Raw genomic sequence first — 115,343 nt, forward strand, 5'->3', positions numbered from 1 at the left:
ATTCCTATCACAAAAAGGGAGGTGAGGAGGATCGAAATTCGTTCAATGGTAGAATCGGTTGTACGTGAAGTTTTACAATCTATTAAAGTGCAGAGGGAAAAAGAAAATAACGGAAAAGTTTTATTTGTCTTTTGTGATAGCTCAGCACATGAACCATTTACAGATCAGTTTATTAAATTGAAAAATGCAAATATAGCTTTTGATACTTTATTTTTAGATGGTGAAACATCATCTTGGATAGGCATGCAACAGGTTGAATCGAGCGGGGCTAGGAAAGTGATTGCCGCTGATGAATATGCTCCATCGGCAATGGAGCTCCCAAAAGGGTATGATGGGATCATTATTCCTGAAATTGATTTGGATAATGCGGCAAGGGTTGCTACTGGATTAAAAGGATCAATTAAGTCAGAAATCATTTTCTCAGCGAGCCTGTTGCAAAAATTCATATTAGTTGGCGAAGATGTACCAGGGATTAAACGATCGGATCGTAGTTGTTTGAAAGCACTCTCTTTACCAGCTCCATATCGTAAACAGTTTGATGAGTATATAAAGCAAATGACTGAGCTTGGCATAACGCTTTCACCGCAAAAGGATTTAGCTGATGTAATCATTAATAAACTTTGTAAAGAGCTGGAAGAGAATGGCCAAAATAAACAAGAGCCATTGGAAGAAAATCATTCTAAAGGCGATCATTTGCCCTACACCAAAAAGTTACTTACGACTGACTGGTTTGAATCAAAGTCCTATAGCCCGAATGATACCATTTACCTTCAGAAGGGGACCATCATTTCTCCTTTGGCAAAGGATTTGATTAAAGCTAATAAACTAAATGTCCTGTTTGTTAAAAAGGGTGTATAAGATGCTTTTAGGAAAAGTTATAGGAAGTGTTTGGACAACTCAAAAAGAAAAAGGAATGGAACATGTTAAATTATTGATTGTTCAGCCGTTAAATTCGTTGAAAGTATCAGTGGGGAATATTGTTATTGTCATGGATCGAATTGGAGCAGGTGTCGGTGAAACGGTTATAATCACACAAGGCTTACCTGCACAAAAGTTGACGAATGAAAAAAATTCTCCAATTGATGCAGCGATCATTGGCATAGTTGATTCTTTTGAAATTAAGTAGTCAAGTCATGTTTCAATCCAGTTACTTCTATTATTTAATTCAGGAAATAGAATAAAGCTTCCTTTGTCAAACGATGAAGGGGGCTTTTTGTTCACTAAAAGATCGTCTGTTTGGAGGGAATTTTATGGAGTTAGACTTTGAAAATCCAATCCCATTACACGCTCAATTAAAAACCATTTTGGAAGATCAGATTTTAGAAGGTTATTATAAGGATAAAATCCCAAGTGAAAGGGAACTCATGGACATGTATTCTGTCAGCAGGAGCACTGTACGGGAAGCTGTTTCCATCCTGGTTCGTGGAGGGATATTGGAAAAAAGGCATGGCAAGGGAACGTTCGTATCCCAAAAACCTGTACAGGAATGGCTTAAGATGATAAGTTTCACTGAAACTACTAAAAGCATGAGAATTAAATTACTTGATCATGGCCGTGTATTGACCCCTGAAAATATTGCAGATGCAAATGGTTTTGAAGATGAATCTTACCATATTAAAAGGCTGAGGTTACAGGAGGATGTCCCCATAGCGATTGAAATGCATTATTATTCTTTGGAATTAGGAAAAAAATTGACGAAATTCAATTTAAGTACAACAGTATTGTATGATGCGCTCGAAGGGAATCTAAACATTGACTTCAATGAAGCGGAACAAATTATTACATGCGGCTTTCCATCTAAAGAAGATGCTGAACATTTAGGTTTGAACGAAAGGATGTGCGTGTTGATTACAGAACGAATGATTTTTGATTCCAAGGGTAATTTGGTCGAATACTATAAAGGTTTATTCCGATCGGATATGCATTCATTTGCTATGAAGCTGAATCGAAAAAATAACTAATTTTATATCTACTAATCCCCATTTTGCCCCCTGGATATCAAGTTTTCATTCGTGAGCTAATTAATGCTGTTATCATCGTAGTTGATAAAATTTCTAGTCTTTTAGATATACCATGCACTAAATATGAGTGGATCTAGGAGGAGATGTTTCATGAAATTTAAGGCTTATCTTCTTTATTTTCAACAATACTTCAAGTATCCTTAATGAATAGCAACTACTGTAAATGAGGGATAAGCCGTGAAGCAAATATATAGTGATGTCATACAATTTCGGGGTACACATTATGAGTTTGGATACATGCAAGGGGAGGAATTAAAAGATTCACTAACGGTAAAAAATCGTGAAGATCAGTGGAAGATCAGGCAGCCGCGGTTTACGGTTGAGGAAGAAGAGGTCAAGAAAGCAATTACACAATTCGCCCCTGGAGTTTGGGAGGAATTACTGGGGTTGCAAGAAGCGTTGAAATGGCCAATGGACCGCGTGCTGCAAGAGTTCGGTGGATATCGATTGGATTATGTCCGGTCGGGCTGTTCCATCATGACTGGCGATGATTATCTCATTCGAAATTATGATTACCACCCAAAGACATATGAAGGACGCTATGTCTTATTCCAGCCAACCGATCAAGGGTATTCAAGCATCGGCCCGAGTCAGCGAGGAACTGGCCGGATGGATGGAATGAATGAAAAAGGTTTGGTGATAGGCTATAATTTCATGAATCGCAAGAACCCTGGTGATGGTTTCATTTGCTGCATGATTGGCAGATTGATTGTTGAATCTTGTGCGAACGTACAGGAAGCGGTCGCGATGTTGAAGGAAATCCCGCATCGTCATTCCTTCACTTACGTCGTCTATGATAAAAGCGGAAGTACCTATATCGTTGAAACCTCTCCGAGAAATGTAGAGGTGCGCACGTCAAATGCCTGTACCAATCACTTTGAAATCATGAAAAATGAGAACCGTAACCATCTCATCGATTCGAAACGCCGATTGGAGATCATCCAAGATCATGAAGGGAGACTTTCATCTGCCTACGATGCTTATCGATTGTTTAATGATACCAATCATGGTGTATTCTCGGATTTATATAGCAGCTGGGCAGGAACGATTCATACATCCGCTTATTTACCTAAGGAGATGAAAGCTTGGATTGCTTTGGGAGGGAACCAGGAGCCGACTTCAATAGATTTTGCAAAATGGCTCGAAGGGGAAGATATTGAGTTAGAACGAATCAGAGGTGTGGTTGATACGGATATTCCCTTCGTGCATATGGATGAGGGAGCAAATTGGTTTCGCTGAAGTAAATTTAAGCCTTACTTTGTTAATGGCCCAATCCTTGGATTGGGCTTCTTTTGTTGTTCTATTTTTAGGAAAACCTGGTACTATTTATTAGGGGGTATCACAGTAATATAATATGATAGAGTAACAGATTTTGGATTATAAAAAAGAAGTTGAGGTCTGTTTATTTGCCGTACTTGTACAATGAATAAGGGGATGTGCGAATGTTTTCTACAGCTATTGGATGGTTTCGGTTCATTACAATAATCGAGGGAATCTCATATGTTTTATTGCTTGGCATTGGTATGCCCATTAAGTACATATTGGATATTGGGGAAGCAACACTCATTTTAGGCAGCATCCATGGTTTCTTATTTGTCGTGTTTGGGCTTTTATTACTTTATGTGAGCATCATATCAAAATGGTCCTTTTTAAAAATGGCGATGATTTTCATCGTTTCATTCATCCCATTTGGGAATTTTGTAATCGACCGCAGGCTATTGAAGCAAAGTTAAATGATAAAGAATCATGCCCTAATACTTTTACTTTTGAAAAATCCATAAAAAAACGCCTTTCCATTTAAATGAAAGGCGTTTTTTTATGGATTTAAGCTTGCTATAAGGTTGGCACAAAGATGCTGTAAGAATGAGCATGTAAAGTATAAGTATCAACAATACTGAAGAGGTGAAACAAATGGAACCATTATTAAAAGTGGAAAATATAAAAAAAACATATGGTAAATCAAGTGCTGCCTACACAGCGTTGGAAAATATATCTTTTGACATTCATGAAGGTGAGTTTGTAGGAATCATGGGACCTTCAGGAGCGGGGAAATCGACGTTGCTCAATATGTTGGCAACCATTGATTCGCCGACTGAAGGGGAAATTTTCATGAATGATACGAGCATTCACGATATGAAAGGGGCAGACTTAACGGATTTCAGACGTGATAATCTTGGCTTCATCTTCCAGGATTACAATTTGCTCGACTCATTGACTGTGAAGGAAAATATATTATTACCACTGGCGATTGCGAAAGTTCCAGCGAAAGAAATTACTAACTTGGTGAATCGTATTGCTAAAGTATTTGGGATTGAAGATTTATTAGCTAAATACCCTTACCAAATCTCCGGTGGGCAAAAGCAAAGAACAGCTGCAGCCAGAGCGCTTGTGACAGAGCCTGCATTGATCCTTGCTGATGAGCCAACAGGTGCACTTGATTCAAAATCAGCAACAGGTCTGCTGGAAAGCTTAAGTGAGCTAAATGAAAAAAATAATTCGACCATCATGTTGGTGACACATGATGCATATGCCGCAAGCTTCTGCAGGCGGATCATTTTCATCAAGGATGGTACGCTTTCAACAGAAATTTATCGTCGTGGCCAATCACGTAAAGCTTTCTTCCAAGAAATTATGGATGTCCTTGCAACAATTGGAGGTGAGGTAGATGACGTTATTTAGTCTGGCGAGGAAAAATATTGCTCGGAACCTATCCCAATATTTTTTATATATCGCATCCATGGTATTTAGCATTATCATCTACTTCACATTTGTAACATTAAAATATAGCGATACAGTTGCAGAACAAACGGCTTCATCACAGAAATTAGATTCATTGATGAGTGGTGCGGCAGTCATCCTGATTTTCTTCGTTGCCATCTTTATTGCCTATTCCAATTCATTCTTTATGAAAAAACGTAAAAAAGAAGTGGCATTATATGCATTGCTTGGCGTACGTAATCGTCAGATTGGTTTTATGCTCTTCTTTGAAAATCTATTGCTAGGTTTGGTTTCATTGGTTGTCGGGATTTTACTTGGATTTCTTTGTTCAAAAGGATTCATGACGATTTTGATCTATTTAATGGGCTATGATGTCATGGCACCATTTACATTTTCGGGATCTGCAGCTTTGAACACCTCTATCGTATTTCTTATGATTTTTTTGGTGACATCATTCCAGGGCTATCGTTTGATCTATCAATTTAAACTAATTGATCTTTTCCATGCATCGAAAAAGGGGGAAGCTGCACCGAAGCCATCGATGATTGTAGCCTTTCTGGGGATTTTCCTGATTATCATCGGTTATTGGTTGGCGATGCAAGATCTTTTTACTTCTAAAGTATGGGAAAAGGTCGGCTTTTTAATGACGGCACTCATTATTTTGACAACGGTCATCGCCGGTACGTTTTTATTGTTTCATAGCGTGACAGGCTTTGTGTTGGCCGTGATTAAGAAAAATGAAAGATGGCTATGGAAAGGCCTGCACCTGATGACGATCTCGCAATTGCTATATCGCATTCGGGGAAATGCACGTACATTGACCGTAATTGCTGTGTTAAGTGCTACAACGGTAACGGCTGGCGGTGCGGTTTATGGTCTTTATTACAACGCGAATGACCAAGTTATGACCGTTGATCCGAATACCTTCATGTATCAGCAAACGGATGCAAAAAGCGATCATCAAGTCAGCACTGTATTGCCAAATACAAAGTATGATGAAAATGTCGAGGCACTATCTGTCACATTTAATACGAAAGAATTGAATAAGGGTTCGGCATTCGATAGCTCGGATAAACGGATTTACACGATAATCGATGAAAGAACATATAACAAATTAGCAGAAGTGCAAGGCAAGGTGGCACTGTATGTGAATAATGACAAAGCAGTCATTTTAGATATTGGATATGACAAAAGATTCTCACCTGAATACAAGGACAAGACCATCAGGACAGAAAACAACACGGCAATCACATTTCAAAGCTTTAAAACACAAACAGTACTAAATGCCGGAACAGCAGGCATTGCAGTGGTCGTATCGAATGAGCAATTTAAATCATTGCAAAAAGAAGGGGAAGCGCTAAAATATCGTGTCATCGGTGTTGATCAGGCTTCCACGGATTTATCTGAAAAAATTGCAAAACATGTGCCTGAAGAAGCGCTATTTTCCAGTGCCCCTCAAGATTTCCAAACAAGCATCGAAAGTGTAGGATCATTACTCTTTATCGGAAGTTTTCTTGGCCTGGTTTTTTTAGCGGCAACAGGCAGCATCATTTACTTTAAAGTTCTAACGGAAGCAGAGGAAGATAAATCACAATACAATATGCTTCATAAGATGGGCGTTAACGCAAAAGAAATGCGGAAATCCATTGCATCACAAGTGCTTGTAATCTTTTTCGTTCCACTGGCAGTGGGGTTATTACACAGTGCAGTTGCTTTAAAAGCCTTCTCGGGCTTATTGATGATGAATCTAGCAAAACCTGTGTTGATCTGGATGGCCGCTTATACAGTTATTTACGGTCTGTATTATATCTTAACGGTAGCTTCCTATAATCGTATTATCATACAAAATAATAAAACAGAAGGATGATCAAGATGAAGAAATTTCTTATGGTAGTCGGCATTTTGTTTATACTGGGAGCGGCAGGAGTCATCGCGCTTACTAAAATCGACTTTAACCGCATGAATGCCGATAATTATTATTTGCAAATTACAGAGGACGGGGTACAACATGAAACCAAACTGGACGATGGTTCAGTGATGACTTATTACTCTTATAAACTTGACGCCAAAAATGCAGATGGTGAAACGATACCGCTTAAATTCACGGCACAAAAAAACCTTCGAAAAGATGCTTACTTAAAGATGTACGTGAAAAATGGTGATGAAGTTTCGTCATATGATGAAGTGAAATTCGAGGATATTCCAAAAAAGGCACAAACAAAATAAATAGGAAAGAAGGGCTGTCTGTAAGTTATGGACAGCCTTTTCTCTGCAAGAAAAAAACTTATAAAAGTATCGTGATCGTGGTTCCCTTATTTTCAATGCTAGTCAAATCTAGTTTACCTTTATGAGCCAGAATGATGTCCCTTGCAATGGCCATTCCTAAACCGGTCCCATGTGTACTGGCAGTATTCGTACCTCGATAATAGCGTTCAAAAACCTGTTCTAAATCTTTGGCGGGAATACCGCGGCCATTATCGGCAATGGTAATTTGGGTATGCAATTCTGATTGTGGACCAAGATCATCAATTTGTATTTTCACAACGACATTTTCCTCGTTATGCACGAGTGCGTTATAGATAAGGTTAAATATCGCCCGTTTCAGTAATTTCTTATCCACCTTATGTGTTGCTTTGTCCACATTTGCCACAAACTCAACCTGTTGATCACCAAATTGTGAATCATTTAAAAGCTCGATCGTCATTTCTCTTATAAACCCGACGATATCAATATCTTCAAATTGCAAAGGAAGTCGTTGGTTGCGCAAACGCATCGTTAAATTCAGGTCATCCAACAAATCTTTCATATAAACGGACTGTCTATTGATAACGGATGTAAACTCATACAATTCCTGTGGTGTTAATTCAGTGGCGTTATCTTTCATCAATTCTGTATAACCATGGATGGAAGCAAGTGGTGTCTTCATGTCGTGGGAAATATTGCTAATCCATTCCTCACGCATTTGGTCGAGTTGATCACGTTCTTTTTCATACTGATCCAACTTCACCGATAGTTCATTCATATTGCGAAATACATCTTCATAAACGCCTTTTGGTATGCTCATTTTTTTAAAGCGCCGCTCCCGAAGCTGCTGAATTCCTTCTATTAATATGTTCAGCGGACTCGTTAATTTCTTTCCAAATAAGAATCCAATGACTAATGCAATGAGGATATCCACGATTAAAAATATTACTAGTAAGATGTTAAAGTTCTTAAAAACTTTTTCATAATCATAGGTTATTACATAGCGGCCAATTTTCTGTTCCTTAACTCCTACAAAATAGCTGAAATTATGGGCTTCGCCGACAAAAACAGTCGTTTCTGCATCAATTTCCTTATACTTATACATTTGGACGATTTCAACAGGAGAATATACGGTTTGCAATTTTTGAGGTGTATAAAAGGCTGCAACTTGCTCACCCTCATCATTCAAAAATTGTATCCAAGCGTTATTGTTCCGCAGTTTTTCCAGCCCTTCTTCATTTACGATCGGTTTGTTATCGATTAGTTCCACATATTGTGAAAATGTTCTGCTGAAATTTTCAGCAGAAACTTCTTCTGCCTCGAAATTATGCATGGCTCGATAAAAGAGTAGGGATAAAAGTAAAATTGTATTTACGATCCCTACGATTACAACAATTGTCACAACGGATCCTAAAAAGCGCCGTGTCAATTTCCACTTCATCTTGTTTCACCCTTGGTTTGCAGTTTATAACCAAGCCCTTTAACGGTTAGTAAAAAAGAGGGATTTGAAGGGTCTGCTTCGATTTTTTCGCGTAAACGGCGAATATGTACCATTACTGTATTATCAGAGCCAAAGAAATCATCGCCCCACACATGTTCAAATAAAGTTTCCTTGCTCAAGATCTGATTCGGGTGATGCATAAAGCAGCTCATCAGTCCGATTTCTTTAGCTGTGAGCTCAAGCGTTTTGCCATCCTTTTTCACTTCATTTTCATTTGCGCTAAGCTCAAAAGGACCAACTTGATATTTTTTCGGAGCCGCCTTTTCCTCTGAAAAGCCCGCACGCCTCAGCTGCGCCTTTACCCGATATGCCACTTCTTTCGGACTGAATGGTTTGGTAATATAATCATCCCCGCCAATCGCCAACCCTAGAAGCTTATCAATTTCCTCATCCTTTGCCGACAAAAATAAAATGGGCACATTCGACACTTCACGAATCTGCTTGCATAAATCATAGCCTTCACCATCAGGCAGCATAATATCAAGCAAGACCAGTGATGGATCGAACTCCTGAAACCTTGCCCACCCATCCGCAATCGTCCCCGCCGTAACAATATTCGGGATACCTTCTTTATGTAAAACTGTCTCCATGAGACGTGCCAAATCTTCTTCATCGTCAATAATTAAAATCCACTGATCATTCGACATTCTGCTACCTCCCAAACATCAATCATACCCTCCAGTATAGAGCACCCCTTAAGAAAAAATAAGGGGAGGAAAGATATTTAACGAACTCATTCCATTATTTTCACGAAACAGAGTCGAAAAAATGAAAATACCATTACATGAAAAGTTACTGTAGAGATCAGGATTCTGAGCCTGGTTCTTATTTTGTTAAGGGAGTTTCCGAAAGAAGATCATGCTTCATACTGATTTGGTAAAGGTTGTATGATAAACTGTTTAAAGTATTGTTAGGAAGATTATGCTAAGTGATATAGGATTCAGAAATTCGTTCCAAAGTACGTAGCGATTGTGGAAGAATAAAAGGAGAAAAAAATAATGGAAACAAAAAAGGTGTTACCCGTTCTTTTTTTAGTGATGTTTTTAGTCATGGTCGGATTTGGGATCATCATTCCCGTCATTCCGTTCCTTGCCGAAAAGGTTGGTGGCAGTCCTACAGAGCTTGGTCTTTTAATGGCTGTTTATTCATTAATGCAATTATTTTTTGCCCCGATGTGGGGACGCATATCTGACCGGATTGGACGTAAGCCTGTCATGATTATCGGGATTGCTGGACTGGCCATTTCGTTTTTCATCATGGCTTCGGCGGATTCCTTATGGGTATTATTTGTAGCCAGGATCATTGGGGGGATTTTGTCATCGGCAAACATGCCAACCGCAATGGCGTATGTGGCTGATATCACGACGCCGGAAGATCGGGGAAAAGGGATGGGAATCATCGGGGCCGCTACAGGGCTTGGATTCATCTTCGGACCTGCGATTGGCGGGGTATTCTCCAAATCAAGTTTGAACTTACCGTTTTACATTGCTGGAATATCCTCTTTGATTACTTTATTCTTAGTGATCGCGATACTAAAGGAATCACATACAGTAGAGAAGAGGGCCCAGCAGTCAAAAAATAAAGAGTCCATGTGGAAAGCCTTCAAAGGGCCTCTTAAGACCATGTTCTTTCTGCAAATGATCGTCACCCTTTCAATGGCAGGACTCGAAACGACTTTTGCCTATTTTGCAGCCAAAAAGGCTGATATAAATCTTGTACAATTAGGCTATATCTTTATGATCATGGGGTTTGGCAGTGCGATCGTTCAAGGTGGATTAGTGGGTAGGATGACAAAGAAATATGGGGAAGGCGCGGTTATCCGAATGGGAATCATCGTGTCGGCAGTTGGCTTCATTCTCATCCTGTTCTCTTCCGGTTTTTGGACATCGGCGATCTTCCTGACTATCTTCGGATTGGGTAATGGGTTCATCCGGCCGGCCATTTCGGCACTGCTGACCAAAAGTTCCATGACGGGCCATGGCAGTGTCACTGGCCTGCTATCTTCATTCGACTCGTTCGGCAGGATTGCGGGTCCCCCGATAGGCGGTTGGTTATTTTCGATTTCGATTGATTTACCATTTATATCGGGCGCAATCCTTTCCGTTTTTGCTTTGATTCTTTTTCAGTTATACCATGCACGGACACAGAGTGAACAGGTCCAAGCATCTCATTAATTTAATGATATGCAAATACCCCCCATTTCTAAAAATGGGGGGTGGCCGCGAGCGATGCTTGAATAGCACCGTGTTTTATTGGATCATATTGAGGAATTTACGTGTACGCGCTTCTTTAGGATTTGTGAAAATTTGCTCGGGTGTTCCCCGCTCCATTATTTTTCCTTCATCCATGAAAATGACTTCGTCGGCGACTTCACGGGCGAAACGCATTTCATGGGTCACCACGATCATTGTCATGCCTTCATCTTTCGCCAGGTTTTTCATGACCTGTAACACGTCCCCGACTAGTTCGGGATCTAAAGCGGACGTGGGTTCATCGAATAGCATGACCTTAGGCTCCATGGCAAGGGCCCTTGCAATTCCGACTCGCTGCTGCTGTCCGCCGGACAATTGAAATGGATAAAAATCGATTTTTTCACCTAAGCCCACTTTTGTAAGCAGGGCGGCAGCCGTTTCTTTCGCTTGATGTTTGGCTATGTTTTTTACAATGATGGGGCCTTCCATTACATTTTCCAATGCCGTTTTGTGGGGGAAGAGGTTATAGCTTTGGAAAACCATCCCTGTCAAACTGCGAAAAGATGTAATCGATTTTTTTCTAACGGGCTTCTTGAAGTCCATTACTGTTTCATCGATTTCAATCGTCCCGTCCGTTGGCACCTCAAGGAGATTCAAACACCGAAGAAAGGTTGTTTTACCTGAACCCGAAGGACCGATCAATACAATGACTTTACCTTGCTCCACTTCCAAATCGATGCCCTTTAATACTTCAAGGTCACCAAATGATTTATGAAGATTCTTAATGTTGATCATTTTAAAATCTCCTTTAACTACTGCGGTTCTTATTTTGCTACATAACGATTAAGTCTGTCCTCTAAACTTCCTTGAATGAAAGATAGAATGGTACACAAAATCCAATATAAAGCAGCTGCTTCCATGTAAAGTAGTAGAAATTCATAGTTTTTTGCAGCGATTTCTTGAGCTTTACGGAATAATTCCATTACAAGAATGAGTGATGCAAGCGATGTATCTTTTAAAAGGCTAATGAACGTATTGGATAATGGGGGAACGGATACCCGAGCTGCTTGCGGCAAGACAATCCGCTTTAAAGCTTGGGTATATGACATCCCGATTGAATAACCTGCTTCCCATTGCCCTTTTGGTATGGATAAAATGGCTGCTCGTATAATTTCCGAAGCGTATGCTCCAACACTTAGTGAGAAACCGATAATAGCCGATATGAAAGGATCGATGGTTACACCTAAATTTGGAAGTCCATAGAAAATGATAAATAATTGCACAAGTAATGGTGTCCCGCGGATGATTGACACATATACTCGCGCAATTATTTGAAGAATCCTAATGGAAGATAATCTAGCCAATGCTGTGAGTACAGCGAGAATAAGGCCGAGAACGAATGAGATCAATGTTAGTGGAATCGTATATTGAATAGCTCCCTCTATCATCGGATAGAGGGAGGTTTGAGCGATGGAAACAAGCTGGTCCATACGCTCGGGGTCGGTGAAAATATTACTTAGGAGAAACATCTTCACCAAACCATTTATCCGAGATTTTCGCGTACGTGCCGTCGTCTTTCATTGCTTTAAGGGCTTTGTTTACTTCTTCCACTAATTTGCCGCTGTCTTTCCTGAACATTAAACCACTTGCGACTCCGCTTTCTTCCTCATCAGCGACTTTGATAGGTGCATCCGGGTGTTGCTTTTTATAATCAAGGTACGATAATTTGTCATTGATCGTGGCATCCACACGTTTAGAAGCAATAAGCTGTACGGATTGAGAAAATCCTTCAATGCCTGTAACTTCAGCACCATGTGATTTGGCTAGATCATTGTAATTACTCGTTAAAGATTGTGCAGAGGTCTTGCCTTTCAAGTCATCGAAGGATTTAATATCCGAATTATCTTTGTGTACAAGCAATACGGCTCCTGATTGAATATATGGGTCAGAGAAATCATATTTCTTTTGACGGTCTTCATCGATGCCCACTTGGTTTGCGATCATATCAAATCGTTTAGCATCCAAGCCTGCAAACATGCCGTCCCATTGTGTTTCCTTGAATTCTGCTTTCACTCCAAGGCGTTTAGCAACTTCTTTAGCAATTTCAACATCAAACCCCGTTAGTTTATCTGAATCATCGTGGAATGTGAAAGGGGGGTATGTACCTTCAGTTCCAACAGTTAATACGCCATCTTTTTTGACTTTATCATATAGACTTTCTTGTGAAGAAGATTTATTGCCGGTATCGTTTGCCTCATTTTTGGTATTGGTACCACAAGCGGTAAGTACAACCGTGAAAGCTAACAATAGCGATAAAAGTGCAACCATTTTTTTCATTTGGGTAAACCTCCTAGTAATCTGATAGGGATTGATACTCTGTGATACTATACAAGAAAAGGAAAAAAGTCAATGAAAATAACTTACATCATTAGTGTTAATGAAACTTGGTGAATTATACGGATTTTCACGCATTGAAGTGAAATAATACTAAAAGAAAGATGTATCGTTATCCGAGGAAGGATTTTAAAGAAAGGGAAGGGTCATTAAGAATCCAAGGGGACAAAAAGGCCCTCCTCCACGTCGATTATTAGCTAAGTGGAGAGGGGGCTTCTTTAGAGCGTCCAGAACTATTGCAGGATACTTTTCAACTTAGTGTTTATCATGATTCCTATCCTCCACGCTGACGAAAATAGGGTTCGAATAGAACCAAAGGTCTTTATAGTTACGTTTGTTTATTTCTGAAAAACGCGTTTCGTTATCCTCGATTTCAGTTTTTGTATCGATCAGCGGTTCACCGTCCATCGTTTCTCCAGAGACATTTTCCCCTAGGTTCGTGCCTCGCAAACGGAAATATTGATCCTTATTTGCTTTGACTTTGTAAGTGATGGTATGAAAACCATCGCGATCGGTTTTCCAGTCTTTACTTGTAAAGCGTTTAACCACTTTTGTCGTATCATTGGTGGCTTTATTATAAGCAGGTGTTCCAGGAACCGCTTTCCCTGTTACTTCCCCCGAAATTAGGTCCACGTGGTCCACTTTGACGGAGTCCCCGTTGTTGTTCTTTTTAGGGCTCTTAAATCGGATGGTGATCTTGACCATCTGTCCTTCCTTCACCTTAAGGTCCCCGCCCATCTCAACCTTGTTGTTTCCGTTTTTAGCTTGGAAATCAAGGGCATCGATCAAGTCACCAAAAACGGAGAAGGATTTCCCTGATCGCATGCCGTCAAGGACGGATTTTACTGATGAGCCATTTACCCATGTATAATTCTTGGAATATTCTCCTGGCCAGTAACCGCTGGAGTATAGGCGATTTTCACTGATTTCGAAATGGGAGTCCGAATTGGAAAAATTCCAAAACTTACGGCCTTCCCCAAGAAGCGCATCCCATGCACCTCCTACCTTAGCAAGCATGTAATCGGATCCGCCATAGGTCCGGTTTTCCGGTGTTGCCAGGTTTAAACCGCCTCGATCTGGCTCCATCTGGTTACCTGGCATACCTTCAAATCCGAACATGACATCCGGGGCGATATTGTTGAAGTCACGAAAATCAGATATGTTGTAAACCCTCTTTCTTGATGGGTGGTTCAATATGGCATAACTTGTATGCTTATAATTTTTCTCAAGCCATGCCAATGCTGTTCGAGCATCCTCGGGTGTCTTATTGGCTCTTTGATCCTGTGCTTTCCAGACGGCTACATCCTTAGAATCAAACAACTTTTCATCCTGGTTGGTGAACAGATATTCGAACTGATTGCCAGCTTTCAGGCTTTTAGGTGAGCCCAGTTGATCTCCCAAAATGCCTATGCCGACATGCTCGTATGTAGGCATGTCCCATTCGAAGCCTGAAAAGATGACTTTATTTTTAAATTTGCCCTCTTTTTGCAGTTGTTCCATTTTCGGGGCTTGATATTGAATGATTCCCTGAGACAGCGGTATCGGCCCGCCTGGAATCAAATGTCCCTCATCATCCCTTGAAGACATCCTCAAGTGGTCGGAAATTCCCATCCAATCCAAGCCATACTTATTAAATGCGTTATTTAGCAAGCTCTCAAGGCTCTGTGATTCCGCGGCATCATCGGACTGAGTGGTATGGGCATGATATTCCCCTTTCATCCATCTGCCTCCCGGATTTGTCTGATTGTCTTCTGCATCTTTTGCAGCAACCGCGACCGGAAGACCCTGGAAAAGGATGGCTATGCTTAGAACCGAAACTGTGAAAGCCCTGAACTTATTAATCATTTTACCGACACCCTCCATATATTGAAATAATATTGAACAAGCTAATTTTATTGTAAAAGTATTAAGAATCCGTTTGGGGTGAGTATGGTTTTTGTAAAAGGAAAGACCGATTCTGGTACTAGTGGTTTAGAAATTGAAAGGAGGGGGAAGGGCTTGTAACAAAAAAGGTTGTAGAGAAAAAATTTTTTCTCTACAACCTTTAACGACTATTTTGCCGTAAATATTATTTAGCTTCGAGTAGATTGATATGATCTACAGTTTGATCTTCACCAACAATGAATTGAAGTTCATAATTTCCTGTCTTGTAAATGTAGTTGATTTCATTCTTACTGGAAATATGGCGTATTTCGTCAGCACTGCCGAGTTGTTTTACTAAAACTTTAGGTGTGATGCTTCCTAGATTATGGTCCCGTTCTACATTTGTCCCAAAATATCGGATTTGTGAAATGGTCTTTTCATCGTTATAGGCAAATGCAAATCCTGGATGCCCCATTTCTGCATGATAATAGTCAAAAGTATCATCTGTGTTACTTGGCTCAGGGGGGGAACCGAATGTCTCATATACATCTTTTTGGGTCTTTTCATTAATTTTTAAACCCATGGCAGTATAAGGCATTTCTCCTGAAAAGGCTTTATTGTAGATCTCATGTAAGGTGGTAAGAGCGTGTTCCTGAGCTAAGGCAGAAGCGGAATCCATTGTGGATGCAGCCTCAACCGGTTCTGTTGAAAACGATGTACCTGCCCCTAAAAGAGAACCGGTTAGAATAACCGCGCTAACCATTCTGGCAGCTGGTTTTTTGATAACATCATTTCTTATCCCTCCTATATCATTACTTTTCCACAATTTCCTAGCATGAAACATTTTTGGGTGAGCAATTGGAATGTTTGATAATGGTGGGGCATCAGGTACATTTCACAATCTTTCATTCTGTAAAATGTTTGGACCTTATAGGTCAATAAGGGATGTTTCATGCAGTCGAAAAATAAAGGCTCTTTTCGTAAAGATTGTTGTTTTTAAAACGAAACGATTTAAGGTTGATTGGAGCGCAAGTGCGAGACTCCTGCGGGAGCAGCGGGACAGGTGAGACCCCACAGGCGTTTACGCCGAGGAGGCTCACCGCCCGCCCCGCGGAAAGCAAGCATCTGGAGGGGAAGTCAACCACACCGCTTTACTTGGTAAATAGCAACAAAGTATGCGAAAACAGCCAAAATAAAAAAGGTGCTTCACCATGATGAAACACCTTTTGAAAATGATGTGATTAATCCCAAACGTTAATTCTAGGAACTCCAGCAGTTCTTAAGTAGTCCAATAATTGACCAGTATGTACAGACTCGTGATAAGCGATTCTTAACAACATGTCACCTAAATCCCTGATATATCCGATATTAGAGCGATCAATTTTAATATTGGATAAGTCGTCCTCGCTGAAGGATCTGATCGTTTCCAAAAAATCACGCCTGTAAGGTTCGGCAAAGTTCAATTCCGCTTCAACAGAGGTAAGTGGCTGTTTTTCAAATGGTGATTCATAAACTTGTAGGCTACCTTGATTTTTAATGGATAAATGATAGTAATGCTCACTATCAAGGACATGTCTAACCATTTCCAAACAGCTCATCGCCTTGTCGTCCGGTTTCCAATGGAGTGTGCTTTTAGGTATTGATGTCCAAAGCTTAATGTTTCTTCTTCTAACCTCTTCCAGATTTAAGATGATTAGTTCTATCGATTTCATAATTATCTCCCCTTTTTAGCAGGTATATTTTAACTATACACGAATGGACGCTGAGGATATGGGGTTATTTTGAAAATATAGAAAATTTAATAATCTGTTCAGCTTTTTGTATTCCTTCTATTATGTAAAGTATCGCCTCTGTTTAAATCAGGACCTGTTTATTTTTCTGGTTGCTTTTTATATGGGAGTCCTAATATAGAAGCAGCCTGGAGAGGAATTAAATTAAAAATCAGGGTTTTAAGAGACTACAGGGAAATGCCTATGAATCCGTGTGAATTTACAGGCGATTTCATTCCCTAGTTGTTCCATTGCGTGGGGATACATGATTCATATATCCGTATAACCCCAGTATCCCTTATCGGGATTAGTATGAGACAGAGAAGTCCAGCTAATGAAGGGGAAAACAGATGAATGATTCGTATTAGTTGTGCACTGTATTACAAGATAAAGAAGGGATTTTAATCAATCTTTCTTTGCTAATAGGTGGCAGGAGGACCTTTTTAAATTAAGGATTGAATTAGAATGTCATCATGATAAATTAAAACCGGTTTAAATCCAAGGGCTTTAAACTTTTGTAATGCTTCTGGGTTGTTTTTGTTCACAAAACCAGACACTACAAGGATCCCTTTTTTTCTCACATAAGTTACTAATTCGGGTAAAAGGGATTGCAAAATTCCTTTTCCTCTATATTTCTTGTCAAGTACTACATAATTAATATGAGCCACTTTATATAAGTAAAGGTTATAACAAAGAAACCCCACTACTTTACCCTTATCATTACAAACTACGAGTACCTTATGTGACTTTTGCAATATTTCATTCACTTTATTAGGCGAAACCCGAAAATTACTTACCGTAATATCCGTTAATTTCTTGATATCCTTTTTAGGTTTCCATTCTCGAAAATACATCATGATTTCTCCTTTTGCTCTATTAGATATAACCGTTATTCACCAGAAATACATAGCTTGTACATGTGGAAAAATAACAAAAACTCTGAAATCAGTCATAATGTTTTATTAAGATGAAATTCCTTTAGAATAATTCCAAAGGAATTCCATCTTAATCTCAAAAAAGCAATCTCTTAATCCCTTTTAAATTTCTTGATAGAAGTGGGTTGCTTGATTGAAGTAGGTTCCTTGATGGATGTACCTCTATTATTGTTTAATAAATTATTTAAGATTCTCCTCAAGGCTGACCTACGGCTGTTATTTTCACTTCCAGAATTGCCATTACTGGAACCGCCAGTTCTTCTTAGCTTTTTGTTTGACACTGAAATCATCCCCTTTGTTATATAAATTTCCACATTACTAATTTATGTGTAATATTCCTTTTTGCTTGGACAAGTTCACCAATTGTTGCACGCGTATGTTATCTATTCGTAATACCAATTAATGTAATAGGATGGTATAATTGTGAAGTAATTCACAAAAAAGTGGGTGTGGTTATGATTCGACCTATTCACTCTTAAAAGAAAGCGGGTTGGTTATATGCTGAAGAAAGTGGTTTTAGCTGGCGGGACTGGTTTTGTCGGTCAATACTTTGAAAAGCATTTCAGGAATTTGGGATATGAGGTAAGGATCATCTCCAGGCAAACCCCGCATACTGGCTGGGAAGATAAAGAAGGAATAAGGGAAACGATCGATCATTCGGATATGTTAATCAACCTAGCAGGAAAAACGGTCAATTGCCGCTACAATGCCAAGAATAAGAAAGAAATATTGGATTCACGAACTGATACGACTGAAGTGCTAGGTAAGGCGATTGAACAATGTGAAAATCCTCCTTCAATATGGATAAACTCAAGTACGGCAACGATATACAGGCATGCTGAAGTTAAACCAATGACGGAGGAAGATGGTGTAATCGGTTCAGGCTTTTCCGTAGATGTTGCGAAAGCGTGGGAGCGCTCATTTTTCGATTTCCGATTACCCAAGACGAGACAAATTGCTTTACGGATCGCCATTGTATTGGGCGATGGGGGAGTGATGACCCCATATAGGAATTTGGTTAAATTCGGATTGGGAGGCCATCAAGGATCAGGAAATCAGAAATTCAGTTGGATACATATAGAAGATTTATTTAACATTGTCCTTTTTCTGAGAAAGAATCAGGAGTTGAGCGGGGTGTTCAATTGTTCATCGCCTCATCCAGTTACAAATCGTGAACTGATGGCTCATTTGAGAAAGCTCATGAATATTAGGATAGGACTTCCCTGTCCAACACCCATGCTTGAAATGGGAGCTTTCTTTATGGGGACCGAAACGGAATTGATATTAAAAAGCCGGTGGGTCATTCCAGAGAGGTTGGAAAAGGCGGGGTATGCATTTAAATTCCATCATCTTGATGAGGCTCTGGAACAGATACTGATGAATTCTTAAAATACTCGAGATTGATTGCTATAATGATAGATAGAAAATCATTAAGAGAGGGGAATCGTAAAATGAATATGACTCCATCTGAAAAAGTCGGAAGATTCACAACAGGAATATTTTCAGAGTTGGCGACTCGCAAGCAGGATGCAATGGAACGAGGGGTGGATGTTATCGATTTGAGTGTAGGAAGTCCGGATTTACCACCGCCTGATTTTGTAGTGGATACGCTTGTGAAATATGCGCAGGACCCCAATTCTTACGGGTATACGTTAAAAGGTACGCCTGAATTCAATGAGGCAGTCCGTTATTTTTATCGGATGCGTTATGGAGTGGAGCTGGATGCAGAAAGGGAAGTCCTCCAGCTGATGGGTTCGCAGGATGGCCTTGCACACTTGGCAACGGCGATGATAAACCCCGGAGATTATGTGCTGGTGCCGGATCCGGGATATCCAATTTATGAAGCAAGTGTAGAGCTTGCCGGCGGAATCATTCATCCGATGCCGCTTACTGCCGAAAATGGATTCCTGCCGCAGCTCAACGGTATTCCGGATGAAATAGTGAAAAAGACCAAAATGATGATTATCAGTTATCCGGGAAATCCTGTCACCGCCCTTGCTGATGAAACTTTCTTTTCGGAAGTCATATCGTTCGCGAAAAAGAACGAGATCATGGTGGTTCACGATTTTGCTTATTCAGAGTTGATTTTTGATGATCATCCGCAAATTAGTTTTATGTCCATTCCTGGTGCCAAGGAAGTGGGGATTGAATTTAACTCACTTTCCAAAACTTTTAATATGGCCGGCTGCCGCATTGGGTATGCGGTGGGCAATCGAGAGGCGCTGAACATCCTTGGAACGTTGAAATCACACATCGATTATGGGGTTTTTTATCCAATCCAAAAAGCTGCCGAGATGGCGCTAACTTCCAATCTTTCGCTGCTATCAGAACAGGTTAAGGAATACCAGGCCCGACGTGATGCCTTGATATCAGGTCTTGCGGAAGGTGGTTGGCATGTGCCGAAAACCTCAGCTACCATGTTTATTTGGGCCCAAATTCCTGCAGGCTGGAAATCACGGGATTTTTCCTATGCATTGATTGAAAAAGCAGGGGTAACGGTCGTACCAGGCGATGCTTTTGGGAAGCAGGGTGAAGGGTATGTCCGGATGGCCTTGGTCCAGCCGGCCGAGAGATTGAAAGAAGCTGCTGAACGAATCAAATTGTTTTTGGAGAAAAAAATTGGAGTGTAAAAAATCTAGCATTTAGTATATTCAGGTTTTAAGAACGCTTGATTGCCGCCGCTATCCATTCCGGGGAAATTGATAGAAATGGTTTGCGGACGGTGACTATCATTTTACCTATAGAGGCAGTAGCTTATTTTTAAAAGGAAGGAATCAACTGGCACGGTGAGGAGTATATAGAGCTTGAGGAAGTTGTTACTTACTTGTTAAAGTGAGGCGCTCTCTAGTGTTTTTAAAACACTACTATGAAGTTTAAGAGAAGGTCCATCCTCGGATGGGCTTTTTTATGTTTATGGGAAACTAGCGTGATAGATTATGAATGGAATTTCCGAACGTAAGATGGACAAGCCGCATAATATATAGCAAGTCCGCAACTCTTTTAAATGAAGCGGGCTTAATATGATAGAGAGGGGGAAAAGCAATGATCAACTGGAAAGTGCGTCTTAAGAATCCTACGTTTATATTCACGGTACTCCTTCCTGGGCTTTTAATATTGGCGCAGATGGTTGCCGCGTTCATAAACAATTTCATTACACCCATAGGCTTTACCATCACTGATGATGCATTGAACGGGGCTTTAGGCATCATTAACTTCATAGCGCTTACATTCTTTGGGGTCGGCGGTGTGGTCGATCATACCACTAAAGGTCTAAGTGACAGTGAAAATGCCCGACAATACGAGGAGCCTAAATAATGGACACTATTCTTTCATCTATTGAAGAGTAGAGTATACCAGATAACACCGTACCAGCTACACAACGGCGTTATCTGGTTATTTGTTTTTTGGGCAGAGATGAAAATTACGGAAAATGATTTTGGTCTAAAAACTGAAATGAAACATACATTTAAAATTGTGGTTCATTTTCAGTTTGGGGAGGAAAAAGAATGAGTTATAGTTTACCAGTTTCAAAATGGCTTGCGGCCATAGTTTTAATCGGGGCATTATTGATGGCATTCATTTTCAGTCCGGCTAATGCTTCAGCCTCTATCAATTATGGTGAGGAAGTTGCCGCTTTGGCAAAGAAGCAGGTTGGAAGCAAGTATAAATATGGGGGGACGACACCAAAAGGGTTTGATGCCAGCGGTCTTACCCAGTATGTATATAAAAATGCCGCGACGGAAATGAAGATTCCAAGAACGAGCGCGGAACAGTATAAAACCGGAAAGGCCGTGAACCAAAAAGATTTAAAAGCGGGCGATTTGGTCTTCTATGCGACAGGTAAGAAAGGGCAGGTCTCTTTTGTGGGAATCTATTATGGAAATGGTACATTTGTCGGGACCACCACCAAAGGGGTCAAGGTGGTCAAAATGAGTGATAAGTATTGGAAAGAAAAATATATTGGGGCAAAACGGGTCATTAAATAACAATCTGATGTTCAAGATGAAAAAAGTCCAGCAAAAAAAGAGCATCGAAAAACCGATGCTCTTTTTGCTGGTCATATCCGGGGGTTTTCATTCAATGATGATATCGGTTAAAACAACATTGCCATTGCGAACTTTTACGACGGCCACTGAAGGATTGGCCAATGCATCTTTCTCCATTTCCTTTGCCTTTTCTTCAGATGCGAAATAATTGTCCAGACCGTATCTGATCTGAATGGTTGCCGCATTTTGCAGTTCATATGGGATTTCCAATTCGCCTTTTAGGTAAACGCCTTTGGTGGGTTTTTCTTTCGTTACGTAATCAACCACGTAAAGTCCATCAGTGTTTTGTTTTAAACGTACATATACCTTTTTATAATCGCCCATATTTCTTTCATTGAACCCGGTTTTAATCGAGTCATCGACTTGTGATGGCTTAACGGATTCAATTTCGTATTTCAAAGCTATATAGCTGCCCCTAAACAAGTCAGTCGGATCGACCGGTGCTGTTTTGATCTTGATTACGTCTCCTGTCATTGTTGTCCAGACCGGAGGAAACGCCAAGACTAACAGAATCAAGACTGGAATGGAAAATACGATGAGTGGCCGGAATGATGGATTACTCATTGAGTTCCCCTCCTTTTTTTCGTTGATTTTCAAAGAAGAAGCCAAAACCGATAAGCATGATTCCACCAATGATGAATGTAAGCGATTTTGGCAGGAAGTCAAAGGAGTAGATGTAATATCTGAAAATCAGTGCACATATTATCACGATGCTGGTCAAACTGCCTTTTAGAATGAGATAAAGCAGAAAAACGAAGTAAGCTAAAGGAAACCAGATAGAAAACTCAAAGGTAAGGAAGAGTGCGGTAATCCCGTGTAAGATATGCCCTTGTATGTGTGTGATGTTTTGTAATTTGGCTCTTACCGGAATATAGGCAAGCACGATTCCCAATACAAACAGAATGGATAGGACAATCGTATTCGAATTTTCAAAACCCAGCTTCGGCACGAATTCCATAAGAAATAAGGCAATTGTATTGATGGCTAAAGCGTTAATGAAAAAGGTCAGATATTTAGGGTAATCGAATTTCTTTAACAGGATGTATAAAGCCGGTAGAAATATAAGAATGGCAAGCGGATAAGACGTTTCATCAACGAATATACTTCCGTTAATATAAATGAAAAGCAGGAAAGATGTAAAAAGGAGAACAAAGACATCCTTCAAATAGTATCCAATGAATACCGTACCGATCGCCCATAATAAAAAGGAACTGTTGAAATTGATGCTGATGTTAAACATCTGCTCGACTAGAAAAATCCCTGCACCAAAGATCAGGATACCTGCATAATGCAGACTTCGTGACGTTTTGGGCAAGCGTGCCTGCACCTTAACGCCAGCAAAGTTCACTCCGATGAGGCATGCAATGATAAGCAGGAATTTAACCGCTTTACTTAAATAGATCCAGTTGCTGGCTACGAAGGTCAATACGCCTAAACCTAAAAGAAGTGCCCCAATGGATAATAGAATAGTGATGAAGTTCAAATTGCCTTTTACATTATAGGAACCTAACATCCTCACTTTCTCTTGCTGGGAGATGACTCCTTCCTTTTCAAGGTAATTAAATTCATGTTCAAGAAAATCGAATTGCTTTTTTGTTATTTCTTTGTTGGCCAAAGTAACTCCTCCTTCCACATTTTACTATTATACATCGTATTCTCTTGCAGCTTTGAATATAATGCTAATTTTCTTCTACCCTTATTGGGATGCATGTAAGACCAAATAAAAGTTATAGTACCTTGCAATGAACAGTACCATGTGGTAAATTATTTACATAAGATGTATTGTTCGTTGTTCAGTACTGTTTATTGAACTATACTGAAAAACTTTTGGAAGGAGTGATGGTGCTATGAATGTACAATTTAAGAAAGGTGTCCTGGAACTGTGTGTCCTGGTCTTACTGGATAAGCAGGATCGCTATGGATATGAACTTGTACAGAAGATATCGGATCAAATTGAAATATCGGAAGGATCGGTATATCCACTTTTACGTCGCTTGACGAAGGAGGAGTATTTTACGACATATTTACAAGAATCAACAGAAGGGCCTCCTCGCAAGTATTATAAATTAACCGAAAAAGGCCGGAGATACCTTCAAGAGCTGCTGACGGAATGGCATGAATTTTCCAATGGGGTCAATCAATTAATCAAGGAAGGTGTGAACCAATGAATAAAGAACAATTTTTAAAACAATTGAATGCTTCATTAACCAGACTTTCCTTAGAGGAACGGGAAGATATCCTTCAAGATTACGAAGAGTATTTCGTAATTGGAATGGAAGAAGGAAAGTCAGAGCAGGAAATCTCAAAATCCCTTGGGAATCCTAAACAGATTTCCAAGGACCTGATGGCATCCTATCATCTTGGCCAGGTCGAACAAACGACTTCTGCAGGTAATGTTATGCGGGCGGTTTGGGCAGTCATTGGTTTGGGATTCTTTAATTTAGTGATCGTTTTGGGACCATTTATAGCATTGATCGGAGTTGTCATTGCAGGATGGGCTTCGGCGATCGCGTTCATTCTTGCTCCGTTTGGCGTCCTTTTTAACCTTGCGATAGGCAATTTTCAATTATTCGATCTTTTCTTCGCATTGGGACTATGCGGGATTGGCATTTTCATTGCCATGGGAATGTTTGTCGCTACGAATGCCTTAACTAAAGGATTCGTTCGCTATTTAAAATTTAACGCTTCCCTTGTGAAAGGCGGTTTGAAAAATGATTAATGTAAAAAAATTATCGATCATTGCACTTGTATTGTTACTGGTCGGAGTAATAGGAAGTCTGTTTACTTTTTCCCAAGTGACGAATAAGGAAACGACTACAGAGGAAAAAACGATTTCGGAGATCGTGACGGACATTCAGATCGACACGGACAATGCAAATGTTGAAATCGTTCCAACGAAGGATAAGGAGACCAGGATAGAATTGGTTTCAAAAGGGATGGATGTTTCCAAGTTGGATTTCACTGCCGATGTGGAAGGAAAGAAGCTTTCGGTACAATTAAAGGATCGACGTACCTTTAGCTTTGGTTTTCATATTCAATCCATACATCTAAAGGTGTATGTGCCTGATGAATCTTATAAATCCTTTGTCATCGAATCCGATAATGGAAAATTGCAATTATCAGGATTGAAAAGTGAAAATCTGAATGTGAAATCTCAAAATGGCCGGGTGGAATTAAAGGATATAATTACCGAAAAAGTTGAAGTGAAATCTGCTAATGGAAAAGTAGACCTTAATAATGTGGAGGGAAAACTGGTTGGGTCATCGAATAACGGTAAAATTACTTTGGTCACGAAAGACTTGGATAGGGAGATCGACTTCGAAAGTAATAATGGTAAAATCATGATCAAAACGGAGAATGAACCGACAAATACAACTTTCGATGTTCATGTTGACAATGGAAGAGTGGATATCCTTGGTAAGTATGAGGGCGATACTGTCATTGGCAAAGGTGAGAACTTAGTGAAATTGGAAACGAATAATGGGAAAATCGAGATAACGAAATAGTCGTGAAGCATGAAAAAGCCGATCCAACTGGAATCGGCTTTTTTCATTTATGCGGCCATTTCATCTTCATGAACAGCAGGTGTTTTATAATAAGGCTCTTTTCGTAAAGATTGTTGTTTTTAAAACGAAACGATTTAAGGTTGATTGGAGCGGATGTGCGAGACTCCTGCGGGAGCAGCGGGACAGGTGAGACCCCACAGGCGTTTACGCCGAGGAGGCTCACCGCCCGCCCCGTGGAAAGCGAGCATCTGGAGGGGAAATCAACCACACCGCTTTACTTGGTAAATAGCAACAAAGTATGCGAAAACAGTCTATAATAATGTCAATTTAGAAATGAACCATAAACAGAAGCCAATATTTGTTGGAACAAAGTACAGACCGTCCGATAATAGAGAAGATGCAGTGGTTCTTCCGTTTTTTATGTTATCACAGATTTGGTGATTCTCTGGAAGCGGATCCCTTTCTAAGAAAAAACATTTATAGTTTTTCCTTTTAGATGTTTAGAATTATAATTATGGAAAGGATAATTATGTTAAAAGTAAAGAGTGTAAGTCCGCCATCAAATCTAAGGAAAAGATTTTAATGAAAATGACTTCAAAAGTATGGGGGCTGTAGTATGAAATTCAATAAGTTGTCATTGGATATATTTAAATATATGATCTTCACTCGCAAGAAAAGGGAAAAGGACTATCTGAAGAAAGGATTCGAAGAGCAAAAAAAGGTTTTTAATATAGTGGAAAGTTCTAGGGATATTATCTACTGCTACGAATCAATCCCAAGTTCCAAATTCAGATATCTAAGTCCATCCATCAATACGCTTTTAGGTCAAGGAGTCTTGGAAGAAGCATACAATGACCCTTTCTCGCCTTTTGAAAGGATACATCCTGATGACTTTGATATCCTAAATGAAAAGATATACGTTGGGATTGATTATACTAAGCCTGTCATTCAACGCTGGAGAGATATCGAGGGGAATTATTGGTGGTTCGAGGAATATGCTACACCTATATATGAAGAAGAGAAATTGGTAGCCGTTCAAGGAATCATCCGGAATATTGATGAAAGAGTGAGATTCATACAGGATATTGAGTATCAAATGTCCCATGACCCATTAACGAATATCCATAATAGACAGTTTTTCGATAAAATATCTGCCAAATCCAATCTTGATTTTGACACTCCGGTTGCCATGATATTGTGTGATCTAGATGATCTGAAATTTATGAATGATACGTATGGTCATAAGAAAGGGGATGAATTGATTAAAGAAGCGGCCAATCTATTGAAACGGATTTTCTTGGACATCGCTGTTGTAGCAAGAGTGGGAGGCGATGAGTTTGCCATTCTGCTGATTGATAGAAGCAAGCGAGAAGTAGAATCTCTTTGTGAATTATTAAAGGAAGAAATCCTTCTGCAAAACTCCCTAAAAAAAGGCCCTCACATCAGTATGTCATTCGGGCATGCTTACCGTTCGCATTCCAAAGGGAATATGGATAGCCTATTCATGGAAGCGGATCAAAAAATGTTTCAAGATAAACGGCGAAGAAAAGAACAGAAACTCGTTCGGGCTGGTAGATGAAAGATATGGGATACAATAAGCTAGGGCAATACCACCATTCCTCAATAGCAGAATGGATGATACCTGGACGGTTTAATAGAATCAATGTTATGGATGCATTACTGCCTGGCGAACCTAAATCGTTAGTTTACATAAGGAAGGTAAGTGGACGGAAACGGACATATAGGCATTTCGTTATGAAGGGGGAGCCCAGTGTCATACTGGGCTTTTATTTATATATATATTTAGGTATACGAAATAAAACATTCGCTTATTTAAACCAATTTTAGTAAACTGGCAATGACTATTTTATTTAGAAGGTGAAGGGATATGAGGGAAACCTTAGTGGATGAACGGGTAAGCGGCACCGATAAAATCTGGACACGTGATTTCATCCTGATCTGTTTGGCAAATATGTGCATCTTCATGGGGTTTCAAATGACGATGCCGACCCTCCCGCTGTTTGTTGAGCAGCTTGGCGGTGACGACCGCCTGGTGGGGGCTGTCCTTGGAATCTTCACTTTTTCGGCCTTGCTTGTTCGGCCATTTGCCGGCAGATTATTGGAGACGAAGGGAAGACGCATCGTTTTTTCTGCCGGATTAGCCATTTTTGCATTGTCCGTGGGTTCCTTCGGGTTTATGGGGAGCATCGGCCTGTTATTCATGATGCGGATTGTACAGGGCGTCGGATGGGGATTTTCTTCAACGGCATCAGGAACGATTGCTTCCGATATAATTCCTGCGAAACGGCGTGGCGAGGGGATGGGGTATTATGGATTATCGGGGAACTTAGCACTTGCATTCGGGCCATCATTGGGTCTTTTTCTAGCTACCGTCATTCCGTTTCAAGAGCTGTTTTTGATTTGCTCTTTATTAGGAGTGTTTGCCATCATTGCAGCATCACTTATTCGGTATCAAAAAGTGGAAAGTGATCCTTCGGCGGCTGTCAGAGCCAAAAGGTTTGATATATATGAAAAAAGTGCCCTACAGCCATCTTTGCTCATTTTCTTCATCTCCGTTACCTTCGGTGGAATTGCAACCTTCCTTCCGCTATACACAGCGGAAAAAGGTGTAGATGGCATTCAGTGGTACTTTTTAGTATATGCAATGGCCCTCATGGTCACGAGGTTATTCGCGGGTCGATTATATGACCGAAGGGGACATCGAGCCATATTCGTGCCTTCAACATTACTCATCATGGCCGGGATGCTGCTGCTTGCGTGGATGCCGAGTGAAGCGGTCCTTTACATGGCAGCAGTGCTTTATGGATTTGGATTCGGTTCTGTCCAGCCGGCGCTGCAGGCATGGTCGATTGAAAAGACGCCACCAAATCGGAAGGCGATGGCGAATGCAACATACTTTTCATTTTTCGACCTTGGAGTGGGCATAGGTGCCATCGTGTTCGGGCAAATAGGCTTCCTCTTCGGCTATAGGAGCATCTATATCACGGCAGCGGCCTCGATTTTCATTTCAATAATCGTTTATTTATGCATCATCAGGAGCGAGGATAAAATAAAATCAATGGAAAGACGTTGAATGGCTTCAATAGAAGTCATTCTTTTTTTGAGTCAGGAGGAACACCACTGTTTTTATAACACCCTTATTTTTCAATAAATGTAAAAACTTTGTTATTATCGAAAAGAGAATATACATAAGATGATAAAGGTCTATTTGAAGGAAGGGGAATCTTGGGATGAATGATTCTTCAAACGAAGAAATGACATTAGAAAGAAGGAAGCTCATTTTCCAAGAAGAGCTGGATGTTTTATGGGAAAGGCGACTTATCCCTAAATCAGATTATATCCGGATTAGCAGGGCATATAATCGGCATTTGCAATTAGCCCTCCATAAACAAAAGCGCTTAGAGCATGGAAAGGAGAAATCCATCCAAGGACATGAAACGATTGTCGGTGAAAGTGCCGAGATGAAGGCTCAAGATAGCCTGATTGAAGAATCTTCATTGAAATTACGTGAATTTAGTGGAGTGAACGAAACGATAACGAAAGATGAGAAGACCTTGTATGAAACTAATGAATCAGCTTTCGAGGAAAGTCTTGAACCTGTCAAGGAGATCACTGATAGGAAACCTGTTATTCAAAAGCAGGCCATCAAGCGGGAGAAATCGGTAAAACCGGCAAAGCCGAAGAAAACACCTGAGCAAATCAGGGAACGGAATATCTCCGTCATCCTGCTCACCGGGGTCATATTGCTTCTGTTCGGCGGGTTGATTTTAGCAACTTCCTCATGGGGGGATCTGAATGCGGTCCTGAAAGTTTTCTTCATTGGGATGGTTTCCGTCATTTTTGCAGGAATGGCCTTCATCGCTTCGAAGCTGAAAATTGAACAGACGGCTTTTGCATTCCTGACACTAGCGGGTTTATTCATTCCGATTACGATTTTATCAGCTTCATATTATCGGATTTTTGGAGAGTACCTTTCACTTAATGGTGGGGGGAGGGGGCTACTGGGGTTTCTTGGGGGATTACTCTGCTTAGCGATTTATTGTAAGATTGCTGACTATTTTAAGTCGAAAATATTCATTTTCATTTCGATATTCACGTTTGGCATTACCTGCTATTTCGGATTGGCCTTTGTGACTCCTACTATCGAGTGGATGTTTTTAGCGATTGGCATTCTTAATTTAATTCTGTTATGGAATATTGAGCAATTGAAAAATCAAAAAGCATTAACGTTATTCAAACCATTCATTTTTCAATTCATCCAGTTTAAGATCATCGTGGAAGCCTTTGTGATCCTGACGTTATTTTCAAGTAACTTGGTGTACTCGCTAACGTTGATGGTCTTTTCTATTTTGTTATTAATTTTTTCGGTCAAGTTCCAAAAAAAATATTATGAAATGGCTTTTAGCGCCGTTTTTACGTATGGATATATCCATTTTGTTTTTAACTCATTTTTAAGTGAATACATGGTCATTGCTTTTGCGCTTGTACCAATCATTTTCACTATGCTATCGAAATATCTGGCTAAATCCAAAATGATTAAGCTTTCCAAGAACTTCATGTTCACCGGTTTGATTGAGAGCGGGATCGTTGTCTTATATAGTAACGCGATGGTGTACCAGGAGAACTATGCGCAAATATTCATCGCGCTCATGATAGTATCCGCTCAGCTTGTACATGTTTCCCTTCAATCGAGAAATTCAAGCTTCACTTACCCGGCTGTTGTTGTATTCGACTTAGCGTTCCTGTATCTTTTCTTTGCCTTGCCAGTCTCTTTTTCTACCATTTTAAATCTTGTTTTCGTTCTTCAGGTCATTCAATATGTTGGAGTATATTTATATAACCGACACCCAAGGTACAGCCTTTTTAAAAAGAGTATCTTACTTATCTCCCCAATGATCATGTTAGTGATAATGACCAGTAAATTGAGCGAAATGGATTGGCTTGCAGTTAGTGCCTCCCTCGCCATGGTCTCTGGGCTTTTCTTCATCACATATATAAAAGACGAATCAAAGCATATGAAGGAAAACGCCATATACGGATTTCCAATCACATTAGTACTGGCTTTGGTTGCTTTCTATCCATATTTGTTGGAGAGTTTAGAGTGGGTCCGGTCAAATATAACGCTCAGCGTCTATTTAATGGGGGTTTCACTGATTTCCATCGGTGCAGCTTACACATTTAGAAGGGGTTATCATAAATTCTATCCTGTTTTTGCTTATAGCTCACAAATTCTTTCCTTCCTTTCCTTGGTATCGATTCCATTCGATTCACTGAAGCCTTTGGAGGAAAGCGGAGTCATTGCCATAGCTACGGCAATAAACGGTTGGTCCGTCCATATACATCGGAAGCACATATTCTGGGTGCCTGTCGTGATTACAAGTGCCAGCCTATATGCTTCACTCTACGATGTTTTTGATTTGAGTTCAATGGTATTGAAGATTGCGTTTGTGCTGCTAGGTCCTATTATCTTTTTCCTTTTAGGAGAATGGCTTGGGAAATATTCGGGAAAAGGGAAATTGTACTTCCGATATACTAGTCACCTTGCCAACTTACTGGCGATTCCCATTGGATATTTGCTCATTGTTAATACGGAAAGTTCACCATCCCTATTTGCTGCACAACTGTTGATTTATATGTTGAGTGCTTTAAGAGCACATGTGAAATGGGAAAAATACGTCTTTACTTACCTAGGGTTTTCGACCCTTTTCATGCAGGTCCATTTATTTTTTGCAAACGTGGGACAAATGGCATTCATTAAATCAATATCCATGATGATTACAGCAGGACTTATAACCATTCTGTGGTCGGTTTCCAATCAGAATTGGAAAGGCATCATGGAGTATTATTTTATTCCATTCATTCATTTAGGAATAAGCATATCCATATTGGAAACGGCAATCCGTGATTTTCCGCTTAACAGGGAATTGGTATGGGCAGGAGTGATGACTGTACAGTTCTTGTTTGCCTGGTATCTGCTCATGAAAAGGAATTGGCGGAACTATATTGTTGTTCCTCTAAGCCTGGCGTTCATTTTTTATAATATGTATGTAAATACATTACCTTTGATTATGGCGATAATCGTATTGCTTGTATGCATGACTTTGATGGTGATGGCTAGCAGACGCCATTTCAAAGGATTGGTCAACCAAGAGGAAACGAAGAGAGTCATTGATTATTATCGGATTTTTGGCTTGTTATATCTTTGCACTCTGAATCTGGAAGTGTTTATGAGCGATACAGGTTCTGCAGTTTTGGGGATTTTTGTCTCCCTGCTGTTGCCTGGCTACTTCATCCTTATGGGAAGATTCACGATCCATACGAAAGAAAAAGGCATTTATTCGGGAATAGCGGCCATCACCGGACTTTTTCCGTTCCTCAATATCATGGACTTTGCCCATGCACTCCCAATCATCACGAGTTTGGCAGTTCTATTTGGCTGTATGGCAGGAATGCTGTTGTTAAGCAGGCTGTATTCCAGCTGGTTACTCAAGAAAAACGGATCAGGCATCATCAGCTTTGACCCTTTCAGGATCTATGGTTTATTCTTTTTGATCGATATGAATGTGGAGGCTTTTAATGATACTAAACATCAGTTACTCCGAGTCTTTGTATCGCTTCTGTTAACCGCCTATTTCATTTTCCTGAGAAACTTGACAGCGGAAAAGCCAGAAAGGAAAATCTATTCCAATATTGCTGCACTAGTCAGTCTGTATCCCTTCCTTAACATCGTCGGCTATGCCGACAGCCTATCGGTTGAAATGGGATTGATGTTCCTTTTCGGATGTATGTCAGGGATGCTGCTTTTAAGCCGGCGTTATTTCGATGGTTTGATCAAAAGGGAAGAAACAGGCATTTCCATCGATTCATACAGGATATATGGCCTGCTGTTTTTACTTGACATGAATAGGGGAATTCCAGTAACTGAAACATCAAGCCAGTTACTCCAGGTTGTCGTATCGCTCTTGATCACGGTTTACTTCATCTTGATTGGAAGTTTCACAAAGGATGTAAAAGAAAAGGGGATCTACGTTTGGCTGACGGGAATTTTCAGTTTGTATCCGTATTGGACCATCATCATGTACGCGGACACATTACAGCCTTTCGTTGGAGCGGCAGTCCTTTTTTGGTGTACGGCCTTGATGGTACTGCTAAGCAGGAAATTCTTTAAAGGCTTTCTTGATAAAGGCGAGGCAGGACTTCAATTGGATTTTTACAGAGTCTATGGTCTGCTCTTTCTTCTTGCCATGAACATGGATGTTTTGACGGGGGGACCAGCACATTTCATTTTGGAATTCCTCGCGGCACTTCTGATTCCGGCCTATTTCATTTTGATGAGAAACACGACTATAGGAATGCTGGAAAGAAAAACCCAGATGGCTGCAGCGATATTTTTCAGTCTATATCCGTATTGGGTCATTGTCGATCGGCTCACGATACCTCCTGTACTTGAGGCGGAGGTGAATATTCTGCCGCTGTTCATTGTCAGCACCACTCTGCTGAGGAAAATCTTTGTTAAAGGCAAAGTCACACAATATATCGAGAGTGGTATTGTTTTCCTCTTGTTTTCAGCCTTGATCATTGATGCAATGGCAGGCAACACCTTATATGATGCGCTCATTATCGGCACGGTGTCGTTGTCAGCAATGCTCTTTGGATTCATGATGAAATACAAATCCTATTTCATCGCTGGAACCGGGACCATTTTATTCAATGTCTATATGAATACCAATTCGATGTGGGGCGAGATGCCATGGTGGCTGTATTTAATCATCGGCGGAGGGCTGCTTATCGGAATTGCATCTTTCTTTGAATGGAAAAAACAAAAAGACAACCGGACATCGAAGGAGGTTCTTGAGAAAAATAAACAAAGGATAAAGAATTGGTTCAATCGGTGGAATTAATGAAAAAGGAAAATTGGGCAAAATAAAAACGCTTGGGCATACCAAGCGTTTTTTGTGGAGCTCAAGACGAGCAAGAGCTGCATGAAGAACAGCTTGAATTGGAATCAGAACTGCTGTCATGGGAACCGTTATGCCCCCCATGATCGGCATGGCCGGATCCCGAGGGAACTGTGTTCGATTCATTCCCGAAAATATCTTTAAATTCACTGTCAAAATCATCGGTGCTTGCATAAGTGAAATAGGCAGGAGCCGCGTAGTCCGTCTGGTCGTACGTTTTCCGCCAATTCAAATCTGTCATGGGGCGATTTTCTTTAAATTGGGAAGTGAAAGATTCAAAGGTCTGTTCCGCTTGTATACTTGTCGGTTTCCGCATATATTTCTCTTTTAACTGCTCCAGCTCCAACGTTTCAAAATCGCGGAGAAGCGTTTGCCCTTTATCATGTTTGAAAAATTTGCCCCATTTTTGAATGGAATGGGAGTCCACCGTAAATAGCTGTACATAGTAAAAATCAAAAAGAGTGCGTTCTTCGGGTTTGAAAACAGGTTCTGAATGAGGATGGTGCTGAATGGTCCTACCGATGAAAGCCTGGCAAAACTCATCATATTCTTGTCTATATTTCAGCATGATATGCCACAACTCATCGATGACTGAATTAAACATTTCAACTTTTCCAAACACTGCAGCCATAATCAAGTAGCGTTTCAATTCCCGCCATGCCTGATTGACCTTTATCTGTGAGTCCCGTGGATGCTTCAGGCGGAATTCAGCATTGACCTTTTCCATATAATTAAAATCCAGTGCTTTATTAAGCTTTTCTATCAATGCTTCTGAAACGATTTCCGTTACATGCAGATTTAAATTTTCAGCATGGTATTTACGGAATTCATTTTGATAGCGTTCTAATTTAGCCGGTTCACTTAGCCCTTTAACGAAATTGATCAGGAAAACAGCAAAAATTGCCGCAAGAATGACATAAAAGAAGGTCATTTTTGTTCACTCCTCTTAATCTATGGATATATTACTTTAATTTTATCTTACATGTTATTGGAAGGGATTGTAAGTTTTTTTGTACGTAATGTTCCATTTACGGAAATCGATTAAGCTGTTGAGGTTGCATGCAAAAACTCTGAAACGGTTTCGTCATTTGCTTGTCATGTAAGGGAATTTCAATCAAAAATCAAGCACTTCTAATAATGCCTCATATCTAGTATAGTTAGAGAGGAAAAGGGGTGAAGGCATGTACTTGACAGTAAAAGAGACTGCGGAATATCTATCGATGCCGGAATCATATATAGAAAGTTTGATCGTTCAAAATAAAATCCGTACCGTTCATGATGGTGAACAGCATTTGATTTTTAAAGATCAGTTTAAAATGCATCTCGAACAGATGGAGAAGTATAAGAAGGAATTGGCGGATTATTATAACGAACCCATCCCCGAAGATATCGATGTGAAGGATGAAGATTAGCATTTGCCAATTTGGCAGATGTTTTTTCATGCAGAAATGGCTTAGGATAAAAGATCGAATTTTCCAGAAAAATATTAATGACGTCTCCTTCATGGGTTTTACTGATCATTCAAATAATTTTGTTGTCAATGGAAGGTAATTGTAGTAGAATTCCTCAATTCCGTGTAAAATAAAAGGTAAAGGAATTATTACGGCAGAACGGTAGTTAGGAGATAGGTAAGTGGTAAAAGAGTATTTGCAAAGCGAAGGTTTTTCAAGGTTAATTACATTAATTGTGTTAGTCCTCTTTTTAATTAGCATCGGTAGTATGGTTAATATCGTGTTATTCACATTTGTTTTCACTTTCCTGATGGGAAGGCTGGAGCAAATTATCATGATTCGGCTGAATAAAGTGATGCATATCAATTCCAAGGTTGTTATAAGCTTTTTATATGTAGTCGTCATTTCTTGTTTAGCCATCGTTCTTTATAAATATCTACCGGTCATTACGCTACAATTCACGGAATTAGTGACACAGATCGTTTTCTTCTTTCAACATCCACCAGATAGCAGGGTCATTCAATATGCCATTAATATAATGAACGAGCTGAAATCTCCGCTCGATCTTCAAACACAGATGAATACACTCTATCTTTATATATCCGATTTCGGTAAACTGGCATTTCAAATTTTCATTTCCATGTTGCTTAGTCTATTTTTCTTATTGGAAAAGGATAAAATCATTCGTTTCACTTCTAAATTCAAGCGGGCCAAATTTAAATCTTTCTTTATAAACTTAAGCCACTTTGGCGTCAAATTCATCAATTCATTCGGAAAGGTGATTGAGGTCCAGTTCTTGATAGCCATCACGAATGCCGTCCTATCTGTAACTTTCTTATGGATTCTTGGCTTCCCGCAGTTGCTCGGTCTAGGGATCATGATTTTCTTCCTGGGTTTGATTCCTGTTGCAGGGGTCATCATCTCCCTCATTCCACTTAGCATGATTGCCTATAGTATCGGCGGCATGCCCAAAGTGATTGCTGTATTAATCATGATTGTTGTGATCCATGCAATTGAAAGCTATATTTTAAATCCGAAATTCATGTCGGCAAAAACAAATCTTCCAACATTTTTCACCTTCATCATCCTACTGTTTTCCGAGCATTTCCTTGGGATATGGGGATTGATCATCGGAATACCGATCTTCATCTTCCTGTTGGATATGTTGGATATTGAAGAGGGGAATATGGAAGTTCCATAATTATCATTTGAGCAGCGGCCACGCTAATATGGCTGCTGCTTATTTTTGTTCTATTAAACCTTTTGAAAAATGGCGCTAACTGTTTTCAATATAATATCCATCAATTTGAGTAAAGGGGAAAATGGTCCATCTTTCCCTATTAGAGCATAGTTGCGTTTTTGATTTACCGAGTTAATTGATTAAAATTTTATTTTACTAAAGTTATTTATCGACTTTTTATTGCATAAAAAAACAAATAAACGTATAATATTCTTAAAAGAATATACTGAAAGTTCTCTAAAGTTAGATTTATCTGTTTTTTTTAAAAAAGAGAGTTTACGAGAGAGAAGAGGGGATTATTTTGAAGAAGGTTTCTTTTTTAGTGTTTGCCATGGTTGCTTCTTTGTTACTAGTCTTGACAGGATGCGGGAAGGGTAAGGAAGTCTCGACAACTGGTAAAGAAGAAGAGTCCAATGGGAAAACACTCAGGATCGTGACGGACGCCAACTATGCTCCATTTGAATATCTTGAAGGAGATAAGATCGTAGGATTCGATGTTGATTTCATCAATGCCGTGGCAAAAGAAGCGGGTTATGAAGTTAAATTGGAAAGTGTCGGTTGGGATCCGATTTTTGTTGAAATCGAAGGTAAGAGAGCGGATGTCGCCATATCTGCGATTACAGTGAATGACGAAAGAAAACAATCTTATGACTTCTCTGTTCCGTATTTCTTATCCACAAACAAGATTCTCGTTCCTGAGAATAGTGATATAAAATCAGGGGATGAATTAAAAGGAAACGTCATTGCCGTTCAGACTGGTACTACTGGACAGGAAGCGACAGAGAAACTCCTTGGAAAGAATCACAAGGATATCAAAAAATTCGAAAATAATAACCTGGCCATTCAGGAATTACTAAAAGGCGGAGCTTCGGCTGTCGTAGCTGATAATACGGTCGTTGAAGAATATGTGAAAAATAACCCCGATCAAAAACTGAAAGTCGTTGAAGATAGCAAAAGCTTCAATGAGGAGTTTTATGGTCTTATGTTCCCAAAAGGAAGTGAATTGAAATCGGAGTTCGATAAAGCCGTGAATGCCATTTATGAAAATGGGAAATATGCAGAAATCTATAAAAAGTGGTTTGGTACTGATCCAGATATTGAAACCTTGAAAGCACAACAATAAAAACAAATGGATAGTAAAAGATTGCGTAACTTTACGTGTGAAGTTACGCAGTTTTTTTGGTCTTAGGAGGGAAACAAAATGAGTTTTCGCTGGGATATTATTTTTGAATATGCTCCTTTCTTATTAAAAGGAACGTTGCTTACAATTGGGCTGTCGGTTTCCTCCATCCTCATCGGAACTTTTTTGGGGCTAATGATCGGTTTAGGGAAACTCATGAGAAACAAAGTGCTTGCCTTTCCATTTTACTGCTATGTCACGGTTTTTCGAGGAACACCGCTTTTAGTTCAAATCTTTTTAATCCATTTTGGAATTGTACCCTTTTTTACTGGTGAAACGAATGCAGTGACTGCCGGTGTCATTGCTTTATCTTTAAATGCAGCTGCATATATTGCCGAAATTTTCCGGGCGGGCATTCAATCCATCGATAAAGGGCAAATGGAAGGGGCGCGTTCATTGGGAATGACCCATATCCAAACAATGATACATGTTGTATTGCCCCAAGCTTTCAAACGAATGATTCCTCCGTTAGGAAATGAATTCATCGTATTATTGAAGGATTCATCCCTGCTTTGTGTCATTGCTGCCCCGGAATTGATGTATTGGGGGAAAGCGATGGGGAGTCAGTACTTTAAAGTGTGGGAGCCATACTTGGCGTGTGCCTTCATCTATTTATTCCTGACCCTCATTTTAAGTTTCGTATTAAATAGACTCGAAAGAAGGTTGAAAACAGAATGATCAAGGTGGAGAATCTAAAGAAGTCATTTGGCGATAATGATGTATTGAAAAATATCAATGCAATCGTTTCCCCTCGGGAAGTAGTCGTGGTGATTGGTCCTTCTGGGTCGGGGAAATCCACTTTCCTCAGGTGTATCAATCAACTTGAAACGATAACGGGAGGCCATATTTTCATTGAAGGGCTTGATACGACAGACAAGAAGGTCAATATCAATAAAGTCCGGACGGAAGTTGGCATGGTATTTCAGCATTTTAACTTATTTCCACATAAGACTGTACTTGAGAATATAATGCTTGCGCCTATAAAGGTCCGCAAAATATCCAAAGAACAGGCTTCCCAAAGAGGGATGGAACTGCTTAAGAAAGTGGGACTTGCCGAGAAAGCGAACGCATATCCGGATTCATTATCGGGTGGGCAAAAGCAACGTGTCGCAATTGCCAGGGCGTTGGCGATGGAGCCCAAAATCATGCTATTCGACGAGCCGACTTCCGCTCTAGATCCGGAAATGGTCGGTGAAGTTCTTGAGGTCATGAAGCAACTGGCTAAAGAAGGCATGACCATGGTAGTTGTGACCCATGAGATGGGGTTTGCAAAAGAAGTTGGAGATCGCGTGATTTTCATGGACGAAGGTTATATTATTGAAGAAAATATTCCAAGTGAGATTTTTAATAATCCCCAGCAGGAAAGAACTAAAGCCTTTTTGAGTAAAGTACTTTAATTACACGTAAAGAAAAAACCTTCCTTTAAGGGAGGTTTTTTTTCGGAGCACATCAGGGGGCTTCATTTGATATATGAAGCGCCTAAAAGCGATTCAGGGCTTTTACCGAGCACGAGCATACTGATTTTGGCATATCCAATATTTTTAATTTGGGAGAAGGTCTGAAGTAATACCTGGATATTCGGATCATCCTTTAACTTTTGAACTTCCTCTATATATAATCCGATAACGGAGGGCATAACGAATTCAGGGGTGTTTTCGTTAGGGTTTTCATCCATGATTAATGTGCCCATAAATTGATATTTAAATTGAAGAGCCCGTGTTAAGGCAACGACATGGAGCAGTTTATTAAATAGTTCGGGGTATGAATATTTAATTTTCTCTAAAGCTGCTTCAGTTGCCTGTAACTCATCGACACTAGATAAAGTGATCATGAATATCTCCTTTTTAGAATATATTGAATCCATCAGCATTTACCGTGCTTTTTACTTATACTAGTCTACCTCCGCCGTAACGCCATGTAAAATGGTTAGATGTTATCATGTGCATAACCCAAATCTATGATAGTGCTTACATCAATCATGATAGATAATTCACTACTCATGAGACAATGCTTCCCTCGTATATTTCAGCCATTCTTTTGCAGCGTATGAAAGGTAATGGTCCTTACTCCATATAAATCCCAAATTCCAACTGATGGAGGGGTTTTTAACCTTGATGGTCTTTACGCGCTCATCATGACGGCATAAACTTTCCGGTAATAGAGCAATTCCAAGTTTACAGTAGACCATTTCCTCAATAAAATCCCAGCGTGAGCTTTCCGTGACGATGTAAGGAGAAAAACCAGCTTCATTACAGGATGAAATGATGAGATCACGAAGGACGTAATCTTTATTGAATAAGATGAATGATTCGTTTTCCAGGTCGGCCAAATCGATTTCTTCCTTACAAGCATGCGGATGGGTGGGATGAACAATCAAGTTGATGTCTTCTTCCAAAAAAGCAAAATGATGAAAATGTGCGGTGTTGGTTGGCAGGACTATTACTCCTATATCAATTAAGTCATTTTGGACGGATTCTTCTATTTTCTTTGAACCATCCTCTATTAATTGAAAGGTAATATTGGGATAGTCTTCGTGAAAACGGCTAAGAATTCGGGGGAAGAAAGAAGCGTCGATGATCGGCGGCAGCCCGATGCGTATATGTCCCTTTTTTAAACCTAATAAATTGTCCATTTCCGTTTCTAAATTGTGAAAGGCCTTATCAATCAATTTTGCCTGCTCTAAGACAACCCTGCCTGCATCGGTCAAGATCAGTTGCTTACGTGAACGATCAAAAAGCTCAACACCTAGCTCGGTTTCCAGGTTTTTAATCATCTTGCTTATGGTCGGCTGGGTAATGAATAAATGGTCGGCAGCACGGGTGAAGCTATTGAAATTGGTTACCTCTATAAAGTATTGCAAATGTTTAATATCCATTGCGTCACCTGTTATCCTCGTTTAAAATTAGTTTCATTTTACCCGTAAAAGGAAGTGTTTGTAAAACATGATAAGCTTTGCTGGGGTACATGCACGCATAAATAAGCTGGACTCCAAAGGGGAACCCAGCTTATGAAAGGGCTGGCAAGAGTATCTGCCGTATATTTTATTTGACCAACAAGACGGGCACTGGGGAATGTTGAACGATATAGTGGCTCACGCTGCCTAGGAATTCCTTGAAGCCACTCAATCCACGGCTGCCCATGATGATAAGGTCACAATTCTGGGATTTTGCATGTTCCAATAAAGTCGTGATGGCTGAACCCTCCACGACAAATGTCTGGGATGCATTCGGGATTTCGGATAAAAGCGCTTCCGCTTTTTTAATCACTTCCCTGCCATACTTGAGCATGGATTCTTCGATTTCCTGAAAGGCATTGCCATATATATTTGATTTGATTGGCAGCGTTACAGCGTGAAGCACCTGGATTTCGATAGCGGGATCCAGCTTCGCTATTTCAATCGCTTTTTCTAAAGATTTAAGTGCCAATTCAGATTCATCATAAGCAACTAATATTTTTGAACATAGCATTTATCGATCATTCCCCTCTTTTAAAGAATATACCCCTAGTATATCAATTTAAATCTTTCATGCAGTTTCATATATTAGAAATTTTGTGAATATTTATTGAAGTTTACGTTAACGTCAATGTTAAAATAAAGGTAAATAATCCCTTTGCAAAGTGTGGTTTTAACATGTACACCATTTCTGAGTTAGCAAAAGAATTCGGATTGACGACAAGGACCCTCCGTTATTATGAGGAACTGGGTATGCTTAGGCCAAAGCGTACCGAAACGGGAAAAAGAGTTTATGGAAAGAAGGAATATGCACAGCTCAAAATCATAATGCGCGGTAAGAAGTATGGTTTTTCGTTAGTCGAAATAAAGGATATAGTCCTTTTATTCGATAAGGATAGGACAGGCATTAAGCAATTGGAAAAAACGATTGAAACTGCAGGACAGAAATTAAACGAAATCAACGAACGCATTAAAGAGCTGGATGGTTTGAAACAGGATTTTGAACAGGTAATCAAAGGCTTTACCGAAACCCTTCATGACCTGAAAGTGAACGATAAAACAGGCAAGCGGTGAAATTAATCTTGAAAATAGGTTTTGATGATAGTGAGAGATGAATATATATTCTAGAAAACAAATGGGGTGGGAATTTGGAAATTCAAGAAACCATTGCAGTTGTGACAGGCGGGGCTTCTGGTCTGGGAGCTGCGACAGTAAGAAACATCATTAAAAAAGGAGGAAAAGCGGTCATATTTGACCTCTCGGAAGTAAACGGAGCTAAAATGGCTCAGGAATTGGGAGATTCAGTGCTGTTCATTAAAACGGATGTAACTAGTGAGGAAAGCGTATCGGTAGCATTGGATGAAGGAATGAAAAAATTCGGGAGCATCAATACGGTCATCAACTGTGCAGGCATTGCGATTGCAGAGAAGGTCATAGGCAGAAAAGGTATCCATGAATTGAAAGCGTTCTCAAATGTCGTGCAGGTCAATTTGATCGGTACGTTTAACGTAATCCGGCTTGCGGCGGAAAAAATGGTCGAAAATGAACCGAACCAAGAGGGGGAGCGTGGGGTCATTATCAATACAGCTTCGGTAGCTGCCTTTGAAGGACAAATCGGACAAGCCGCATATAGTGCCTCTAAGGGGGGGATTGTTGCTATGACTCTCCCGATCGCAAGGGAGCTTGCCACGAAAGGGATACGTGTCGTATCGATTGCACCCGGTCTATTCCATACTCCGATGTTCGATTCATTGCCTGCAGAAGCTAGGACGTCATTAGGTAAAACCGTGCCATTCCCCCAAAGGCTCGGGTATCCCGAAGAGTACGCTAAACTAACGGAAAGCATCATAACGAATCCAATGCTGAATGGGGAAACCATCAGACTTGATGGGGCCATCAGAATGTCACCCAGGTAAGTGTTAATTCCTTAAGGGCAATTCATTGTATATCTGGAAAAAGGGCCTCCGACAAAAAGAAATGGAGAGGAGAGAGAACAGATGAAGCATCCATACCTAATTGAAGATCATGAAATTTTCCGTAAGTCATTCCGTAAGTTTTTAGAGAAAGAAGCAGTTCCCAACTATGAACGATGGGAAGAAGAGAGGATCATTCCCCGGTCATTTTGGGTGAAAATGGGGGAACAGGGTTTTTTATGTCCGGACCTTGGAGAAGATTATGGGGGTTCCGGGGTAGATTGGGGCTTTGCTGTCATAATTAATGAAGAATTGGAAAGAGTCGGTTCTGGTTTCATTGGTTTCGGACTTCACAGTGACATCACCGTTCCGTATATTTCCGCATACGGAAATGAGTCGCAGAAACAGCGCTGGCTTCCTAAATGCACGACAGGGGAAATCATTACGGCCATTGCCATGACCGAGCCTGGAACAGGTTCGGATTTGGCCAATATTAAAACGACTGCCATTTTGGATGGAGATCATTACATATTAAATGGCCAAAAGACATTCATCACAAATGGCATTCATGCGGATTTGGTCATCGTTGCCTGTAAAACGGATCCAAGTGCCGTTCCGAAACATAAAGGTGTTAGCTTAGTCGTGGTCGAAAGGGATACACCCGGATTTTCCAGGGGGCGAAAACTGAAGAAACTTGGCTTGCACAGTCAGGATACAGCAGAGCTCATTTTCGAGGATTGCCGTGTTCCAAAGGAAAACCTGCTTGGTGAAGAAGGCAGGGGGTTTACTTACTTAATGGAAAAACTGCAGCAGGAACGCCTTGTAGTGGCAATTTGTGCTCAAACCGCATCTGAGGATATGCTGGCCGATACGATTGAGTATGTGAAGGGCAGGGAAGCGTTCGGAAAATCCGTAAGTCAGTTTCAAAATACACAATTCAAAATCGCGGAAATGGCAACGGAAATCACAATGGGGCGTGCCTTCCTAGATCAATTGATCGCCAAACATATGGCTGGTGAACAGGTTGTAACGGAAGTTTCGATGGCAAAATGGCGTTTGACGGAGACTGCCAGAAAAATATCCATTGAATGCATGCAGCTCCATGGCGGCTATGGATTTATGGAGGAATACAAGATTGCCAGAAGGTATCGGGATGTTCCGGTAGCAAGCATCTATGCCGGGACAAATGAAATCATGAAGAAAATCATCGCTAAGAACCTGGGTCTATAATAAAAAGGATGAGAAGGGGAGAGAGTATATGCGGGAAGTGGTTATCGTTGAAGGGATCCGCACGCCAGTAGGCAGAAGGAACGGTGTCTTGAAAGACGTTCGCCCTGATGATCTGGCTGGGGAAGTATTGAAGAAGCTGATTGAAAAGGCGGGCATCGATCCGGCCATTGTCGATGATGTCATTTTAGGCTGTGTTTCACAGTCGGGCGAACAGGCCGGTGATATAGCAAGGGTTGCTGCACTGATTGCCGGGTTTCCGATTGAAGTGCCGGGAGCGACGATTGACCGTCAATGCGGATCAAGTCAGCAGGCAGTCCATTTCGCTTCCCAGGCCATCTTGTCAGGTGATATGGATGTGGTAGTGGCCGGTGGTGTGGAAAACATGTCACGAGTCCCCATGGGGTCTAATTATCAAGGTGCTGGAACAAGCCAAAAGTATATGGACTCGTATGAGGTGATCAACCAAGGTTTGTCAGCTGAGAGAATCGCCGCTAAGTGGGGAATAACACGGAAAGATTGTGATCAGTTTTCCGTTGAGAGTCATGCCAAGGCAATACGTGCTCAAAATGAAGGGCATTTTAACCGTGAAATGATATCAGTAACGGGTACCGATAAAGAAGGAAATCAAATCGAAGTTACGGAAGATCAAGGCCCAAGGGGCGGAACCACGCTTGAAGTTCTTGCTGGATTGAAACCGGTTTTTCAAGAAGGCGGTTTAATCCATGCAGGGAACTCAAGTCAGATCAGTGACGGTGCTGCCGCTTTATTATTGATGGAACGCAGTAAAGCCGAAGAACTTGGATTGAAACCGCGCTTTAAAGTGCATACACGGGTTGTTGTCGGGTCAGATCCCACCCTGATGCTTACGGGACCGATTCCCGCCACCCAAAAAGCTTTGGAAAAAGCAGGTCTTACAATTGATGATATCGATATCTTTGAAGTGAATGAAGCTTTCGCCCCTGTACCGATTGCCTGGTTAAAAGAAACGGGGGCAGACCCCAAAAAGCTGAATCCAAATGGCGGGGCGATTGCCTTGGGTCATCCTCTTGGCGGAAGCGGGGCCCGATTAATGGTGTCGATGATCCATGAGTTAGAAAGGACGGGCGGCCGTTATGGGCTGCAAACAATGTGTGAAGGCCACGGCATGGCGAATGCAACCATCATTGAAAGATTGGACTGAAGCCGGACTATCCATTTAGGAACATTCGTAATTCGCACGAAAGTAAAAGCTGAAAAAGGGATGAAGCCGACCATCGGCAGGCTTTGCCTGAACTCTTCGGAGTTGATGGTGGTTACTTGAGGAGGAACATGATATGTCAGTAACGATTAAAAATATCTTTGATCAGACGGTTCAGAAATTCCCCATTAAAGAAGCTATCTACGACGTGAGAAGAAATATCCGCTATACGTACATTCAATGGAATGAGCAGGTGAATAGGTTGGCGGCTGCCCTTCAAGGGGAAGGGGTGCGAAAAGGGGACAGGGTCTCTACGTACCTTTACAATAATGAAGAGCTTGCAACAGCATTCTTTGCCTGTGCAAAAATCGGCGCAATCTTTAATCCAATCAACTTCCGATTAATGCCGGAAGAGTTGGCCTTCATCTTGAACGACGCTGCTCCAAAGGTCGTTTTATTCGAACACGAACTGGAAACGAACGTTGCCGCAGTTGAAAAGCGATTTCCGGAAACGGCTTTTTGGTATATTGATGATGATGTGCCTCGATATGCAAAAGGTTACCGCCAGAAAATGGCCAGTATTTCGTCAAAGCCTGATGAAGTGGACGTTCACGAAGATGATATCTATGCCATCATGTATACGAGCGGGACAACCGGACGTCCAAAAGGGGTCATTCACCTTCATAAAGACATGGTCAAACAATCCGAGATTTTAATAGAGGCCATGAAGTATGAACGCTCTGATATCGGTTTGATCACTGCACCGATGTTTCATTGTGCCGAATTGCACTGTTCCTTTTTACCACGCATACAGGTCGGTGCCGCAAATGTCATATTACATCAGTTTAATCCCAAGAAGGTCATGGAATTGATTGAAACCGAAGGAATCACCAAGTTTTTTGCTGCACCCACGATGTGGAACATGCTCATCCAGGAAAACTTGGATGAGTACAAATTCCAGAGTTTGAAGCTTGGGCTTTATGGAGCAGCCCCGATGGCTCCAACACTTGTACGCGCCTGTCAGGAGAAACTCGGCATCCAGTTCATCCAAGCTTATGGAATGACTGAAATGGGTCCCGCCATCACTCTCCTAATGGAGGAAGATCAAATCAGGAAAGCGGGTTCTGCCGGCAAGGCATGTTCCGATCATGAAATAATCATTGCCCGTCCGAATGACGAAGGGCCATCGGATCCCGAGGATATGCTGGAACCTGGGGAAACAGGGGAAATCCTTGTGAAGGGTCCGTGTATCATGCAGGGTTATTTTCAAAAAGATAGAGAGACCGAAAAGGCGCTTTACAAAGGCTGGTACCATTCCGGTGACATCGGTTTCCTGGATGAAGATGGATATCTGTGGGTCAAGGACCGGGTGGACGACATGATTATTTCTGGAGGGGAAAATATTTATCCACGTGAAGTGGAGGATACACTATATGAGCATCAAGGAGTTCTCGACTGTGCAGTACTTGGTCAACCGGATGATCAATGGGGGGAAATGGTGACGGCCTTCATCGTAGCCAAAGACCCAACGCTTGCAGAAACAGATTTAGAAACCTGGTGTAGAAACAGCGTTACACTAGCGAACTATAAACGTCCAAGAAGGTATATCTTCTGTAATGAGCTGCCTCGAAACGCAAGCGGGAAGATTCAAAAATTCTTGCTTCGTAAACAGTTGGAAGAAAATGTTGATGGAAAAAGTTTGGGGAACCTGCTTTAATGCAGGGGCCAGTGAAAAGTCATTTAGAATTGCTTGGCATACGAACTTGCAAGGAAGAAATTTAATAAAGACCGTAAACGATATAGATGAATTATTATATAAATAATAATCCTGTGGAACAAATCAAGTAGAGAGAATAGTTATCCACAACGAAATTGCTGCGTGGTTAGCCTAACATCCCCTTTATCCACATAATCCACAGGGTTATCCAGAAATAACATTATTTTCATGTTAATAAGGTGAGTTATTACACTTATAGTTTGTCAGTATTTTCAGAATATATCCACAATATACACAGGGGTGTGGATAAACCATGTAAATATAGAATATATACGGGGCTGATTTACAGCCCCTTGGTTTGGTTTATCCTGCTTATTAACGGCGATTATGAGCACGGCGGTCAGCCGCATTTGCCCGGGCTTGTGCCTCGATGTCTTCCTGGTCAGCCAGTTCGGAAGAATACTCAACGTCAAGTCCGTCACTCTTCAGGTTTTTAGGAACCTGGGGAAGTTTTTGTTTGTTCTTATCTCGATTATGGTGTATATTATTTCGTCCCATGTTAGAAGCCCCCTAGAATAAAAAATAAGCTGGAGATGAATTCACTAATCATCTCCAGCTTATTTTGTGTTGAGTGGCTGTTCAAAATGTACGGGAAAAAACGCCAAACTTAACGACGGGATTTCTTCTCGGTATATCCACCAGCTCGATCTGCCTTTTTAAATTCGCGAGCATAAAGAATCGCTTGGGTACTAGTTAAGTTACTTTTTTCTTTATCGTGTTTTTTGAGCAATTAGATCATCTCCATTTCACTTAATATCCCTATTTTTTCCTAAAATGACCCTTTCATACGTGAGAATCTTCTTTCAAGATATTTTGTAAAGCTTCTTTAAGGGTTGGGAAGGAGAAAGTGAATTCTTCCTCTTTAAGTTTAGTGGGAAGGACATTTTGTCCTTCAAGCACAAGTATGCTCATTTCCCCCAGCAGTTTTTTGAGAAAGAAGGGAGGTACGGGTAACCAATGTGGCCGGTGCAGGACAGCTCCTATCGTTTTCCCGAATGTATCCATCTGCACGGGATTCGGTGCCGTAAAATTGACTGGGCCTTCTATCCGCTCATCGTTCATGCAAAAGATGATTGCACGGACCACGTCATGGATATGAATCCAGGAAAGCCACTGATTCCCTTTGCCCATCTTTCCTCCGCCGAATAGTTTATAGGGGAGGACCATCATTGGCAGTGCGCCATCTTTTTCTCCAAGAATCACCCCAAATCTTGTTAGGACCAACCTTTTACAGTAAGAGCGTGATTTAGCCGCTTCCTTTTCCCATAGTTGAACAGTACGTGCCAAGAAATCATCACCAAAGGATCCAGAGGTTTCGGTAAAGGTCTCATCGTCCGAAATACCATAATATCCGACTGCACTTGCATTAATGATGACGGACACTTTATCGGGCAATATGGATATGATCCGGTTCATCTCTTTGGAAGCTTCGACCCTGCTTTCGACAATCCGGCGTTTTCGTTCAGGTGTCCAACGCCCGCTGTTCAGGGATGCACCAGCAAGGTTAATGAAAACATCTAGCCCCGCCAAGTGCTTTTCCGGCTTCGCCTCCTTGGTCAACCAGCCGATATATGTCAAATTAGTCTGTTTTTTAAATTTATCGGGATGACGTGTCAAAATATATATGTCATGATTTTCTTTTAATAATTCATCAATAAGGGCTGTGCCGACAAAACCGCTTCCACCAGCAATGGCTATTTTCATGAAAACCACTTCCTTTCCCTTTCTTTCCTTCACTTTAACATGCCCATGTTCTTTTTTCATTTTTAGACATGCTATATATAGAAATGGTAAACGTAAAGGGGTAAAGTAGGGGTGGGGGTGGATTTATGCCAAACATAACAAAAATAACAACCCAAAAGAAACGTAAAGATCGTTATAACATTTTCGTTGACGAAAAATATGCCTTCAGTGTAGATGAAGAAGTGCTATTGAAATTTCAGTTGAAAAAGGGAATGGAACTTGATGACCTGCTTTTGGCTGAAATACAATTCCATGACGAAATCCAAAAAGCATTTACCGATGCACTTAATTATTTATCATACCGAATGCGCTCGGAATCGGAAATTCGCCTTTATTTAAAAAAGAAGGAGACGGAAGAGCCGATCATTAAGGAAGCGATACATAAACTATACAGTTTTAACTATTTAGACGACCTTGAATTTGCCAAGGCTTACGTACGGACCCATGTGAATGGAGGCAATAAAGGGCCCACTACCCTTAAGCTCGAGCTTAAGGAAAAAGGGGTGCAAGAAAAGTTGGTTGTCGAGGCATTGAAGGAATACCCCTATGATATTCAGATTGAACATGCAAGGAAACTTGCTGGAAAAGCGGTCAAAAAGGAAAAAAACATTTCCCAACGAGCTTTAAGGCTGAAAGTTGAACAAACCTTGTTACGGAAAGGTTTCCCTAGAGATGTCATCCATGAGGCACTTGAAGATGTGACGGTTGAAAAGGATGAAGATGAACAATGGGATTCTCTTTGCCACCATGCCGAAAAAATGCAACGCCGATATAAAAACCATGAAGGCTTCGAATATGAACAAAAAATGAAGCAGGCATTATACCGAAAAGGTTTTCCAATAGAATTGATCGAGCGTTATCTTTCCAATCCTGATGGGGATTAAGTGCATCGATAGCCAAATCACTAAATTTTGTTTAATATAGAAGTAAATTAATATTTCATTTAAGGAGTCATATATATGAGTGACGTAAGATACAGCAAGTTGACCGCCTATGAACTACAACAGGAAATTTCAGCGTTGACTGAAAAAGCGAGAAAAGCAGAGCAATTGGGAATGATTAATGAATACTCCGTATTGGAACGAAAAGTGACGATGGCCAAGGCCTATTTGTTAAATCCGGATGATTTCAAAAAAGGTGAAATTTATCAAATTGACGGAGATCCCGGAGTCTATTTCAAAATTGATTATATGAACGGCGTATTCGCATGGGGTTACCGCTTAGGTGGAAGCGGTAAGGAAGAAGCACTTCCAATTTCAATGTTGAAATAAAAAGGAACCGGGGAAGTACCCGATTCCTTCTGATGCACCTTTTAATTCGATCGCTCGTTTGATGCTTTCATTCTTTCTTGAGGGTGTGTATTAATACTCCCATCTGCACGCTTTGAAGCATATCTTGCCTTTGCACGAGGCTCGCCTTGGAATTTATTATTGTTTTGGTTGGGGAATCCTTTTTGTTTATTTCGCAAATTTTTCTCCTCCAAGCATCAGATTAAAGAAAGAAGCGTTTCCGCTTACCACTAGTATGGGTATGGGACAGTATAGTTCATTCTGTAAAAATATTGGCAATGAGGTGGTTCTAATGAATGATTACCATGAAAGATTAACCAAGATACTGCTTGAGAAAAATGAACACATCACGTATGAGCAAGCTTTGACTTGGGTGGAATTATTATGGGAAGATTTCGAGGCGACCTATGCAAAGGCCGGGCATGAATATGCCGGAGAAGAAATGACATCGCGCGTTGTAATGACCTGGATTGATAACTACGGAGAGCAATTCCACGAATTCATTGCAAAAAACCCTAAATATAAACAATTATTAAATCAGCAGAATCGAGTGCATTAAAAAAGCTGATTCCAGAGGGGTTCCCTGGAATCAGCTCTTTTCAATATGCAGTGACTACAAAATAATATTCAATTTCTTCTGCAGTTTCGCTTCGCTAAAGATCCAGCCGGTATAAGAATTCAAGATATTCAATTCGCTGTCTAAATGGACCACTGCCACAAACGGGTAATATCCATTGCTGCGATATCTTAAATCGATAAAACGGACTTCATAATATTCTTTTATCTGTTCGATTTCAAAGCGGTAAACCGGGGAAAAGGACAGAAAGGCTGCCAAGTTGATATCCTTCTTGGCGGCTTCGAGAATTTCACTTTCAGGCAAAGGCACTCGATCGAACGTATCCAGAATCGTCACATATCCATTATCGGCCCGTGCCACATAATAATTCTTTTCGGTAATCACCGCAATTTTCCAGCGGTGAAAACGCATGGTTGGTGATAAAAGAATTTTCCTTGCTCCAGGAATTTGCCGTTTGACCACTTTTTTTATAAAAGCCTGTTCCCTGAATCTGGAAATGTAATAAATGACGAGTATTCCGTAAATGGAGAGAAATAAATAGCCTGGAGGAAATCCAAAGCCCCATAAGATCAGGCCGGCAACATGTATTCCAAAAATGAACGGGTCAAATGTATTGATGACTCCTAAAGCTACCCATTTTGACGAAATCGGCCTAAGAGCCTGGGTCCCATAAGCATTGAATATATCCACGAATACATGAAGGAATACGGCTAAAAAGGTCCAAAGCCAAAGATGAAGGTAATTTGCTTCAGGTATGATGGCGAAAAGTGCTCCGCTGATAATCAAGGGCCAAAGTAAAACAGCGGGAATGGAATGCGTGATTCCACGGTGGTTTCGTATATATACAGCATTATTCCTTAATTTTAAAACAGTGTCAATGTCCGGAGCTTGTGATCCCAATATCGTACCTGCTATGACTGCACTTGCAGTGACTGGGCTCTGCGCAATGACAGGATCTAATGTGGCAAGACCTCCAAGGGCAATTCCCATGACAAAGTGAGTACCTGTATCCAAAAAACTAACCTCCCTGCCACAAATTGAAAAAAATGGTCTTCTCTCATCATACCGTATTTATATATTAACCATCAAATGAATAAAATTTTTACTTTTTTTCGTGCCCGTGACAAATAAATGGATATGAACATGATATTAAAAAAAGAATGACCTACTATAGGTATTCCCATTTTTGATAAGAGTTTAACATCTTTGGAGGAACTGATGTGAAAGAAATAACGATCCCGACAATAGAAAAAATAAAAATCGAAGAATTTCAAAAAGATTTGGTTTCCTGGTTTCTCGAAGAACAAAGAGAATTGCCATGGAGGGAAAATAAGGATCCATACCGTGTTTGGGTTTCTGAAATAATGCTGCAGCAAACGAGGGTGGATACGGTTATTCCTTATTTCAACCGATTTGTGGAATGGTTTCCAACACTCGAGGATTTTGCCAATGCCGATGAAGAGAAAATCCTAAAAGCATGGGAAGGGCTGGGATATTACTCACGTGTAAGGAATCTGCATAGTGCCGTTCAGGAAGTGAAGGCATCCTATAATGGTATCGTACCGGATGATCCCGAGGAAATTTCAAAATTGAAGGGTGTCGGCCCATATACAGCCGGTGCGATTCTTAGTATCGCATACGGCAAGCCGGAGCCAGCCGTTGATGGAAACGTCATGCGTGTTTTATCAAGGATATTGATGATATATGAAGACATAGCAAAGCCAAAGACAAGAAAAACATTCGAAGCTGCCGTAAGAAAGCTGATCGATCATGAACATACGTCTGCCTTCAATCAAGCCTTGATGGAACTTGGTGCATTAATCTGCACACCGGGTAAGCCTGCCTGCCTATTATGTCCCATTCAAAGTCATTGTCTAGCATTTGAATCCGGAGTTCAGTCGGAATTGCCGATAAAAATTCAAAAGAAAAAAACGCGGGATGTACCAATTGTAGCTGCCGTTTTAACAAATGAAAAAGGTGAATATTTGATTCACAAGCGAGCATCAGCAGGATTGCTTGCAAATCTTTGGGAATATCCGAACTTCGAAAACCATTCATCCCTTTTGCATAAGCGTGAATTCTTCGAGAGTCGGTTTCAGGAAATGTATGGCGTCAAACCTGAAATCACTGAATCACTTGTGAGGATTGAACATGTTTTCTCGCATCTCGTTTGGAAAGTGGACACATATATCGGAGTGGTCAAAAAGGCCATCAGTGAAGAGACACTAAGAGAACAGCAACTTAAGTGGGTGAGTGAAGCAGAGATGGAGGAGTTGGCATTTCCGGTTTCCCACCAAAAAATGATGAAGGCGTATAAAGAAAAAGAACGAATTGAATAAAGGCTCTCAATTGATATTATATGGTAATATAAGGGTATTGAGGGGGCGCGGAAATGAGGATAGTCATTCAAGCATTCATGGGTTCAGTCATCATTCATGCTTTATATTTTGGGAGTGCGATAATGGTTGGGTCCATAAAAACGAGCCGATATAAACCGGACATTGAAAATGCATGGGAACAAGCAGGGGCACTTCAGAATGAAATGGTATTCGGTAATGTAATTTCACCTTCTTTATATTCGTTAACATTCTTTGGGACAGCCCTGATTTGCGCACTGGCTATAACCTCTTATAATAAAATTGTGATTAAAAAAAGGCGCTAGTGATTTAGGAGCATGAAAGAGGATATCCGCTTAGATATCCTCTTCCTTTTGTTGATTTTCAAAGCCATATCCGTATAAAATCAATCGTAAAGGGTTTTCGTTCCATGAGTATAATCGGCTTCCTGCCTGTTAAGTCCGCCTCTATTTTCAATTTCTTTGACGATTTCGCTATGGATACTCTGTCCTTCTTGGTTTAAATAAGGTACCATTTGTTGAAGGGAGTGATGAAAATAGGCAAGTTCGCTATTTTCCCAATCCGATTTTTTCATCATCGACAACTCTGTCATATCGCGTCCAACATACATAACAGTAACACTCCTTAAAAAATGATTTTTATTACTCGGTGTTTACTCAGAAAGGATGAATAAACAAATGGAACAAAAAGTGGCACTCGTTACAGGTAGCAGTAAAGGTTTAGGCAGAAGCACGGCAATAAGGCTTGCAGAGGAAGGTTACGACCTCGTTATTAATTATGCCCGGAGCAAGTCAAAAGCATTAGAAGTGGCAGCCGAAATTGAAGCATTGGGGCGTAAAGCCCTTGTAGTTAAGGCGAATGTCGGTGACGTTGCGAAAGTGAAAAGCATGTTCGAGGAAATCGATGCGTATTATGGGCGTTTGGATATTTTCATCAATAATGCGGCCTCAGGTGTGCAGCGTCCGTTAATGGAGCTGGAGGAATCCCATTGGAACTGGACCATGGACATCAATACGAAAGCCCTCCTTTTCTGTGCACAGGAAGCGGCGAAATTAATGGAGAGGAATGGCGGGGGGAAAATCGTCAGCATCAGTTCACTAGGATCCATTCGCTATTTGAAAAATTATACAGCTGTTGGAGTTTCCAAGGCTGCGCTTGAAGCCCTGACAAGATATTTAGCGGTCGAATTGGCTGCAAAAAATATTTGTGTCAATGCCGTTTCAGGCGGTGTGATCGATACAGATGCCCTGAAGTCTTTCCCGAATCGGGATGAAATGCTTGCCGAGGCGGCAGAACAGACTCCGGCTGGACGGATGGTCGAGGTGGAAGATATGGTGAATACCATCCTGTTCTTAATTTCCGATGGAGCCAGTATGATTCGTGGACAAACTGTAATAGTTGATGGAGGCATTTCATTGCTTGTTTAATGTTATTGGAAAAATTTAAATGTTTTTAGTTGGATAACACTCCTGGATAATGGTTATCTTATTATCGTGGAGGTGATATCAATGGCTAAAAACATGAATAAATCACAAGCAGGTACTAATGTTCAACAAGTGAGACAGCAAAACGCGCAATCTCAACAAGGTCAAGGCCAATTCGGTACAGAATTTGCTTCTGAAACTAACGTTCAAGAAGTGAGACAACAAAACGCGCAATCTCAACAAAAAAAAGGTCAAGGTCAAGCACAAGGCCAATTCGGTACAGAGTTTGCTTCTGAAACTAACGTTCAAGAAGTGAAACAACAAAACCAAAAATCTCAAAGCAATAAAAGCCAAGGCTAATTGCCGATTAAAAGCATCCTTCTTTTGAAGGGTGCTTTTTTTTTGCCTTTCATTGGTTTCGACAAATGTTTCGTCGTGTTTACATATTATGTCAAAGGAAAAAACGGATAAAAATAGAATATACATACTATAGAAAAAATACAGATTAGGAAGGTGCATTCATGGAGGAATTTAACCGGCTTATAAACAACCAGTTGAAAACGATGGATAAGCTTTTACTTTTACAATCCGAAATCGAAAGATGCCAAGATATAGAGAAGCAACTCCTTGCCCTGGAAGAGGAGAGTGAAGCAGTCACGATTCAGGAAGAGATTCAACTCAAAAAGCAGGAATTGAAAAGTATCCATGATATGTTCGAGAAGCAAACGGAAGAAGTCATCCGTTATTTTCAGCAAGGACAGGCTGCCATACGATAAAGAACCGGCTAATTTCTTAGTTAAAATGGGTGGATGGTCAGACTTTTTCGACTTATTTACACATTTTCACTGGGAGATTAGCCACTTTTGTTTTAAATTTATGAATAAATCGCTATAATATAGGAATATAGGGTAAATGGAAAAAAGTATATATTTTTAAATACACACAACACTGCAAACGGAATAGGGCACAGTACGCTGTCAGGGTGTCTATAGAAAGTAGGGAGAGATAAATGGGGATTGTTCCTGCCGAAGGAGGAAAAATCCAAATCCATAGCTATAAACATAATGGACATATCCATCGTATCTGGGAAGAGACGACCGTTTTAAAAGGGACCCAAAATCTGGTGATAGCAGCGAATGACCGTACTATGGTAACGGAATCAGATGGAAGGACCTGGATTACGAGAGAGCCGGCGATTTGCTATTTTCATTCAAAGTATTGGTTTAATGTTATTGGTATGTTGAGAGAGGACGGGGTTTATTATTATTGCAATATCAGTTCGCCGTTCACATACGAATCGGGAGCATTGAAATACATTGACTATGACCTGGACATTAAAGTATTCCCAGATATGACGTTTAATTTGCTGGATGAGGATGAATATGAAAGGCATCGGAAAGAAATGAATTACCCGGATGCCATCGATTCAATATTGAAACAGAACGTAGACTATTTGATTTATATGATACGCCAGCGAAAAGGACCATTCTCCGCAGAGTTTATTGATAGTTGGTATGAACGCTTTTTAACCTATCGATGATAGAAAGGGCCTGCTGCATAATTGGCAGGCTTTTTCATTATGTATCGTGCCTACCATCTGATTCAATCCTTCAAGAATGCAGGAACCATTACACCTCCTATAAATGGTTATGAAGGATATTGATGAAAACCTTTTGATAGTTAATCATCGAAAAGGAAAATATAATTGAATGGTGCATATAAGATATAAGATTCCAAATTGACAGTTTGGATTTAATGATTCAGAAAAGGAGGAAATCCGTGGGGAGCATTAAGAGATATTTGCAATTCGTCAAACCATATAAATGGCAGATAATCGGGACGGTACTGATTGGATTGCTAAAGTTCGCCATTCCGCTTTTGCTTCCATTGCTCAGTAAGTATATTGTGGATGACATCATCGGAAATGGCGACCTGTCCAAAGCCGTGAAGTCCGAACGCCTTTTATGGGCAATGGCCATCATGATATTCATTTTCGTTGCAGTCAGACCGCCGATTGAGTATTACCGTCAATATTTCGCTCAATGGACCGGAACGAAAATCTTATATGATATTCGTAATGATTTATTTACTCATATACAGAAACTGAGTTTTAAATATTATTCCAATACAAGGGTGGGCGAGGTCATTTCAAGGATGATCACGGATGTGGAACAAACGAAGAACTTTGTCATCACGGGTCTGATGAACCTTTGGCTCGATATCGCAACGATTATCATAGTGATAGTCATCATGTTTACGATGGACGTGAAGTTAACCATTGTATCCATCATCATGCTTCCATTTTACGCATTTTCGATCAAGCATTTCTTCGGAAAGCTGAGAACCTATACAAGGATTCGGTCCCAAGCGTTGGCGGATGTACAGAGTCACCTTCATGAACGGGTTTCAGGGATGTCAGTCATCAAAAGCTTTGCAATAGAAGACAGGGAACAGGAATTGTTTGCGAAGCAGAACAAGAATTTCCTTGATAAGGCCCTAAAGCATACGAGCTGGAATGCTAAGTCATTTGCTGTCGTCAATACGATCACGGATATTGCCCCCCTGCTCGTGATAGGATTTGCCGGTTATCAGGTCATTCATGACCAATTGTCACTGGGTACCATGGTTGCTTTCGTCGGCTTCATAGACCGGCTATATAATCCCCTCAGACGTTTAGTTAACTCTTCGACGACAATGACCCAGACATTGGCGTCCATGGACAGGGTTTTTGAGTTTGTGGATGAGAAGTATGATATCGATGACGAACCAGGGGCGAAAGAGCTGAAGCATGTGGATGGCCGAATAACCTTTCAGGATGTATCGTTTGCTTATGACGAGAAAGAGGCACCCGTTTTGAAACATATAAATTTGGATGTTAAACCAGGGGAAACCATTGCACTTGTCGGGATGAGCGGAGGCGGGAAATCCTCGATCGTCAGTTTGATTTCCCGTTTCTATGATGTGTCGGAGGGAAGGGTATTATTGGATGGGACGGATATCCGTAAATATCAAGTCCGCAGCCTAAGAGATAAAATAGGAATGGTTCTACAGGATAATATCTTATTTAGTGAATCGGTAAAGGCAAACATCCTTATGGGACGGCCCGATGCCAGTGATGAAGAAGTAGTTGAAGCGGCAAAGGCGGCGAATGCCCATGACTTCATCATGGGTCTAAAAGAAGGATATGAAACGAAAGTCGGGGAGCGGGGCGTCAAATTATCCGGAGGCCAAAAGCAGCGGGTGGCCATTGCGAGGGTATTTTTGAAAAACCCGCCAATCCTTGTTCTCGACGAAGCCACATCCGCATTGGATTTGGAAAGTGAGCACTATATCCAGGAGGCGCTGGATATTTTGGCGAAAAACCGGACCACCATCATCGTGGCCCATCGGTTATCAACCATCACCCATGCCGATCGGATCGTTCATATCGATAATGGGGAAATTACGGAAATGGGAACACACGAAGAACTTATGAAAAAGCAAGGGCATTATTACAACCTATTTCAAGTGCAACAATTGGATGCTTAAGTAGAAAAGGAAAAACAATAAGAAAAAGAAGACCATTCCGCTAACGGGAATGGTCTTTCTTTTTCTTATTCGAACCGGTGGATAAACGTTATGAAATCCTTTTTTCATGCAGCGTTTTTTTTCTGTCAGGAAGGAATTGCAGAAAATGCTTCATTCCCTCAGGCAAGGCGATACCGACGATGATCAAGCACATCCCGAACCATTGCAGTGACGTAACCTGCTCATTCAAGAAGATGACGGAAACGACCATCGCTGAAGGCAGCTCCGCTGCACAAAGAATCGTTCCAAGCCCGACACCCACTTTCGGCAAACTGACAGCAAAGAAAAAGAAAGGAACTAAAACACCCAAAGTGCCTAGCAGCAGACCGTAGTACCATAGGTTCGTTTGGACAAGATTCGTCACAAGTGTGACGGGGTTAGTCGTGAATACAGCAGTCAGCATACCACCCGTTGCAATGAAAAACAGCCGTTTCATTGAAGATTCCCCAGCTGCGAATTGAGAGTTGCAGTACATATACAGTGCAAAAAGCAACGCAGACAATAGACCGAACAATACGCCTTTTAGGCTTAGGCCGGATAGAGGCTGACCAAAGATCGCGCCTGCCAATAATGTTCCGATGAAGAGAACGAAAATGGCAATGAGTTTATTTTTATCCGGGCGTCTTTTATTTATGAAACTTTCAATGAGGACGCCTATCCAGGTAAATTGAAATAAAAAGACAACGGCAATCGAAGCGGGAAGCTCGGATACGGAAACGGCATATGCCTTTCCGACGAAAGTGGACATCATGCCCGTGATTAAAAGTAATCCGGCACTCTTCCATGAAACTTTATATTTAAACGAAAAAAGAAATAACACGGAGACAATCAGCCAACCGACGAGGTATTGGCTGCCGACCAGTTCTCCAGAAGAATGGCCATCCATGAATCCAAACTTCATCATCGTGGATAATGTGCCATATGAGATCGAACCGATTAAGACCATTATGGAATACTTCAAAAGTTGCATGTTTTTCACCCCTGTAAAAATAAAAATCGCCACCTGCCAAAAAGGCAAGTGACGAACGAAAAAAGGAAATCCTTTTAAAATTCCGTCTCTCAACAAAAGCTGAGTTTAAAAAAATGTTTGTGTTGCATTACCTTAGCTTAAAGTATTTGTGAATATTTGTCAACCAGAAATATAAGTTAAGCCTGCAGTCGATCTTTAAGCTAAAGGCGGCGGCAGAGGTCGAAAATGTTTCTATCATGCATAGTAATTGAAAACCCCAAAAGAGGCGAAAGAGCCGAATGGGGGGATGTGTTTCAGTCACGATTTTCCTGGAAGTCTTCCAATGTACCACGATATTCCGCGTCTTTCATTTTGCGAAGATTAGGCTTTTTTTCTGCAGTTGGCTCATCATTTGGCTTTTGATTGTGAAGCTTGGAAAGAGCCAAACGATAATCCTGATCTTTCATTTTCAATTCATCATTGTCTGTTGGGGAGATGATTTCGGTAACGGAATCATCTGCCGAAGAGGAAGAGAACTCTTCCAATGAGTTCTCTTCCTCGACACCCGGCGGCTTATCTTCAGGTGATAAGGCTTTGATATTGAAGGTGATCAAGCCCGTAACCGCTATTATGGCAACGATGATAATTAGAATTATGCCCATTGAATCAAGCCTCCTAGAGCTCGTTTATGAATGAACGGGTGACATGGGCTACCCGTTTTCCTAATGCTTCTCCAAGCTGCAAATCATTTTTGGTGATGTTGTCATCCACACCGGGCGGACAGCTTATCCCCACTCCATAGTAGGAACCATATAAGGCGTTTTCCGGGACAGTACCGGGTAAGCCTACAATGATCATGCCTTGATGAAGCATTGGGGTGATTAAGTTTAACATGGTAGCCTCGAGTCCGCCATGTACGGTGGCCGTCGTACAGAATACAGCCCCCACTTTATTGATCAGCGCACCTTCCGCCCATAGATACCCAAGTTTATCAATCCATGTTTTCAAACTCGAGCTGATGGTGCCGAAATGACCGGGACAGCCCCAAATGATTGCATCCATTTCCTGTAGCTTATAAACATCGGCCTCGTTTACATGGTCAATGAGAACCTCAGCCCCAGGAACTGCTGCGGCTCCTTGAGCTATTGATTCGGCAAGTGCTTTCGTATGGTTACCTTCACTGTCGTAAACAACATAGATCTTCATTTTTATTCCCCCATTTAGTTAAACCGATTTTTTTACTGGTGAAGGAAGCAAAGGTACATCCAAATGTTCCTGTTTAGCTTTTTTCATTGCTTTGTCCTTCCGAACGTCACGCAAAAACAGTGAGAGAACGATACCGGCAATTGCGAAGCCTGTTGCCCAAAAGAATGCATCATTGATTCCCATCACATTCGCTTGACCCTGAATTTGTGAGGAAATCAGCGACATGGCCGTTTCCTGTGCTTGTTCACTAGTTTGATTCATCGTACTCATGATGGATTGGACGATTGTTTGGAAGTTCTGAACAAAACCGGGATCACTCGTACTCATTTCCGTTCCTAAAGCAGTTCCATGGAAAGAAGCACGGGTAGTATAAATGGTCGTCACGAAGCTCGTACCAATGGCTCCGGTAACTTGTTTCAGCGTATTGCTCATTGCCGTACCATGTGTATTCAAATGTTTAGGAAGCTGGTTCATCCCAGCCGTCATGATCGGCATCATCAGTAAAGACATTCCAAGTGCACGGATGGCATAGATGATGACCAAAGTCGAATAAGTAGTTTCCGTAGTCAAATTAGCAAATTCGAAGGTTGTGACAGCAGTGATCGCTAAACCAAGAAGTGCTAATGGACGAGGACCGATTTTGTCAAATAATGCTCCTGAAATGGGTGACATCACCATCATCACAAGGGCTCCGGGTAACATCAATAGACCGGATTGAACTGGTGTGAAGCCTCTTAAAGTCTGCAAATATATTGGCAATAAGAATATCCCGGTAAACATGGCCACTGTGACGATGGCGGAAATGATATTCGATAATACGAACATGTCATACTTGAATACACGGAAGTCGAGCATAGGTGTTTCCGATTTTAGCTGTTGAACCACAAAGAGGGTCAATAGGATCAGCCCGATGATGATCGTTCCCAGAACGATTGAATCCGTCCAGCCTTTGGAACCTGCTTCACTGACACCGTATAGTAATGATGCAACACCTAGCAAGGATAAAGAGGCGCCCAATAAATCCAATTTGATTTTCTTTGGTTCTGCTACATTATGCATGCTTAAAAGGGCAAGTATTATGACTATCATGCCTAATGGCACCATTGCATAGAACATGACCCGCCAGCTATATTCCTGAATGACCCAACCTGATAAAGTCGGGCCGATGGCAGGGGCAAACATAATGGCCAGTCCGAATATCCCCATTCCTTTCCCGCGCATTTCCGGAGGGAAGATGAAAAGGATGATCGTCATGACCAATGGCTGGAGGATCCCGCCTCCAGCCGCCTGGATCAGACGGCCTGTAAGGATGACGGGGAAATTAGGTGCAATGCCGCAGATGAATGTCCCGACAGTGAATAGCAACATGGCAGCAAGGAATAAAACCCGCGTGCCAAACCGTTCTATTAAAAAAGCGGACAGTGGGATCAAGGCTCCATTCACGAGCATGAATCCAGTTGATAACCATTGAATCGTAGTCGCAGCTACATTGAATTCTGCCATCATCCTCGGCATGGCGACACTAAGCAGAGTTTGATTCAAAATGACCATGAACAAACCTAGCATTAAGATAATTAACATGGGGGCAAACTGTTTCATTCCCTTGTTTTCATTTACTGAGATGGTTTGAGAAGCCATTTATTGAAAAGCCTCCTTTCTGTATAACTGTGTAGCCGGTTTATTTAGTTGAAATTTTCACTTCTGCGTTCATTCCAGGCAGAACTTTATCGGATGGTGCTTTGATGGAAATTTTAACTGGTACTTTTTGAGTGACTTTCGTATAGTTTCCGCTGCTGTTTTGATTGCCCATCACTGAAAAGACAGATGTTGTGGCATAACCGATCTGTTCCAATGTACCTTCGAAAACAGTATCGGGATCTCCATCGATGATAATATCGACGCTGTCACCTTTTTCGATATCCTTCAATTTATTTTCCTCAATATTAGCCGTTATGGACAGATCATCCATATTGATGGTCTGAGCTAGCGTTTGACCCGCTTGAACAAGCTGCTCATCATGCACTTGTGTTTTAACGATTGTACCTTGTGCTGCGGTTTTTACTGCTTCTTTTCCATCTAAGGTGTTTACATTGGCAACTTGGTCATTCTTACTTACATTGTCTCCTTCGTGTAAGTCCCAATCTGCTAATTTACCGGCAGCGGGGGCAACGATGGTATATAGCTCTCCCGACACTTTCGCTTCATCCGTTTTAATGAAATTCGTGCTTTCATAATAGTAATAAGCCCCACCGGCTAATACCGCTACTATAATAACCAAACCAATGACATTGATTAAAACTAAACGTCCTCTATTCACTTGTTTCGCCTCCAAAAATATTGATGATGTATTCCCTTTGATTAACGTTCATTAGCTAGAAATGATACCGCCTCCTATTCTAAAGGTTATTTATTAATTTTAATAAATATTAATTTTTGTAAGTATTAATATTATAAGTAAAGAGTTTACCAGTTTAATTATTTTTTGTCATGTAATTTATTCGGAAAAATAGTGGGAAATAAATACAGTAAAGTGGTGAAAATTTGAATTTTTTTTATTTTTAAGGATATATGGAAAGTTAATTTGACAACGGAATGTCATTTAATTAAATTTAAGAGGTAGGATTGTCCTATATAAGGAGTGAGAAGGCTGGAATTTAAATGGGAAGTAACTAATAGTATAGAAATGCAGATTTTTCGGATTAGGAAGAAGCTTAGGGCCATCGTAGCAAAAAATCTTCAGCCTTATGGATTAACATCGCCGCAATTTTTCATATTATTGATATTGAAAAAAGAGGGGTCGATCAAATCGACCAAGCTGGCTGACTTCTTAACAGTAAAGCCAAGTGCGATTACCGTATTTGTAGATAAGTTGGTCGAAATGGATTATGTGAAACGGCAGCCCTCTGAAAAGGATCGCAGGGTCATCAATCTTGAATTGAAAGAGGCAGGGGAAGCGATTTTGGGGAGAGTCCTTGCGGATCATAACCAATTGATGGGCAAGAACTTCAACTCATTCTCAGAAGATGAGCTGCAGGATCTTTTGCAGAAATTGGATACGATTGAAAAGGCTGCTGATAAGAACCTTTTGGATGATTGAATGAGGAGCCTGCTCGAAATAGAGACGAAAAAAGACGGTTCCCGGGAACCGTCTTTTTTTAATCTTCTACATACTGGACAGATAATTCGTTATCTTCCTTATGGAAGGACTGGAAGCTGACGATCAGCTTTTCAAGATGTTCCAATTGTTCGTCATATTCTATGACTGCAGAAATCAATGGAACAAGGCGAGCAGAGAGATGGCCCAGATTATCATGCATTTCGTCCACTTGATTTTGCTGTTCGAAGAAGTGGGCGAGCAGCTCTTTACGACTTAAACAATCTTGATCCCAATCTTCAATCTCCTCGATGGACTTGATTTTTTCGATATGAAGTAATATTAACTGTTCATGCTTGCGGATCAATGAATCAAGCTGCTGTAAGATGCTCCGTTGGAAATCTTCAGGCATTTGATATACTTCATTCTCGAATTTATGGACTCTTTTCAAGGTTTCAAACGCTTTTTTTGTCGTTATGATCATCTGCCGATAAACGACAAGCTTTCTTGCTTTAGCTACACTGTTCTTCTTGAAATATTCCCGTTCCTCTTTGTACATGGAATAGATATGTTCCAGATCGAGTAACTCCGCCTTCAATCGGCTGATGTCTTTTTTCAATAAAGTGTGTTCTGTAGCATGCCTTGTGCTGATTCTGATCCATTTCAAGATGTCTTCCGTTACATCTGTAATGCGTGTATAAAGCTTTGCTTCGTATTTTGGAGGAATGAAAACCAGATTCACGATGAACGAAGAGACGATTCCAAGCAAAACGGATGAGAGACGAATAAAGGCAAAATTCAGGAATTCCCCGTTCTGGCTTTCCATGATGGCAATGACCGTCACGATGGAAAGGACAATCGTTTTATCCATTTTCAGTTTTAAATTGATGGTTATGACAACCATTACGGCAAGACCGATTATAAAAATATCATTTCCGAACAACAAAACGAAGGAGACAGCAACCAATGCGCCGATGATATTTCCTTGAATTTGCTCCAGCACCGTTTGATATGAACGGTATATGGTCGGCTGTATTGCAAAAATTGCAGCAATCCCAGAAAGGACAGGAGCAGGAAGATTAAGCAGTTCCGATAGATAAAGCGCTAAAACAATTGCTATTCCTGTTTTGAGAATGCGGGCACCAAACTTCATATATGGGTTAATCCTTTCTTTGTGTTGTAATGGATCGTGGTAAGAAAAGGCTCTATTTATATATAGGCTTATGCTTAAAGTTGTATTCTAACTTATTTGTTAGTACTTTACACTAAAATAAGAAGATGTAAACAAAAAGTAATATACAGGATTTTCCTAAGAGTTACAATAGCTAAAATCAAGTTTAATATATAAAGAAACGATAGGCAATTTCTTGATTGCTTTCAACTGTGTTTTTCCATCGTTTGAAGGCTCTCCCCGAGGTATATGATAGGAAAAGGCTGATGCTCGAATGGAAAAGCATCAGCCTTTTTATATATATTTTCGGTATCACTCAGTGGATACGGCAGGATCCGCCTGTTCTTTAACTGGAACGACCTGAAGGAAGTGCTGTTCAGGATTTTGAAGCAATGTCTCTAAAGAGGCCGCTTCTTCGGGTTGGCCATGATCTTTCAGGAGGGCCGTGTATTTGCCCAGAAGTTCGGCCACATCCTGCTGGCCTTTTGCGGAAAGGGGCTCAATGGAAATCTTTGCCCCTTTCGCAACCCGTTTCTTAATGACCTCTTTGGTTAATCCAGATTCGGGCTGTTGCCGTAAATAAACGACACCGCCTGTCATCCCTGCGCAAATCCATGGACCGGGATCACCCAGAACTAAACCTCTTCCATTTGTCATGTATTCAAAAGCGAATCCCTTAATATTGGAAGTTACTGCAATATTACCGTTTTCCTTTTCAGGAAGCGGCTGTTTCAATAATCCCCCAATGATCATATCAGCTCCGGAAAGCCGGATTCCCGCCCTGGCATCGGCATCGCCTTGGGCAATGAGAAGACCATGCTGTGCACCGTAACCAAAGCCTTTACCGACGGAGCCATTGTAGAACTTCCCATCTTTTCCTGGAGATTTAAAGATGGCAATATTACCGCCAATCGATGTTTTGCCAATGCCATCCTGGGCACCGCCATTCACGCTGATTGAAATTCCCTCCGTATTGTATGCCCCAAGTCCATTACCCGGGATGGAACCATCCTGGTAGGATAGGTGAACGGGAGGAAGTTTTTTGTATGATCCATCCAATCTGCCCCTAACGCGGTGACAGGACACCCTGCTGCCGAGTACACGCTGCTCGGAAGTGATCGAGCTATAACTTCGGGATTGCTGCAGATCATCTACATGCGAATCAAGATATTCAGCGCCAACGGCTACCTGCATGGAGCCTTCATTCAAATATGCCGCCGTTTCTTTATGGGAGAACGGTGTTATATCCAGGTTTTTCAATAAATAGGTTAAATCCAATGATTGTTGACCTTTAACTTGCTGTAGCAAATCGGAACGTCCGACGATATCCTGAAGATTCTTCACCCCAAGTGATCCGGTCAAAGATTTGAGTTCTTTTGCAAATGCACTGAACATGTTCGTTAATCCTTGAACGGCTAAATCAAATTTTCGTGGAACAAAACGGCGCAGCCCATGTTCTTTCGCCTGCGCTTCCGATTCGATTTGGGTGGCGATTCCCACATGGCAAGTATCAAGGTGACATCCGCGGCATGTTGTACAGCCGACGGCAATCATCGATAGGGTCCCGAAACCTACACGGTTTGCACCAAGCAGCATTACCTTCAATACATCCATCGAGCTTTTTAACCCACCGTCAGCCCAAATTTCAACATTCTGTCGGATACCTGACTCAAGCAGTGCATTATGGGCCGCTTTTACACCAATTTCAACTGGTAGACCGACATGTGCAAGTGCATGGATCCTGGCAGCACCCGTTCCGCCATCAAAACCAGACAGCGTTATGATATCGGCCCCCGCTTTTGCGACGCCGACAGCAATCGTACCAATGTTTGGAACGACTGGTACTTTGACGGCAACTTTTGCTTTGTCATTTGCCGTTTTTAGCTCATGGATCATTTGCGCCAAATCTTCAATTGAGTATATATCATGGTTATTGGAAGGGGAGATCAAATCGGAACCGATTGTTGCATTTCGGGCTTCTGCGATTTTCGCTGTGACCTTGGAACCGGGAAGGTGACCGCCTTCACCAGGTTTTGCCCCTTGCCCAATTTTAATTTCCAATAGATTTGAAGAGTTCAAGAGCTCTGCGTTGACACCGAAACGGCCGGAAGCGATTTGCTGTCCGCGGGATTTCGGGTACTTGCCCAGCATATCCTTTATCTCCCCGCCTTCGCCATTCATGCTGATCATGCCTAACCTCTCGGCAGCTTCCGCATAGGCCCGGAAAGCAATCTCATTTTGTGATCCAAAGGACATGGATGCTATGACGAACGGCAATTCCTGTTCGCCGACCGAAAGACTGACTTCTTCAGAAGGGATGGAAGCATCTGAAGTTTTTAATGATGTCAAGTGGCGGATCGTCGTAGGATTGGATTCTTCCTGTTCGGTGATCTTTTCGCGATAAGCATCATAGTCCCCGGTTGAAGCAACCTCTCCAATGGATTTCCAAATTCTAGGGAAAAGATGGAAGGTCTTACCCATCCGTTCTTTTTCATTGCCGTAATCTTCCGCCCGCTGGATGGCATCTGCCTTGATTTTATCAAAATTATAGTCCAGATCATTGGATCCAAAGAAGTTAGCCACATTTAAATATTTCGCGATTTCCTCATGTAAACCGATGCTTGAGAAAAGTCTTCCATAGCCGCGCAGCTCATGAATGCCAATGGTCGAGATGACTTTTTCAAGCCCTTTCGTCAAGGAGTTATATAGATTGGTAACCCCCTTGATGTCATCTGAAGATAAGGAAAGGAACATATAATAGGGGCTGATTAAGTTGGCCCCAAGACCATAAGAAACGATGATATCATGCAGTGACCTTAGCGATGCTGAACGTAAAAGGATGGAACAATCACGGCGCTTGCCTGTGCGGACCAACGCTTGGTCGACGGCTGAAGTGACAAGGTGGGGATCAAGCCAAAGGTTGCCGTTTTGATGGGCAAGGGCATCATCCAGAACGAGCAGTGTTTTTCCTTCATCCACTGCATTGACACTTTCATCCGTTATCCTGGTCAAGGCATCCGTGATGTTTTCAGCCTCATTGAACGTGCTTGAAATGAAGTGCACGAGTTTTTGATCTTGGTAATATTTAATGAACTGATCATAGCTTGGCTGCGATACGATTGACGAACTCTCATAACCCGTTGATCCTTCAATCAATAAGGGAGTCAGCAGCTCCGTGACATTTCCTGCCTTATTCGCTTCGAATAGGGAAGGGCGTTTTCCGATGATGGTTCTTGTTGAGAAGTGCTCGGTTTCCCTGTCACGGTCAATCGCTGGGTTAGTTACAACGGCCACACTTTCCTTGATGAAATCAGCGATGTTGGTCCGTTGGGGATTAAGTGCTGCCAGTGGCGCATCGTGACCAAGTGAACGAATGGGCTCAGCGCCTTTTTCGGCCATCTGTTCCACTAATTGTACATGCTCCCTTTCCCACCCAAAGGCTTTATACTGACCATTATGAATGGCTTGCGTGTTTGTCATGGAGATAACCTTTTCAAAAACTTGGGGCTGTAAGCGGACTCGGTCTTTGGAAAGGACGAAACGATCATTGAAGAGTTCAAATACTTTATCCTGGTAATCCTTGTATGTGTACAATTCAATACGGTCGCCGTTCCATTTCAACCCGATTTTTTCCCCTGGACCCATCGGTTTCGGATCACCGGTATATTCACTGGAAGGGATGATTCCTGGTTCGGAAGTGAACATATAGGATGATTCCGTTTCAATATTCCATAGTGGGCGCAAGCCTAAAGAGTCGACAGAGAACACGGCTTCATCGCCGAAACGGGAGATGATGCCTGCCGGACCTTGTGCAAAATGACCCCATGCTTCCCTTAAATACGTATATAAGTCTTGTAAGTGCTCGGGATATTCCTTGATTTCATTGATGATTGGCGGAAACATAAGATCGACAGCTTCAAATAAAGAGTAGCCATGACGGCAGATGAAAGTCTCGATCGTCTTGTTTAAATCCTGTGAGTCGCTTCCATCTTTAGCGATGGGAACTCCGATCATTTTCGCTTCATCACGCAATTTGGCGATGGTATTGATTTCGCCATTATGACCAAGTACACTGAAAGGCTGGACCCGGAAGAAGCTTGAGAGAGTATTAGTTGAAAAACGATTATGTCCCAGTGTCATGGTGGAGGCAGCCAAAGGGTCTGCAAGATCAAGATAATAGGCAGGGAGCGTATCCCCCGCACCCATCACTTTGTATACCGCATGATGCTGGCTTAAAGATGCAACATGGATGAAATCACTTTTTTCGATGTCGGAAGTCAGTTCAAAAAGGACATTTGAGAGCTCCTGGTTATTATTGATGGTGGAGGAACAGGCGAATTGCCAGAACATTGGGTCTTCTTGAATGGCAATCGGTCCCAATGCTTCGGAACGGTAGGCTTTATCCGTTTCGAATATCAACGAGAGACCATGCTTGAGCAGTTTCTCCTTGACTTCGATTTTTAAGTCGTTAGCTTCCGTTTTTTTGCTTAAAAATAAATGGCCGACTATGAAGGAATCTTGATCGACGATGCTTGAATCGACATTTACCGCTTCAAGCTTCTTTTTCCAAAGAGCCCGGGGAATATCGATATGGATGCCGGCGCCATCGCCCTCACCATTGATGAAGCCGCAGCGATGGTTCATTTTAACCAGGGCGTCGATACAGGAAAAGATGTTTTCGTTAGTAGGGATTTTCTTTTTTTCGATGCAGGAAACGATACCGCAGGCATCATGTTCTTCCTTGTGAAACTCTTTAAATGTAGCAGGTGTCCATTGTTGGGCCATAAATGTGGCTTGAATAAGGTTACCCTTATTCTCTGCCTTTCACCTCCTGTAGCATGTGTTTAATGGGGAAATATTAGTAAACCCGAACAATAGTCCAAGTTTTGATAGATTGAAAGAAAGTGTATAAATGTATATAAATGTATCCATATCATATCATTTAAATATTCAGAAATCAATTTTTTATACAATGGGCTGGATGCTGTGAATGATGGGATTTATGTGGGAAGTGGCCACAAATGCCAATATTAAAGATTTATTACAGAAAAAAAAGAAACCCCCAAGATTGATGTACATCCTGAGGGTGTATAAAAAATGCATAATTATGCTGATTTGATTTATTATATTAGGTTTTTGAATGCATGTTCAACCGCTTTTAGAGTATAAGCGATATCGTCATCCGTGTGGGCGATTGTCAAGAACCAGGCTTCGTATTTGGACGGTGCCAAATTGATTCCCTGGTTGAGCATGAGTTTGAAGAACTTAGCGAACATTTCGCCATCCGTATTTTCCGCCTGCTCATAGTTTTCAATCTTTTCAGTGGTGAAATAGATCGTCAATGCCCCTTTAAGGCGGTTGATGGTGATCGGAACATTATATTGGCGGGCCGCTTTCAGGATACCTTCTTCAAGGATTTTTCCCAGCCGGTCAAGTTCTTCGTACAGACCCTCTTCTTTAAGTACTTCTAAGCAAGCTATCCCGGAAAGCATGGAAGCAGGATTTCCAGCCATCGTACCTGCTTGATAGGCAGGTCCCAGCGGCGCGACAGAATCCATGATCTCTTTTTTACCGCCATAGGCACCAATAGGCAGCCCGCCACCGATGATTTTTCCAAGCGCGGTCAAATCGGGTTGAATTCCCAAGTAGTCCTGTGCCCCTCCATACATGAAGCGGAACGCTGTGATGACCTCGTCGAAAATGACGAGTGATCCGGCTTCGTGAGATAGCGAAATGACTTCTTCCAAGAAGCCAGGGCTTGGTTCCACGATTCCAAAGTTGCCGACGATCGGTTCTACCAGCACGCCTGCAATTTCAGTGCCCCATTTATCCAGTGCTTCTTTAAATGACTCAATATCATTGAAAGGTACCGTGATGACTTCTTGTGCAATGCTTTTTGGAACGCCGGCAGAGTCAGGTGTACCTAAAGTGGACGGGCCGGAACCTGCAGCAACAAGAACAAGGTCGGAGTGTCCATGGTAACAGCCTGCAAACTTGATGATCTTATCCCGTCCTGTGTAAGCGCGGGCAACGCGGATGGTGGACATGACGGACTCGGTTCCTGAATTGGTGAAGCGGACTTTATCCATGGATGGTATGGCCTCTTTCAACATTTTGGCAAATTTGACTTCATGTTTTGTCGGTGTGCCGTATAAAACGCCCGTTTCTGCAGCTTTAACGATAGCCTCCGTAATATGTGGATGCGCATGACCTGTGATGATCGGGCCGTATGCAGCTAAATAATCGATATATTTATTGCCATCCACATCCCAGAAATAAGCACCTTTGGCATAATCCATCGCAACCGGTGAACCGCCGCCTACAGCTTTGTAAGAACGGGAGGGACTGTTAACCCCGCCAACGATATGTTCCAATGCCTCTTTATGTAAAAGCTCCGAATTACTAAAATCCAATCTTAAAACCTCCTAAAAATATAAACATATTTCATCTTAATCATAGCACTTTTCCGTCCGTAAATCTGGGGTCGAAGGCTAGGAAATGTGATTAGTTCCCTGGTGGAAGCGCTGCAACCCTAGAACATCAGGGTTCAGGTCCATCATTTTGTTTGCGAAATGGGGCCGGTTCCCAAAACTCCGGTTATGAAAGTAAGAATGTCCAAGATGGTGTCAGGGTTTTCGATGTCGAATGATTGGCGGTTCATTTCGCCCTGGGCTTGGTAATAGATTAGATGGCCGGTTCCTTTCTCTTCGTTAATGCAAAGATGGAAACTGATGGGTGTGCTTTCGATCGACCCGCTGGAATCCCTTTGGATGACCTGGCATAATAATTCACCGTACTCATCTTCATAAAGGAAGTCATATCGAAGGTCGTAAACGACCTTTTCAATTTGGGATAGTAATAATTTCTTGATATTCATAGCATACTCGTCTCCTTTATATATGTATCTGATACAACGATCATTTCGCCCTGAAAATGGTATTTGGCATCCAAGCATTTTTATTGTCTAAAAAGGTTAGGTTGGATAAACTAATTCATTAGGACAAGAGATTACGGAGGATGTAACAGGATGAGTGATGCAATTCAAGTGAAACAGCTTCGGAAGGAATTTAAGTCGGCATCAAGCCGTACAGGGCTAAAGGGTGCCTTCCGGGATTTACTTACCAGAAATTATAAGATCGTCCCTGCCGTCAATGATATCAATTTTACTGTAAAAAAGGGTGAGATGGTAGCTTATATCGGGGAAAATGGTGCAGGGAAATCGACCACGATCAAAATGCTGACAGGTATTTTGGAACCGACAGCAGGTGAAATCACGGTCAATGGAATGAATCCACATAAAGAAAGGGAAAAGTTCACTCAGACAATCGGAGTCGTATTCGGTCAGCGCTCACAGCTTTGGTGGGATATTGCAGTTCAAGAATCCTTTAGGCTGCTGAAAAAGGTCTATAAGGTAACGGATGAACAATATGACGATCATATGGAACATGTCATCAAGACGCTCGATATCGGACCTTTGCTGGACAAGCCAGTGCGTAAACTTTCACTTGGTCAGCGAATGCGCTGCGAGCTTGCGGCAGCTTTGATCCACAATCCGCCTTTGCTGTTCCTGGATGAGCCGACGATTGGACTTGATGTACTCGTGAAAATGAAGATTCGTGAGTTCCTGAAAGAAATCAATGAGAAATATAATACGACCATCCTTTTGACTACCCATGATTTAGGTGACATTGAAGCATTATGTGAGCGCGTAATCATGCTTGATGAAGGACAGATCATTTATGATGGGGAATTACAGAGTTTGAAAGATAACTGGGCTGAGGAAAAACAAATCCATTTTCAATTCATCGAGCCGATCGCATTGAAGGAATTGCAATCATTGGCGATCCCATTTACTGCTAACTGGGTTTATGATGAGAAAAATCAAACATACATTGCCTTGTTGAAAGAAGAAAGTGATCATATTTCACAGCTTGTTTCGGCTGTTGTAGCTCATTTTAAAATAAAGGACATCAAAATCCATGAAACGTCCATTGAAGAGATTGTTCGCAACATTTACGAAGAAGGCACAGTCTGACTCTCTTATCATTAAGAAACAACGTGTCTATCAAGAAGGGGGAGGGCCATGGGAAAGTATCTTGCAATGATCCGCATGCGTTTTTTGATGATGCTTGCGTATCGAACGGATTATTACACAGGCATTTTAATTTATAGTATCAATATCGGTGCCTATTATTTCTTATGGAATGCGATATATGGAGAAAAAAGCTCCATCGAAGGACTTTCAGGGATGCAGATGACAACCTACGTCGCGGTTGCATGGATGGCGCGCGCTTTTTATTTCAATAATATTGACCGTGAAATCGCCACTGAAATTAAAGACGGCAAGGTCGCCATTGAAATGATCCGGCCTTATAACTATTTAGGCATGAAAACGATGCAAGGACTGGGGGAAGGGATATTTCGTTTCTTCTTCTTCTCGATTCCAGGAATGCTGCTGGTAGCTTTCATTTTTCCTATAGAATTGCCGCACGAGCCGTCTACGTGGGGGATGTTCGGCATTTCCCTGCTGTTCAGCTTCATCATCAATACACAAATTAACTTATTGACGGGTATCACTACCTTTTTCTTATATAATAATGCCGGATTGATCCGGGCTAAAAGGGTTATCATTGATTTATTTTCCGGTCTGCTGCTGCCCATCAGTTTCTATCCGGTATGGGCGCAGGAAGTGATGAAATATTTACCCTTTCAAGGGATCAGCTATGTACCAAGCATGATTTTTACGAACGGGTACAGTTCAGGCGAAATTGGCATGGCGCTTTTACAACAATTAATTTGGTGCATCATTCTCATAATGCCGATTCAGCTTTTATGGATAGTCGCAAAAAAACAGCTGATTATTCAAGGAGGTTGACGGGATGTTTTATGTATCGATGTTTTTTCAATATGTGAGTCAATATATGAAAACCAGATTGCAATATAGAGCCGATTTCTTCATGGAAATCCTATCTGACCTGCTGAATCAGGTCGTGAATCTGGTATTTATCTTAGTCGTTTTTGGGCATACCAAATTTTTAAGCGGCTGGAGCCGTGAAGAAATCATATTCATTTATGGATTCTTCCTTATCCCATTTGCCCTTTTTTCTGCCTTTTTCAACATCTGGGATTTTAATGACCGTTATATCGTCAAAGGTGAAATGGATCGGATATTAACAAGGCCGATACATAGCCTGTTTCAAGTCATTTTAGAAAGAATCGAGCTAGAAGCGTTATTTGGTGTTGTGACCGGTTTGATCATTATATTCTATTCGGGGATTTCATTGGATCTTCAGCTTGCGTGGTATGACCCGATTCTTTTCATCATTTTTGCAATGGGAGGGGCCCTTGCTTATGCAGCCATATTCGTTGCGATAGCAAGCATTGGGTTCTGGTCGGATGCGAAAACATCCATCATGCCAATGATGTACAATATCGGGAACTACGGGCGCTATCCAGTTGATATTTATAATAAGGTCATCCGTTTTGTCCTTACATGGGTGCTGCCATTCGCGTTTGTTGGTGTCTATCCGGCATCTTATTTCCTAAGAAAAGAAGAGTGGTATGCATATGCATTTGCCACACCTGTAATCGGGGTTGCCTTTTTCGTGATATCCGTTTTCATATGGAATCAGGGAGTGAAGAGGTACCGTGGGGCAGGGAACTAAAAAAAACCCTTCAACAGCATTCATGTTGAAGGGGTTTTTGTTTAGTTCCGTTTTTTCTTTCTTTCAATATATCTTGCTTGTGCTTCAACATATTGCTGCTTTTCCTCTTCCGTTTCCGGAATGACCTGAGGTACGTTTGTCGGCTTACCGTCTTCATCAATGGCGAGCATCGTTAAAAAAGCCCGTGCGGTAAGCTGTTTTTCACCTGTTAATAGGTTCTCACGCTCCACTTTCACGAATACCTCCATTGATGTGCGATGAGCACAGGTGACATAAGCTTCAAGGTTGATTGCATCCCCTGTCTTGATGGGGGCCAAAAAATCAAAAGAGTCGCTTGAAGCAGTCACAACGGGTTTTCGACAATGGCGCATAGCTGAAATGCAGGCTATTTTATCAACATAGGCCATTACTTTTCCGCCAAAGATGGTATTGTGATGATTTGTATCCGGTGGAAAAACAAGGTCGGTTAAAAAAGTCCGTGACTGCTGTGTTGGATGGGCTACGTTCTTTTCAATCATTGGCCTTTTGGTTTGGCTAAAAGGTTTTCACGGACGATTTTTGCTGCTAGGACCATGTTTTTCAGGGAAGCGACGGTTTCCGGGATACCCCTTGTTTTCAGGCCGCAATCGGGGTTGATCCAAAACTGGTCTTTATCCAATACCTTGATGCCCCGTTCAATCATATCGACCATTTCTTCCACTGCCGGCACACGCGGGCTGTGAATATCATACACACCCAGGCCAATGCCCTTTTCATATGTTTTTTCCTCGAATGCGGAAGCAAGCTCCCCATGGCTACGGGATGTTTCGATGGAAATTACATCGGCATCGAGTGAGGAGATGACATCCATAAAACTGTTGAAGTCGCAATAGCACATATGCGTATGAATTTGGGTTGTATCCTCCACGCTTGATGTGGATATCAAGAATGCATTCACAGCCCAGTTCAAATACTCGTCGCGATCGCTTTTTTTCAATGGCAGACCTTCTCTAAGTGCGGGTTCATCAACCTGAATCATTTTAATTCCAGCGGATTCCAATGCAATGACTTCTTTTTCCAATGCGAGCGACAGCTGATAACAAACATTCTCCCTGGAAATATCATCACGGACAAATGACCAGTTCAAAATCGTAACAGGACCTGTAAGCATTCCCTTTACCGTCTTCTTCGTCAGTGATTGTGCGTATACACTTTCCCTGACTGTCATCGGTTCAATGAAATGGATATCGCCGTAGATGACTGGCGGTTTCACGCAGCGGGATCCATAGGATTGAACCCAACCCTTTTCCAGAAAGGCAAAACCGCCTAACTTATGGCCGAAGTATTCAACCATATCCGTCCGTTCGAATTCCCCGTGAACGAGAACATCCAAACCGATTTCTTCTTGGATTTCGATCCACCTGCCGATTTCTTCGTTAACGAATGTTTCATATTGCTGAGTGGACCATTCGCGTCTTGTGAATTTCCCGCGTGCTTGTTTAACTTCAAATGTCTGCGGAAAGCTACCGATCGTAGTCGTAGGAAGGAAAGGCAATTTGAAAAATTCCTGTTGTTTTTGGTAACGCTCTTTAAATGGAGTGTGACGGCCAGCGGTCATGGTTTTAACCTTTTCGACTTCCGATTGTACATTCCCATGATTCCGTGCATATGAACTTGCTAACGTTTGAACCGTAAATTTATTGGCATCGACTTTTTCGGCGATTGCTTCAAAGCCATGATTATTCCCTTTGACCAAGAGTGTGATTTCCTCAAGTTTCTCATCAGCGAAGGCAAGGGCCTGTTTCACTTCTTTTGAAAGGGCGGATTCATTACGAACGGTCACTGGGACATGAAGCAGGGAACAAGAGGGCTGAAGCCAGACTTGGTCTTCGGCTACCTTTTTCTTAAGAGTCTCGATCAATTGAATTTTTTTCGTTAAATCAGATAGCCAAATGTTTTTTCCGTCAATCACACCTGCAGCAAGCACTTTGTCCTTCGGGAAGCCGAATGCTTCAAGATTACTTAGATTCCTCCCTTTATCATGAACAAAATCAAGACCGATACCTTGGACTTTTAATTCGATGACTTCTTGGTAGTGTTCCACTGCATCAAAGTAAGTTTGCAGCATGATGTTCAGGTTTGGTGCTGCTTCATTCAGCTTTTCATAGATGTAAGTAACAGTTTGCATATCATCCTTGGAAATGGATGAAACAAGAGAAGGTTCGTCCATTTGTACCCACTTCACGCCTTCTTGCTCCAACTCCCGCAGGATTTGCGTGTACAGGGGAAGCAAGCTCAGGATGATGCCGGGGATCTCTTGTTTATTGAAGCCTTTGGAAAGGGAGATGAAGGTATAAGGTCCGATCAACACTGGCTTCGTTTCAATCCCTAGCTTTTCCTTTGCTTCTCGATATGCTGCAAGTGGTTTATTTTCTGTTAAAGTCAGCTGTGGCAGTTTTAATTCAGGGACAATATAGTGATAATTCGTATTGAACCATTTCGTCATTTCGGAAGCGACTTCATCATTGTTTCCGCGAGCCATTGAATAATATACGGAAAGGGGGACGCAACCGCCTTCATAGTCTGAATAACGTTCAGGAACAAGACCGAACATGACGGACATATCGAGCATTTGATCATAGAAAGTGAAGTCGTTGACAGGAATGATATCAATGCCCTGTTGCTTCTGTTTTTGTAAGTTGCCTAAACGGATTGCTTTTAGTTGTGCCATAAATTCCGCTTCATCGATTTTACCGGACCAGTAAGCTTCCAATGTACGTTTCCATTCACGATCTTCCCCGATTCGAGGGTAACCCAAACTACTGCTTTTCAAAATTCCCATCCTCCTACATTCATTTTAGTGAACAATAAAAAAAGCACCCCTAACCGTCAAAAGAGAAAGTTAGAAATGCTTAAAATAAGAGGCATGCAGAATGCCCCTTACAATTATAAGGTCCCTAACACCTCCCTATCTCCCGTAGGTTAAAACAGTGTTGTCGAAATAGGCAGGTCTCCTGACTCAGGGATTATCATTAGCGGCAGGCCTTCCCGATCCGTTGATCAGTGGCATATTTGATGGCGCTAACACTCCCATTACAGTGGCGGGACCGTGCCGGAATTACACCGGACTTCCCTTTTAATCCTAATTAAAAATTAGGAACCTATTCCCACATATGAAATTTCAAAAAACCTGCCTTAATAAACTGTTTGCAGGCCAAAAATTTATAAAATAAAAACTATTATAAAAATTTAGACAATCTTAACATATCCGACCAAAAGGGTCAACTTGGAAAAAAGATTCGGGAAAAAGTATCCGTTCATTGAGTGTGTGGGTGATAAGGATGAGGTCTGTTCCTAAAAAAGAATATATTGTTTGGACAGGGAGTATGTATAGAAGGAGTGGCGTATTGAAATGGGGCGTGGGGGATGACTTTCTACATCTTGATTGCAGGAATCATTTTTTGCATGGTGATGAGCATTCGTACGTTATTTCTTGTTGAGTCGGGAGGAAAGAAGTTTTCTCTGGAGGATATGCTGTGGCTTGGCAATTTATATGCGACGATATTGGTTGGATTTGCATTGATTTATTTATTATACGAGCTTCAGAATCATTCGGTGATTCTTGATATGGGCAATCGGTTGGATGGCACTTTCTATGAACAGTTGAAGACGTCTTTTTATTTCAGTGCGATGACGATGTTTTCTGTAGGGTATGGAGATATAGCCCCGATTGGCATGGGTAGGATGATAGCTACCATTCAGGCTTTCATCGGGTATACACTGCCGGCAGCGTTCGTGATTCGGACGGTGATCGATCTGGAGCAGAAAGATAGGAAGGATAAATGAAAGTTGTGTTTCTTTCGATTATTGGGTACTCTTACCATAATGAAAGAAATGGAGGGTACAATATGACTGTAAAAATTGGAGAAAAAGCACCTGATTTCAAACTCCCTGCAAACAATGGTGAAATGGTTTCCCTATCGGATTTCAAGGGGAAAAACATTGTTTTATATTTTTATCCAAAAGACATGACGCCAGGTTGCACGACGGAGGCCTGTGATTTCCGGGACCATAATGAGCAATTCGAGGAATTGAACGCTGTCATCATTGGTATCAGCCCAGATCCAGCAGCACGTCATGAAAAATTCATCGAAAAGCATGGATTGCCTTTTCTGCTTCTTGCTGACGAAAATCATGAAGCAGCTGAATCATTTGAAGTGTGGCAATTGAAAAAGAACTTCGGCAAGGAGTATATGGGCATTGAACGTTCAACTTTCCTGATAGATAAGGCTGGTAAGGTAGTCAAAGAATGGCGTAAAGTAAAAGTCAAAGGCCACGTCGAAGAAGCGCTTGAAACTCTTCGCGACCTCGAAAAATAAGGGACAGGCAGATGAAGGATGAGCGAATAACGAAGCTTGCAGCCAGGCTGATTCATCATTCGATACAATTACAGCCAAAAGAGAGAATCCTCATACGGGGGCATATCAACACGAAGCCATTATTGAAAGAGCTGATTGATGAAATATACAGAGTGGGTGCTTATCCATATGTAGAACTCGAAGACGATGAGATAAGCCGCCACCTGTTACAAGGGAATGTGAAGGAACAACTTGACACATCTTCGCAATGGGCTCTGAAGAAATATACGGATATCGATGCAGTCATCATCATCACAGGGGAAGAAAACGATGTGGAAATGACTGATGTTCCCATCGAGAGGCACCGTCTTCAAGGGGAGGCCATGAATTCCCCCACTCTTTTCTATGTAAACAACCGACGTTGGGTCTTGCTTAATTATCCTACCAAAGCATCAGCGCAAAAAGCTGGCATGACCTTCAACAGGTACCAAGACTTTCTGTTGAACGTATGCGCCATGGATTACGGGAAAATGGAGGCGGCCTTGAAACCGTTAAAACAATTGATGGAACGGACTGACAAAGTCAGGATCGTTTCACCAGGGACAGATTTGACCTTTTCCATTAAAGGTATGCCGGCCATCATATGTGCCGGAAAAAAGAACTTACCGGATGGGGAAGTATTTACGGCGCCCATAAAAGATAGTCTCAATGGAAGGATATCCTTCAACACACCCACAACCTATGAAGGAATCACCTTCAGTGACATAGAATTAAACTTGGAAAAGGGAAAAATCATTAAAGCAACATCCAATCGTGACTCTGAAATGAACCAAATTCTGAATATTGATGAAGGGTCCCGGTTTATCGGGGAGTTCGCAATTGGAATCAATCCATACATATTGGAACCCATGGACGATATATTGTTCGATGAGAAAATAAGCGGGAGTCTGCACTTGGCTATTGGGCTTGCATATGATGAAGCGGATAATGGAAACCGTTCATCGATACATTGGGATATGGTCTTGATCCAGCGTCCTGAATATGGGGGTGGTGACATCTATTTTGACGACGTCCCGATCAGAAGGGATGGCGATTTCATTTTGCCGGAATTACATGCATTAAACCCAAATTCTTTAAAATAAAGCCTTTTTTAATAAGGGTAAGGCTTTTGTCCAACTCAAAAAGGGGACACCTGAATATGCTTTATTAAGGGAATACCTCCTCAGAGAAAGTTGCGCGGGACACATAGAGCCCGTGTTTTTTTTATGTTAATTAAAAGGGAGAGATAAACATGTTTATACTTTCGACTGTCATTCCGAATGAAGGCATCCAAACGAAGATGATGGAAGCGTTTCCTGATTTGAACTTCAGTTATCAAAAAGGATGGCCGGATGGGCCACTTCGTGAAGCGGAAATCCTAATTACATATGGTGAAGACTTAACTGAAGAAATCATTGGGAAAGCGGCGAACTTGAAATGGATCATGGTCATGAGTGCAGGGATGGAATTAATGCCATTTAAAGCCATTGAGGAACGTGGCATCCTGGTGACCAACGCAAGAGGCATTCATAAAATCCCGATGGCCGAGTATACGATAGGGATGCTTTTGCAATATGAAAAGAAATTGAAACTGCTTATGAAGAATGAAAAGGAAGAATTGTGGGATAGAAAGATTGAAGTAGGGGAATTGAATGGCAAGACTATGCTCGTGATTGGTGTCGGTGCAATTGGAGGGGAGGTGGCTCGTCTTGGGAAAGCCTTTGGGATGACGACGATGGGAGTGAACCGAAACGGAAAGCCAGTGGAATCCATCGATCACCTTTATACTCTGGATAATTTATTGGAAGCCATACGGGGAGCCGATTATATCGTATCCGTCCTGCCAAGTACGGATGAAACGAAGGGCCTTCTGGAAAAAGAGCACTTTAAAGCAATGAAAGAATCTGCAGTATTCGTAAATATTGGCCGCGGAGATCTGATTAACGATGAAGTGTTGATCGATGCCCTGGATGCCGGGGAATTGTCTCATGCCATCTTGGATGTTTTTGATCCGGAACCTTTGGGAAAAGGTCATCCGTTTTGGAGTATGGAAAATGTCACAGTCACGCCGCATCTATCAAGTAAAAGCGGAGAATATTTACCAAGAACCTTTGCCATTTTCGAAAAAAACATGCGTGAATACCTAAAAGATGGAAAAGACTTCACCAACGTAATCGACTTAACTAGGGGATACTAAAACTCAATGCAAAAATGGTAAAGATTCAATGTGTTCAGGAATAAACTAAAAAAGAATGGTTAAGCCATTGAATTATTGACAAATTCAACGCATAAAAGGTACACTATTTATAAATATTATAATTTAAGAATTCATACTTAATGAGAAAAAGAGGTGGATGACGGTGTCTGAAGTTCAGTTAAAAGAAGCATTGGATTCCTTAAAAGATACCGGTGTAAGAATAACTCCTCAACGCCATGCGATACTTGAGTATTTGATAAGCTCCATGTCCCACCCTACCGCTGATGATATATATAAAGCGCTGGAAGGCAAGTTTCCGAATATGAGTGTGGCAACAGTCTATAACAACCTGCGTGTGTTCCGTGAGGTAGGTTTGGTAAAAGAACTTACTTATGGTGATTCTTCAGCAAGGTTTGATTTTGTGACGACGAATCATTATCATGTAATTTGCCAAACTTGCGGGAAGATTGTGGATTTCGATTATCCTGCATTGGATGAAGTCGAGCATTTCGCTGCACAAGTCACCGGTTTCAATGTTAGTCACCATCGGATGGAAATCTACGGAGACTGTACGGATTGTGCGAAAAAAGAATCGCATTAAAAAAAGTTCCTCCACTTGGTTGGAACTTTTTTTCATGTTATCAAGAAATGATACAATGGTTAAAGACTTCTTGAAAGGGAATTCAGCTAGCGGAATTCCTCTAGTCATGCAAGCTTTTTCGGTTATATTTTTCGTTGAATTCTTCGCCTTCCAACTTTTTGTCAAGTGTCAATGGTTCTTCACAATGCATGCAAATATCTACACGCCCTAGTATTTTTGTAGGTTTGCTGCAATTAGGGCAGACAACCTGGATCGATTTTGTAGAAAGCATTCCAATCCAAAAATAAACCCCTGTGCTAGCGATGATGAATAAAAGGCCAAGCCCCATGAAAATCGTCATGACAACAGGATTCGTTTTGAAGAAAAGCCCAAGGTACATTACGATAAAGCCAATGAAAATCAAACTCAAAGCAAAAGTACGTATTTTATTGATTTTGCTAGAATATTTAGCCATGGATTGTCCCTCCTAAAATATAACTTTAACTATAACATAAACAATGGATGGAACAAAAAAGAAATAAAGGATACATATTACTTTTGAATTGAAATAGTTTGGGGTAAGGGAATAAGCAGGAATTTGAAGAGTTTTGTCGAAAATCTAAAAAAAAAGGTTTTGGAGGAATTTATGATGGAAGATATCCTTCGCCCGATTTATCAAGAGCGAGCAAGTTTAAAATCTACACTTGGAATCTTGTTAATAGAAAAAAGAGATGATAATAGCCCGATCACCGATACATTTGACTACATCCTTTTTGTAATTGCAGACGAAGCCGAAGAGGCCGTGTTTTTAAAACATTACACTTACCAGGATAAAAAGGCAGCATTGCATATCGTAAAGGAAGACCAGTTAAAAGAATGGCTCCTATTAGGCACGAACCGCAAAGTGGTTGACTGGATATATAACGGGAAGGTCCTTTTTGACCGGAATGATTATTTGGACCGTTTGAAAACCGAAATCCGTGAGTTCCCCTTTTATGGAAGGAAGTTAAAGATGGGGATGGAATTCGCAAAGTTAATTCGCAGGTATATGGATGGGAAAAGCTTCTTTGAAAAAGGCCATCATCTTGAGGCATACAACCATATCGTTCATTCCCTGCATCACTTGGCCCGTTTGGAAATAATTGAACAAGGCTTTTATCCGGAGGTTACGGTCTGGAACCAAGTGAAGCATATGGAACCTGAAATATTCAAGTTGTATAAAGAATTGATCAGCAGTGAGGAAACTCTCGAAAAAAGATTGGAGCTTCTATTCCTTGCGAGTGAGTTTCTTATTTATTCTAGGACGAATGCAGGTTCGCAGCATTTGGTTGAAATAATGGGGACGAAGGAAGATCCGTGGACGATCGCGGAGCTAATGGAGCATGCGGAAGTAAAGTTTTATTCAGTCGACCTTGGTGTTTTATTGGAATATTTGATAGAGAAAAAGGTCATCGAGGTCATCAAAGCGGAGACAAAAGGGCACGAGATATATCATCGGTTTTACCGGGTATCAAAAAACTTTTAAAAAAATGCAATTTTATTGTTGACCATTAATAATATAGGTGTTATATTAATACATGTCGCTGCGGGACATCAGCTTTCGCAGCTTCATCAAAACGAAAAAAGCTTAAAAAAATTAAAAAAACATGTTGACAACAAGGTTGCAAACATGATAAGATGTAAAAGTCGCTTACGAAGTAAACGACACCGAGATTGCTCTTTGAAAACTGAACAAAACAAAGCGCCAACGTTAAATTTTAAGTGAGCACACACTATTAAAAAGCAAATGAGTAAGTCAAACATTTCTTCGGAGAGTTTGATCCTGGCTCAGGACGAACGCTGGCGGCGTGCCTAATACATGCAAGTCGAGCGAATCGACGGGAGCTTGCTCCCTGAGATTAGCGGCGGACGGGTGAGTAACACGTGGGCAACCTGCCTATAAGACTGGGATAACTTCGGGAAACCGGAGCTAATACCGGATACGTTCTTTTCTCGCATGAGAGAAGATGGAAAGACGGTTTACGCTGTCACTTATAGATGGGCCCGCGGCGCATTAGCTAGTTGGTGAGGTAATGGCTCACCAAGGCGACGATGCGTAGCCGACCTGAGAGGGTGATCGGCCACACTGGGACTGAGACACGGCCCAGACTCCTACGGGAGGCAGCAGTAGGGAATCTTCCGCAATGGACGAAAGTCTGACGGAGCAACGCCGCGTGAACGAAGAAGGCCTTCGGGTCGTAAAGTTCTGTTGTTAGGGAAGAACAAGTACCAGAGTAACTGCTGGTACCTTGACGGTACCTAACCAGAAAGCCACGGCTAACTACGTGCCAGCAGCCGCGGTAATACGTAGGTGGCAAGCGTTGTCCGGAATTATTGGGCGTAAAGCGCGCGCAGGTGGTTCCTTAAGTCTGATGTGAAAGCCCACGGCTCAACCGTGGAGGGTCATTGGAAACTGGGGAACTTGAGTGCAGAAGAGGAAAGTGGAATTCCAAGTGTAGCGGTGAAATGCGTAGAGATTTGGAGGAACACCAGTGGCGAAGGCGACTTTCTGGTCTGTAACTGACACTGAGGCGCGAAAGCGTGGGGAGCAAACAGGATTAGATACCCTGGTAGTCCACGCCGTAAACGATGAGTGCTAAGTGTTAGAGGGTTTCCGCCCTTTAGTGCTGCAGCTAACGCATTAAGCACTCCGCCTGGGGAGTACGGCCGCAAGGCTGAAACTCAAAGGAATTGACGGGGGCCCGCACAAGCGGTGGAGCATGTGGTTTAATTCGAAGCAACGCGAAGAACCTTACCAGGTCTTGACATCCTCTGACAACCCTAGAGATAGGGCTTTCCCCTTCGGGGGACAGAGTGACAGGTGGTGCATGGTTGTCGTCAGCTCGTGTCGTGAGATGTTGGGTTAAGTCCCGCAACGAGCGCAACCCTTGATCTTAGTTGCCAGCATTCAGTTGGGCACTCTAAGGTGACTGCCGGTGACAAACCGGAGGAAGGTGGGGATGACGTCAAATCATCATGCCCCTTATGACCTGGGCTACACACGTGCTACAATGGATGGTACAAAGGGCTGCAAACCTGCGAAGGTAAGCGAATCCCATAAAGCCATTCTCAGTTCGGATTGCAGGCTGCAACTCGCCTGCATGAAGCCGGAATCGCTAGTAATCGCGGATCAGCATGCCGCGGTGAATACGTTCCCGGGCCTTGTACACACCGCCCGTCACACCACGAGAGTTTGTAACACCCGAAGTCGGTGAGGTAACCTTCATGGAGCCAGCCGCCTAAGGTGGGACAGATGATTGGGGTGAAGTCGTAACAAGGTAGCCGTATCGGAAGGTGCGGCTGGATCACCTCCTTTCTAAGGATAATTACGAGAGCGCTTTTGTTTTGTTCAGTTTTGAATGAGTAATTCATTCAAATAGGAAAGAGATGCATCACGATGTGATGAAAATCCTTTCTGCTTTGTTCCTTGAAAACTAGATAATAGATAGAAGGCAATTAATTTTTTTCAAAGCATCTGTAAGATCTTTTTTAACGGTTAAGTTAGAAAGGGCGCACGGTGGATGCCTTGGCACTAGGAGCCGATGAAGGACGGGACTAACACCGATATGCTTCGGGGAGCTGTAAGTAAGCTTTGATCCGGAGATTTCCGAATGGGGAAACCCACTGTTCGTAATGGAACAGTATCTTTACCTGAATACATAGGGTACTGAAGGCAGACCCGGGGAACTGAAACATCTAAGTACCCGGAGGAAGAGAAAGCAAACGCGATTTCCTGAGTAGCGGCGAGCGAAACGGAATTAGCCCAAACCAAGAGGCTTGCCTCTTGGGGTTGTAGGACACTCAACATGGAGTTACAAAGGAACGGGGTAAACGAAGTGATCTGGAAAGGTCCGTCGAAGAAGGTAAAAACCCTGTAGTTGAAACTTCGTTCCCTCCTGAGTGGATCCTGAGTACGGCGGGACACGAGAAATCCCGTCGGAAGCAGGGAGGACCATCTCCCAAGGCTAAATACTCCCTAGTGACCGATAGTGAACCAGTACCGTGAGGGAAAGGTGAAAAGCACCCCGGAAGGGGAGTGAAATAGATCCTGAAACCGTGTGCCTACAAGTAGTCAAAGCCCGTTAATGGGTAATGGCGTGCCTTTTGTAGAATGAACCGGCGAGTTACGATTTCATGCGAGGTTAAGTTGATGAGACGGAGCCGCAGCGAAAGCGAGTCTGAATAGGGCGAATGAGTATGAGGTCGTAGACCCGAAACCAGGTGATCTACCCATGTCCAGGGTGAAGTTCAGGTAACACTGAATGGAGGCCCGAACCCACGCACGTTGAAAAGTGCGGGGATGAGGTGTGGGTAGCGGAGAAATTCCAATCGAACCTGGAGATAGCTGGTTCTCTCCGAAATAGCTTTAGGGCTAGCCTCAAGATGAGAGTATTGGAGGTAGAGCACTGATTGGACTAGGGGCCCCCAACGGGTTACCGAATTCAGTCAAACTCCGAATGCCAAATACTTATTCTTGGGAGTCAGACTGCGAGTGATAAGATCCGTAGTCGAAAGGGAAACAGCCCAGACCACCAGCTAAGGTCCCAAAGTATACGTTAAGTGGAAAAGGATGTGGAGTTGCTTAGACAACCAGGATGTTGGCTTAGAAGCAGCCACCATTTAAAGAGTGCGTAATAGCTCACTGGTCGAGTGACTCCGCGCCGAAAATGTACCGGGGCTAAACGTATCACCGAAGCTGTGGATTGACACCATTGGTGTCGATGGTAGGAGAGCGTTCTAAGGGCGTTGAAGTCAGACCGGAAGGACTGGTGGAGCGCTTAGAAGTGAGAATGCCGGTATGAGTAGCGAAAGAAGGGTGAGAATCCCTTCCACCGAATGCCTAAGGTTTCCTGAGGAAGGCTCGTCCGCTCAGGGTTAGTCGGGACCTAAGCCGAGGCCGAAAGGCGTAGGCGATGGACAACAGGTTGATATTCCTGTACCACCTATACATCGTTTGAACGATGGGGGGACGCAGAAGGATAGGGTAAGCGCGCTGTTGGATATGCGCGTCCAAGCAGTTAGGCCGGAAACGAGGCAAATCCCGTTTCCATTAAGGCGGAGCTGTGATGGCGAGGGAAATATAGTACCGAAGTTCCTGATTCCACGCTGCCAAGAAAAGCCTCTAGTGAGATGTAAGGTGCCCGTACCGCAAACCGACACAGGTAGGCGAGGAGAGAATCCTAAGGTGTGCGAGAGAACTCTCGTTAAGGAACTCGGCAAAATGACCCCGTAACTTCGGGAGAAGGGGTGCTTTTTAGGGTGAATAGCCCAGAAAAGCCGCAGTGAATAGGCCCAGGCGACTGTTTAGCAAAAACACAGGTCTCTGCGAAGCCGCAAGGCGAAGTATAGGGGCTGACACCTGCCCGGTGCTGGAAGGTTAAGGGGAGAGGTTAGCGCAAGCGAAGCTTTGAACCGAAGCCCCAGTAAACGGCGGCCGTAACTATAACGGTCCTAAGGTAGCGAAATTCCTTGTCGGGTAAGTTCCGACCCGCACGAAAGGTGTAACGATCTGGGCACTGTCTCAACGAGAGACTCGGTGAAATTATAGTACCTGTGAAGATGCAGGTTACCCGCGACAGGACGGAAAGACCCCGTGGAGCTTTACTGCAGCCTGATATTGAATTTTGGTACAGCTTGTACAGGATAGGTAGGAGCCTGAGAAGCCGGAGCGCCAGCTTCGGTGGAGGCGTTGGTGGGATACTACCCTGGCTGTATTGAAATTCTAACCCGCGCCCCTCATCGGGGTGGGAGACAGTGTCAGGTGGGCAGTTTGACTGGGGCGGTCGCCTCCTAAAGAGTAACGGAGGCGCCCAAAGGTTCCCTCAGAATGGTTGGAAATCATTCGTAGAGTGTAAAGGCACAAGGGAGCTTGACTGCGAGACCTACAAGTCGAGCAGGGACGAAAGTCGGGCTTAGTGATCCGGTGGTTCCGCATGGAAGGGCCATCGCTCAACGGATAAAAGCTACCCCGGGGATAACAGGCTTATCTCCCCCAAGAGTCCACATCGACGGGGAGGTTTGGCACCTCGATGTCGGCTCATCGCATCCTGGGGCTGTAGTCGGTCCCAAGGGTTGGGCTGTTCGCCCATTAAAGCGGTACGCGAGCTGGGTTCAGAACGTCGTGAGACAGTTCGGTCCCTATCCGTCGCGGGCGCAGGAAATTTGAGAGGAGCTGTCCTTAGTACGAGAGGACCGGGATGGACGCACCGCTGGTGTACCAGTTGTCTTGCCAAAGGCATAGCTGGGTAGCTACGTGCGGACGGGATAAGTGCTGAAAGCATCTAAGCATGAAGCCCCCCTCAAGATGAGATTTCCCATGGCGCAAGCTAGTAAGATCCCTGAAAGATGATCAGGTTGATAGGTCAGAGGTGGAAGCATGGTGACATGTGGAGCTGACTGATACTAATAGATCGAGGACTTAACCAACGCTTTTTAAAAAATGAAATACCTTCTTATTATCTAGTTTTGAAGAAATAAAAATTTCTTCTTGCATTTTCTCAAAAATACGTTATAATAATGTATGTCTTGAAAAAATGTTAACATTGTTTGGTGACGATAGCGAAGAGGTCACACCCGTTCCCATTCCGAACACGGCAGTTAAGCTCTTCAGCGCCGATGGTAGTTGGGGGTTTCCCCCTGTGAGAGTAGGACGTCGCCAAGCTTATATTGTTCCGCAGTAGCTCAGTGGTAGAGCATTCGGCTGTTAACCGAACGGTCGTAGGTTCGAGTCCTACCTGCGGAGCCATTATTGGAGAGCTGTCCGAGTGGCCGAAGGAGCACGATTGGAAATCGTGTAGACGGGTAACCCTGTCTCAAGGGTTCAAATCCCTTGCTCTCCGCCATTTATACCTGGCCCGTTGGTCAAGCGGTTAAGACACCGCCCTTTCACGGCGGTAACACGGGTTCGAATCCCGTACGGGTCACCATTTAGATAACACATTGGAGGATTAGCTCAGCTGGGAGAGCATCTGCCTTACAAGCAGAGGGTCGGCGGTTCGATCCCGTCATCCTCCACCATTATTCATTAAGATCAGGTTGTTTCTGTATAAAGGATTGATTATTCAGCCCGTTGAAACGCTCAACACGAAAACTTGATTCATAATAGCAACATTATTACCGTCGCGGGGTGGAGCAGTCCGGTAGCTCGTCGGGCTCATAACCCGAAGGTCGCAGGTTCAAATCCTGTCCCCGCAATCTATGGTCCCGTGGTGTAGCGGTTAACATGCCTGCCTGTCACGCAGGAGATCGCGGGTTCGATTCCCGTCGGGACCGCCATTTTATTGTTTGGCTCAGTAGCTCAGTCGGTAGAGCAAAGGACTGAAAATCCTTGTGTCGGCGGTTCGATTCCGTCCTGAGCCACCATAGTAGTGCCGGTGTAGCTCAACTGGTAGAGCAACTGACTTGTAATCAGTAGGTTGGGGGTTCAAGTCCTCTTGCCGGCACCATGTTTCATCCATATGCGGAGGGGTAGCGAAGTGGCTAAACGCGGCGGACTGTAAATCCGCTCCTTCGGGTTCGGCAGTTCGAATCTGCCCCCCTCCACCATCTTAATTACAGGGGTATAGTTTAAAGGTAGAACAGAGGTCTCCAAAACCTCCAGTGTGGGTTCGATTCCTACTACCCCTGCCAATTTTCAATCCTATAATGGCGATTGTGGCGAAGTGGTTAACGCACCTGATTGTGGTTCAGGCATTCGTGGGTTCGATTCCCATCAGTCGCCCCATTTAATAAAACATGGTATAATGATTACAACGTTAATGGGCTATAGCCAAGCGGTAAGGCAACGGATTTTGATTCCGTCATGCGAAGGTTCGATCCCTTCTAGCCCAGCCATATGCGAAAGTAGTTCAGTGGTAGAATACAACCTTGCCAAGGTTGGGGTCGCGGGTTCGAATCCCGTCTTTCGCTCCAAAAACGTTGGCGGCATAGCCAAGCGGTAAGGCAGAGGTCTGCAAAACCTTTACCACCGGTTCGATTCCGGTTGCCGCCTCCAACATACATGCCGGTGTGGCGGAATTGGCAGACGCGCACGACTCAAAATCGTGTTCCTCTGGAGTGCCGGTTCGACCCCGGCCACCGGTATCATGAAACAGCCAAGAGTGCTGTTGAATCAAGGTCTTACACTTAATTGTGTAAGGCCTTTTTTCTTTTTTCCTTACACTACAGATTTGACACTAATAATGTGCGGAGGTCATGTGCGGTGAGTAAACGAATAACATTGCTTTCAGATGCTTTCAGATGATGAACTGAAAATCGTTAAATGGGGAAAGACGAACACTTGGTACTTCTTGTTAAGGTCATGTCCTCGTTTAGTAAGCTCAATCGCCAAAGATTTTTTGTGAATATTCTTGAGTCCCACGATATTACTTCCATTTATGAAGTTGGCAAAGGAGGTAAAGTGCAACTCCTTAAATTCATTTTTTCTTTTCCATTTTATGAAGAATGATAGAACAAATCAGCACGTAGATCGCCAATATCAACCAGTAATAATTTGGATAATCCCTGTCGTTACCAATGGACGAAAATATGAATATCGCAAATAGCAAATATGGAATGGTCAATAGCAGTCGGAGTTTCCACAAATACTTGCCCCACATCGTTATTCCTCCCTATGAAATCATTGGCAGTCATTTTGGGGTTTTTTCCACCTTTCAAATTCTATGTCACTCGCAATAATTTCAGCATCCGTAAATCCCATTCCACTTAGAGCAACTTCAATTTCATCGGCGCTTTTGTTATCAAATAAACGTAGCATTGGCACCAGGGCATATGCCCGTTGGGGTTCAATTTCAACAGCTATAGTATTATCACCAAGCAAATCTAAATCCCTGATGTAATACTCCATTGTCCTCATGGCAAGAAATTCGGTGGTTGTATTCTTACGGAAAAACAGGTCTCCTAATGTTTCAATGACAGTTGATATTTCTGGTTTCATATTTTTAACCCTTACAATATACTGGATATTCCGTCAATTTTATTGATACAATAGTATGAAGTACAGGGAAAATGCTGTCAATCTATATTCCAAGATAGGTCAAAACTGCCCAAATTGGTGGGGGGGATTGGTTTTGAATATCTATTTTCAACATTCTCAATGTCAAAGTCGCATTTAAACGTCTCGCTACGACGTTGTTATATTTTACCTAAGCGAGTTTTTGTATTGAATGTGTTATGACGTGTTAGGAACGTCACTTTGTGCATTTTAGTAAGTATTCGGTTCAATTACGACACATTGTAAATGTGAAAAAAGTTCACATTTGGGGAGTCCCGAGGCAATATCCAACACCCCTAGATTCCAAGGTCATATCTAACGCCTTTGAAAAACCCCAACAGGCCAATAAAAAACACAATGTTGTGAAATCCCTCTGTACCAGTGACTATGAATTACCCCAAACGTACCGCCTAAATCCTCTTTTCTGCTGTATTAAAAATCCGCGAATCAAATTTGCTTCGGGGGTTGGTAGTCCCTATTGTTTTGATTAATAAAATACTCGATGGGCTGGATTTTTAATGACTAATTAAAAGTTTTCTTTTACAAATTCAGCTTCTTGTTCAGGAGTAAGAACACCGGTAGCTTTACCAACATTTCCATTTTGAGCACCCCAAAGGTAGTTGTGATCTTCCACTATATTGTCGAAGTTTCCTTCTTTCCAGTTTCCTGAGATTTTCAGCAAATTTCTTTTAAGTGTGAAGCCGATGTCACTCTCTTTAATAAAATCATAAACTGCATTGATGTTTTCAGGAGTCATCTCAAGGTTGTACCATTTTTCTTCAGAAATTACTTTTTGATGAGTCATACTATGCATAGTTTTCATAACGTCTTCTGCAGTTGAAGCTGGGCCAAGGCCTAGTTCATATAGAATTTGTTCATTTTTTATAGTTTCTACTTCCGTATCTTCTTCTTCAGTTGTCTCGTATTCCACTTCCGTGGTCTCCAAAGCAGGAGCCGTATCTTCTTGCTTTGCTTCATAATTTTTAGCGTTCTGATTGATTGTTATTATTACTGAAATAGCTGCTGCAGCTACTATAAGTCCAACCATTGACCATTTAAATTTATTCATTATAAGTTCCTCCGAGTCATAGTTCTATTATTCACTCATTTCAGTTACATCCTTTTATGGACAAGCTAACCAGTATGATAATAACATAAAATATTAACAAATAATCTTTAAACTATTAAGTAACCATATAGATAGATATAGATATAGATATAGATGCGGTCGGACGGTTGAATCCGTCTGATTTGCCGAACAATCTAACGACAATGGTGACGGCGTTTTAACGGCTATATTTAAAGTGGATACTTTCCGCACGACTCAAGATCATGTTCCTCTGAGTGCCTGTTTGACCCCGGCCACCGTATCATATACGTTAATATAAACGTCGAAAAAACGGCAATCTACCGTAATGGTAGGTCGCCGTTTTTTCGTTGTATACACGTGATTTCGTAGGTAAAGGTCGTACGCGGTGAATCGTACGAGCTGTATCGGGTAACTACCCGCATTGGAACGGCGAAAATTGACGAGAAAAAGAAGGAATAATGTATAAACAACGGAGGATATTTCGAAGCTGTGTGGGAGCATGCGGTCAGAGTGCTTCGACTTCGACGAAGCACTGGCGTTGTTTTAGGAGGACGGCGAAAAAGAAATATCAGCGAACATACGATACGGTACTACCGGAATGAGCTTTTCGACGCATATTAGAAGACCAAGACGTCACGACTAATCCTGGAGAGATTACGAGGATATTATTAAAGAAAACGTCATTGTTTATTTGCGCGTTAAGAAAAGCCTTAAAACGGTATCTATAAATACGAGGCTATGGACGATCCGTGCGTTCTAACTACTTATATAAGAACAACTATATCCAGGAGGATCCCGTAAAGGCGCTGAGCTTAGTTCGCGACAGGAAAGACGTTATCGCAACGTCACTACGAAGCAAGCTAAACGACTACTCGACAAACCCGATTTAAAGACGTTTACAGTCGTTCGAGATAATTCGTACATGCTGCTTCTTCTCGAACTGGCGTACGTGCTAATGAACTTGTAATCGTAGAGGTGAACGATATAAATGGGAAGAGTCTACAATGCTCGTCCGAAATACGAAAGGGTATGAGCAGTGAGTTGTTCCCTTGTCTCCAACCATGAAGAATGCGCTCCGTCTTTACCTTTCTATCCGCGGATCTGTCGATTGTAATGAGTTATTTGTGACCGTAGACGATACGCCATTAACTAAGCGCCAGGTAAAGTCAAGGATACATGATTACGGTGAACAGGCGGGCATAAAAGATATACGTCACAGTCAGTCCGCATACTTTCCGGCATACCTTTGCCAAGATGAGCGTTAAGAACGGTAAATAAGCGTCACCTTAGGGTGGCGTTTTTTGCGTTATAAATCAAAAAAGTCATCACTGCGTGCATCCGGATTAACATGACGGATAGCCTTCATTATCTTCTTTATCGTCGGCACAGTAGGTTCCAGTTTGTCGGCGAAAAGCTCCGAGATAGTGGTGCTACTAACCTTCGATGTCTTTATGAGCCATCCTGCGATATTCCCCGATCACCTAGCCAGTGCCCGTAAATAGGTCGAATGAAGGGGGGCCGAATCGTTGTTAAATAAAAGGCTCTGTTAAAGGATGTTGTTGATTTTTCTTGTTGAACTAACGGGGCAGTAAGTTTAATAAGAATTTCTTCTCTAACACCAAATTATATAGGTAAGTTCACAGACGTTTAGTGAAGTTGAAAATATACTGAATTAGAAAGGTGTGATTGTAATGCCAAACAATCGATTTTTTTCATCAAAATATAAACCAGAAACTACGAAATTACGGAAACATCAATTATTAAACTCTTCTTTAGAAAAACTAACACCGCCACAGGGTTGTAACTTTTTTCCTCCAAGACCTTGTGGCAGTCTTTGTGACTGTTGTGTTTCTCCACTTCAGTTCGTCTTACGACAGCTGATAGGGCAAAGAGTAATTCTTGCCACTATTGCAGACGAACGAGATCAAGCTCCTCGCTTTTTTGAATTCACTATTATTGCAGTGAATGATTCTTTAGTTACTGTTACAAATGGATCGACAACCTTTGTTGTAAATATTTCTGATGTAATAGGGGTAGGGTTTTTACCACCAGGGCGTACTATTAACTTGTTGCCACCTGTTGATATTGGGTGCGAATGTGATTGTCGTGAACGACCAATTAGACAATTGCTGGATACACTTATCAATTCTACAGTGAATCTTTTAGTAAGTAATGGTTCTACTGGAGCAAATTTTAACGTGCAACAAACAGGTCTTGGCATTGTGTTAGGTACTTTATTAATAAATGATACAATCTATAGATTTGCAATTTCAACTTGTAAAATTACTGCTGTAGGGCAGAGTTAGTTGAATAAGGAATGATGTTAAAAACAAATATTTAGTGTTTATGCCGGTTACAACTACGGAAATTACAGTCGATACGATTAACGAAGGCGTGACAATGATTCTATTCTCGGAGTGGGCGAAAACGATAGCAACCTTAAGGAAGTCACAAAGTACGCGGGTGTTAATAACACCGCGGGGATACAGGCAATGGTTGGCGCAGGTAAAGCCGCCCTTGTAGATAAAGGAACGCCGATTACATTAATAGAGCATGGCGGCGTTTTGAAAGATAAAGATAAATTTCAGGAAACTGGCGAAATAGACTGGAATCCTTCCGGCAATGTATTGAAAACTATAGCTGAATAAGATAACGCCCCAACCTTCGCGGTTGGGGCTTTTTTAGTATGTGAAAGTAGAAAAAGCGACAACAATTGGGCGTTGTTAATCTATATAAGAACATAGTTTAAAGAACATTGTCCTTATGTTTAAAATAAAAACGAATGGGTCAAAGAGTATAAACTCTGCCATTCGTTTCAAAACAATTAATTTAGATTTCAATATTAATAGCATTTAGTTCCGCTTCCGTATAGCCAGAAGAGGATAGTGCGATTTCAATTTCTTCGGTAGCCTTATAATCAAATAATTTAAATTTGGACATTAAAGCGAAAGCATTTTGATTTTCGATTGCCAGGGCAACAGCTTCCACGTCTTGCAGTAGCTTCAGGTCTTCAATGTAGAATTGAGCGGTTCTCATCGCTAAATACTCATTCATTGTAGTCGAATTGTAGAAAAGATTTGTTAAAGTGGCGATTGCGTTAGGAACGAAAATCTTATTCATACTTACCCCTCCACTATTCTTAATATTCTGTCATTAAGTCACTTCTAGTATGAGTCACGATAAAAATGTTGTCAATCTTTATATTTTGAGCATTTGAAAGTAAATCTTTACTCAAATTGAGTAAAAAGAACATAGGCAAAAGTGATTGAGAATGAATGTTGCTGGGTTTACGAAACGAACCAACTTACATATGACATGTTGATTTAAGCTCGATTTCTAGGTCTGGTTGGCATCCAGTAATTAGTGGCTTAATAAAAGCCAGTGTCACAAGTGGCACGATTAAGCCGAATGTTTTAGAATTTTTTTAGAAATTCTTTCATTGATGAGATCCTTTCTGTGTTTGAATTTTCAAAGGGCTCATGAAACAACAGATCTTTAATGACTGTGAAGAAGGCGGGCTTCCACATTACGGAGCTCTCCAGATGAAACACTATCAGCCACGATTATTTGCAATGTTCTCGTAGCTGTCATTCGTTTGTCCGGATGCTTCAATTGCAGATGCTGTTGTATCGCCCGGAAAAGTTCATTATTTTCTGGACGGTTGGCGTTATAGATTTCTTGTAAACTCCTCGATTTTCCCATGGCTTTTCCTACTTTCCATCAAGTGTGAAATACATATGAATGCTTCTGCGATAATATTCCCATGGTCTATATTTTCGTCTGAGCGCTTCAAATTCCTTCTTTTTTCAATTAAATCTTCTTTAAAGAACAGGGAAGATGCTCCTGATTTTTTTACAAGGCGTTAGCCTAGCTGTCTTACTGCTTGACCGTTTCCGTATATGTTGTTGTTTGTCTTTAACACGACTAAAGTAATTCAAATCATGTTCTGCGTAGGAGTGTGTCATTGTGATTTAGAAAAATATTGAGACATGATGCATTAGTCCCGTTATCAAACAGGAAAGTACCTCCTGTAATCTTACTTCTATTTATTTTCCGTTTCGTACTTTTTTTAAATAATATCAATGAAAGATGGTAATAAATAAAAAACCACTATTTAAGAACACTTCAAATAACAAATTTTCTAAGGGGCGGCAGATTGTGAACAATATGGGATGTCAATGCAGGTCCAATGACGAGTTACAGCAACTGGTCGATCAGGCAAAAGAATATACAAATATGGGAACGGTGGCAGACTATATTCCAGCTCTTGAAAAGGCGAATCCTGGGGATTTATCTGTTGCTATTTACTATCCTGACGGAAAAGGATATTGTGCGGGGGATGTAAGTGGGAAAATGACCCTGCAGAGCATATCAAAGGTTTTGACACTTGCTCTTGTATTAATGGAAAAAGGGGAGGAATATGTCTTTTCCTATGTAGGCAAAGAACCTACCGGTGACCCTTTTAATTCGATTGCCAAGTTAGAGACGAACAAGCCATCCAAGCCGTTAAACCCGATGATCAATGCAGGAGCATTGACTGTGACCCACATGATTGCAGGTGACAGTGTGGATGAACGATTTCAGCGTATTTTAGATTTTATCCGGGAATTGACTCAAAATCCCACTATTGGTTTTAATGAAGATGTTGCCCGGTCAGAATACAATACAGCAGACTTAAATAGGTCGTTAAGCTATTTTTTAAAGCAGCATAATGTAATAAATGAGGATGTGGAGGACTTAATCGAATTGTACTCGAAGCAGTGTGCCATTGAAATAGACAGTCAGGATTTGGCGAGGATAGGCTGTGTGCTGGCCATGAACGGGAAAGATTTGTTGACGGGAAAGCAAATCATCCCCGGGGACATTGCCCGTATTTGCAAGACATTCATGGTTACCTGCGGCATGTATAACGCATCAGGTGAATTTGCCATCAATGTTGGCATTCCGGCTAAAAGCGGTGTGTCAGGGGGGATCATGGGGGCCGTCCCCGGAAAATGCGGGATTGGAATTTATGGTGCAGCTCTGGATGAGAAGGGGAACAGCGTTGCCGGGATGAAAATCTTGGAAATGATGGCGAAAAAGTATTCCTTAAGTATGTTTAATCATTAACACCTTTAGTGATGAGTCGATGATATTAATCAACTCACTTTCACGGCAAAAAAAAGGACCTCTGCACATATGGCAAGGGTCTTAAGGTGATCATAACAAGTTGGATAGGAGAGATACTTTTTTATATAATGCATGTACTTCTTTATTCCGATGTTCCCCGATGTCATTTCTTAGGTGGCCTTCCATGTCGGTCATTAAATCAGCTAATTTCAATGCCTTTTGCCTATCGGAAATATTGCTTCGAATGATATATTCATATTTTGCATTGTATTCAGTCAGTGACATTTCTTCCGTCCTCCCAAAATATCATTTAAGCTGTCCTCTGTTCCTTCATCAGCAATCCCAATGTACTTTAGTGTAATTTCAGGTTGTGAATGATTAAGGATCATTTGTAACTCAGCAAGGTCCTTACTTCGTTTATAGTGCCAGTACCCGAACGTTTTCCGCATGGTATGGGTACCGACGCCCTCGATGTCCACCATGTCCGCTGCTTTATTAAGCTGTCTGTAGGCTTGTATTTTGCTAATTGGCTTATCGCCCTTGCGTGAGGGGAATAGCCATTCACCATCGATGGTGGCTATATAGGCAGCCAATTCATTACATACATTATTAAGCTGTATTATTCTTGGCTTTTTTGTTTTGCCTTCCTTGATGATGACCTCCATCTTACCTTTAATGTCCTTTATCTTCAGCGATAATAAATCAGACACACGCAAGCCGGTATTGATGCCTAACAAGAACAATATGTAGTCCCTCTCGCTGCAATGTCTCTTCAGTGACCATTTCATATCATCTAATTTTTCCAATGATCTGATTGGTTGAACGTCAATTAAATGTGCTTTTGGCAAATGAGATCACCCTTATTTCACGCTAATGGAATCAGTGTTTTGAATGTATACTTTTTTATTAATTTAAGAGTAACACTTGAAAAGGATGGAAGTCAATGTGAGGTGTTTACTGATATTTTTTGGACTGTCCACATTTAAGGGTTCGGAGTATTTTAGTTGTTTATTCGTATTAAGGTTGAATAATGGCATTAAAAACTTCTGGAACTTGATATAATGAATCTATAGGAATATTTTTCAAAACTGATGTTTTGATGGATATTTAATAGATGAATTAATTCATTCTGAATTTATTATGCTTTAACAGGATTGGGGAAGCCACCATGAAGAGAGGTTTAGTTATATGAAAAAGTTACTGCCTTTAGTTTCAAGGTTGTTTACTATGGCAATTATGGTTGCGTTTTTTTACTGTATGTTCATGTTCGCAGACCTGGAGAATGAAAAGAGAGACAGCGGGAGTCATAACGAGCGATCAGTTAATTTTGAAGAGATGAGCGATCAAGAAGAGAAGCCGGCAGGTTCTTTGGTGAACTATTGTAAAGATAGCGCGAATGAGAGTCTCTCCTCCAGTTGGTTTGGTATTGAAGAAAACGTTATGGAACCTAGCGAATACACGGTTGAATGCATCGAACACTTGGAATAGCAGCAGAGTTCCTATGAATCACCCGGAAAATTGAAGTTCAGGTTTCACAAAGATACATCCGGGAAGTAAGTGTTTATAAGGGCTTTGCTGAAATGATTGGTGAGAATCGGGTACACAGAGGGGGGCATATTTGTTGCATATAGAACGTTGACACTAGCCTGTTTGGATCTTAACCAAACAGGTTTTTAGTATGAAAGGAAATCCAAAGGAAAAAATGGAATAGAATATAATGAAGAACGAAAATTTTCCACCCCCATATCTTTTTCTCTTTCTGAAACGTTTATAGGATAGAGGGTGTTGAAGGAGTGAGAAAAATGATAAATAAGTTAAGGGAAGATATTTCTGAAGAAAAGGATAACGGTGCGATTTTGCGTGAAGTCTATCCTGAATTGCTTCGGTTTTGCCGATTCCTGACCCAAAATAATTGGGATGGGGATGATTTGGCACAGGAAACGATATTGAAGGCAATGCAGGGCTATGGGAAGAAAACGGAAATAACAACGGCTTTATTGAAGACGATAGCCCGACATTCCTGGATTGATACGATACGAAAAAGAAAAAATGAATCCTTAGACAATCTGTTGGATACCGAACAACAGGGATCAGTTGGGGAAAATGCCTTTGAAACGGTTGAATATATAATAAAGTCACTTACCCCGAAACAAGCTGTTGTGTTCCTATTAAAGGAAGGATTCCTCTATCGGTCAAAAGAAATCTCAGATTATTTGAACACCACGGAGACCGCAGTAAAGGCGATCCTGAATCGTGTGAAAAAGCGTTTTGACAATGACGTCGAAGAGCGTAAGTTGACTTGCGTGGAAGATTGGCAAGATGAGGAGGAACAGCGGCTCATGACCCTGATGACTCAAGCTTTAAAAGCCCAGAATCCTGATATCCTCATTAGAAGCATCCCATCTTTCAAATCCCTGAATAGTGAATCGATGATTCCTAAACTGATGAATCGTTCGATTCTTTCCAAATCAAGCTTCACTCCTTCAAACACACTCTCAATGGCCGCATAGCCAAATTATGTTAGGAGGAAGAAGAGATATGACAACAATTCCATATGTAATTGAGCAATCAGGCAAGGGTGAGCGCTCGTACGATATTTATTCCAGACTTCTAAAAGACCGTATCATCATGATTGGGGAAGAAATCACCGATCATTTAGCCAACAGTGTGGTTGCCCAATTGTTATTCTTGGCAGCAGATGCACCTGAGAAGGAAATTACCATCTTCATAAACAGTCCGGGGGGATCGACCAGTGCCGGTTTCGCCATTTATGATACGATGCAATATATTAAGCCTGATATCCGGACTGTATGTACGGGGATGGCTGCATCATTCGGTGCCATGCTTTTATTGGCGGGTACGAAAGGGAAACGGTGCGCTTTGCCAAATAGTGAAATCATGCTTCATCAACCGCTTGGTGGGGCGAGGGGGCAAGCCACGGAAATTGAAATTTCTGCCCGAAGGATTTTGAAACTAAAGGATCATATCAATCAAATCATCTCGGAAAGGACTGGGCAGCCTATCGAAAAGGTGGCGAAAGACACAGATCGTGATTACTTCCTAAGCGCAATTGAGGCGAAGGATTACGGTATAATCGATGAAATAATCGTTCAGGATAACTAATCCTGATAAAAAAGCCATCAGTAAGCTCAAAAATATGCTGGATGAAAACGAAAAGAAACTGTCGATATCTATATCGGCAGTTTCTTTTTTTACCTTTGACATTTACTGCAAAAAGGCCAGTTCCTCAGGAGGTTTGAGTGTTACCATTCAACAGTCATTTGCTTATGGGGCAGTCAAGTAATGGATTCTTACACTTGATGCATGAGTTTTATTTTTTTATGATTAGTCTGCTTGACTCGTTCTCGTTGTTTACCGGAACGTCTTTTCCTACTGTGACCCTGCGAACGACGCGGTGCTGGTCCCCGTAATCGGCAATAGCGTAATGCTGCGTGGCTAGGTTATCCCAAATGACCACGTCCCCTTCACTCCATTGCCAACGCACGGTATTTTCTAAGCGCGTGACGTATGAATCGAAGATACTTAATAATCTTTCAGATTCACTTGTTGTATATCCTTCCACTCTTCCAGCAAAACCACCTAATAACAAATGCCTTTTTCCGGTTTCTGCGTGCACGTGAACGACTGGGTGCCTTGTTTTATAAATGGTCGATTCGAATATATCACGATATTTCTTTTTAACCTCATCATCAATGTTTTCGGCTGGTTTGAATTGTGCATAATCATACTCATTTGTATGGATCGCCCATAGTCCATCCGCTAATTTCTTCAATCCATCCGGCAGGTCCTCATATGCTTTATTCGTATTTGCCCAGACTGTATCGCCGCCAACATCAGGGATGGTTACACCTCTTAAAACAGAGTATTTGGGAACTTCTGGAACAAAAGTGACATCAGTATGCCAATGGTTTGCTTTAGCACCCCGTTCGGAATCAAGTTCGAAAATATAGTTAGTATTGTCTTTGACCGGTACTGTAGGATGCGCATAAGGTTCACCCAATAGTTTGGCAAATGCCTCTTGGCTGGCATCGTCCAAATGGTTTTGACCTTTGAAGAATACGACTTTATGATCGTTTAACGCTTGTTTGATTTCACTGAAAATAGCTAAATCCAAGTCTCCGCTTAATTGGACCCCTTGAATTTCAGCTCCAATCCTTCCTGCTACGGGTACCACTTTTAATTGTTGTGTTTTAGTTTCCGTCATAATCAATCTCCTCCTGTAAGGTATGTTTTTTTATTTTTTAAAGGCTTCATCAATGTATTCATTGTGGATCTGGTTTTTAAAATTAAATGATTTCTTGATATAACCCACACCAGCTAATGTATCGATTGATTCTTGTTGTGCCTTGATGGCATCATCGGTAAAGTAGATATTTGGTTCTTCAGCCGTTATTATTTTCTTGACTGTGCTCACAGGCAATTTAGTTTCTTTAGAATAAATTTCAGAGGCTTCATCTGGATTTTCAATTTGCCAATCGGCAGCTTTTTTATAAACCTTTAAATAGGCCTCGACAATTTCAGGATGTGCTTTTGCAAATTCGTTACGTGCAATGATTGCACCAGGAGCTAATATTTTTTCCTTTACTTTAAGTGCGACTGCATTCCCTTTTTCAATATTATTAAGGTAATAAGGGTTCCATATCGCCCAGGCGTCCAATTGTTTGGTTTCAAAAGCGGATTGAGCATCATCCGGTTGTAAATTGATGAGTTTAATATCATCGATCGTTAAACCATGTGCTTTCAATGCTTTGATTAAATACACATGACCTGTTGTCCCGGAGGCAACACCGACCGTTTTTCCCTTTAAGTCTTCAATCTTCTTAATGTCTCCTTCTGGCTGAGCCAGGATCCGGACAGATGACTCACCTCGTCCCGTTTGTGCAATCACTTCAAATGGCAGATTCTTATCAATTCCGGCAATCAGTGCACCATCCCCTAAAAAAGATAGGTCAACCCGATTGGAAGCGAGGGATTCCAAAAGAGGGGGACCACTCGGGAATTCACTCCACTCGATTTGGGCATCCAGTTTAGAAAACTCTTCGTCGAACAATCCCTTTTCCTTTGCAATGACCAATGGCCCCATCTTACCATTTAAGGCAATATGAACTTTAAGTGGATCACTTTTCCCGGAAGCCTTGCCGGCATCGGAATTGCAACCTGCCAATACAGCAATGCTAAAGATGGCAAGCAATAATGCGGTTAACTTGTTACGGTATTCCTTCATGAATTCCCTCCTTTTTTTAATTACACTTACCACATCTGGATGGTCAGAATAATGACAAAAAGAGATTCAACGAAGAGTATGCAGGGGTTACTCTTCATTGAATCTCCGGTAGTCCAGTTGATTCACATGACCTTTATTTAATTGGTTTTTTGTGAAGCGGATTTGTGTATGAATGCATCTTAACAGGTGTTAGAATAATCTGTCAATTTCTTTTTTTTGATTAATCCGATAAAATAAATTGGTATTGAGTGTTGATTATAAATAATCGATAAGTTAATATAAAATGAAATATTGAATCGACTAGTTAACTAGAGATTCAGCAAAGGGACAATATGTGCCTTATTGCTGAATCTCTAGTTTTTTATTTGAGAAAGGGTGAGGTTATTGGTAGCGACGTTAGAAATTAATCATGTAAGCAAAACATTTAAGAATGATAATGAAAGTGTCCATGTTTTGGATAATTTAAATCTGCACGTCAAAAATGGTGAGTTCGTCACCATCATTGGTCCGAGCGGCTGCGGGAAAAGCACATTATTAAAGCTGATCGCAGGACTTGATTCAGACTTTGACGGTACGATCATAGCAGGGGATCATCCGGTTAGCGCCCCTTCTAAAGACCGTGGTTTCATTTTTCAGGAGCACCGCTTATTTCCATGGCTGAATGTGGAGAAAAATATTGCAGGTAACCTTCCATTAAAAAAAACGGACATTAGAAAAAGGGTGGATGATTTAATTTCACTTGTTAAGCTAAAGGGATTTGAAAAGGCGTATCCACGCCAATTATCCGGTGGAATGTCGCAGCGTGTTGCCATTGCCAGGGCCTTATTACGTAATCCTGAAGTTTTATTGCTGGATGAGCCATTCGGTGCATTGGATGCTTTCACGCGAACGCATCTTCAAGAGGCTTTACTAGAAATATGGGAGAGGAATATGACAACGATGGTGCTTGTCACCCATGATATTGATGAATCCATCTTTTTATCGAGCAAAGTGGTAGTCATGGAGGCAAAGCCTGGTCGGATTAAAGCTATCGTTCCAATTGATTTACCATATCCAAGAACTCGAACAAGCAAAGCGTTTCAGGAATTCAGGACCGTCATTTTAACCCAACTTGATCATCATCCGGAAGAAAGGGAAGATTGGAGCATTTAATTAATTTTTGAAAAAAGGAAGGATGAAAAATATGTCTACACAGACCGTTGCTCAAAACAAGTCGCTTGTCATAAGGAAAACGAAAAAACAATCCAAACTTGCCAAATCAGCATTGCGGGGTTCATTCCTTCCCGTTGTCGTGTTGATTGCATGGCAATCATTAGGTTCGGCTGGTATCCTGCCTGCCCAATTATTCTCATCTCCTTTATTGATCGTCACGACTTTCATTGATCTCGTTCGGTCAGGGGAAATGGGCATGCATTTACAAATCAGTTTAACGCGGGCTCTTCTTGGCTTTGCATTAGGTGGTTTTTTAGGCTTATTGCTAGGAATCATCGTTGGCATGCAAAAAAAATCCGAAGAATATCTTAATCCGAGCATTCAAATGTTACGGACAGTTCCTTTACTTGCGATTACCCCTTTATTCATTATGTGGTTCGGGTTTGGTGAACTATCCAAAGTGCTGCTTATTGCTTTAGGCGCTTTCTTTCCTCTATATTTACAAACTTTTTTGGGCCTTCGGAATGTGGATAAAAAACTATACGATGTTGCCCGAATCTTGGAGTTTAGCCGTCTGGAACAAATAACGAAGCTCATGATTCCGGCAGCTTTGCCAAACATATTGCTTGGTATCCGTTTAGCCTTAAGTGCGGCTTGGATGTGCCTGGTCGTAGCCGAATTGTTGGGTGCGGATAGAGGGGTGGGATTCATGATCCAGGATGCCCGTTCATTCATGCAAACGGACGTCGTATTCGTAGGCATCATCATTTTTGCCCTCGCTGGCAAAATCTCCGATTCGTTTGTCCGCTTTTTAGAAAATCATTTTCTGAAATGGCAAGATAGTTTTAAAGCTTAATTGAAAAGGATGACCTTCCAAAACTGGGCGGTCATCCTTTTTCTTGTTTGGTAATGTATGTTTAATCTATTTCTCTATGTAAGGGCAAATAAATGGTGAAGGATGTTCCTTTGTTCAATTCGCTCTGGACCACGATTTTACCTTTGTATTTTTGAACGATGGAATAACAAACGGTCAGGCCGATACCTGTTCCCCTGTCTTTAAGCGAATAAAATGGGGTGCCGAGTATTTCAAGCTGTTTTTTGGAGAGGCCTATTCCTGTATCTGTTATTCTTATTTTTGCCATGGTGCGTTCCTGCTCTGTTTCCACTTTGATGAATCCGGGATTGTTCATAGACTCAATTCCATTTTTCATGATATTGACCAGTATCTGTTTAAGTTCGATGGGATTCATGTTAATGTGCAGGTCGTCACGGAAATCCAAGAGAAAGCCTATGTTGCGATTATTGGCGAAACTCGTTAATAGATCGGAAATCTTTTGGATTTCGAAATTTAAAGGAATGACCTGTGCATTATCCGTTTGCGGCTTTGCCAAAGACAAATAATCATTGATTATCACTTGTGTATATTCAAGTTCTGTGAGCATCGTCTGTACATAAAATTTTTCCGTTTCATTCAGTTCCTTCTCTTGATCTAATAACTGGGCAAACCCTTTCACGACTGTAATCGGATTACGTATCTCATGTGCAATGGTGGCAGCGAGCTGTCCGACTGAGTTCAGTTGCTTGGCCTGCTGTATTTCCTTATGAAATGCATTCGTGGATTCTACCCTATTATTGGTTCCTATGAATACGAATACCAATATGATTTGTATAGCGATGAAGTTAAGCGTGTTGCCGAAACTATCCAAAGCGACATATTCATAAGTGTATTGAAGATCCGTTTTTGAAATGATCAAGATGGAAGCCGGACCTAATATGATATTTAAAGTGGCGACAATATAGAATCCGATTTTATCAAAGAGAAAAATGGGAATCAATGGTGCTATAGCAAATAATGACAGCATGATTGCAGTATCCGGGAATATCCAGAATTTGCTATATAAATAAACAGTAATTAAGAAAATGAATAGGGTTTTATAGAAATTGACTTCTGTTTTTAAGAAAAATAACAGAGAAATTATCATCCCCGATATTAAAATGACCTGTAATGTCATCTCGTAGGGATTATCTTTCCAACTTATAGGTGATACAGAAATCCCAACTAGCAGTAAAAAGGATATCATTGCCATGAATGCCTTCAGTATAAATCGGTGTTTGTTTTGATAATATTGATAATTTTTTAACATAATTCCCCTTAATATTAATATTCTGTTTGTTTGTTTAATAGTAATATGATACTAGTTTTTTGTAAATCGGAAAAAGATAGATTTTGCCATCGATAGTCTCTCTATATAGTACCGGAATGGGAGATCAAGGAGTTAAGTAATGAGGGGAATTTTGAAATATTTAGTTGTTGTTATTTGGGGTGACTGTTTTTTTCTACTATTTCAATATGTGCATGCCAAGAAACTTTTTATATTTTCTTATTGGCTTACCAGTATCCATGTTTAGCACATTTTTCATGTATGATTTTTTTAGAAAAAGAGGTTTTTAGTGGGTTTATGAATGCACTGTGGGTAATTGTTTGATAGGTTATTTTACTCATTTTTACTAATATATTATTTCTTTACATTATATTAGCTGTAGATTCACATTCCCCTTTTAAAATGATGGTAATAATAGGAGGGGGAGAGGGAAAGTGAAAACGAATATAAAGAAATTCGGTTTTTGTATGATGAGTGCGGCCTTTATATTGCAAGCTACTTCCATGGGGGCCTCAGCTGCAAATGGAAATCATTCCAATTCATCTATTTATGAGAAGAAAATCGTGAATATTGCACATCGGGGAGCTTCTGGACATGCACCTGAACATACCATTCCCGCTTATCAATTGGGAGAACAAATGAAAGGTGACTACATAGAAATCGATCTTCAGATGACCAAGGATGGAAGATTGATAGCAATGCATGATGAAAAGGTGGATCGTACAACGAATGGTACAGGTCTGGTGAAGGATTTAACGTTGGCAGAGATCAAGAAACTGGATGCCGGTTCATGGTTCAATGAACAATATCCGCAATTGGCAAAAGAGGTATATGAAGGGTTGAAGGTTCCCACTCTTGAAGAAGTCTTTAAGAAGTTCGGAAAGCAGGCCAATTACTATATCGAAACAAAGTCCCCTGAAGTATATCCAGGAATGGAGGAAGAACTTCTACAGGTTCTGGAAGAATATAAAATGATGGATTCAAAAGGCCGTACCAAGAATGTATTAATACAATCGTTCAGTAAAGAAAGCCTTATGAAGGTTCATGACATGAATCCAAAGTTACCGCTTGTGCAGCTTTTTTCTTATAAGAACCCAGCAACCATTTCCGATGAAGAATTGGAATCCATTAAGGAATATGCAATTGGCGTTGGCCCGAACTTCAATAGGGTTGACGGACAATATGTGAAGATGGTCCGCAGCCATGACCTTCAATTCCATCCATATACAGTAAATGATAGAGCGGATATGAAAAAGGCTCTTGAATGGGGTGCAACGGGGCTGTTCACTAATTATCCTGATGTATTCAGCGAGGTGTTAAGAGAGTACAAGCATGATAATCACAATGAAAATGGGAATTTATAAGGTTACTAAATTATGTGAGTCCCGGTTTTCCGGGGCTTTTTTTGTTATGAAGGGCATTTAATTATTGGGGAAATTAGGTGGCCTTAGGCTTAGCAGGCTTTTTTGACGGGTATATCAAATGTATTAAAAATATTTTAGGAGGTTGATTATGAAGGCTGTCACTTTTCAAGGAGCAAAAGAGATACAGGTAAAACAAGTTGAAGATCCAAAACTTCAGCAAAAGGATGATATCATCGTCAGAGTGACTTCAACGGCCATTTGCGGGTCCGATCTCCATATATATCAGGGTGCTTTGCCCACGCATAAGGATTATGTCATTGGCCATGAACCGATGGGCATCGTTGAAGAAGTGGGCCCGGAAGTTACGAAGGTGAAAAAAGGGGACAGGGTTGTCCTGCCTTTCAACATTTCTTGTGGGCACTGTTATTATTGTGAACATGATATGGAGAGTCAATGTGATAATTCCAACCCAAATGAAGCGGTGGATACAGGCGGATACTTTGGTTTTACGGAACGATATGGGAACTATCCAGGCGGGCAGGCAGAATATTTAAGGGTCCCATATGGAAACTTCATGCCGTTTGTCATTCCAGAGTCCTGTGAACTTGAAGATGAGGCACTATTGTTCATGTCCGATGTGCTGCCAACCGCGTATTGGAGTGTAGAGAACGCTGGCGTCAAAAAAGGTGATACGGTAGCGGTACTTGGTTGTGGGCCGATTGGCTTGATGGCTCAGAAGTTCGCTTGGATGAAAGGCGCAAAAAGGGTCATTGCAATAGACAATCTTCCTTATAGGCTCAATAGGGCAAAACAGATGAATAAGGTTGAGGCGTATAACTTCGATGAGTATAACGATATGGGCAGCTACATTAAGGAAATCACTTCAGGCGGGGCTGATGTGGTCATAGATTGTGTGGGGATGGACGGCAAGAAATCAACGATCGAGGCGATTGAGCAAAAGCTGAAACTCCAGGGCGGAACGTTAAGTGCGATCGAGATTGCACTTAAAGCCGTACGTAAATTCGGTACGATCCAACTGACTGGCGTATATGGATCCAAATATAATATGTTCCCATTAGGCAATTTATTTGAAAGGAACATTAACCTGAAAATGGGGCAAGCACCAGTCATTCACTACATGCCAAAGCTTTTTGATGAAATCATGGCCGGAGAGTTCGACCCCACGGAAATCATATCCCATAAAGTCCCTCTCGAAAAAGCGAGTGAAGCTTATCAAATCTTTAACGATCATGAGGATGAATGCATTAAAGTGGTGTTAAAGCCATAATCTGAAGCTTATAAAAAGTCCAATGCATGGAGCTGCATTGGACTTTTTGGTTAGGTTCACAAATAGTTAAGGGTGTATTATGGATAAACGTATAAAAGAGGTGTGAAATATGAATGATAATTATGCCTTTGAGCTGAAGAAATCAGGATTACATTGATTTTTTTCTATAATGGGTGGCTTTCGTTTCAGGGGAATCCGGAAATGAGGCGACTGACCCTTCAGATATGAATGAGCATATGATTTAAAAAGAAGAGGCAGTGCAAAGTGAACCTGAATAAGGTTTTTGGTAATGAAAACGAGTATTTATATTATATAATGATAGTGTCAAAAGGAGGATGCATAGATGGTATATAATTCGGCAGCAGAACTTTGCGAAGGGTTTGGGTATCCGCCCGTTCACGTTAAATTGACGATAGAGATCGTCGATAAGAGATTGGGACCTGTAACGGCGGAAGCGGAGATTGCCGTAAAGCCTGTAAAGTCAAAGGAATATCTAGAAGTATTGGTGGAAGAATTGGAATCGGAGCATATTTTTGCTGATGAAAATGGCAGTATCTATGGCAGTTTCGGTATCGATCAAAGCATCCAGATATATGATGAAGTCCTGACTACAATTCCGTTCGAAGAGTTAATAGGAAAGGAAAATTGGATAGAGACAATTGAGGAATCAGTCACTATGGATAAGCTAAAGGAACAACTGGAGAAATCCCTCAATGATTATCAATTCAGTGATTTGAGCGGAAAATATAAATTCAGGAAAAGATGTACGATAACGGAACTTCAATTCATAGAATAAACCAAAACTGGAGAAGGCGAAATGCTTTCTCTTTTTTCGATGCCATCATAATTAAATGCTTATAGTGACACAATCCATAAGGTTTTTTTAAAAACATACATCAAGGAGGAATCAGTAAGGTTTTTTATGGTTTCAACATACATTTTTTTATGGTTTTACATAGGGTAATATATTGATAAGGGCTTTTACAAGAAAACGAAATGTATCTTTTAAAAGATAAAAAGGAGAATATATGAAAATTGGTTTGGTACGGCATTTTAAGGTGGCACATGAATTTCCCACTGGGAGACCTGTGACGGCGGATGATATGAAGCAATGGTTCGAGGACTATGATGCCGCGGATATCATTTATGGAACGACTTTATTTGGTGTGGAGGAATGGAAGGAATGTTATTGCAGTGATATGTCGAGAGCTGTCAAGACAGCGGAACATATCTATCCAGGTACGGTTCATCGGATGGAGGAGCTGCGGGAAATACCTTCCCCCCCACTTAAAGGAAAAGTTAAGCTGCCGTTCATCCTTTGGGCCATCTGGATTCGCTGTTGCTCGGTAATCAACAAGCAGACAAGGGCGGAGATTAAGATCGCAGAGCGAAGGATCAATAAAGTATTGGATGAAGTCTTGGCAAAGGGGGAAAGGGATGTTCTGATCGTGAGTCATGCCGCCCTCATGGTATATATGAGGAAAGAGCTGATACGACGGGGTTTCACCGGTCCAAAATTCAAGATTGCCAGTAATGGAAAGCTTTATGTATTTGAAAGATGATAATGGGAAAATATTGGGTTTACCACCAGGAAGGGTAAGTCATTTTTGCTGATTTTAAGAAAGAGGAAGGCATTTTCCGAATAGTTATTCTTTTTTTATTGGTTGTGGTTTATTATTGTAATAGTGTAATTTTTACGAATTCAATAATAGGGAAAGAGGGGTGGACATTTTGCTGAAGGCAGTTTTTTTTGATTTAGATGATACATTACTTTGGGATCAGAAAAGTGTAAAAGAGGCTTTTGTGGCCACATGCGAAGTGGCTAAGGAGAAATATGACCTGAATGTCGACGAGTTTGAAGAAGCGGTGCGAAAGGAAGCACGTGAGCTTTATTCTTCTTACGATACATACGCATTCACTCAAATGATCGGAATCAACCCATTTGAGGGATTATGGGGGAATTTTCAGGATGATCATGATGAATTCCGGAAGATGGCCGGGATTGCACCGGCTTATCGGAAAGAAGCATGGACGAGAGGTTTGAAGGCATTAGGGATCGATGATCCGGAATTTGGGCTTGAACTGGCAGAACGTTTCCCGGCCGAGAGACGCAAGAAGCCATTTATCTATGAAGAATCATTCCGTGTATTGGATGAATTAAAAGGGAAGTACAAATTGCTATTGCTTACGAATGGATCTCCTGAACTGCAAAATACCAAACTTGAAATTACGCCTGAACTGGTTCCTTATTTCGACCAAATCGTGATTTCTGGCGCATTTGGACGAGGTAAACCGGATGTCTCCATATTTGAGCATGCTTTGGAACTCATGGAGCTTGATAAGGATGAAGTGTTGATGGTCGGCGATAATTTAATGACCGATATCCTTGGAGCATCACGGGTAGGTATAAAGTCGGTCTGGATAAATCGCCATGATAAGGAACGGAATGAAGTGATTCCGACCTATGAAATCAAGCATTTAGAGGAGCTTTACCCAATCCTTGAGAGTCTGGGGAATTAATTAACGGTCCTCTCCAAATGACAAATTTTGGAGGGGTGCAATGACAATATTAGGTCTTTCAAATTATTTACAGAATGAAAAGGGTGATATATAGTTACCCTGTAATCAATTATATTATTTAGACTAGGGGTGTCCAATAAAAGTTGGGCTGAGAGAGAAGCGCTTAAGCTTCTTAACCCTCAGGACCTGATCTGGTTCATACCAGCGTGGGGAAGTTAGAATCTACTGAACAATGACTTTTCAATTGGTCATTCTGTAGTCATACTAACGTTAGCCAGGTCTTAAATATGAGATCTGGCTTTTTCGTGCGAAATGAATTGGATTTTGTCCTTTTTAAATGAACTTAAAAAGGAGAAATGAAATCATGATGAGTAATTCTGTAAATGACATGAACGTTTCAATTATGTCCAGTTTTGCCGGGAGTAAAAAAGTGTATGTTGAGGGATCTAGACCTGATATTAAAGTACCTATGCGTGAAATTAAGCTAAGTCCGACTACAGGGACATTCGGCGAAGAAGAGAATCCGCCTTTACGAGTTTATGACACAAGCGGTTTTTATACGGATTCAGATTATCCCATTGATATTCGTAAAGGTCTTGCCCCGATTAGACGAAGCTGGGTTCTGGAACGGGAAGATGTTGAAGAGTATGATGGCCGTGAAATAAAGCCCGAAGATAACGGGTATAAAAAAGTTGAGTCACAATCCAACGCCGAAGTTTTTCCGGGATTGAAAAGAAAACCATTGCGTGCAGTGAAAGGGCAAAACGTAACCCAGCTCCATTATGCCCGTAAAGGTATCATTACTCCAGAAATGGAGTTCATTTCGATCAGGGAAAATGTAGCCCCTGAGTTTGTAAGGGAAGAGGTAGCTAGCGGGCGGGCTATCATTCCGGCAAATATTAACCATCCTGAAAGTGAGCCAATGATCATCGGACGTAATTTTCATGTGAAAATAAATGCGAATATTGGAAATTCCGCTGTTAGCTCATCGATCGAAGCTGAAGTGGAGAAGATGACTTGGGCTACACGATGGGGTGCAGACAATATAATGGATCTTTCCACCGGAAAGAATATTCACACGACCCGGGAATGGATTATCAGAAATTCACCTGTGCCAGTTGGGACGGTTCCGATATATCAAGCATTGGAAAAAGTGAATGGAGTAGCGGAGGATTTAAATTGGGAAGTTTTCCGGGATACATTAATCGAGCAGGCTGAACAAGGTGTCGATTACTTCACCATTCACGCTGGTGTGCTTTTGCGATACATCCCCATGACAGCAAAGCGAGTTACGGGAATCGTTTCCCGAGGAGGCTCCATCATGGCGCAATGGTGCTTGGCCCACCACCAAGAAAGTTTTCTCTATACTCACTTTGAAGAGATTTGTGAAATCATGAAGGCGTATGATGTCTCTTTCTCATTAGGTGACGGCCTCCGTCCGGGATCCATTGCAGATGCAAACGATGAGGCACAATTTGCTGAATTGGAAACACTTGGGGAACTGACGAAGATTGCTTGGAAGCACGATGTTCAAGTCATGGTGGAGGGACCCGGTCACGTACCGATGCATTTGATTAAAGAAAATATGGATAAGCAGCTGGAAGTCTGTCAAGAAGCACCATTCTATACCCTGGGACCATTGACAACGGATATAGCTCCTGGATACGACCATATCACTTCTGCCATTGGTGCTGCCATGATTGGATGGTTTGGCACTGCCATGCTTTGTTATGTAACACCGAAAGAGCATTTGGGACTTCCGAATAAAGAGGATGTTCGGGTAGGGGTCATAACCTATAAAATTGCTGCCCACGCAGCTGACCTAGCTAAAGGTCATCCGCATGCAAGAAAACGGGATGATGCCCTCTCGAAGGCCAGATTCGAATTTCGTTGGAGAGATCAATTCAATCTTTCCCTGGATCCTGAAAGGGCGGTCGAATATCACGATGAGACTCTTCCGGCTGAAGGTGCCAAAACAGCTCATTTCTGTTCAATGTGCGGACCAAAATTCTGCAGTATGAGAATCTCTCAGGACATTCGTGATTTGGCTAAGGAAAAGGGTCTGGGTTTTGAATCGGTAATCGATGAAGGGCTTAAAGAAAAAGCGAATGAATTTAGGAAAACGGACGGGGAAATCTATCAATGATTCCGACGAAAGGGAGAATTCGATGAATCGGGTAATCCAGATAAAAGTTGAAATGAAACAGTTGGAAACTCAATTGGAACAGCTGAAAAGAGAGCTGAACATTTTTCGGGAAAATTGCAATCATGAATTTGTAATGAATGATTATAGTCAACAATGTACAAAGTGCTACTTAATCGAAAGTCTGCAATGGTAATGTTGCCTTAATTGTCCTTTCATTATCGGAATTAATCCCTTAATCATGTTGGGGCATTCAAACGAAGTCAACATGATTAAGGGGATATTTTTTATGCTCATTCATTAAAGCAAAGTTGGAAAATATAAATGCCGTTTGATACTTAACATTTTATTCCTTGTAGCCATTCTTGATAACATTCATCACATAGCATTTCATTTCTATCCGTGTCAGTAACTTGAAACGTTACGACATGGATTTTTTTTTCTTCCGTTTCATCAGTACAATAGAAGCATTTATGTGTCAATAGAAATCCTCCCGTTCAAATAAAAGTGTTTATAGTTTTAAACGTCACGTTTTTTTTATACAGAAAACTTGTCTGCAGCTTAATTGGTCCTCTTGGAAGAGTTTAGATTGAATAATCCAGTTGGGGTTTAACATACTAAACTTGTTCGCATCATTGATAAAACGAGGAGGGAAATACAATGCAAAACCAATATCAACAAGGTCAAGTACACCAGAACATGCAAACGGGTGCCATTCCCCCACAAATGAATCACGGTGGTCACGAAGTATTTGATGTACATGAAGTGTTGTCGGGAACGATTGGTACTTTAAACACGTATACTCTTTTACGTCAGCATATCAAGGATCAGGAATTACTTGACATTCTGGATCGTCAATATCAGTTCATCCAAGATGAATATAATATTTCATTGGAGTGCTTCCAAACGGGCCAGGATCCTTCTAAACGGACTCAGAGTTACAAAATGAATCAAGGTAACGATTTTATATATGGCTTGACACCAACTCAGCCAAAGAAACCTTTGCAATCCGTATCGGAAATTACGGATGAATGCATATCAGGCTTGATGCTTGGAGCTGTTAAGTCTGCAGCATCCATGAAAGCGATGGCAGCGCTTGAAATAACGAATCCGGTGGTTCGCCGCGTATTTGCAGATTCCGTTCCGAACTGTATTGAAATGGCATATGAGATTTCGATATATCAAAACAAACATCATTACTACCAAGTTCCACAGCTTGCACAGCAGGATATGCAACAAATGATGAATTCGTATGCACCCGCACAAGGCAATAACAATAACATGAGTCATTAAAATCGTTTGTTAAGAACATAAAGAAGGGATAGGACTAATTCTCCTATCCCTTTTTTATCATTGTTTCATCTGATTTATTTCCTGGATGCATTCCTGGACGAGGGTTACAGCCTGACTCATCGTGGCTCCTCCGCCGAATGCTGCGGTCACACCAATGGCTTCAAGAATTTCTTGTTCGGAACAGCCTTGATCAAGACATCCTTTTGTATGATAGATAATACAGTATTCATCTTGTGAATATAAGCTTATTCCTAGTGCGATAAGCTGTTTTTCTTTCTGGGATAATTGACCTTCTTTAAAGCACTCTTCCGTAAACGAATTGAATTTCTCTGCGAGATCAGGCATTTTATGCGTAAAGACACCGATTCCAGCTTTATAATCACGAAGAGCATTTTCAGTAGAATTGTTAGCTTCAAATTCCATTTTCCATTCAGCTCCATCCTAAATTTTTTTTATCAAAAATTAGTATGAGCTAAATGTTGGACGATTAAACAGAAACATAGTAGTTTACCAAAGTAACCATGGAACCGTCCTTCCTACAAGGCAAGTGAACCCTTAGGCCGGGTGGCTTTGAACCATTGATAACAAAGGATGCAAATAAGTGCAACGTCAATGGCATCACCGGCATAGTACATTAACATTCCTCCATTTTCCGCTTGTTCCTTGGTGACTCCGCTTGGAGGATGGGCAAAAATATATTTAGAAAGAATATCATGGCCGGCCAATGAAATTGTAAATACGATAGCTCGAAACATATAGCTGAACCTGTGGGGTGCAGGGTCCATATAAATCATGGACGCAGTGAATAGATAGCCTGCTATGAACACGTGAAAATGCACCAATGCATGTAGAAGGGCATTTTGATGCATTAACCCATATAACCCAGTCGTATAAAGTATCCAGAGTCCCCCGATATTAAGCGCGGAAGCAGTGATTGGATGACTTAAAATGCGCAGCGGCCAACTTTTCAAAAACTTTGAAAGTCTTCTTGCTGATTGTACATCAAGTGTCCGCAGTGCAAGAGTAATAGGTGCAGCAAGCACGAGTAGGATGGGTGCGATCATTCCAAGCAGTAAATGACCAACCATGTGCGCTGAGAAGTCCATATGTGCGCGATTGGCCATGGGGCCTATAATTGCAGAAGCTGCACAGATGGTGCCAAGAATCCAAAAGAACGTACGGTATAAGGGCCATTTTTTATAGCGGCGGTTCGAAATTACCACAGCTGCGATATAAATAACTATAACGAGCGAGAAAAGAATCAATAAAATCGGTTCAAAACCAGTTCCATTATCATGAATATGCCCATTACTGTGCATTGCGGCCGTCTTCTTTCATATTAAGTAAGCTGCGCCTTGTTTGAATGACGATGGTAATGCCGATCAGTATCATGATTGTGGCTGCAATGTTCCAAATCAAGTCGTATGGGAGAATATCGACATTGTAACGGATTTGATGAAGACGCATGAGCTTGTGCTGGATAATCCCATCATATAACTGAAAAGAACCTGCCCCGAGCAAAACTCCCCCTATCCACCTTTTCAGCCATAATCCCTTTCGGCGGCGAAGGTCAGCGAACATGAAAAGAGACGCGACCGTTGCGAACCAGCTTAGGGCATGAAATAAACCATCCGAGACAAGTCCGATACCGGATGTGGACTTGTCATAGAAATGGTGCCAATGTAATAGTTGATGAAAGATGGCCTCATCGATGAATGCCACCAATCCGATCCCGAATAGAAAACCGGACCATAGATTACGAGCGGAATACGTATATCGCAATTCTGAAATGGATTGATTTTTTTGATTTCGGGGCCTGAAATCCATTTTCCATCCTCCTTATAAGTTTCTTTATATATGGATGATTTCCCTATATATGGTTATTTTTACTTTACCCTGTATTGCAAAGTTATAGACAGGTAAATGGATCTTTTATAAATCTTATTAGTGATCCATTCATAGTCCTAAGATATCCTTGGATTTTTCAGTGGTCATTGTTAATTGCATGTAAATTTTTCCTGAATATTGGTTCATTATAACTGGATTCATGTTTCAAGCGTGGACAGGCGGGTAATAAAAATCTAGAAAGTCAACTATTAATAAAAGGAGGAGTTAATATGTTTCGTCATCAAAAAGAGTTGCAATTTGAAGTTAAGGTAGAGCGACCAGATCCGATGCTTGCACGTCAAATCCAGGAAGTGTTAGGCGGACAGTTTGGGGAAATGACTGTCATGATGCAATATCTTTTTCAGGGTTTTAACTGCCGTGGAGAAGAAAAATACAAAGATATGCTGATGGATATTGGTACAGAGGAAATTGGACATGTAGAGATGCTTTGTTCGCTCATTAGTCAATTGCTTGATGGCGCTTCTCCGGAGGATCAGGCAGAAGCCGCAAAAGATCCTGCTACAGCAGCGATCATGGGTGGAATTAATCCTCAGCATTTGCTCGTAAGCGGACTTGGCGGACTGCCAACCAACTCGAATGGGGTGCCTTGGAACGGATCTTATATTGTAGCGAGCGGAAATCTATTAGCGGACATGCGATCGAATTTGCATGCTGAAAGCCAAGGACGCCTCCAAGTGGCCCGTTTATATCATATGACCAAAGATGAAGGGGTCCGTGCTACATTCCGTAAAATGTTAGCCCGTGATCGATACCA

Annotated in this window: 113 protein-coding genes, 15 tRNA genes, 3 rRNA genes, 1 pseudogene and 2 riboswitches (2 of these 134 running past the window's edge); of the genes and pseudogenes, 85 read left to right on the forward strand and 47 right to left on the reverse strand. The window is 41.5% G+C overall.

The annotated features are described in order from the left end of the window. From pduL to QNH43_RS03410, 9 genes are all read left to right on the forward strand, one after another. Window positions 1-25, forward strand: the 3' portion of a protein-coding gene (pduL, locus tag QNH43_RS03370; protein WP_283916804.1) for a phosphate propanoyltransferase. Its footprint begins 758 nt before the window's first position; only the last 25 of its 783 coding nucleotides appear in the window; its start codon lies off the left edge, out of view; it ends in the stop codon at window positions 23-25. Further along, window positions 22-858, forward strand: coding sequence for a hypothetical protein (locus QNH43_RS03375; protein ID WP_283916805.1), 837 nt, complete (start codon window positions 22-24; stop codon window positions 856-858). The genes pduL and QNH43_RS03375 overlap by 4 nt, the downstream gene beginning before the upstream one ends. A 1-nt stretch (window position 859) precedes the next feature. After that, window positions 860-1,126: a EutN/CcmL family microcompartment protein gene (locus tag QNH43_RS03380; RefSeq protein ID WP_283916806.1), complete on the forward strand. Its 267-nt coding sequence runs from the start codon at window positions 860-862 to the stop codon at window positions 1,124-1,126. Window positions 1,127-1,250: 124 nt separating this feature from the next. Next, window positions 1,251-1,961: a GntR family transcriptional regulator gene (locus QNH43_RS03385; RefSeq protein WP_283916807.1), complete on the forward strand. Its 711-nt coding sequence runs from the start codon at window positions 1,251-1,253 to the stop codon at window positions 1,959-1,961. Between the two features lie 237 nt (window positions 1,962-2,198). Beyond that, window positions 2,199-3,260 (forward strand): C45 family autoproteolytic acyltransferase/hydrolase, encoded by a 1,062-nt coding sequence (locus QNH43_RS03390; RefSeq protein ID WP_283916808.1) that lies wholly within the window; start codon window positions 2,199-2,201, stop codon window positions 3,258-3,260. A 203-nt stretch (window positions 3,261-3,463) separates the two neighbouring features. Beyond that, window positions 3,464-3,754 carry a DUF3817 domain-containing protein gene (locus QNH43_RS03395; protein WP_283916809.1) on the forward strand — a complete coding sequence of 97 codons (291 nt, stop codon included), beginning with the start codon at window positions 3,464-3,466 and terminating at the stop codon, window positions 3,752-3,754. 178 nt (window positions 3,755-3,932) lie between these two features. After that, the gene (locus tag QNH43_RS03400) at window positions 3,933-4,700 is read left to right on the forward strand and encodes an ABC transporter ATP-binding protein (protein WP_283916810.1); all 768 of its coding nucleotides are present in this window, start codon (window positions 3,933-3,935) and stop codon (window positions 4,698-4,700) included. Further along, entirely contained in the window at window positions 4,687-6,606 is a 1,920-nt protein-coding gene (locus tag QNH43_RS03405) for an ABC transporter permease (protein ID WP_283916811.1), read from the forward strand. Before QNH43_RS03400 ends, QNH43_RS03405 begins: the two co-directional genes overlap by 14 nt. Window positions 6,607-6,611: 5 nt before the next feature. Beyond that, a complete protein-coding gene (locus QNH43_RS03410) occupies window positions 6,612-6,965 on the forward strand; it encodes a YxeA family protein (protein ID WP_283916812.1) in 354 nt (117 codons plus the stop codon). A 58-nt stretch (window positions 6,966-7,023) separates the two neighbouring features. On the opposite strand, the gene QNH43_RS03415 is transcribed toward QNH43_RS03410, so the two are convergent. Both QNH43_RS03415 and QNH43_RS03420 read right to left on the reverse strand, forming a co-directional pair. Continuing rightward, window positions 7,024-8,424 (reverse strand): sensor histidine kinase, encoded by a 1,401-nt coding sequence (locus QNH43_RS03415; RefSeq protein WP_283916813.1) that lies wholly within the window; start codon window positions 8,422-8,424, stop codon window positions 7,024-7,026. Then, window positions 8,421-9,131, reverse strand: coding sequence for a response regulator transcription factor (locus QNH43_RS03420; RefSeq protein ID WP_283916814.1), 711 nt, complete (start codon window positions 9,129-9,131; stop codon window positions 8,421-8,423). The genes QNH43_RS03415 and QNH43_RS03420 overlap by 4 nt, the downstream gene beginning before the upstream one ends. Before the next feature lie 351 nt (window positions 9,132-9,482). On the opposite strand from QNH43_RS03420, the gene QNH43_RS03425 reads away from it, so the two are divergent. Next, window positions 9,483-10,658: an MFS transporter gene (locus tag QNH43_RS03425; protein ID WP_283916815.1), complete on the forward strand. Its 1,176-nt coding sequence runs from the start codon at window positions 9,483-9,485 to the stop codon at window positions 10,656-10,658. 75 nt (window positions 10,659-10,733) lie between these two features. Here QNH43_RS03425 and QNH43_RS03430 read toward each other — a convergent pair whose 3' ends face one another. The 7 genes from QNH43_RS03430 to QNH43_RS03460 all read right to left on the reverse strand — a co-directional run bounded on the left by QNH43_RS03430 (window position 10,734) and on the right by QNH43_RS03460 (window position 17,556). Beyond that, entirely contained in the window at window positions 10,734-11,471 is a 738-nt protein-coding gene (locus QNH43_RS03430; RefSeq protein WP_283916816.1) for an amino acid ABC transporter ATP-binding protein, read from the reverse strand. 29 nt (window positions 11,472-11,500) lie between these two features. Then, the gene (locus QNH43_RS03435) at window positions 11,501-12,205 is read right to left on the reverse strand and encodes an amino acid ABC transporter permease (RefSeq protein WP_283918273.1); all 705 of its coding nucleotides are present in this window, start codon (window positions 12,203-12,205) and stop codon (window positions 11,501-11,503) included. After that, the gene (locus QNH43_RS03440) at window positions 12,189-13,013 is read right to left on the reverse strand and encodes an amino acid ABC transporter substrate-binding protein (RefSeq protein WP_283916817.1); all 825 of its coding nucleotides are present in this window, start codon (window positions 13,011-13,013) and stop codon (window positions 12,189-12,191) included. Before QNH43_RS03440 ends, QNH43_RS03435 begins: the two co-directional genes overlap by 17 nt. Window positions 13,014-13,325: 312 nt before the next feature. Then, a complete protein-coding gene (locus QNH43_RS03445) occupies window positions 13,326-14,915 on the reverse strand; it encodes a CehA/McbA family metallohydrolase domain-containing protein (RefSeq protein ID WP_283916818.1) in 1,590 nt (529 codons plus the stop codon). 223 nt (window positions 14,916-15,138) lie between these two features. Beyond that, window positions 15,139-15,759: a YjgB family protein gene (locus tag QNH43_RS03450; RefSeq protein WP_283916819.1), complete on the reverse strand. Its 621-nt coding sequence runs from the start codon at window positions 15,757-15,759 to the stop codon at window positions 15,139-15,141. 415 nt (window positions 15,760-16,174) lie between these two features. After that, window positions 16,175-16,645 (reverse strand): DinB family protein, encoded by a 471-nt coding sequence (locus QNH43_RS03455; RefSeq protein ID WP_076371073.1) that lies wholly within the window; start codon window positions 16,643-16,645, stop codon window positions 16,175-16,177. Between the two features lie 500 nt (window positions 16,646-17,145). Then, window positions 17,146-17,556 (reverse strand): GNAT family N-acetyltransferase, encoded by a 411-nt coding sequence (locus QNH43_RS03460; protein WP_283916820.1) that lies wholly within the window; start codon window positions 17,554-17,556, stop codon window positions 17,146-17,148. 579 nt (window positions 17,557-18,135) lie between these two features. Here QNH43_RS03460 and QNH43_RS03465 point away from each other — a divergent pair. The 4 genes from QNH43_RS03465 to QNH43_RS03480 all read left to right on the forward strand — a co-directional run bounded on the left by QNH43_RS03465 (window position 18,136) and on the right by QNH43_RS03480 (window position 21,623). Continuing rightward, window positions 18,136-19,026, forward strand: a complete 891-nt coding sequence (locus QNH43_RS03465) for a TIGR01777 family oxidoreductase (protein ID WP_283916821.1) — start codon at window positions 18,136-18,138, stop codon at window positions 19,024-19,026. A 62-nt stretch (window positions 19,027-19,088) separates the two neighbouring features. Then, complete coding sequence (locus QNH43_RS03470) at window positions 19,089-20,267, forward strand: LL-diaminopimelate aminotransferase (protein ID WP_283916822.1); 1,179 nt, start codon at window positions 19,089-19,091, stop codon at window positions 20,265-20,267. 412 nt (window positions 20,268-20,679) lie between these two features. Beyond that, complete coding sequence (locus tag QNH43_RS03475) at window positions 20,680-20,952, forward strand: phage holin (RefSeq protein WP_048687232.1); 273 nt, start codon at window positions 20,680-20,682, stop codon at window positions 20,950-20,952. A gap of 191 nt (window positions 20,953-21,143) precedes the next feature. Then, window positions 21,144-21,623: a C40 family peptidase gene (locus QNH43_RS03480; protein WP_283916823.1), complete on the forward strand. Its 480-nt coding sequence runs from the start codon at window positions 21,144-21,146 to the stop codon at window positions 21,621-21,623. An 87-nt stretch (window positions 21,624-21,710) separates the two neighbouring features. Here QNH43_RS03480 and QNH43_RS03485 read toward each other — a convergent pair whose 3' ends face one another. Together QNH43_RS03485 and QNH43_RS03490 are read right to left on the reverse strand one after the other, a co-directional pair. Further along, window positions 21,711-22,247 carry a GDYXXLXY domain-containing protein gene (locus QNH43_RS03485; RefSeq protein WP_283916824.1) on the reverse strand — a complete coding sequence of 179 codons (537 nt, stop codon included), beginning with the start codon at window positions 22,245-22,247 and terminating at the stop codon, window positions 21,711-21,713. Next, entirely contained in the window at window positions 22,240-23,298 is a 1,059-nt protein-coding gene (locus QNH43_RS03490; protein WP_283916825.1) for a DUF2157 domain-containing protein, read from the reverse strand. The genes QNH43_RS03485 and QNH43_RS03490 overlap by 8 nt, the downstream gene beginning before the upstream one ends. A 232-nt stretch (window positions 23,299-23,530) precedes the next feature. Here QNH43_RS03490 and QNH43_RS03495 point away from each other — a divergent pair, with 232 nt between their 5' ends. The 6 genes from QNH43_RS03495 (at window position 23,531) to QNH43_RS03520 (ending at window position 33,111) form a co-directional block, all read left to right on the forward strand. Then, entirely contained in the window at window positions 23,531-23,851 is a 321-nt protein-coding gene (locus tag QNH43_RS03495) for a PadR family transcriptional regulator (protein ID WP_283916826.1), read from the forward strand. Continuing rightward, entirely contained in the window at window positions 23,848-24,402 is a 555-nt protein-coding gene (locus tag QNH43_RS03500) for a DUF1700 domain-containing protein (protein ID WP_283916827.1), read from the forward strand. The genes QNH43_RS03495 and QNH43_RS03500 overlap by 4 nt, the downstream gene beginning before the upstream one ends. Further along, window positions 24,395-25,189 carry a DUF4097 family beta strand repeat-containing protein gene (locus tag QNH43_RS03505; RefSeq protein WP_283916828.1) on the forward strand — a complete coding sequence of 265 codons (795 nt, stop codon included), beginning with the start codon at window positions 24,395-24,397 and terminating at the stop codon, window positions 25,187-25,189. The genes QNH43_RS03500 and QNH43_RS03505 overlap by 8 nt, the downstream gene beginning before the upstream one ends. 616 nt (window positions 25,190-25,805) lie before the next feature. Beyond that, complete coding sequence (locus QNH43_RS03510) at window positions 25,806-26,768, forward strand: sensor domain-containing diguanylate cyclase (RefSeq protein ID WP_283916829.1); 963 nt, start codon at window positions 25,806-25,808, stop codon at window positions 26,766-26,768. Between the two features lie 309 nt (window positions 26,769-27,077). Then, window positions 27,078-28,283 (forward strand): MFS transporter, encoded by a 1,206-nt coding sequence (locus QNH43_RS03515; RefSeq protein ID WP_283916830.1) that lies wholly within the window; start codon window positions 27,078-27,080, stop codon window positions 28,281-28,283. A gap of 157 nt (window positions 28,284-28,440) precedes the next feature. Then, on the forward strand, window positions 28,441-33,111 hold the full coding sequence (locus tag QNH43_RS03520; RefSeq protein WP_283916831.1) for a hypothetical protein: 4,671 nt from the start codon (window positions 28,441-28,443) through the stop codon (window positions 33,109-33,111). Between the two features lie 61 nt (window positions 33,112-33,172). Here the strand turns inward: QNH43_RS03520 and QNH43_RS03525 are convergent, their stop codons facing one another. Further along, on the reverse strand, window positions 33,173-34,099 hold the full coding sequence (locus tag QNH43_RS03525) for a UCP032817 domain-containing protein (RefSeq protein WP_283916832.1): 927 nt from the start codon (window positions 34,097-34,099) through the stop codon (window positions 33,173-33,175). Between the two features lie 250 nt (window positions 34,100-34,349). Here QNH43_RS03525 and QNH43_RS03530 point away from each other — a divergent pair, with 250 nt between their 5' ends. The 5 genes from QNH43_RS03530 (at window position 34,350) to QNH43_RS03550 (ending at window position 38,436) form a co-directional block, all read left to right on the forward strand. Then, window positions 34,350-34,580 (forward strand): excisionase family DNA-binding protein, encoded by a 231-nt coding sequence (locus QNH43_RS03530; protein ID WP_076371105.1) that lies wholly within the window; start codon window positions 34,350-34,352, stop codon window positions 34,578-34,580. Between the two features lie 220 nt (window positions 34,581-34,800). Next, entirely contained in the window at window positions 34,801-35,820 is a 1,020-nt protein-coding gene (locus tag QNH43_RS03535) for an AI-2E family transporter (RefSeq protein WP_076371107.1), read from the forward strand. A 340-nt stretch (window positions 35,821-36,160) separates the two neighbouring features. Continuing rightward, window positions 36,161-36,982 (forward strand): basic amino acid ABC transporter substrate-binding protein, encoded by an 822-nt coding sequence (locus QNH43_RS03540; RefSeq protein ID WP_076371109.1) that lies wholly within the window; start codon window positions 36,161-36,163, stop codon window positions 36,980-36,982. A 78-nt stretch (window positions 36,983-37,060) separates the two neighbouring features. Continuing rightward, entirely contained in the window at window positions 37,061-37,717 is a 657-nt protein-coding gene (locus QNH43_RS03545) for an amino acid ABC transporter permease (protein WP_283916833.1), read from the forward strand. After that, window positions 37,714-38,436, forward strand: coding sequence for an amino acid ABC transporter ATP-binding protein (locus tag QNH43_RS03550; RefSeq protein ID WP_076371113.1), 723 nt, complete (start codon window positions 37,714-37,716; stop codon window positions 38,434-38,436). The genes QNH43_RS03545 and QNH43_RS03550 overlap by 4 nt, the downstream gene beginning before the upstream one ends. Before the next feature lie 62 nt (window positions 38,437-38,498). Here QNH43_RS03550 and QNH43_RS03555 read toward each other — a convergent pair whose 3' ends face one another. From QNH43_RS03555 to QNH43_RS03565, 3 genes are all read right to left on the reverse strand, one after another. Further along, complete coding sequence (locus QNH43_RS03555) at window positions 38,499-38,870, reverse strand: hypothetical protein (protein WP_283916834.1); 372 nt, start codon at window positions 38,868-38,870, stop codon at window positions 38,499-38,501. 162 nt (window positions 38,871-39,032) lie between these two features. Beyond that, a complete protein-coding gene (cidR, locus tag QNH43_RS03560; RefSeq protein ID WP_283916835.1) occupies window positions 39,033-39,914 on the reverse strand; it encodes a cidABC operon transcriptional activator CidR in 882 nt (293 codons plus the stop codon). A gap of 166 nt (window positions 39,915-40,080) precedes the next feature. After that, window positions 40,081-40,506: a universal stress protein gene (locus QNH43_RS03565; protein ID WP_283916836.1), complete on the reverse strand. Its 426-nt coding sequence runs from the start codon at window positions 40,504-40,506 to the stop codon at window positions 40,081-40,083. Between the two features lie 164 nt (window positions 40,507-40,670). Here QNH43_RS03565 and QNH43_RS03570 point away from each other — a divergent pair, with 164 nt between their 5' ends. The 5 genes from QNH43_RS03570 (at window position 40,671) to QNH43_RS03590 (ending at window position 46,029) form a co-directional block, all read left to right on the forward strand. After that, window positions 40,671-41,066 (forward strand): MerR family transcriptional regulator, encoded by a 396-nt coding sequence (locus tag QNH43_RS03570; RefSeq protein ID WP_063234808.1) that lies wholly within the window; start codon window positions 40,671-40,673, stop codon window positions 41,064-41,066. A gap of 74 nt (window positions 41,067-41,140) precedes the next feature. Continuing rightward, window positions 41,141-41,908, forward strand: a complete 768-nt coding sequence (locus QNH43_RS03575) for a 3-hydroxyacyl-CoA dehydrogenase (RefSeq protein ID WP_283916837.1) — start codon at window positions 41,141-41,143, stop codon at window positions 41,906-41,908. Between the two features lie 81 nt (window positions 41,909-41,989). Then, a complete protein-coding gene (locus QNH43_RS03580) occupies window positions 41,990-43,135 on the forward strand; it encodes an acyl-CoA dehydrogenase family protein (RefSeq protein WP_283916838.1) in 1,146 nt (381 codons plus the stop codon). Between the two features lie 28 nt (window positions 43,136-43,163). Next, window positions 43,164-44,315, forward strand: coding sequence for a thiolase family protein (locus QNH43_RS03585; RefSeq protein ID WP_076371125.1), 1,152 nt, complete (start codon window positions 43,164-43,166; stop codon window positions 44,313-44,315). 133 nt (window positions 44,316-44,448) lie between these two features. After that, window positions 44,449-46,029, forward strand: a complete 1,581-nt coding sequence (locus QNH43_RS03590; RefSeq protein ID WP_283916839.1) for a fatty acid--CoA ligase — start codon at window positions 44,449-44,451, stop codon at window positions 46,027-46,029. A gap of 375 nt (window positions 46,030-46,404) precedes the next feature. Here the strand turns inward: QNH43_RS03590 and QNH43_RS03595 are convergent, their stop codons facing one another. The 3 genes from QNH43_RS03595 to QNH43_RS03605 form a co-directional block, all read right to left on the reverse strand. Beyond that, window positions 46,405-46,587 carry a YfhD family protein gene (locus QNH43_RS03595; RefSeq protein ID WP_034306455.1) on the reverse strand — a complete coding sequence of 61 codons (183 nt, stop codon included), beginning with the start codon at window positions 46,585-46,587 and terminating at the stop codon, window positions 46,405-46,407. Window positions 46,588-46,696: 109 nt separating this feature from the next. Continuing rightward, on the reverse strand, window positions 46,697-46,819 hold the full coding sequence (locus tag QNH43_RS03600; protein ID WP_081088510.1) for a YfhE family protein: 123 nt from the start codon (window positions 46,817-46,819) through the stop codon (window positions 46,697-46,699). Between the two features lie 53 nt (window positions 46,820-46,872). After that, window positions 46,873-47,793, reverse strand: a complete 921-nt coding sequence (locus QNH43_RS03605) for a TIGR01777 family oxidoreductase (protein ID WP_283918274.1) — start codon at window positions 47,791-47,793, stop codon at window positions 46,873-46,875. A gap of 125 nt (window positions 47,794-47,918) precedes the next feature. Between QNH43_RS03605 and recX the strand changes: the two genes are divergently transcribed. Continuing rightward, the gene (recX, locus tag QNH43_RS03610; protein ID WP_283916840.1) at window positions 47,919-48,716 is read left to right on the forward strand and encodes a recombination regulator RecX; all 798 of its coding nucleotides are present in this window, start codon (window positions 47,919-47,921) and stop codon (window positions 48,714-48,716) included. Between the two features lie 75 nt (window positions 48,717-48,791). After that, window positions 48,792-49,103, forward strand: a complete 312-nt coding sequence (locus QNH43_RS03615; RefSeq protein ID WP_283916841.1) for a YfhH family protein — start codon at window positions 48,792-48,794, stop codon at window positions 49,101-49,103. A 41-nt stretch (window positions 49,104-49,144) separates the two neighbouring features. Here the strand turns inward: QNH43_RS03615 and QNH43_RS03620 are convergent, their stop codons facing one another. After that, window positions 49,145-49,300, reverse strand: a complete 156-nt coding sequence (locus QNH43_RS03620) for a small, acid-soluble spore protein K (protein WP_034305387.1) — start codon at window positions 49,298-49,300, stop codon at window positions 49,145-49,147. A 113-nt stretch (window positions 49,301-49,413) separates the two neighbouring features. Here QNH43_RS03620 and QNH43_RS03625 point away from each other — a divergent pair, with 113 nt between their 5' ends. Then, window positions 49,414-49,680: a YfhJ family protein gene (locus tag QNH43_RS03625; protein ID WP_076371133.1), complete on the forward strand. Its 267-nt coding sequence runs from the start codon at window positions 49,414-49,416 to the stop codon at window positions 49,678-49,680. A gap of 54 nt (window positions 49,681-49,734) precedes the next feature. Here the strand turns inward: QNH43_RS03625 and QNH43_RS03630 are convergent, their stop codons facing one another. Next, entirely contained in the window at window positions 49,735-50,712 is a 978-nt protein-coding gene (locus QNH43_RS03630) for a metal-dependent hydrolase (protein WP_076371135.1), read from the reverse strand. Between the two features lie 206 nt (window positions 50,713-50,918). Between QNH43_RS03630 and mutY the strand changes: the two genes are divergently transcribed. Then, window positions 50,919-52,037, forward strand: a complete 1,119-nt coding sequence (gene mutY, locus QNH43_RS03635; protein WP_283916842.1) for an A/G-specific adenine glycosylase — start codon at window positions 50,919-50,921, stop codon at window positions 52,035-52,037. A 53-nt stretch (window positions 52,038-52,090) separates the two neighbouring features. Then, window positions 52,091-52,360, forward strand: coding sequence for a hypothetical protein (locus tag QNH43_RS03640; RefSeq protein WP_283916843.1), 270 nt, complete (start codon window positions 52,091-52,093; stop codon window positions 52,358-52,360). A gap of 80 nt (window positions 52,361-52,440) precedes the next feature. On the opposite strand, the gene QNH43_RS03645 is transcribed toward QNH43_RS03640, so the two are convergent. After that, on the reverse strand, window positions 52,441-52,665 hold the full coding sequence (locus QNH43_RS03645; RefSeq protein WP_076371141.1) for a hypothetical protein: 225 nt from the start codon (window positions 52,663-52,665) through the stop codon (window positions 52,441-52,443). Between the two features lie 67 nt (window positions 52,666-52,732). Between QNH43_RS03645 and fabL the strand changes: the two genes are divergently transcribed. The 5 genes from fabL to QNH43_RS03670 all read left to right on the forward strand — a co-directional run bounded on the left by fabL (window position 52,733) and on the right by QNH43_RS03670 (window position 57,007). Beyond that, window positions 52,733-53,482 carry an enoyl-[acyl-carrier-protein] reductase FabL gene (gene fabL, locus QNH43_RS03650; protein ID WP_063234820.1) on the forward strand — a complete coding sequence of 250 codons (750 nt, stop codon included), beginning with the start codon at window positions 52,733-52,735 and terminating at the stop codon, window positions 53,480-53,482. Between the two features lie 81 nt (window positions 53,483-53,563). Further along, window positions 53,564-53,839 carry a gamma-type small acid-soluble spore protein gene (locus QNH43_RS03655; protein WP_283916844.1) on the forward strand — a complete coding sequence of 92 codons (276 nt, stop codon included), beginning with the start codon at window positions 53,564-53,566 and terminating at the stop codon, window positions 53,837-53,839. A 161-nt stretch (window positions 53,840-54,000) separates the two neighbouring features. Further along, on the forward strand, window positions 54,001-54,255 hold the full coding sequence (locus tag QNH43_RS03660; protein ID WP_063577340.1) for a YgaB family protein: 255 nt from the start codon (window positions 54,001-54,003) through the stop codon (window positions 54,253-54,255). A 233-nt stretch (window positions 54,256-54,488) separates the two neighbouring features. Then, complete coding sequence (ntdP, locus tag QNH43_RS03665) at window positions 54,489-55,019, forward strand: nucleoside tri-diphosphate phosphatase (protein WP_063234823.1); 531 nt, start codon at window positions 54,489-54,491, stop codon at window positions 55,017-55,019. A gap of 239 nt (window positions 55,020-55,258) precedes the next feature. Further along, complete coding sequence (locus QNH43_RS03670) at window positions 55,259-57,007, forward strand: ABC transporter ATP-binding protein (RefSeq protein ID WP_283916845.1); 1,749 nt, start codon at window positions 55,259-55,261, stop codon at window positions 57,005-57,007. An 88-nt stretch (window positions 57,008-57,095) separates the two neighbouring features. Here QNH43_RS03670 and QNH43_RS03675 read toward each other — a convergent pair whose 3' ends face one another. The 5 genes from QNH43_RS03675 to QNH43_RS03695 all read right to left on the reverse strand — a co-directional run bounded on the left by QNH43_RS03675 (window position 57,096) and on the right by QNH43_RS03695 (window position 61,518). After that, window positions 57,096-58,016, reverse strand: coding sequence for an EamA family transporter (locus QNH43_RS03675; RefSeq protein WP_283916846.1), 921 nt, complete (start codon window positions 58,014-58,016; stop codon window positions 57,096-57,098). A 293-nt stretch (window positions 58,017-58,309) separates the two neighbouring features. Beyond that, the gene (locus QNH43_RS03680) at window positions 58,310-58,657 is read right to left on the reverse strand and encodes a hypothetical protein (RefSeq protein WP_283916847.1); all 348 of its coding nucleotides are present in this window, start codon (window positions 58,655-58,657) and stop codon (window positions 58,310-58,312) included. Window positions 58,658-58,670: 13 nt separating this feature from the next. Beyond that, on the reverse strand, window positions 58,671-59,201 hold the full coding sequence (locus QNH43_RS03685) for an NAD(P)H-dependent oxidoreductase (protein WP_063234827.1): 531 nt from the start codon (window positions 59,199-59,201) through the stop codon (window positions 58,671-58,673). Window positions 59,202-59,219: 18 nt separating this feature from the next. Next, window positions 59,220-60,839 (reverse strand): DHA2 family efflux MFS transporter permease subunit, encoded by a 1,620-nt coding sequence (locus tag QNH43_RS03690; protein WP_283916848.1) that lies wholly within the window; start codon window positions 60,837-60,839, stop codon window positions 59,220-59,222. A gap of 40 nt (window positions 60,840-60,879) precedes the next feature. Beyond that, the gene (locus tag QNH43_RS03695) at window positions 60,880-61,518 is read right to left on the reverse strand and encodes a biotin/lipoyl-containing protein (protein ID WP_283916849.1); all 639 of its coding nucleotides are present in this window, start codon (window positions 61,516-61,518) and stop codon (window positions 60,880-60,882) included. A gap of 321 nt (window positions 61,519-61,839) precedes the next feature. On the opposite strand from QNH43_RS03695, the gene QNH43_RS03700 reads away from it, so the two are divergent. Beyond that, a complete protein-coding gene (locus tag QNH43_RS03700) occupies window positions 61,840-62,298 on the forward strand; it encodes a MarR family winged helix-turn-helix transcriptional regulator (protein ID WP_081395760.1) in 459 nt (152 codons plus the stop codon). Window positions 62,299-62,356: 58 nt separating this feature from the next. On the opposite strand, the gene QNH43_RS03705 is transcribed toward QNH43_RS03700, so the two are convergent. The 4 genes from QNH43_RS03705 to QNH43_RS03720 all read right to left on the reverse strand — a co-directional run bounded on the left by QNH43_RS03705 (window position 62,357) and on the right by QNH43_RS03720 (window position 70,343). Continuing rightward, a complete protein-coding gene (locus QNH43_RS03705; protein WP_283916850.1) occupies window positions 62,357-63,448 on the reverse strand; it encodes an FUSC family protein in 1,092 nt (363 codons plus the stop codon). A 330-nt stretch (window positions 63,449-63,778) separates the two neighbouring features. Beyond that, window positions 63,779-68,251 (reverse strand): glutamate synthase-related protein, encoded by a 4,473-nt coding sequence (locus tag QNH43_RS03710; protein ID WP_283916851.1) that lies wholly within the window; start codon window positions 68,249-68,251, stop codon window positions 63,779-63,781. A 338-nt stretch (window positions 68,252-68,589) separates the two neighbouring features. Continuing rightward, complete coding sequence (locus QNH43_RS03715; RefSeq protein ID WP_283916852.1) at window positions 68,590-69,879, reverse strand: glutamate-1-semialdehyde 2,1-aminomutase; 1,290 nt, start codon at window positions 69,877-69,879, stop codon at window positions 68,590-68,592. Between the two features lie 143 nt (window positions 69,880-70,022). After that, a complete protein-coding gene (locus QNH43_RS03720) occupies window positions 70,023-70,343 on the reverse strand; it encodes a hypothetical protein (RefSeq protein WP_283916853.1) in 321 nt (106 codons plus the stop codon). Window positions 70,344-70,493: 150 nt separating this feature from the next. On the opposite strand from QNH43_RS03720, the gene QNH43_RS03725 reads away from it, so the two are divergent. The 3 genes from QNH43_RS03725 to QNH43_RS03735 are packed head-to-tail and all read left to right on the forward strand — an operon-like array spanning window position 70,494 to window position 73,131. After that, window positions 70,494-71,501 carry an ABC transporter ATP-binding protein gene (locus QNH43_RS03725; RefSeq protein WP_076371163.1) on the forward strand — a complete coding sequence of 336 codons (1,008 nt, stop codon included), beginning with the start codon at window positions 70,494-70,496 and terminating at the stop codon, window positions 71,499-71,501. Window positions 71,502-71,549: 48 nt separating this feature from the next. Then, window positions 71,550-72,341, forward strand: a complete 792-nt coding sequence (locus QNH43_RS03730) for an ABC transporter permease (RefSeq protein WP_283916854.1) — start codon at window positions 71,550-71,552, stop codon at window positions 72,339-72,341. 4 nt (window positions 72,342-72,345) lie between these two features. Continuing rightward, window positions 72,346-73,131 carry an ABC transporter permease gene (locus QNH43_RS03735; protein ID WP_283916855.1) on the forward strand — a complete coding sequence of 262 codons (786 nt, stop codon included), beginning with the start codon at window positions 72,346-72,348 and terminating at the stop codon, window positions 73,129-73,131. Window positions 73,132-73,172: 41 nt separating this feature from the next. On the opposite strand, the gene QNH43_RS03740 is transcribed toward QNH43_RS03735, so the two are convergent. Both QNH43_RS03740 and metE read right to left on the reverse strand, forming a co-directional pair. Next, window positions 73,173-73,649: an acyl-CoA thioesterase gene (locus QNH43_RS03740; RefSeq protein ID WP_283900819.1), complete on the reverse strand. Its 477-nt coding sequence runs from the start codon at window positions 73,647-73,649 to the stop codon at window positions 73,173-73,175. After that, entirely contained in the window at window positions 73,646-75,952 is a 2,307-nt protein-coding gene (gene metE, locus QNH43_RS03745; RefSeq protein WP_283916856.1) for a 5-methyltetrahydropteroyltriglutamate--homocysteine S-methyltransferase, read from the reverse strand. Before metE ends, QNH43_RS03740 begins: the two co-directional genes overlap by 4 nt. Window positions 75,953-76,097: 145 nt before the next feature. Next, a riboswitch (cobalamin riboswitch) is annotated at window positions 76,098-76,290 on the reverse strand. 246 nt (window positions 76,291-76,536) lie between these two features. Between metE and QNH43_RS03750 the strand changes: the two genes are divergently transcribed. The 5 genes from QNH43_RS03750 (at window position 76,537) to perR (ending at window position 80,305) form a co-directional block, all read left to right on the forward strand. Further along, complete coding sequence (locus QNH43_RS03750; protein WP_034305333.1) at window positions 76,537-76,956, forward strand: potassium channel family protein; 420 nt, start codon at window positions 76,537-76,539, stop codon at window positions 76,954-76,956. Between the two features lie 62 nt (window positions 76,957-77,018). After that, a complete protein-coding gene (gene bcp / locus QNH43_RS03755) occupies window positions 77,019-77,489 on the forward strand; it encodes a thioredoxin-dependent thiol peroxidase (RefSeq protein WP_283916857.1) in 471 nt (156 codons plus the stop codon). Window positions 77,490-77,500: 11 nt separating this feature from the next. Beyond that, a complete protein-coding gene (locus QNH43_RS03760; RefSeq protein WP_283916858.1) occupies window positions 77,501-78,610 on the forward strand; it encodes an aminopeptidase in 1,110 nt (369 codons plus the stop codon). 149 nt (window positions 78,611-78,759) lie between these two features. After that, window positions 78,760-79,704, forward strand: coding sequence for a D-2-hydroxyacid dehydrogenase (locus QNH43_RS03765; RefSeq protein WP_283916859.1), 945 nt, complete (start codon window positions 78,760-78,762; stop codon window positions 79,702-79,704). A gap of 157 nt (window positions 79,705-79,861) precedes the next feature. After that, window positions 79,862-80,305 carry a peroxide-responsive transcriptional repressor PerR gene (gene perR, locus QNH43_RS03770; protein WP_076371177.1) on the forward strand — a complete coding sequence of 148 codons (444 nt, stop codon included), beginning with the start codon at window positions 79,862-79,864 and terminating at the stop codon, window positions 80,303-80,305. Window positions 80,306-80,405: 100 nt separating this feature from the next. Here the strand turns inward: perR and QNH43_RS03775 are convergent, their stop codons facing one another. Next, complete coding sequence (locus tag QNH43_RS03775) at window positions 80,406-80,759, reverse strand: YgzB family protein (RefSeq protein ID WP_076371179.1); 354 nt, start codon at window positions 80,757-80,759, stop codon at window positions 80,406-80,408. A gap of 174 nt (window positions 80,760-80,933) precedes the next feature. Between QNH43_RS03775 and QNH43_RS03780 the strand changes: the two genes are divergently transcribed. The 19 genes from QNH43_RS03780 (at window position 80,934) to QNH43_RS03870 (ending at window position 88,405) form a co-directional block, all read left to right on the forward strand. Further along, on the forward strand, window positions 80,934-81,809 hold the full coding sequence (locus tag QNH43_RS03780) for a nucleotidyltransferase-like protein (protein WP_283918275.1): 876 nt from the start codon (window positions 80,934-80,936) through the stop codon (window positions 81,807-81,809). 279 nt (window positions 81,810-82,088) lie between these two features. Next, window positions 82,089-83,639: ribosomal RNA gene (locus tag QNH43_RS03785) — 16S ribosomal RNA — on the forward strand. A gap of 178 nt (window positions 83,640-83,817) precedes the next feature. Beyond that, window positions 83,818-86,749, forward strand: a 23S ribosomal RNA gene (locus tag QNH43_RS03790). 119 nt (window positions 86,750-86,868) lie between these two features. Then, window positions 86,869-86,984, forward strand: a 5S ribosomal RNA gene (gene rrf / locus QNH43_RS03795). The 16S, 23S and 5S rRNA genes sit together here with 15 tRNA genes alongside, the layout of an rRNA operon. A 9-nt stretch (window positions 86,985-86,993) precedes the next feature. Then, window positions 86,994-87,068, forward strand: a tRNA-Asn gene (locus tag QNH43_RS03800). A gap of 5 nt (window positions 87,069-87,073) precedes the next feature. Further along, window positions 87,074-87,165 (forward strand) — tRNA-Ser (locus QNH43_RS03805). Between the two features lie 9 nt (window positions 87,166-87,174). Next, window positions 87,175-87,249 (forward strand) — tRNA-Glu (locus QNH43_RS03810). A gap of 15 nt (window positions 87,250-87,264) precedes the next feature. After that, a tRNA-Val gene (locus QNH43_RS03815) sits at window positions 87,265-87,340 on the forward strand. Between the two features lie 103 nt (window positions 87,341-87,443). Then, window positions 87,444-87,517: transfer RNA gene (locus tag QNH43_RS03820), tRNA-Met, on the forward strand. 5 nt (window positions 87,518-87,522) lie between these two features. After that, window positions 87,523-87,598: transfer RNA gene (locus QNH43_RS03825), tRNA-Asp, on the forward strand. An 11-nt stretch (window positions 87,599-87,609) separates the two neighbouring features. Next, window positions 87,610-87,685, forward strand: a tRNA-Phe gene (locus QNH43_RS03830). Window positions 87,686-87,692: 7 nt separating this feature from the next. Beyond that, window positions 87,693-87,768 (forward strand) — tRNA-Thr (locus QNH43_RS03835). Between the two features lie 16 nt (window positions 87,769-87,784). Next, a tRNA-Tyr gene (locus QNH43_RS03840) sits at window positions 87,785-87,868 on the forward strand. Between the two features lie 10 nt (window positions 87,869-87,878). Next, window positions 87,879-87,952: transfer RNA gene (locus tag QNH43_RS03845), tRNA-Trp, on the forward strand. A gap of 18 nt (window positions 87,953-87,970) precedes the next feature. Further along, window positions 87,971-88,046: transfer RNA gene (locus tag QNH43_RS03850), tRNA-His, on the forward strand. A 35-nt stretch (window positions 88,047-88,081) separates the two neighbouring features. Then, window positions 88,082-88,156 (forward strand) — tRNA-Gln (locus tag QNH43_RS03855). Window positions 88,157-88,159: 3 nt separating this feature from the next. Next, window positions 88,160-88,234 (forward strand) — tRNA-Gly (locus tag QNH43_RS03860). Between the two features lie 8 nt (window positions 88,235-88,242). Further along, window positions 88,243-88,316 (forward strand) — tRNA-Cys (locus QNH43_RS03865). 8 nt (window positions 88,317-88,324) lie between these two features. After that, a tRNA-Leu gene (locus tag QNH43_RS03870) sits at window positions 88,325-88,405 on the forward strand. Between the two features lie 332 nt (window positions 88,406-88,737). Here the strand turns inward: QNH43_RS03870 and QNH43_RS03875 are convergent. The 3 genes from QNH43_RS03875 to QNH43_RS03885 form a co-directional block, all read right to left on the reverse strand. Continuing rightward, on the reverse strand, window positions 88,738-88,920 hold the full coding sequence (locus tag QNH43_RS03875; protein ID WP_283916860.1) for a hypothetical protein: 183 nt from the start codon (window positions 88,918-88,920) through the stop codon (window positions 88,738-88,740). Window positions 88,921-88,940: 20 nt separating this feature from the next. Beyond that, window positions 88,941-89,258 (reverse strand): hypothetical protein, encoded by a 318-nt coding sequence (locus QNH43_RS03880; protein ID WP_283916861.1) that lies wholly within the window; start codon window positions 89,256-89,258, stop codon window positions 88,941-88,943. 583 nt (window positions 89,259-89,841) lie between these two features. Next, the gene (locus tag QNH43_RS03885; protein ID WP_283916862.1) at window positions 89,842-90,384 is read right to left on the reverse strand and encodes a DUF6241 domain-containing protein; all 543 of its coding nucleotides are present in this window, start codon (window positions 90,382-90,384) and stop codon (window positions 89,842-89,844) included. A 1,847-nt stretch (window positions 90,385-92,231) separates the two neighbouring features. On the opposite strand from QNH43_RS03885, the pseudogene QNH43_RS03890 reads away from it, so the two are divergent. Both QNH43_RS03890 and QNH43_RS03895 read left to right on the forward strand, forming a co-directional pair. Beyond that, a pseudogene (locus QNH43_RS03890) lies at window positions 92,232-92,711 on the forward strand (bclA protein); the annotation flags it as partial. A 186-nt stretch (window positions 92,712-92,897) separates the two neighbouring features. After that, window positions 92,898-93,053 (forward strand): hypothetical protein, encoded by a 156-nt coding sequence (locus tag QNH43_RS03895; protein WP_283916863.1) that lies wholly within the window; start codon window positions 92,898-92,900, stop codon window positions 93,051-93,053. A 181-nt stretch (window positions 93,054-93,234) separates the two neighbouring features. On the opposite strand, the gene QNH43_RS03900 is transcribed toward QNH43_RS03895, so the two are convergent. Together QNH43_RS03900 and QNH43_RS03905 are read right to left on the reverse strand one after the other, a co-directional pair. Next, entirely contained in the window at window positions 93,235-93,525 is a 291-nt protein-coding gene (locus QNH43_RS03900) for a hypothetical protein (RefSeq protein ID WP_283916864.1), read from the reverse strand. Window positions 93,526-93,900: 375 nt separating this feature from the next. Continuing rightward, window positions 93,901-94,107: a hypothetical protein gene (locus QNH43_RS03905; RefSeq protein WP_076367875.1), complete on the reverse strand. Its 207-nt coding sequence runs from the start codon at window positions 94,105-94,107 to the stop codon at window positions 93,901-93,903. Between the two features lie 465 nt (window positions 94,108-94,572). Here QNH43_RS03905 and glsA point away from each other — a divergent pair, with 465 nt between their 5' ends. Next, a complete protein-coding gene (glsA, locus tag QNH43_RS03910; protein WP_283918276.1) occupies window positions 94,573-95,514 on the forward strand; it encodes a glutaminase A in 942 nt (313 codons plus the stop codon). A gap of 90 nt (window positions 95,515-95,604) precedes the next feature. Here the strand turns inward: glsA and QNH43_RS03915 are convergent, their stop codons facing one another. Both QNH43_RS03915 and QNH43_RS03920 read right to left on the reverse strand, forming a co-directional pair. Further along, window positions 95,605-95,799: a hypothetical protein gene (locus QNH43_RS03915; RefSeq protein ID WP_076367873.1), complete on the reverse strand. Its 195-nt coding sequence runs from the start codon at window positions 95,797-95,799 to the stop codon at window positions 95,605-95,607. Next, a complete protein-coding gene (locus QNH43_RS03920) occupies window positions 95,790-96,302 on the reverse strand; it encodes a tyrosine-type recombinase/integrase (protein ID WP_076368031.1) in 513 nt (170 codons plus the stop codon). Before QNH43_RS03920 ends, QNH43_RS03915 begins: the two co-directional genes overlap by 10 nt. A gap of 400 nt (window positions 96,303-96,702) precedes the next feature. Between QNH43_RS03920 and QNH43_RS03925 the strand changes: the two genes are divergently transcribed. The 3 genes from QNH43_RS03925 (at window position 96,703) to clpP (ending at window position 98,637) form a co-directional block, all read left to right on the forward strand. Continuing rightward, window positions 96,703-97,002, forward strand: a complete 300-nt coding sequence (locus QNH43_RS03925) for a hypothetical protein (RefSeq protein WP_283916865.1) — start codon at window positions 96,703-96,705, stop codon at window positions 97,000-97,002. A gap of 314 nt (window positions 97,003-97,316) precedes the next feature. After that, window positions 97,317-98,024 carry a sigma-70 family RNA polymerase sigma factor gene (locus QNH43_RS03930; protein WP_283916866.1) on the forward strand — a complete coding sequence of 236 codons (708 nt, stop codon included), beginning with the start codon at window positions 97,317-97,319 and terminating at the stop codon, window positions 98,022-98,024. Window positions 98,025-98,052: 28 nt separating this feature from the next. Beyond that, window positions 98,053-98,637 carry an ATP-dependent Clp endopeptidase proteolytic subunit ClpP gene (clpP, locus tag QNH43_RS03935; protein ID WP_098370859.1) on the forward strand — a complete coding sequence of 195 codons (585 nt, stop codon included), beginning with the start codon at window positions 98,053-98,055 and terminating at the stop codon, window positions 98,635-98,637. A gap of 208 nt (window positions 98,638-98,845) precedes the next feature. Here the strand turns inward: clpP and QNH43_RS03940 are convergent, their stop codons facing one another. Continuing rightward, entirely contained in the window at window positions 98,846-99,739 is an 894-nt protein-coding gene (locus tag QNH43_RS03940; RefSeq protein ID WP_283916867.1) for a TauD/TfdA dioxygenase family protein, read from the reverse strand. A gap of 30 nt (window positions 99,740-99,769) precedes the next feature. Then, window positions 99,770-100,759: an aliphatic sulfonate ABC transporter substrate-binding protein gene (locus QNH43_RS03945; protein ID WP_283916868.1), complete on the reverse strand. Its 990-nt coding sequence runs from the start codon at window positions 100,757-100,759 to the stop codon at window positions 99,770-99,772. A 384-nt stretch (window positions 100,760-101,143) separates the two neighbouring features. On the opposite strand from QNH43_RS03945, the gene QNH43_RS03950 reads away from it, so the two are divergent. Further along, a complete protein-coding gene (locus tag QNH43_RS03950) occupies window positions 101,144-101,911 on the forward strand; it encodes an ABC transporter ATP-binding protein (RefSeq protein ID WP_081395575.1) in 768 nt (255 codons plus the stop codon). Between the two features lie 31 nt (window positions 101,912-101,942). After that, a complete protein-coding gene (locus QNH43_RS03955; protein WP_076367859.1) occupies window positions 101,943-102,767 on the forward strand; it encodes an ABC transporter permease in 825 nt (274 codons plus the stop codon). A 61-nt stretch (window positions 102,768-102,828) separates the two neighbouring features. On the opposite strand, the gene QNH43_RS03960 is transcribed toward QNH43_RS03955, so the two are convergent. After that, the gene (locus tag QNH43_RS03960) at window positions 102,829-104,055 is read right to left on the reverse strand and encodes an MFS domain-containing histidine kinase (RefSeq protein WP_076367857.1); all 1,227 of its coding nucleotides are present in this window, start codon (window positions 104,053-104,055) and stop codon (window positions 102,829-102,831) included. Between the two features lie 521 nt (window positions 104,056-104,576). On the opposite strand from QNH43_RS03960, the gene QNH43_RS03965 reads away from it, so the two are divergent. From QNH43_RS03965 to QNH43_RS03995, 7 genes are all read left to right on the forward strand, one after another. Beyond that, complete coding sequence (locus tag QNH43_RS03965; RefSeq protein WP_283918277.1) at window positions 104,577-105,437, forward strand: glycerophosphodiester phosphodiesterase; 861 nt, start codon at window positions 104,577-104,579, stop codon at window positions 105,435-105,437. Between the two features lie 148 nt (window positions 105,438-105,585). Then, window positions 105,586-106,725, forward strand: a complete 1,140-nt coding sequence (locus QNH43_RS03970) for a zinc-dependent alcohol dehydrogenase (protein WP_283916869.1) — start codon at window positions 105,586-105,588, stop codon at window positions 106,723-106,725. A gap of 343 nt (window positions 106,726-107,068) precedes the next feature. Then, window positions 107,069-107,521 carry a hypothetical protein gene (locus tag QNH43_RS03975; RefSeq protein WP_076367851.1) on the forward strand — a complete coding sequence of 151 codons (453 nt, stop codon included), beginning with the start codon at window positions 107,069-107,071 and terminating at the stop codon, window positions 107,519-107,521. Window positions 107,522-107,753: 232 nt separating this feature from the next. Beyond that, window positions 107,754-108,287 (forward strand): histidine phosphatase family protein, encoded by a 534-nt coding sequence (locus tag QNH43_RS03980; RefSeq protein WP_283916870.1) that lies wholly within the window; start codon window positions 107,754-107,756, stop codon window positions 108,285-108,287. A gap of 169 nt (window positions 108,288-108,456) precedes the next feature. Further along, on the forward strand, window positions 108,457-109,245 hold the full coding sequence (locus tag QNH43_RS03985) for an HAD family hydrolase (RefSeq protein ID WP_283916871.1): 789 nt from the start codon (window positions 108,457-108,459) through the stop codon (window positions 109,243-109,245). 115 nt (window positions 109,246-109,360) lie between these two features. Beyond that, window positions 109,361-109,475, forward strand: a riboswitch (TPP riboswitch). A 134-nt stretch (window positions 109,476-109,609) separates the two neighbouring features. Continuing rightward, window positions 109,610-111,391 carry a phosphomethylpyrimidine synthase ThiC gene (thiC, locus tag QNH43_RS03990; RefSeq protein WP_076367845.1) on the forward strand — a complete coding sequence of 594 codons (1,782 nt, stop codon included), beginning with the start codon at window positions 109,610-109,612 and terminating at the stop codon, window positions 111,389-111,391. A gap of 22 nt (window positions 111,392-111,413) precedes the next feature. Next, on the forward strand, window positions 111,414-111,584 hold the full coding sequence (locus QNH43_RS03995; protein ID WP_283916872.1) for a hypothetical protein: 171 nt from the start codon (window positions 111,414-111,416) through the stop codon (window positions 111,582-111,584). A 142-nt stretch (window positions 111,585-111,726) separates the two neighbouring features. Here the strand turns inward: QNH43_RS03995 and QNH43_RS04000 are convergent, their stop codons facing one another. Continuing rightward, window positions 111,727-111,870 carry a hypothetical protein gene (locus QNH43_RS04000; protein WP_283916873.1) on the reverse strand — a complete coding sequence of 48 codons (144 nt, stop codon included), beginning with the start codon at window positions 111,868-111,870 and terminating at the stop codon, window positions 111,727-111,729. Window positions 111,871-112,048: 178 nt separating this feature from the next. On the opposite strand from QNH43_RS04000, the gene QNH43_RS04005 reads away from it, so the two are divergent. Continuing rightward, window positions 112,049-112,681 carry a spore coat protein gene (locus tag QNH43_RS04005; RefSeq protein WP_283916874.1) on the forward strand — a complete coding sequence of 211 codons (633 nt, stop codon included), beginning with the start codon at window positions 112,049-112,051 and terminating at the stop codon, window positions 112,679-112,681. Between the two features lie 57 nt (window positions 112,682-112,738). On the opposite strand, the gene QNH43_RS04010 is transcribed toward QNH43_RS04005, so the two are convergent. From QNH43_RS04010 to QNH43_RS04020, 3 genes are all read right to left on the reverse strand, one after another. Next, on the reverse strand, window positions 112,739-113,104 hold the full coding sequence (locus tag QNH43_RS04010; protein ID WP_098370871.1) for a carboxymuconolactone decarboxylase family protein: 366 nt from the start codon (window positions 113,102-113,104) through the stop codon (window positions 112,739-112,741). 113 nt (window positions 113,105-113,217) lie between these two features. Then, window positions 113,218-114,000 carry a cytochrome c oxidase assembly protein gene (locus tag QNH43_RS04015; protein WP_283916875.1) on the reverse strand — a complete coding sequence of 261 codons (783 nt, stop codon included), beginning with the start codon at window positions 113,998-114,000 and terminating at the stop codon, window positions 113,218-113,220. Then, window positions 113,990-114,508 carry a DUF2243 domain-containing protein gene (locus QNH43_RS04020; protein ID WP_076367837.1) on the reverse strand — a complete coding sequence of 173 codons (519 nt, stop codon included), beginning with the start codon at window positions 114,506-114,508 and terminating at the stop codon, window positions 113,990-113,992. Before QNH43_RS04020 ends, QNH43_RS04015 begins: the two co-directional genes overlap by 11 nt. Before the next feature lie 290 nt (window positions 114,509-114,798). On the opposite strand from QNH43_RS04020, the gene QNH43_RS04025 reads away from it, so the two are divergent. Next, window positions 114,799-115,343: the 5' portion of a manganese catalase gene (locus QNH43_RS04025; protein ID WP_144528520.1), read on the forward strand. Its footprint extends 301 nt past the window's final position; 545 of the gene's 846 nt are visible here — the first part of the coding sequence; the start codon lies at window positions 114,799-114,801; its stop codon lies off the right edge, out of view.

The sequence above is a fragment of the Peribacillus simplex genome, assembly GCF_030123325.1.
GTDB classification, from domain to species: domain Bacteria; phylum Bacillota; class Bacilli; order Bacillales; family DSM-1321; genus Peribacillus; species Peribacillus simplex_D.

Bases quoted from the DNA above. Each gene is read 5' to 3' on its own strand.
- QNH43_RS03380 (WP_283916806.1), top strand. From the start codon at position 860: ATGCTTTTAGGAAAAGTTATAGGAAGTGTTTGGACAACTCAAAAAGAA.
- QNH43_RS03385 (WP_283916807.1), top strand. From the start codon at position 1,251: ATGGAGTTAGACTTTGAAAATCCAATCCCATTACACGCTCAATTAAAA.
- QNH43_RS03395 (WP_283916809.1), top strand. From the start codon at position 3,464: ATGTTTTCTACAGCTATTGGATGGTTTCGGTTCATTACAATAATCGAG.
- QNH43_RS03400 (WP_283916810.1), top strand. From the start codon at position 3,933: ATGGAACCATTATTAAAAGTGGAAAATATAAAAAAAACATATGGTAAA.
- QNH43_RS03405 (WP_283916811.1), top strand. From the start codon at position 4,687: ATGACGTTATTTAGTCTGGCGAGGAAAAATATTGCTCGGAACCTATCC.
- QNH43_RS03410 (WP_283916812.1), top strand. From the start codon at position 6,612: ATGAAGAAATTTCTTATGGTAGTCGGCATTTTGTTTATACTGGGAGCG.
- QNH43_RS03415 (WP_283916813.1), bottom strand. From the start codon at position 8,424: ATGAAGTGGAAATTGACACGGCGCTTTTTAGGATCCGTTGTGACAATT.
- QNH43_RS03420 (WP_283916814.1), bottom strand. From the start codon at position 9,131: ATGTCGAATGATCAGTGGATTTTAATTATTGACGATGAAGAAGATTTG.
- QNH43_RS03425 (WP_283916815.1), top strand. From the start codon at position 9,483: ATGGAAACAAAAAAGGTGTTACCCGTTCTTTTTTTAGTGATGTTTTTA.
- QNH43_RS03430 (WP_283916816.1), bottom strand. From the start codon at position 11,471: ATGATCAACATTAAGAATCTTCATAAATCATTTGGTGACCTTGAAGTA.
- QNH43_RS03435 (WP_283918273.1), bottom strand. From the start codon at position 12,205: ATGTTTCTCCTAAGTAATATTTTCACCGACCCCGAGCGTATGGACCAG.
- QNH43_RS03440 (WP_283916817.1), bottom strand. From the start codon at position 13,013: ATGAAAAAAATGGTTGCACTTTTATCGCTATTGTTAGCTTTCACGGTT.
- QNH43_RS03445 (WP_283916818.1), bottom strand. From the start codon at position 14,915: ATGATTAATAAGTTCAGGGCTTTCACAGTTTCGGTTCTAAGCATAGCC.
- QNH43_RS03455 (WP_076371073.1), bottom strand. From the start codon at position 16,645: ATGAAATCGATAGAACTAATCATCTTAAATCTGGAAGAGGTTAGAAGA.
- QNH43_RS03460 (WP_283916820.1), bottom strand. From the start codon at position 17,556: ATGTATTTTCGAGAATGGAAACCTAAAAAGGATATCAAGAAATTAACG.
- QNH43_RS03465 (WP_283916821.1), top strand. From the start codon at position 18,136: ATGCTGAAGAAAGTGGTTTTAGCTGGCGGGACTGGTTTTGTCGGTCAA.
- QNH43_RS03470 (WP_283916822.1), top strand. From the start codon at position 19,089: ATGAATATGACTCCATCTGAAAAAGTCGGAAGATTCACAACAGGAATA.
- QNH43_RS03475 (WP_048687232.1), top strand. From the start codon at position 20,680: ATGATCAACTGGAAAGTGCGTCTTAAGAATCCTACGTTTATATTCACG.
- QNH43_RS03480 (WP_283916823.1), top strand. From the start codon at position 21,144: ATGAGTTATAGTTTACCAGTTTCAAAATGGCTTGCGGCCATAGTTTTA.
- QNH43_RS03485 (WP_283916824.1), bottom strand. From the start codon at position 22,247: ATGAGTAATCCATCATTCCGGCCACTCATCGTATTTTCCATTCCAGTC.
- QNH43_RS03495 (WP_283916826.1), top strand. From the start codon at position 23,531: ATGAATGTACAATTTAAGAAAGGTGTCCTGGAACTGTGTGTCCTGGTC.
- QNH43_RS03500 (WP_283916827.1), top strand. From the start codon at position 23,848: ATGAATAAAGAACAATTTTTAAAACAATTGAATGCTTCATTAACCAGA.
- QNH43_RS03505 (WP_283916828.1), top strand. From the start codon at position 24,395: ATGATTAATGTAAAAAAATTATCGATCATTGCACTTGTATTGTTACTG.
- QNH43_RS03510 (WP_283916829.1), top strand. From the start codon at position 25,806: ATGAAATTCAATAAGTTGTCATTGGATATATTTAAATATATGATCTTC.
- QNH43_RS03515 (WP_283916830.1), top strand. From the start codon at position 27,078: ATGAGGGAAACCTTAGTGGATGAACGGGTAAGCGGCACCGATAAAATC.
- QNH43_RS03520 (WP_283916831.1), top strand. From the start codon at position 28,441: ATGAATGATTCTTCAAACGAAGAAATGACATTAGAAAGAAGGAAGCTC.
- QNH43_RS03525 (WP_283916832.1), bottom strand. From the start codon at position 34,099: ATGACCTTCTTTTATGTCATTCTTGCGGCAATTTTTGCTGTTTTCCTG.
- QNH43_RS03530 (WP_076371105.1), top strand. From the start codon at position 34,350: ATGTACTTGACAGTAAAAGAGACTGCGGAATATCTATCGATGCCGGAA.
- QNH43_RS03545 (WP_283916833.1), top strand. From the start codon at position 37,061: ATGAGTTTTCGCTGGGATATTATTTTTGAATATGCTCCTTTCTTATTA.
- QNH43_RS03550 (WP_076371113.1), top strand. From the start codon at position 37,714: ATGATCAAGGTGGAGAATCTAAAGAAGTCATTTGGCGATAATGATGTA.
- QNH43_RS03555 (WP_283916834.1), bottom strand. From the start codon at position 38,870: ATGATCACTTTATCTAGTGTCGATGAGTTACAGGCAACTGAAGCAGCT.
- cidR (WP_283916835.1), bottom strand. From the start codon at position 39,914: ATGGATATTAAACATTTGCAATACTTTATAGAGGTAACCAATTTCAAT.
- QNH43_RS03565 (WP_283916836.1), bottom strand. From the start codon at position 40,506: ATGCTATGTTCAAAAATATTAGTTGCTTATGATGAATCTGAATTGGCA.
- QNH43_RS03570 (WP_063234808.1), top strand. From the start codon at position 40,671: ATGTACACCATTTCTGAGTTAGCAAAAGAATTCGGATTGACGACAAGG.
- QNH43_RS03580 (WP_283916838.1), top strand. From the start codon at position 41,990: ATGAAGCATCCATACCTAATTGAAGATCATGAAATTTTCCGTAAGTCA.
- QNH43_RS03585 (WP_076371125.1), top strand. From the start codon at position 43,164: ATGCGGGAAGTGGTTATCGTTGAAGGGATCCGCACGCCAGTAGGCAGA.
- QNH43_RS03590 (WP_283916839.1), top strand. From the start codon at position 44,449: ATGTCAGTAACGATTAAAAATATCTTTGATCAGACGGTTCAGAAATTC.
- QNH43_RS03595 (WP_034306455.1), bottom strand. From the start codon at position 46,587: ATGGGACGAAATAATATACACCATAATCGAGATAAGAACAAACAAAAA.
- QNH43_RS03605 (WP_283918274.1), bottom strand. From the start codon at position 47,793: ATGAAAATAGCCATTGCTGGTGGAAGCGGTTTTGTCGGCACAGCCCTT.
- recX (WP_283916840.1), top strand. From the start codon at position 47,919: ATGCCAAACATAACAAAAATAACAACCCAAAAGAAACGTAAAGATCGT.
- QNH43_RS03615 (WP_283916841.1), top strand. From the start codon at position 48,792: ATGAGTGACGTAAGATACAGCAAGTTGACCGCCTATGAACTACAACAG.
- QNH43_RS03625 (WP_076371133.1), top strand. From the start codon at position 49,414: ATGAATGATTACCATGAAAGATTAACCAAGATACTGCTTGAGAAAAAT.
- QNH43_RS03640 (WP_283916843.1), top strand. From the start codon at position 52,091: ATGAGGATAGTCATTCAAGCATTCATGGGTTCAGTCATCATTCATGCT.
- QNH43_RS03645 (WP_076371141.1), bottom strand. From the start codon at position 52,665: ATGTATGTTGGACGCGATATGACAGAGTTGTCGATGATGAAAAAATCG.
- fabL (WP_063234820.1), top strand. From the start codon at position 52,733: ATGGAACAAAAAGTGGCACTCGTTACAGGTAGCAGTAAAGGTTTAGGC.
- QNH43_RS03655 (WP_283916844.1), top strand. From the start codon at position 53,564: ATGGCTAAAAACATGAATAAATCACAAGCAGGTACTAATGTTCAACAA.
- QNH43_RS03660 (WP_063577340.1), top strand. From the start codon at position 54,001: ATGGAGGAATTTAACCGGCTTATAAACAACCAGTTGAAAACGATGGAT.
- ntdP (WP_063234823.1), top strand. From the start codon at position 54,489: ATGGGGATTGTTCCTGCCGAAGGAGGAAAAATCCAAATCCATAGCTAT.
- QNH43_RS03675 (WP_283916846.1), bottom strand. From the start codon at position 58,016: ATGCAACTTTTGAAGTATTCCATAATGGTCTTAATCGGTTCGATCTCA.
- QNH43_RS03680 (WP_283916847.1), bottom strand. From the start codon at position 58,657: ATGGGCATAATTCTAATTATCATCGTTGCCATAATAGCGGTTACGGGC.
- QNH43_RS03685 (WP_063234827.1), bottom strand. From the start codon at position 59,201: ATGAAGATCTATGTTGTTTACGACAGTGAAGGTAACCATACGAAAGCA.
- QNH43_RS03690 (WP_283916848.1), bottom strand. From the start codon at position 60,839: ATGGCTTCTCAAACCATCTCAGTAAATGAAAACAAGGGAATGAAACAG.
- QNH43_RS03705 (WP_283916850.1), bottom strand. From the start codon at position 63,448: ATGAAGTTTGGTGCCCGCATTCTCAAAACAGGAATAGCAATTGTTTTA.
- QNH43_RS03710 (WP_283916851.1), bottom strand. From the start codon at position 68,251: ATGGCCCAACAATGGACACCTGCTACATTTAAAGAGTTTCACAAGGAA.
- QNH43_RS03720 (WP_283916853.1), bottom strand. From the start codon at position 70,343: ATGAATATCAAGAAATTATTACTATCCCAAATTGAAAAGGTCGTTTAC.
- QNH43_RS03725 (WP_076371163.1), top strand. From the start codon at position 70,494: ATGAGTGATGCAATTCAAGTGAAACAGCTTCGGAAGGAATTTAAGTCG.
- QNH43_RS03730 (WP_283916854.1), top strand. From the start codon at position 71,550: ATGGGAAAGTATCTTGCAATGATCCGCATGCGTTTTTTGATGATGCTT.
- QNH43_RS03735 (WP_283916855.1), top strand. From the start codon at position 72,346: ATGTTTTATGTATCGATGTTTTTTCAATATGTGAGTCAATATATGAAA.
- QNH43_RS03740 (WP_283900819.1), bottom strand. From the start codon at position 73,649: ATGATTGAAAAGAACGTAGCCCATCCAACACAGCAGTCACGGACTTTT.
- metE (WP_283916856.1), bottom strand. From the start codon at position 75,952: ATGGGAATTTTGAAAAGCAGTAGTTTGGGTTACCCTCGAATCGGGGAA.
- QNH43_RS03750 (WP_034305333.1), top strand. From the start codon at position 76,537: ATGACTTTCTACATCTTGATTGCAGGAATCATTTTTTGCATGGTGATG.
- bcp (WP_283916857.1), top strand. From the start codon at position 77,019: ATGACTGTAAAAATTGGAGAAAAAGCACCTGATTTCAAACTCCCTGCA.
- QNH43_RS03760 (WP_283916858.1), top strand. From the start codon at position 77,501: ATGAAGGATGAGCGAATAACGAAGCTTGCAGCCAGGCTGATTCATCAT.
- QNH43_RS03765 (WP_283916859.1), top strand. From the start codon at position 78,760: ATGTTTATACTTTCGACTGTCATTCCGAATGAAGGCATCCAAACGAAG.
- perR (WP_076371177.1), top strand. From the start codon at position 79,862: ATGACGGTGTCTGAAGTTCAGTTAAAAGAAGCATTGGATTCCTTAAAA.
- QNH43_RS03775 (WP_076371179.1), bottom strand. From the start codon at position 80,759: ATGGCTAAATATTCTAGCAAAATCAATAAAATACGTACTTTTGCTTTG.
- QNH43_RS03780 (WP_283918275.1), top strand. From the start codon at position 80,934: ATGGAAGATATCCTTCGCCCGATTTATCAAGAGCGAGCAAGTTTAAAA.
- QNH43_RS03875 (WP_283916860.1), bottom strand. From the start codon at position 88,920: ATGTGGGGCAAGTATTTGTGGAAACTCCGACTGCTATTGACCATTCCA.
- QNH43_RS03880 (WP_283916861.1), bottom strand. From the start codon at position 89,258: ATGAAACCAGAAATATCAACTGTCATTGAAACATTAGGAGACCTGTTT.
- QNH43_RS03885 (WP_283916862.1), bottom strand. From the start codon at position 90,384: ATGAATAAATTTAAATGGTCAATGGTTGGACTTATAGTAGCTGCAGCA.
- QNH43_RS03895 (WP_283916863.1), top strand. From the start codon at position 92,898: ATGGTTGGCGCAGGTAAAGCCGCCCTTGTAGATAAAGGAACGCCGATT.
- QNH43_RS03900 (WP_283916864.1), bottom strand. From the start codon at position 93,525: ATGAATAAGATTTTCGTTCCTAACGCAATCGCCACTTTAACAAATCTT.
- QNH43_RS03905 (WP_076367875.1), bottom strand. From the start codon at position 94,107: ATGGGAAAATCGAGGAGTTTACAAGAAATCTATAACGCCAACCGTCCA.
- glsA (WP_283918276.1), top strand. From the start codon at position 94,573: ATGGGATGTCAATGCAGGTCCAATGACGAGTTACAGCAACTGGTCGAT.
- QNH43_RS03915 (WP_076367873.1), bottom strand. From the start codon at position 95,799: ATGTCACTGACTGAATACAATGCAAAATATGAATATATCATTCGAAGC.
- QNH43_RS03920 (WP_076368031.1), bottom strand. From the start codon at position 96,302: ATGAAATGGTCACTGAAGAGACATTGCAGCGAGAGGGACTACATATTG.
- QNH43_RS03925 (WP_283916865.1), top strand. From the start codon at position 96,703: ATGAAAAAGTTACTGCCTTTAGTTTCAAGGTTGTTTACTATGGCAATT.
- QNH43_RS03930 (WP_283916866.1), top strand. From the start codon at position 97,317: ATGATAAATAAGTTAAGGGAAGATATTTCTGAAGAAAAGGATAACGGT.
- clpP (WP_098370859.1), top strand. From the start codon at position 98,053: ATGACAACAATTCCATATGTAATTGAGCAATCAGGCAAGGGTGAGCGC.
- QNH43_RS03940 (WP_283916867.1), bottom strand. From the start codon at position 99,739: ATGACGGAAACTAAAACACAACAATTAAAAGTGGTACCCGTAGCAGGA.
- QNH43_RS03945 (WP_283916868.1), bottom strand. From the start codon at position 100,759: ATGAAGGAATACCGTAACAAGTTAACCGCATTATTGCTTGCCATCTTT.
- QNH43_RS03955 (WP_076367859.1), top strand. From the start codon at position 101,943: ATGTCTACACAGACCGTTGCTCAAAACAAGTCGCTTGTCATAAGGAAA.
- QNH43_RS03960 (WP_076367857.1), bottom strand. From the start codon at position 104,055: ATGTTAAAAAATTATCAATATTATCAAAACAAACACCGATTTATACTG.
- QNH43_RS03965 (WP_283918277.1), top strand. From the start codon at position 104,577: ATGGGGGCCTCAGCTGCAAATGGAAATCATTCCAATTCATCTATTTAT.
- QNH43_RS03970 (WP_283916869.1), top strand. From the start codon at position 105,586: ATGAAGGCTGTCACTTTTCAAGGAGCAAAAGAGATACAGGTAAAACAA.
- QNH43_RS03975 (WP_076367851.1), top strand. From the start codon at position 107,069: ATGGTATATAATTCGGCAGCAGAACTTTGCGAAGGGTTTGGGTATCCG.
- QNH43_RS03980 (WP_283916870.1), top strand. From the start codon at position 107,754: ATGAAAATTGGTTTGGTACGGCATTTTAAGGTGGCACATGAATTTCCC.
- thiC (WP_076367845.1), top strand. From the start codon at position 109,610: ATGATGAGTAATTCTGTAAATGACATGAACGTTTCAATTATGTCCAGT.
- QNH43_RS03995 (WP_283916872.1), top strand. From the start codon at position 111,414: ATGAATCGGGTAATCCAGATAAAAGTTGAAATGAAACAGTTGGAAACT.
- QNH43_RS04005 (WP_283916874.1), top strand. From the start codon at position 112,049: ATGCAAAACCAATATCAACAAGGTCAAGTACACCAGAACATGCAAACG.
- QNH43_RS04010 (WP_098370871.1), bottom strand. From the start codon at position 113,104: ATGGAATTTGAAGCTAACAATTCTACTGAAAATGCTCTTCGTGATTAT.
- QNH43_RS04015 (WP_283916875.1), bottom strand. From the start codon at position 114,000: ATGCACAGTAATGGGCATATTCATGATAATGGAACTGGTTTTGAACCG.
- QNH43_RS04020 (WP_076367837.1), bottom strand. From the start codon at position 114,508: ATGGATTTCAGGCCCCGAAATCAAAAAAATCAATCCATTTCAGAATTG.